This is a genomic window from Brachybacterium sp. SGAir0954 (assembly GCF_005490785.1).
GTDB classification, from domain to species: Bacteria; Actinomycetota; Actinomycetes; order Actinomycetales; family Dermabacteraceae; genus Brachybacterium; species Brachybacterium rhamnosum.
Genome location: NZ_CP027295.1, coordinates 507,453 through 620,721, shown reverse-complemented (window position 1 = coordinate 620,721; position 113,269 = coordinate 507,453). Strand labels below are relative to the sequence as shown.

The 113,269-nt window shown below is 72.9% G+C and carries 94 protein-coding genes, 2 tRNA genes and 2 pseudogenes (2 of these 98 only partly in view); 53 read left to right on the top strand and 45 right to left on the bottom strand.

All coding sequences use genetic code 11. The features are described 5' to 3' along the window. Positions 1-564, bottom strand: partial view of an alpha/beta fold hydrolase gene (locus C1N80_RS02745; RefSeq protein WP_137769382.1) — the 5' portion only. The gene continues 279 nt to the left of window position 1, outside the view; 564 of the gene's 843 nt are visible here — the first part of the coding sequence; it begins with the start codon at positions 562-564; the stop codon falls past the left edge of the window. Positions 565-659: 95 nt separating this feature from the next. Between C1N80_RS02745 and C1N80_RS02740 the strand changes: the two genes are divergently transcribed. Continuing rightward, positions 660-1,226, top strand: a complete 567-nt coding sequence (locus C1N80_RS02740; RefSeq protein ID WP_137769381.1) for a TetR/AcrR family transcriptional regulator — start codon at positions 660-662, stop codon at positions 1,224-1,226. 15 nt (positions 1,227-1,241) lie between these two features. Here the strand turns inward: C1N80_RS02740 and C1N80_RS02735 are convergent, their stop codons facing one another. Both C1N80_RS02735 and C1N80_RS02730 read right to left on the bottom strand, forming a co-directional pair. Continuing rightward, positions 1,242-1,721 carry an aminoacyl-tRNA deacylase gene (locus C1N80_RS02735; RefSeq protein ID WP_137769380.1) on the bottom strand — a complete coding sequence of 160 codons (480 nt, stop codon included), beginning with the start codon at positions 1,719-1,721 and terminating at the stop codon, positions 1,242-1,244. Between the two features lie 34 nt (positions 1,722-1,755). Beyond that, positions 1,756-2,196 carry a GNAT family N-acetyltransferase gene (locus C1N80_RS02730; RefSeq protein WP_137769379.1) on the bottom strand — a complete coding sequence of 147 codons (441 nt, stop codon included), beginning with the start codon at positions 2,194-2,196 and terminating at the stop codon, positions 1,756-1,758. A gap of 91 nt (positions 2,197-2,287) precedes the next feature. On the opposite strand from C1N80_RS02730, the gene C1N80_RS02725 reads away from it, so the two are divergent. Beyond that, positions 2,288-3,013: a hypothetical protein gene (locus tag C1N80_RS02725; RefSeq protein ID WP_137769378.1), complete on the top strand. Its 726-nt coding sequence runs from the start codon at positions 2,288-2,290 to the stop codon at positions 3,011-3,013. A 21-nt stretch (positions 3,014-3,034) separates the two neighbouring features. Here C1N80_RS02725 and C1N80_RS02720 read toward each other — a convergent pair whose 3' ends face one another. Next, positions 3,035-4,573, bottom strand: a complete 1,539-nt coding sequence (locus tag C1N80_RS02720) for a molybdopterin-dependent oxidoreductase (protein WP_137769377.1) — start codon at positions 4,571-4,573, stop codon at positions 3,035-3,037. Positions 4,574-4,748: 175 nt separating this feature from the next. Here C1N80_RS02720 and C1N80_RS02715 point away from each other — a divergent pair. The 3 genes from C1N80_RS02715 (at position 4,749) to C1N80_RS02705 (ending at position 5,157) form a co-directional block, all read left to right on the top strand. Next, a tRNA-Ile gene (locus C1N80_RS02715) sits at positions 4,749-4,822 on the top strand. 5 nt (positions 4,823-4,827) lie between these two features. Next, entirely contained in the window at positions 4,828-5,037 is a 210-nt protein-coding gene (locus C1N80_RS02710) for a DLW-39 family protein (protein ID WP_168197999.1), read from the top strand. 47 nt (positions 5,038-5,084) lie between these two features. Beyond that, positions 5,085-5,157, top strand: a tRNA-Ala gene (locus C1N80_RS02705). 68 nt (positions 5,158-5,225) lie between these two features. Here C1N80_RS02705 and C1N80_RS02700 read toward each other — a convergent pair. Beyond that, the gene (locus tag C1N80_RS02700; protein WP_168197998.1) at positions 5,226-5,858 is read right to left on the bottom strand and encodes a DNA-binding protein; all 633 of its coding nucleotides are present in this window, start codon (positions 5,856-5,858) and stop codon (positions 5,226-5,228) included. A 239-nt stretch (positions 5,859-6,097) separates the two neighbouring features. Between C1N80_RS02700 and C1N80_RS02695 the strand changes: the two genes are divergently transcribed. From C1N80_RS02695 to crcB, 3 genes are read left to right on the top strand one after another with little or no spacing between them, the layout of a single operon-like run. Then, positions 6,098-6,898, top strand: coding sequence for a sugar nucleotide-binding protein (locus tag C1N80_RS02695; RefSeq protein ID WP_137769375.1), 801 nt, complete (start codon positions 6,098-6,100; stop codon positions 6,896-6,898). Continuing rightward, positions 6,895-7,329: a CrcB family protein gene (locus tag C1N80_RS02690; protein WP_137769374.1), complete on the top strand. Its 435-nt coding sequence runs from the start codon at positions 6,895-6,897 to the stop codon at positions 7,327-7,329. The genes C1N80_RS02695 and C1N80_RS02690 overlap by 4 nt, the downstream gene beginning before the upstream one ends. After that, a complete protein-coding gene (crcB, locus tag C1N80_RS02685; protein ID WP_137769373.1) occupies positions 7,326-7,703 on the top strand; it encodes a fluoride efflux transporter CrcB in 378 nt (125 codons plus the stop codon). Before C1N80_RS02690 ends, crcB begins: the two co-directional genes overlap by 4 nt. A 17-nt stretch (positions 7,704-7,720) precedes the next feature. Here the strand turns inward: crcB and C1N80_RS02680 are convergent, their stop codons facing one another. After that, a complete protein-coding gene (locus C1N80_RS02680; protein ID WP_137769372.1) occupies positions 7,721-9,217 on the bottom strand; it encodes a helix-turn-helix transcriptional regulator in 1,497 nt (498 codons plus the stop codon). Between the two features lie 157 nt (positions 9,218-9,374). On the opposite strand from C1N80_RS02680, the gene aceA reads away from it, so the two are divergent. After that, entirely contained in the window at positions 9,375-10,691 is a 1,317-nt protein-coding gene (aceA, locus tag C1N80_RS02675) for an isocitrate lyase (protein WP_137769371.1), read from the top strand. 53 nt (positions 10,692-10,744) lie between these two features. Next, positions 10,745-12,394 carry a malate synthase A gene (gene aceB, locus C1N80_RS02670; RefSeq protein WP_137769370.1) on the top strand — a complete coding sequence of 550 codons (1,650 nt, stop codon included), beginning with the start codon at positions 10,745-10,747 and terminating at the stop codon, positions 12,392-12,394. Between the two features lie 69 nt (positions 12,395-12,463). Here the strand turns inward: aceB and C1N80_RS02665 are convergent, their stop codons facing one another. Then, complete coding sequence (locus C1N80_RS02665; RefSeq protein WP_137769369.1) at positions 12,464-13,135, bottom strand: GntR family transcriptional regulator; 672 nt, start codon at positions 13,133-13,135, stop codon at positions 12,464-12,466. 52 nt (positions 13,136-13,187) lie between these two features. Beyond that, a complete protein-coding gene (gene tcuA / locus C1N80_RS02660; RefSeq protein WP_137769368.1) occupies positions 13,188-14,648 on the bottom strand; it encodes an FAD-dependent tricarballylate dehydrogenase TcuA in 1,461 nt (486 codons plus the stop codon). A gap of 184 nt (positions 14,649-14,832) precedes the next feature. On the opposite strand from tcuA, the gene C1N80_RS02655 reads away from it, so the two are divergent. From C1N80_RS02655 to C1N80_RS02645, 3 genes are read left to right on the top strand one after another with little or no spacing between them, the layout of a single operon-like run. Continuing rightward, entirely contained in the window at positions 14,833-15,816 is a 984-nt protein-coding gene (locus tag C1N80_RS02655; protein ID WP_137769367.1) for a tripartite tricarboxylate transporter substrate binding protein, read from the top strand. A gap of 8 nt (positions 15,817-15,824) precedes the next feature. After that, positions 15,825-16,505 carry a tripartite tricarboxylate transporter TctB family protein gene (locus C1N80_RS02650; RefSeq protein ID WP_137769366.1) on the top strand — a complete coding sequence of 227 codons (681 nt, stop codon included), beginning with the start codon at positions 15,825-15,827 and terminating at the stop codon, positions 16,503-16,505. Then, the gene (locus C1N80_RS02645; protein WP_137769365.1) at positions 16,505-18,025 is read left to right on the top strand and encodes a tripartite tricarboxylate transporter permease; all 1,521 of its coding nucleotides are present in this window, start codon (positions 16,505-16,507) and stop codon (positions 18,023-18,025) included. Before C1N80_RS02650 ends, C1N80_RS02645 begins: the two co-directional genes overlap by 1 nt. A 75-nt stretch (positions 18,026-18,100) precedes the next feature. Here C1N80_RS02645 and C1N80_RS02640 read toward each other — a convergent pair whose 3' ends face one another. Next, a complete protein-coding gene (locus tag C1N80_RS02640) occupies positions 18,101-18,646 on the bottom strand; it encodes a hypothetical protein (RefSeq protein WP_137769364.1) in 546 nt (181 codons plus the stop codon). 213 nt (positions 18,647-18,859) lie between these two features. On the opposite strand from C1N80_RS02640, the gene C1N80_RS02635 reads away from it, so the two are divergent. Then, on the top strand, positions 18,860-19,354 hold the full coding sequence (locus tag C1N80_RS02635) for a flavodoxin domain-containing protein (protein WP_137769363.1): 495 nt from the start codon (positions 18,860-18,862) through the stop codon (positions 19,352-19,354). Positions 19,355-19,579: 225 nt separating this feature from the next. After that, positions 19,580-21,124 (top strand): glycoside hydrolase family 68 protein, encoded by a 1,545-nt coding sequence (locus C1N80_RS02630; protein ID WP_137769362.1) that lies wholly within the window; start codon positions 19,580-19,582, stop codon positions 21,122-21,124. Positions 21,125-21,203: 79 nt separating this feature from the next. Here C1N80_RS02630 and C1N80_RS02625 read toward each other — a convergent pair whose 3' ends face one another. The 9 genes from C1N80_RS02625 to pdxS form a co-directional block, all read right to left on the bottom strand. Next, complete coding sequence (locus C1N80_RS02625; protein WP_137769361.1) at positions 21,204-22,769, bottom strand: glycoside hydrolase family 32 protein; 1,566 nt, start codon at positions 22,767-22,769, stop codon at positions 21,204-21,206. A gap of 118 nt (positions 22,770-22,887) precedes the next feature. After that, positions 22,888-23,910 (bottom strand): LacI family DNA-binding transcriptional regulator, encoded by a 1,023-nt coding sequence (locus C1N80_RS02620; protein ID WP_137769360.1) that lies wholly within the window; start codon positions 23,908-23,910, stop codon positions 22,888-22,890. A gap of 5 nt (positions 23,911-23,915) precedes the next feature. Next, positions 23,916-24,845 (bottom strand): carbohydrate ABC transporter permease, encoded by a 930-nt coding sequence (locus C1N80_RS02615; protein WP_137769359.1) that lies wholly within the window; start codon positions 24,843-24,845, stop codon positions 23,916-23,918. A gap of 1 nt (position 24,846) precedes the next feature. Next, a complete protein-coding gene (locus C1N80_RS02610; RefSeq protein ID WP_137769358.1) occupies positions 24,847-25,725 on the bottom strand; it encodes a carbohydrate ABC transporter permease in 879 nt (292 codons plus the stop codon). 31 nt (positions 25,726-25,756) lie between these two features. Further along, positions 25,757-27,097, bottom strand: coding sequence for an ABC transporter substrate-binding protein (locus C1N80_RS02605; protein WP_137769357.1), 1,341 nt, complete (start codon positions 27,095-27,097; stop codon positions 25,757-25,759). Between the two features lie 29 nt (positions 27,098-27,126). Next, positions 27,127-28,542, bottom strand: coding sequence for a family 43 glycosylhydrolase (locus C1N80_RS02600; protein ID WP_137769356.1), 1,416 nt, complete (start codon positions 28,540-28,542; stop codon positions 27,127-27,129). A gap of 128 nt (positions 28,543-28,670) precedes the next feature. Next, positions 28,671-30,335 (bottom strand): glycoside hydrolase family 32 protein, encoded by a 1,665-nt coding sequence (locus tag C1N80_RS02595; protein WP_137769355.1) that lies wholly within the window; start codon positions 30,333-30,335, stop codon positions 28,671-28,673. A 105-nt stretch (positions 30,336-30,440) separates the two neighbouring features. Beyond that, positions 30,441-31,037 (bottom strand): pyridoxal 5'-phosphate synthase glutaminase subunit PdxT, encoded by a 597-nt coding sequence (gene pdxT / locus C1N80_RS02590; RefSeq protein WP_137769354.1) that lies wholly within the window; start codon positions 31,035-31,037, stop codon positions 30,441-30,443. Positions 31,038-31,048: 11 nt separating this feature from the next. Continuing rightward, positions 31,049-31,939: a pyridoxal 5'-phosphate synthase lyase subunit PdxS gene (pdxS, locus tag C1N80_RS02585; protein WP_137769353.1), complete on the bottom strand. Its 891-nt coding sequence runs from the start codon at positions 31,937-31,939 to the stop codon at positions 31,049-31,051. A 145-nt stretch (positions 31,940-32,084) separates the two neighbouring features. Between pdxS and C1N80_RS02580 the strand changes: the two genes are divergently transcribed. From C1N80_RS02580 to C1N80_RS02560, 5 genes are all read left to right on the top strand, one after another. Next, positions 32,085-33,446 carry an aminotransferase class I/II-fold pyridoxal phosphate-dependent enzyme gene (locus C1N80_RS02580; RefSeq protein WP_168197997.1) on the top strand — a complete coding sequence of 454 codons (1,362 nt, stop codon included), beginning with the start codon at positions 32,085-32,087 and terminating at the stop codon, positions 33,444-33,446. Between the two features lie 223 nt (positions 33,447-33,669). After that, positions 33,670-35,358: an ABC transporter substrate-binding protein gene (locus C1N80_RS02575; protein WP_137769352.1), complete on the top strand. Its 1,689-nt coding sequence runs from the start codon at positions 33,670-33,672 to the stop codon at positions 35,356-35,358. A gap of 64 nt (positions 35,359-35,422) precedes the next feature. Further along, positions 35,423-36,409, top strand: a complete 987-nt coding sequence (locus C1N80_RS02570) for an ABC transporter permease (RefSeq protein WP_137769351.1) — start codon at positions 35,423-35,425, stop codon at positions 36,407-36,409. Position 36,410: 1 nt separating this feature from the next. After that, complete coding sequence (locus C1N80_RS02565) at positions 36,411-37,346, top strand: ABC transporter permease (RefSeq protein ID WP_137769350.1); 936 nt, start codon at positions 36,411-36,413, stop codon at positions 37,344-37,346. Position 37,347: 1 nt separating this feature from the next. Then, a complete protein-coding gene (locus C1N80_RS02560; RefSeq protein ID WP_137769349.1) occupies positions 37,348-39,312 on the top strand; it encodes an ABC transporter ATP-binding protein in 1,965 nt (654 codons plus the stop codon). An 18-nt stretch (positions 39,313-39,330) separates the two neighbouring features. On the opposite strand, the gene C1N80_RS02555 is transcribed toward C1N80_RS02560, so the two are convergent. Beyond that, positions 39,331-41,715 carry a beta-galactosidase gene (locus tag C1N80_RS02555; RefSeq protein ID WP_137769348.1) on the bottom strand — a complete coding sequence of 795 codons (2,385 nt, stop codon included), beginning with the start codon at positions 41,713-41,715 and terminating at the stop codon, positions 39,331-39,333. Between the two features lie 206 nt (positions 41,716-41,921). On the opposite strand from C1N80_RS02555, the gene C1N80_RS02550 reads away from it, so the two are divergent. Together C1N80_RS02550 and C1N80_RS02545 are read left to right on the top strand one after the other, a co-directional pair. Further along, positions 41,922-42,980, top strand: coding sequence for a LacI family DNA-binding transcriptional regulator (locus C1N80_RS02550; protein WP_137769347.1), 1,059 nt, complete (start codon positions 41,922-41,924; stop codon positions 42,978-42,980). Next, the gene (locus C1N80_RS02545; protein WP_137769346.1) at positions 42,977-46,147 is read left to right on the top strand and encodes a GH36-type glycosyl hydrolase domain-containing protein; all 3,171 of its coding nucleotides are present in this window, start codon (positions 42,977-42,979) and stop codon (positions 46,145-46,147) included. The genes C1N80_RS02550 and C1N80_RS02545 overlap by 4 nt, the downstream gene beginning before the upstream one ends. Here the strand turns inward: C1N80_RS02545 and C1N80_RS15720 are convergent. Continuing rightward, a complete protein-coding gene (locus tag C1N80_RS15720; RefSeq protein ID WP_137769345.1) occupies positions 46,137-46,880 on the bottom strand; it encodes a hypothetical protein in 744 nt (247 codons plus the stop codon). The two genes, C1N80_RS02545 and C1N80_RS15720, sit on opposite strands and share 11 nt — an antisense overlap. Between C1N80_RS15720 and C1N80_RS15975 the strand changes: the two are divergent. Beyond that, positions 46,863-47,813: pseudogene (locus tag C1N80_RS15975) on the top strand (MFS transporter); the annotation flags it as partial. The gene C1N80_RS15720 and the pseudogene C1N80_RS15975 overlap by 18 nt on opposite strands. Before the next feature lie 108 nt (positions 47,814-47,921). On the opposite strand, the pseudogene C1N80_RS02530 reads toward C1N80_RS15975, so the two are convergent. After that, a pseudogene (locus C1N80_RS02530) lies at positions 47,922-49,370 on the bottom strand (alpha-N-arabinofuranosidase). A gap of 114 nt (positions 49,371-49,484) precedes the next feature. Here C1N80_RS02530 and C1N80_RS02525 point away from each other — a divergent pair. Continuing rightward, positions 49,485-50,498 carry a Gfo/Idh/MocA family protein gene (locus C1N80_RS02525; RefSeq protein WP_137769344.1) on the top strand — a complete coding sequence of 338 codons (1,014 nt, stop codon included), beginning with the start codon at positions 49,485-49,487 and terminating at the stop codon, positions 50,496-50,498. Then, entirely contained in the window at positions 50,492-51,478 is a 987-nt protein-coding gene (locus C1N80_RS02520) for a Gfo/Idh/MocA family protein (protein ID WP_137769343.1), read from the top strand. The genes C1N80_RS02525 and C1N80_RS02520 overlap by 7 nt, the downstream gene beginning before the upstream one ends. Here the strand turns inward: C1N80_RS02520 and C1N80_RS02515 are convergent. Further along, positions 51,475-52,638: an MFS transporter gene (locus C1N80_RS02515; RefSeq protein ID WP_240811204.1), complete on the bottom strand. Its 1,164-nt coding sequence runs from the start codon at positions 52,636-52,638 to the stop codon at positions 51,475-51,477. The two genes, C1N80_RS02520 and C1N80_RS02515, sit on opposite strands and share 4 nt — an antisense overlap. A 184-nt stretch (positions 52,639-52,822) precedes the next feature. Here C1N80_RS02515 and C1N80_RS02510 point away from each other — a divergent pair, with 184 nt between their 5' ends. Continuing rightward, positions 52,823-53,503 (top strand): GntR family transcriptional regulator, encoded by a 681-nt coding sequence (locus C1N80_RS02510; RefSeq protein ID WP_137769341.1) that lies wholly within the window; start codon positions 52,823-52,825, stop codon positions 53,501-53,503. Here the strand turns inward: C1N80_RS02510 and C1N80_RS02505 are convergent. The 4 genes from C1N80_RS02505 to C1N80_RS02490 are packed head-to-tail and all read right to left on the bottom strand — an operon-like array spanning position 53,484 to position 57,256. Further along, on the bottom strand, positions 53,484-54,233 hold the full coding sequence (locus C1N80_RS02505) for a hypothetical protein (protein ID WP_137769340.1): 750 nt from the start codon (positions 54,231-54,233) through the stop codon (positions 53,484-53,486). The genes C1N80_RS02510 and C1N80_RS02505 overlap by 20 nt on opposite strands. 56 nt (positions 54,234-54,289) lie before the next feature. Beyond that, complete coding sequence (locus tag C1N80_RS02500; protein WP_137769339.1) at positions 54,290-55,039, bottom strand: triose-phosphate isomerase; 750 nt, start codon at positions 55,037-55,039, stop codon at positions 54,290-54,292. A gap of 5 nt (positions 55,040-55,044) precedes the next feature. Then, the gene (locus C1N80_RS02495; RefSeq protein WP_137769338.1) at positions 55,045-55,515 is read right to left on the bottom strand and encodes a ribose-5-phosphate isomerase; all 471 of its coding nucleotides are present in this window, start codon (positions 55,513-55,515) and stop codon (positions 55,045-55,047) included. A 37-nt stretch (positions 55,516-55,552) separates the two neighbouring features. After that, the gene (locus C1N80_RS02490; protein WP_137769337.1) at positions 55,553-57,256 is read right to left on the bottom strand and encodes a dihydroxyacetone kinase family protein; all 1,704 of its coding nucleotides are present in this window, start codon (positions 57,254-57,256) and stop codon (positions 55,553-55,555) included. A 294-nt stretch (positions 57,257-57,550) separates the two neighbouring features. On the opposite strand from C1N80_RS02490, the gene C1N80_RS02485 reads away from it, so the two are divergent. The 4 genes from C1N80_RS02485 to C1N80_RS02470 all read left to right on the top strand — a co-directional run bounded on the left by C1N80_RS02485 (position 57,551) and on the right by C1N80_RS02470 (position 61,798). Next, positions 57,551-58,471 carry a sugar phosphate isomerase/epimerase gene (locus tag C1N80_RS02485; RefSeq protein WP_137769336.1) on the top strand — a complete coding sequence of 307 codons (921 nt, stop codon included), beginning with the start codon at positions 57,551-57,553 and terminating at the stop codon, positions 58,469-58,471. 38 nt (positions 58,472-58,509) lie between these two features. After that, positions 58,510-59,283, top strand: a complete 774-nt coding sequence (locus tag C1N80_RS02480) for an SDR family NAD(P)-dependent oxidoreductase (protein ID WP_137769335.1) — start codon at positions 58,510-58,512, stop codon at positions 59,281-59,283. 112 nt (positions 59,284-59,395) lie between these two features. Further along, positions 59,396-60,355, top strand: a complete 960-nt coding sequence (locus C1N80_RS02475) for a 3-hydroxyacyl-CoA dehydrogenase family protein (protein WP_137769334.1) — start codon at positions 59,396-59,398, stop codon at positions 60,353-60,355. A 102-nt stretch (positions 60,356-60,457) separates the two neighbouring features. Further along, positions 60,458-61,798, top strand: coding sequence for an MFS transporter (locus C1N80_RS02470; RefSeq protein ID WP_168197996.1), 1,341 nt, complete (start codon positions 60,458-60,460; stop codon positions 61,796-61,798). Between the two features lie 72 nt (positions 61,799-61,870). Here C1N80_RS02470 and C1N80_RS02465 read toward each other — a convergent pair whose 3' ends face one another. After that, positions 61,871-63,082: a toxic anion resistance protein gene (locus C1N80_RS02465; protein ID WP_137769332.1), complete on the bottom strand. Its 1,212-nt coding sequence runs from the start codon at positions 63,080-63,082 to the stop codon at positions 61,871-61,873. Between the two features lie 23 nt (positions 63,083-63,105). Further along, positions 63,106-63,933, bottom strand: a complete 828-nt coding sequence (locus tag C1N80_RS02460) for a hypothetical protein (protein WP_240811203.1) — start codon at positions 63,931-63,933, stop codon at positions 63,106-63,108. A gap of 108 nt (positions 63,934-64,041) precedes the next feature. Between C1N80_RS02460 and C1N80_RS02455 the strand changes: the two genes are divergently transcribed. The 6 genes from C1N80_RS02455 (at position 64,042) to C1N80_RS02430 (ending at position 72,882) form a co-directional block, all read left to right on the top strand. Continuing rightward, on the top strand, positions 64,042-65,886 hold the full coding sequence (locus C1N80_RS02455; protein WP_137769330.1) for a Na+/H+ antiporter: 1,845 nt from the start codon (positions 64,042-64,044) through the stop codon (positions 65,884-65,886). A 17-nt stretch (positions 65,887-65,903) separates the two neighbouring features. Next, complete coding sequence (locus C1N80_RS02450) at positions 65,904-67,538, top strand: FAD-dependent oxidoreductase (RefSeq protein WP_137769329.1); 1,635 nt, start codon at positions 65,904-65,906, stop codon at positions 67,536-67,538. Between the two features lie 103 nt (positions 67,539-67,641). Continuing rightward, positions 67,642-68,580 (top strand): ABC transporter permease, encoded by a 939-nt coding sequence (locus C1N80_RS02445; RefSeq protein ID WP_240811202.1) that lies wholly within the window; start codon positions 67,642-67,644, stop codon positions 68,578-68,580. Beyond that, positions 68,577-69,602: an ABC transporter permease gene (locus C1N80_RS02440; RefSeq protein ID WP_137769327.1), complete on the top strand. Its 1,026-nt coding sequence runs from the start codon at positions 68,577-68,579 to the stop codon at positions 69,600-69,602. Before C1N80_RS02445 ends, C1N80_RS02440 begins: the two co-directional genes overlap by 4 nt. Next, a complete protein-coding gene (locus C1N80_RS02435) occupies positions 69,599-71,269 on the top strand; it encodes an ABC transporter substrate-binding protein (protein ID WP_137769326.1) in 1,671 nt (556 codons plus the stop codon). Before C1N80_RS02440 ends, C1N80_RS02435 begins: the two co-directional genes overlap by 4 nt. Then, positions 71,269-72,882 (top strand): ABC transporter ATP-binding protein, encoded by a 1,614-nt coding sequence (locus tag C1N80_RS02430; protein ID WP_137769325.1) that lies wholly within the window; start codon positions 71,269-71,271, stop codon positions 72,880-72,882. Before C1N80_RS02435 ends, C1N80_RS02430 begins: the two co-directional genes overlap by 1 nt. Here C1N80_RS02430 and C1N80_RS02425 read toward each other — a convergent pair. The 5 genes from C1N80_RS02425 to iolD all read right to left on the bottom strand — a co-directional run bounded on the left by C1N80_RS02425 (position 72,869) and on the right by iolD (position 79,474). Next, positions 72,869-74,032: a Gfo/Idh/MocA family protein gene (locus C1N80_RS02425; protein WP_137769324.1), complete on the bottom strand. Its 1,164-nt coding sequence runs from the start codon at positions 74,030-74,032 to the stop codon at positions 72,869-72,871. The genes C1N80_RS02430 and C1N80_RS02425 overlap by 14 nt on opposite strands. 2 nt (positions 74,033-74,034) lie before the next feature. Continuing rightward, positions 74,035-74,904, bottom strand: coding sequence for a sugar phosphate isomerase/epimerase (locus tag C1N80_RS02420; RefSeq protein ID WP_137769323.1), 870 nt, complete (start codon positions 74,902-74,904; stop codon positions 74,035-74,037). Positions 74,905-74,917: 13 nt separating this feature from the next. Continuing rightward, positions 74,918-75,862, bottom strand: a complete 945-nt coding sequence (locus C1N80_RS02415; RefSeq protein ID WP_137769322.1) for a TIM barrel protein — start codon at positions 75,860-75,862, stop codon at positions 74,918-74,920. Positions 75,863-76,043: 181 nt separating this feature from the next. Then, positions 76,044-77,540, bottom strand: coding sequence for a CoA-acylating methylmalonate-semialdehyde dehydrogenase (locus C1N80_RS02410; protein ID WP_137769321.1), 1,497 nt, complete (start codon positions 77,538-77,540; stop codon positions 76,044-76,046). A gap of 14 nt (positions 77,541-77,554) precedes the next feature. Beyond that, positions 77,555-79,474 (bottom strand): 3D-(3,5/4)-trihydroxycyclohexane-1,2-dione acylhydrolase (decyclizing), encoded by a 1,920-nt coding sequence (gene iolD / locus C1N80_RS02405; RefSeq protein ID WP_137769320.1) that lies wholly within the window; start codon positions 79,472-79,474, stop codon positions 77,555-77,557. A gap of 296 nt (positions 79,475-79,770) precedes the next feature. Here iolD and C1N80_RS02400 point away from each other — a divergent pair, with 296 nt between their 5' ends. The 14 genes from C1N80_RS02400 (at position 79,771) to C1N80_RS02335 (ending at position 95,216) form a co-directional block, all read left to right on the top strand. After that, positions 79,771-80,964, top strand: coding sequence for a Gfo/Idh/MocA family protein (locus tag C1N80_RS02400; protein WP_137769319.1), 1,194 nt, complete (start codon positions 79,771-79,773; stop codon positions 80,962-80,964). Positions 80,965-80,989: 25 nt separating this feature from the next. After that, positions 80,990-81,994, top strand: coding sequence for a sugar phosphate isomerase/epimerase (locus C1N80_RS02395; RefSeq protein ID WP_137769318.1), 1,005 nt, complete (start codon positions 80,990-80,992; stop codon positions 81,992-81,994). Beyond that, entirely contained in the window at positions 81,994-82,386 is a 393-nt protein-coding gene (locus tag C1N80_RS02390; protein WP_137769317.1) for a tautomerase family protein, read from the top strand. The genes C1N80_RS02395 and C1N80_RS02390 overlap by 1 nt, the downstream gene beginning before the upstream one ends. A 131-nt stretch (positions 82,387-82,517) precedes the next feature. Next, complete coding sequence (gene iolC / locus C1N80_RS02385; protein WP_205750663.1) at positions 82,518-83,537, top strand: 5-dehydro-2-deoxygluconokinase; 1,020 nt, start codon at positions 82,518-82,520, stop codon at positions 83,535-83,537. After that, the gene (locus tag C1N80_RS02380; RefSeq protein WP_137769315.1) at positions 83,534-84,427 is read left to right on the top strand and encodes a deoxyribose-phosphate aldolase; all 894 of its coding nucleotides are present in this window, start codon (positions 83,534-83,536) and stop codon (positions 84,425-84,427) included. Before iolC ends, C1N80_RS02380 begins: the two co-directional genes overlap by 4 nt. A 20-nt stretch (positions 84,428-84,447) precedes the next feature. Continuing rightward, positions 84,448-85,311 carry a 5-deoxy-glucuronate isomerase gene (gene iolB, locus C1N80_RS02375; protein WP_137769314.1) on the top strand — a complete coding sequence of 288 codons (864 nt, stop codon included), beginning with the start codon at positions 84,448-84,450 and terminating at the stop codon, positions 85,309-85,311. Continuing rightward, on the top strand, positions 85,308-86,351 hold the full coding sequence (locus tag C1N80_RS02370) for a Gfo/Idh/MocA family protein (RefSeq protein ID WP_137769313.1): 1,044 nt from the start codon (positions 85,308-85,310) through the stop codon (positions 86,349-86,351). The genes iolB and C1N80_RS02370 overlap by 4 nt, the downstream gene beginning before the upstream one ends. Before the next feature lie 26 nt (positions 86,352-86,377). Then, entirely contained in the window at positions 86,378-87,838 is a 1,461-nt protein-coding gene (locus tag C1N80_RS02365) for a sugar porter family MFS transporter (RefSeq protein WP_137769312.1), read from the top strand. A 51-nt stretch (positions 87,839-87,889) separates the two neighbouring features. After that, complete coding sequence (locus tag C1N80_RS02360) at positions 87,890-88,645, top strand: GntR family transcriptional regulator (protein ID WP_137769311.1); 756 nt, start codon at positions 87,890-87,892, stop codon at positions 88,643-88,645. A 595-nt stretch (positions 88,646-89,240) separates the two neighbouring features. Beyond that, positions 89,241-90,725, top strand: a complete 1,485-nt coding sequence (locus tag C1N80_RS02355) for an HNH endonuclease signature motif containing protein (RefSeq protein WP_137769310.1) — start codon at positions 89,241-89,243, stop codon at positions 90,723-90,725. A gap of 184 nt (positions 90,726-90,909) precedes the next feature. Next, positions 90,910-92,241: a DUF1524 domain-containing protein gene (locus C1N80_RS02350; protein ID WP_205750662.1), complete on the top strand. Its 1,332-nt coding sequence runs from the start codon at positions 90,910-90,912 to the stop codon at positions 92,239-92,241. Positions 92,242-92,280: 39 nt separating this feature from the next. Then, on the top strand, positions 92,281-93,030 hold the full coding sequence (locus tag C1N80_RS02345) for an SDR family NAD(P)-dependent oxidoreductase (RefSeq protein WP_137769308.1): 750 nt from the start codon (positions 92,281-92,283) through the stop codon (positions 93,028-93,030). A 17-nt stretch (positions 93,031-93,047) separates the two neighbouring features. Then, on the top strand, positions 93,048-94,343 hold the full coding sequence (locus tag C1N80_RS02340) for an acyltransferase family protein (RefSeq protein WP_137769307.1): 1,296 nt from the start codon (positions 93,048-93,050) through the stop codon (positions 94,341-94,343). Positions 94,344-94,436: 93 nt separating this feature from the next. After that, positions 94,437-95,216 carry a sulfite exporter TauE/SafE family protein gene (locus C1N80_RS02335; RefSeq protein WP_137769306.1) on the top strand — a complete coding sequence of 260 codons (780 nt, stop codon included), beginning with the start codon at positions 94,437-94,439 and terminating at the stop codon, positions 95,214-95,216. On the opposite strand, the gene C1N80_RS02330 is transcribed toward C1N80_RS02335, so the two are convergent. The 11 genes from C1N80_RS02330 to C1N80_RS02280 all read right to left on the bottom strand — a co-directional run bounded on the left by C1N80_RS02330 (position 95,190) and on the right by C1N80_RS02280 (position 106,750). Then, positions 95,190-96,161, bottom strand: coding sequence for a YafY family protein (locus tag C1N80_RS02330; RefSeq protein WP_137769305.1), 972 nt, complete (start codon positions 96,159-96,161; stop codon positions 95,190-95,192). The two genes, C1N80_RS02335 and C1N80_RS02330, sit on opposite strands and share 27 nt — an antisense overlap. Before the next feature lie 291 nt (positions 96,162-96,452). Continuing rightward, positions 96,453-97,130 (bottom strand): PadR family transcriptional regulator, encoded by a 678-nt coding sequence (locus C1N80_RS02325; RefSeq protein ID WP_168197995.1) that lies wholly within the window; start codon positions 97,128-97,130, stop codon positions 96,453-96,455. A 165-nt stretch (positions 97,131-97,295) separates the two neighbouring features. Then, positions 97,296-98,591 (bottom strand): MFS transporter, encoded by a 1,296-nt coding sequence (locus C1N80_RS02320; RefSeq protein WP_137769303.1) that lies wholly within the window; start codon positions 98,589-98,591, stop codon positions 97,296-97,298. Positions 98,592-98,634: 43 nt separating this feature from the next. Continuing rightward, positions 98,635-99,078: a MarR family winged helix-turn-helix transcriptional regulator gene (locus tag C1N80_RS02315; RefSeq protein WP_240811201.1), complete on the bottom strand. Its 444-nt coding sequence runs from the start codon at positions 99,076-99,078 to the stop codon at positions 98,635-98,637. A 126-nt stretch (positions 99,079-99,204) separates the two neighbouring features. Then, entirely contained in the window at positions 99,205-100,293 is a 1,089-nt protein-coding gene (locus C1N80_RS02310; protein WP_137769302.1) for a Gfo/Idh/MocA family protein, read from the bottom strand. A gap of 46 nt (positions 100,294-100,339) precedes the next feature. Then, positions 100,340-101,431 carry a Gfo/Idh/MocA family protein gene (locus C1N80_RS02305; protein ID WP_137769301.1) on the bottom strand — a complete coding sequence of 364 codons (1,092 nt, stop codon included), beginning with the start codon at positions 101,429-101,431 and terminating at the stop codon, positions 100,340-100,342. Then, positions 101,428-102,156 carry a ThuA domain-containing protein gene (locus tag C1N80_RS02300; protein WP_137769300.1) on the bottom strand — a complete coding sequence of 243 codons (729 nt, stop codon included), beginning with the start codon at positions 102,154-102,156 and terminating at the stop codon, positions 101,428-101,430. Before C1N80_RS02300 ends, C1N80_RS02305 begins: the two co-directional genes overlap by 4 nt. Then, positions 102,153-103,307, bottom strand: a complete 1,155-nt coding sequence (locus C1N80_RS02295) for a Gfo/Idh/MocA family oxidoreductase (protein ID WP_240811276.1) — start codon at positions 103,305-103,307, stop codon at positions 102,153-102,155. Before C1N80_RS02295 ends, C1N80_RS02300 begins: the two co-directional genes overlap by 4 nt. A gap of 402 nt (positions 103,308-103,709) precedes the next feature. After that, the gene (locus tag C1N80_RS02290) at positions 103,710-104,522 is read right to left on the bottom strand and encodes a carbohydrate ABC transporter permease (RefSeq protein ID WP_137769298.1); all 813 of its coding nucleotides are present in this window, start codon (positions 104,520-104,522) and stop codon (positions 103,710-103,712) included. 1 nt (position 104,523) lies between these two features. After that, the gene (locus C1N80_RS02285; RefSeq protein ID WP_137769297.1) at positions 104,524-105,426 is read right to left on the bottom strand and encodes a carbohydrate ABC transporter permease; all 903 of its coding nucleotides are present in this window, start codon (positions 105,424-105,426) and stop codon (positions 104,524-104,526) included. A 1-nt stretch (position 105,427) separates the two neighbouring features. After that, complete coding sequence (locus tag C1N80_RS02280; RefSeq protein WP_137769296.1) at positions 105,428-106,750, bottom strand: extracellular solute-binding protein; 1,323 nt, start codon at positions 106,748-106,750, stop codon at positions 105,428-105,430. A gap of 291 nt (positions 106,751-107,041) precedes the next feature. Between C1N80_RS02280 and C1N80_RS02275 the strand changes: the two genes are divergently transcribed. Continuing rightward, positions 107,042-108,085, top strand: a complete 1,044-nt coding sequence (locus C1N80_RS02275) for a LacI family DNA-binding transcriptional regulator (protein ID WP_137769295.1) — start codon at positions 107,042-107,044, stop codon at positions 108,083-108,085. Positions 108,086-108,237: 152 nt separating this feature from the next. Continuing rightward, positions 108,238-110,565, top strand: coding sequence for a beta-glucosidase (locus C1N80_RS02270; protein ID WP_137769294.1), 2,328 nt, complete (start codon positions 108,238-108,240; stop codon positions 110,563-110,565). A 3-nt stretch (positions 110,566-110,568) separates the two neighbouring features. On the opposite strand, the gene C1N80_RS02265 is transcribed toward C1N80_RS02270, so the two are convergent. After that, positions 110,569-111,243, bottom strand: coding sequence for a hypothetical protein (locus C1N80_RS02265; protein WP_137769293.1), 675 nt, complete (start codon positions 111,241-111,243; stop codon positions 110,569-110,571). A 378-nt stretch (positions 111,244-111,621) separates the two neighbouring features. Here C1N80_RS02265 and C1N80_RS02260 point away from each other — a divergent pair, with 378 nt between their 5' ends. Continuing rightward, on the top strand, positions 111,622-113,269 hold the 5' portion of the coding sequence (locus tag C1N80_RS02260; RefSeq protein ID WP_137769292.1) for an extracellular solute-binding protein. The gene runs 32 nt beyond the window's last position; 1,648 of the gene's 1,680 nt are visible here — the first part of the coding sequence; the start codon lies at positions 111,622-111,624; the stop codon falls past the right edge of the window.

Genomic DNA, 113,269 nt, shown 5'->3' with positions numbered 1-113,269 from the left:
GTTCCAGCTGCCGTCCACGGCCTCCTGGCTGATCCGGGAGCCGAGGGTCTCGTCGAGGTTGTAGAAGTCGGCGAAGAACTGGGTGTACCAGGCGTAGCGGTCGCCGCGGGCGGCCTCGACGATGCCGTCGAAGACGCTCTGGTCCACGCCCTCGGGGTTGTCCTCGCGCCGGACGAGGAAGGGCTCGAGCGAGGCGAGGAAGGCGAGGCGCGCGATGCGCTCGTGGCCGTGGCGGGCGACGTAGCGGGCGAGCTCGCCGGTGCCCATCGAGAAGCCGACGAGGGTGACGTCGCGCAGGTCGAGGGTCTCGAGGACCTGGTGGAGGTCGTCGGCGAAGGTGTCGTAGTCGTAGCCGGTGGTGACCTTCGAGGACTTCCCGAAGCCGCGGCGGTCGTAGGTGATGACGCGGTGGCCGGACTCGAGCAGGGCGCGGGTCTGCAGCTCCCAGCTGTGGCCGTCGAGCGGGTAGCCGTGGATGAGGAGGACGGGGCGGCCCTCGCCGTGGTCCTCGTAGTACAGCTCGACGGGGGTGGAGTTCTCGGTGCCGACGGTGATGGTCCCCATGACGGGTGTCCTTCCGGAAGAGGTGAGAACGGGCGTTCTCGCCGATGGATCACAAACTAGAGAACGTGCGTTCTCGTGTCAAGTACCATGACGGGATGGACGAGGACGAGGCCCGCGAGAGGATCCTGGCGACGGCGGAGCGGCTCTACTACGAGCGCGGCTACGGCGCCGTCGGCATGGACGCGCTGCGCACCGAGGCCGGCGTCTCCCTGCGCCGGCTCTACGGGCTCTTCCCCTCCAAGGAGGACATCGTCGCTGCGGTGCTCGCCCGCCGCCGCGTGGAGTGGGAGGACGCGCTCGCCGCGAAGGTCGACCTCGCCGGGGAGGACCGCCGCGCACGCATGCTCGCCGTCTTCGACCACCTCGCCGAATGGTTCGTGGACCCCACCTTCCGCGGCTGCGCCTTCCTGCGCGCCTGGGGCGAGCTCTCCGGGACCGACGAGCAGGTCGCGCAGATCGTCCGCGACCACAAGGCCGCCTTCCAGCGCACCATGGTCGAGCTCGTAGGGGAGGACGTGGCCGGCGGGGAGCAGCTCGCCGCCCAGCTCTCCCTGCTCGCCGAGGGCGCTCAGTCCACCGCCGCGATCGCCGGCGAGCCCAGCGCCGCGGCCCATGCCCGCGCCGCCGCCGAGGTGCTCGTGGACCACGCCCTCGCCGCCTGAGCGGGGCGAGGGCGCTCAGCCCTGCTGGAGCTCGGTGACGTCGGCGACCTGTGCGTCGAGGAAGCCGAGCGCGGCCTCGGCGCTCACCGTTGCGGCCGTGCCGTGCGCCCCCGCGCCCACGGAGATCCGACGCTCCGGGTCCCCCACGAGGGAGGCGTCCGCGACGACCGGCCAGGCCGTCGTCGAACCGAAGGGCGTGATGGTGCCGCGCTCGTATCCGGTGACGTCCTTCGCGACCTCCTTGTCCGGCATGGACAGGCGGTTCACGCCGAGCAGCGACCGCAGCAGCGGCCAGGAGATCTCCCGGTCCCCGGGGACGAGCACGAACAGGAAGTCGCCCTCGCCGCGCCGCACCACGAGTGTTTTCACGATGTCCCGCGACTGCACGCCGCGGGCGGCCGCCGCCTCCGCGAGGGAGCCCACCCGCCCGTGGCGGGTGATCTCGAAGTCGAGGCCCGAGGCCTCCAGGGCGTCGATCGCGCGCTGCTCGTTCATGCCGCCAGCCTAGGCGCGCGCCCGCCCGAGCGGCTCAGCGCCGCCGCCGCACCATCCACGCCTCGGGGTCCTCGAGCGCCTCGAAGCCCGCACGGACGTAGAGCGAAGCCCCCTCCGGCGAGGCCTTGAGCAGCACGCGCTTCAGGCCCAGGGGCTCGAGGTCCGCGAGGATCCCGTCCACGAGGGCGGCGCCGAGTCCCCGGGAACGATGGGCGGGGTCGACAACGACGTCCGCGAGCCAGGCGAAGGTCACGCTGTCGGTGACGATGCGCGCGTAGCCGACCTGCCGTCCCGTGGCCCGCTCGAGCAGGCCGTAGTTGCGGGACACCGCGACGATCGCCACCTGCTGCTCGCGGCTCCGACCGGCCGCCCAGTATGCGTGGTCCAGCAGCAGCCGGTGCACGCGCGCGACGTCGATGCGCTCGCGCTCGGTCGTGAGCTCGTAGGCGGGATCCAGGGCGGCGGGGGAGGTCATGGCACCAGTCTCCGCGGCGACGAGCCTGCCCTGCGGCGACGGCCAGGATGCGGCGCGCCCGGCGGCGTCCTGCACCGCTACGCTCGGCGACATGCATGACGCCGCGCCCCGCCCCCCGCAGGACTACCCCTGGCCCGAGGCGCTCCCGCCGCTCGCCGTCCTCGGGGCCGGCGGCGCCGCCGAGCCCGCCGCGGATCTCCCCGCCGCCGACGCCGCGCTCGCCCGCCTCGGCGCCGCAGGGCTCGAGGGCCGTCATCTTGTGCTCGCCGTCGGCTCCAACCGGAACCCGCAGGTGATCGCCGCGAAGTACGCCCACGCCGGGCTGCTGCAGGACGCGCAGGCCGCGACCGTGCTGGTCACCGCTCATGTCACCGGGATCGCCGTCGGGCACAGCGCGCACGCCTCCGCCCCCGGCTACGTCCCCGCCGCGCCCTTCGCCGCGCCAGGCGCGCGCACGGAGGTCACCGGGCTGTGGGTCACCACCGAGCAGCGCGAGGCGATCGACGTCACCGAGCCCAACTACGAGCGTCTTGCCCTCCCCGTCGGCCCGTTCCCGCTCGAGCTCGCCGCCGGAGAGGCTCCCGCGGCGGCGGAGGTCTACGCGAGCCGGCACGGGGTGATCGGCCGCCTGCGCCCGCTGCCGCTGCATGCGAGCCAGCAGGAGCTGTTCGACCGGCTCGCCGCGCTCGTGGACCCCGATCCCTTCGAGGGGGACGCGGCGGAGGTCTGCGCGCGCCTCGCCGCGGATCCGGAGGACGCCCGCGCCCTGCTCGCCTCCCACGGCCTCGACCTGCCCGACGGACTGCCCCGTCCCTGAGACACGCCCCGACCCCCGGGCTCAGCGCACGGTGAAGGACACTTCGTGCCAGCCGCTCGCCCCGTCGGGCGCGGGGGAGGCGACCTTCGAGGTCTGCAGCTCCCCGGTGCCGTCCGTGGCCCGCACCCGGGCCGTGTGCTCGCCGGGAGTGGCGTCGGCCCAGTTCAGCGACCACTGCACCCAGGTGTCGCCGCTGATGGCGGTGGCGAGGGTCGCGTCCTGCCAGGGGTCGTCGTCGAGCTGGACCTGCACGCCATTCACCCCGCGGTGCTGCGCCCAGGCGGTGCCGCCCAGGGTCACGGCGCCGGCGTCGTCCGCCCGCACCCGTGCCCCGTCGCGCGGCACGTCGATGCGGGAGGCGGTCTTGATCGGCCCCTTCTCCGACCAGCCGCGGTCCGTCCAGTAGGCGGTCGCGTCGGCGAAGCGGGTCACCGTCAGCCCCTCGACCCACTTGGTCGCCGAGACGTAGCCGTACAGGCCCGGCACGACCATCCGCACCGGGTAGCCGTGCTCCGGCGGCAGCGCCTCCCCGTTCATGGCGACCGCGAGGATCGCGTCGCGGTCATCCGTGAGCGCTTCGAGCGGGGTGGAGGCGGTGAAGCCGTCCACCGAGCGGGAGAGGACCATGTCCGCGCCGTCCTGCACGCCGGCGCGGGCGAGCAGGGTGCGCACGGGCACGCCGATCCAGCGGGCGTTGCCGGCGAGATCCCCGCCCACCGTGTTGGAGACGCAGGTGAGCGTCACCGTGGTCTCGATCGCGGGCTCGGCGAGCAGCTCCTCGAAGCTCAGGGTGAGCTCCTGGTCCACGAGGCCCACGATGCGCAGGGACCAGGTCGAGGGGTCAACGCGCGGCACGGCGAGGGCCGTGTCGATGCGGTAGAAGTCGGTGTTCGTGGTGACAACGTCGGGCATGCCCTCGAGAGTGACCTGCGCGCTCGCCGGGACCGCGGGGGCCGGCGCTGTGGGCGTGGGGATCGTGAAGCGGCGGGCCGCGGCCTCCGCGGCGGAGCGCCCGGCGTTCACGACCCGCGCGCCGGCGCCCAGCAGCACCGCACCGATCGCGACGGCGCCGCTGACGAGCAGGTCGCGCCGGCCGGCGCCGTCACCGGGCTCCCGCTCCCGGGCGGCGCCGCGCAGGAGCAGCAGCAGGGCGGGGGCGCCGACGGCGGTGCCGAGCAGCGTGGGCAGCATGCTCGCCGGGGCGTTCTCCGGCCGGGTCATGACGACGACGGCGGCGAGCACCCCGAGCGCCGTGAGCGCGAGCACCGCGTCCCCGATGCGGCGCGTGCCGAGCAGCCCGATCCCGGCCGTGAGGGCGAGGTGCACGACGCCCATGCAGAGGAACAGGACGAGCTTGTCCGCCGTGCCGAACAGGGCGACGACCACGTCCTTCAGAGCGCCCGGGATCAGGTCCACGAAGGCGCCGCCGACGGCGACGAAGGGCGCGGAGGACGCGCTGAACAGCAGGGACGCGAGCTCCGCGACGGCGACGAGCACGAGCCCCGCGGCCACGCCCGCGAGAGCGGAGCGGGTGCGCACGGCAGGGGGCGAGGCGGTCATGGGCTCCCCTTCCCTGCGGTGGTCGTGCGGGCTACGAGGGCCAGCGTGCGCCCCGAGCCTCCGAATCCGCTGTGACCTCGGGTACAGCACGGGCTCTCGGTTGGACGTTCAGGCGGGGCGCCCGTACAGTAGTGCGTCGGTGGCCCACCCGGTACGATCCGGTTCCAGCCCCCATGGGCCTATAGCTCAGTCGGTTAGAGCGCTGTCCTGATAAGACAGAGGTCACTGGTTCAAGTCCAGTTAGGCCCACTCCCATGATCGGAGGACTCGTGAAGAAGCTTCTCGCGTACACCGCCCTGCTGGCCGGAAGCGCCGTCGCAGGAGTCCTCGTCTGGCGCAAGGTCGAGGCGGACCAGCACCGCGACGATCTCTGGGCCGAGGCCGAGAAGATCTCCTCCGAGCAGGATGCTCCTCGCGCCGAGACCGTCTACACCACGGAGTCCGTCCCCGCACCGCGGGCCTGACCTCCCGGCGGGACGCGGCCACGGGCTGCAGCACCACAACTGCATCAGGGGACTTAGCTCAGTTGGTAGAGCGGTAGCTTTGCAAGCTTCAGGTCAGGGGTTCGACCCCCCTAGTCTCCACGGACAGATCCACCAGAAGGCCCCTCCTCCGGGAGGGGCCTTCTGCATGTCCGTCTGAGGTGCGGTCGTCAGCGCGCCGAGGGCTCCTCGGCGGTGTTCTTCTGCGCCGCGGCGATGAGCGGAGCCAGCGCGGGGCCCAGGGCGTCCTGCAGCGCCGTGAGCGCCGCCTCCGCGCGCTCGGCCCGGGTGCGGGTCTCGATCAGCTCGTCCTGCTGGGCGGCGACCTGCTCCTCGTACCGCTCGCGCTGCTCCTCGAGCTGGCGCTCGCGGTCCGTGATGACGAGCCGCGCCTCCTCGAGCTGGTCCTCGACGGCGGCGACCTCCTGCTCGCGCCGGCTCTCCTCCTGCTCGAGGTCGGAGATCAGGCCGTCGCGCTCGGCCTCGACCTCCCGCACATAGGCGCGGAGGCCGTCCCGCTCCTCGGTGAAGGCGCCCTTGGCCTGCTCGTGGGCGGCCGCCCAGACGCCTGCGAAGCGGCGCAGCACGTCGTCGGGCATGTCCGGGACGGCCTCTGCGGCGGCGACCTTCTCGTTCCAGGCGGTGGCGGCGGCGCTCGCGACGGCCATGGCGACGCCGGCCCGTTCGCGGACGGAGCGCGCGGTGACCGGCTGATCGGCGGCGGCGAGGGCCTCGGCGGCCTGCAGCGCGCGCTCCTCGGCCTCGGAGAGGGGCTGGGTCTCGGTGCTGTTCTGCTCGGTCATGACGTTCTCCCTGGTCCGGCGCGTGTGGATCTCTGCACGCTCCCCCAGTCTAACGTACGTAACGTTCGTATCAGCAGAAACGCTACGCGTGTTACTCGGCGCTCGCGGGCGTGCCCTGCGTGCAGCGCCCTCCGCGACCCGGGCCGTGGGTCGGGCCGCGCTGCGGGGCGGGGTAGTGTCAGCCATCGCCGCAGCTCGTGCGGCGGGAACGTCGGCAGAGACGGAGAGGGAGGCGCCTGATGGGACGGACGACGTTGATCGCGGGCTGCGGGCGGCTCGGTCTGCGCATCGCCGCGCTGCTCCAGGAGGGCGGCGGCGAGGTCCTGGGGCTCAGGCGTGATCCCCGCAACCTGCCAGCTGGGATCATCCCGGTCGCCGCGGATCTCTCCGCACCGCTCACGTCCCCGTTGCCGCCGGCGGATGCCCTGGTCATCACGTTGCCGCCCTCGGGCTTCGCCGACCTCCGCGCGCCGCTGCAGCATCTCCGCGACGCCGTGCGGGCGCTGCCCGTCCGCACCGTCCTGATCTCCTCGACGCGGGTGCTCGAGGGATACGACGCGAGCCGTCCGCTCACCGAGGCGGATCCTCCACGCCCCCGATCGGAGCGCGCGCGCCGGCTCGTGGAGGGGGAGGAGGCGGCGCGGGAGCTCTTCGACGCGATCGTGCTGCGCGCCGCCGGGATCTACGGTCCCGGCCGTGACCGCCTGATCCGCGCCGTGCGCGAGCAGCGGCCCGTCGAGCACGACCGTCGCACCAATCGCATCCACGAGCAGGATCTCGCCCGGGCCGTCGTCGCCCTGCTCGAGGTCCCCGAACCGCCCCGGCTGCTGCACGCGGTGGACGCCGCACCGGCGCCGCTCGGCGAGGTCGTGGGCCACATCGCCGCGCGGCTGGACCTGCCGGTGCCTCCTCGGGCTCTGCCGGACCCGGGCGCGGGCACCGTGCTCGACGGCGCCGCGCTCCATCGCCTCCTCGGGCATCTCGAGGTGCCCGACCATCGCGCGGGGTACGCCGCGATCCTCGCCGGGGAGAGCGCGTGACGACCTCGGAGAGCCGCCCCGCGCACTTGCGGCCCGGCCTGCTCGCCGTGGTCCTCGCGGGCGGCACGCTCGGCACCGCGGCGCGGGAGGGGCTGAGCCTCGCGTTCCCCGCCACGGGCGACGTGGCCTGGGTGATCGTCGGCATCAACGTGATCGGCGCGTTCCTGCTGGGCCTGCTGCTCGAGGCCCTCGCCCGCAGCGGACCGGACGCGGGACGGCGCCGCCTGCTGCGCCTGGGCCTCGGCACGGGCGTGCTCGGGGGCTTCACCACCTACTCGACCTTCGCGGTCGCGACCGCCGGCCTGCTCGGCGCGGGCCGACCGCTGCTCGCGCTCGCCTACGTCGCGGCGACACTGCTGCTGGGCGCCGGGGCGAGCCTCGCCGGCATCATGGCCGGCGCCGCCCTCGCCCGGCGCCGGGGTGAGCGATGAGCCCGCTGCTGTTCGTGCTGCTCTCCCTCGCGGGCGGGCTCGGCGCCGCGACCCGCTTCGCCCTGGACGGCGTGATCCGCTCCCGGGCGGGGGAGTCGCTGCCCTGGGGCACGATCCTCATCAACGTGACCGGCTCCTTCCTGCTGGGCCTGGTCACGGGGATGGTCGGCCAGCACCTGCTGGCCGGATCGGCGCAGCTCGTGCTCGGCACGGGCTTCCTCGGCGGGTACACGACCTTCTCCACCGCGAGCCTCGAGACGGTGCGGCTGCTGCAGGCGGGCCGGCGCCGCGACGGGATCGTGAACGCGCTGGGCACGCTCGTCGCGGCGACCACGTCGGCCGCGATCGGCCTGCTGCTCGGCAGTCTCCTCTGAGCCGCTGAGCTCCCGCACTACTGCTGCTGCGGGGCGTGCCGGTCCAGGAACTCGAGCATCGCGACCCGGTCCACCCCGGTGAAGGTGCCCGACGGCATCGCCGCGAGCAGCGAGGCGTGCAGCCGCGCCACGGGCCACGCGGAGCCCTGCCAGCGCTCCGCGAGCTCGGGCCGGGGGCGACGGCAGCACGTGGGATCGGGGCACGAGGAGGCGAAGCGGCGCGTGGTCTCCCGACCGCGGAACCAGCGCGTGTGCTCGAAGCGCGTGCCCACGGAGATCGAGTACTCCCCGCCCTGCCCGGACTCGATGTGCGAGGTGCACCAGTAGGTGCCGCCGGGCTTGTCCGTGTACTGGCAGTACGGGCTCATCCGGTCCTCGCTCATGAACACCTGCCGCGCGCTCCACCAGCGGCACACGACCTGCCCCTCGACGGCGCCGAGGGCGTCCGTCGGGAAGCGCACCTCGTCGTTCTGGTACGCCTTGAGGATCGCCCCGCTCGAATGGGTCTTGAGGAAGTGCACGGGGATGTCGAGGTGGCGGGTGACGAGGTTCGTGAAGCGGTGCGCGGCCATCTCGTAGCTCACCGCGAACTCGTCCCGCAGGTCCTCCACGGACAGCTCCCGCTGCGCCTTCGCGGCCCGCAGGAACTCCGCCGCGCCCTCCTCCGGCAGCAGCAGCGCGGAGGCGAGGTAGTTGACCTCGACCCGCTGGCGCAGCAGCTCGCCGTAGTCCGCCGGCTCCTGCTCGCCGAGCACGTGCGCGGCGATCGCCTGCAGCACCGTGATCCGCGGGTCGGCACCGCCCCGCTCGAGCGGCAGGTAGATCCGCATCGTCTCCGCGTCGGTGATCGAGCGGGTGGAGTGGGGGAGGTCCGGCACCGAGTGCAGGGTGAAGCCGAGCTCCCCGGCGAGCAGGGAGACCTTGCGGTGGGAGAGGGGGCCGCCGGCGTGGTCGATCCGGTCCAGCAGCTCCCGGGCGGTGGCCTCGAGCTCGGGGGAGTAGTTGCCGCTGCGGGACTGCTCCTCGCGCAGCTGGCCGTTGACGCGGCGGGCCTCCTCCGGGGTCGCCGCGCGCTCCTCATGGAGCCGTCGCAGCTCCTCGTGCAGCCCGAGGATCGTCTCGATCGCGGCGTCGCTCAGCGAGCGGCGCACGGGCAGCTCGGGCAGGTCGAGGCCCTGGTAGAGGGCGCCGGCCTGGGCCCGCTCGAGGGCGATCTCGAGGGCCGCGCGGCGCGTGGGCGGCTCGGGGCGCAGGAGGTCCGCGACCTCCACCTCGAGCACCGCGGCGATGCGGCGCAGCTCGCCGAGTCGCAGCTCGCGGCGGCCGTTCTCGATGACGGAGAGCTGGGAGGGGGCGCGGTCCAGCGCCTGCGCGAGCTCGCGCAGGGAGAGCCCCTGCTCGAGGCGGCGGGCGCGGATGCGCCGGCCGACGGTGAGCTGGTCGGTGGGGTCCTCGTCGGGGAACGTGGCCGCGGGGGAGCGGCCGGGGGCGGGGGTCACGTCGTCGTGCGCCATGGAGGCAGGGTGCCACGTGGAAGTTCTCCAGGACAGAACTTCGGGGAAAGTTCTTCGGAATCTCCCCTTCGCAGGGGGTTGCGGGGGCACCAGAGTGTGAGCACCCGGTGAAGTTCACCGGTGTTCCCCCGCAACGCTGCGGCCGAAGGAGGCCATCATGGACCAGTTCACCCGTCGCCACGGAGACCAGGACGTCACCGCCGCCGAGCTCGCCGCCTCCTGGGAGGTGGACCCCCGCTGGCGCGGCGTCCGCCGGGACCACACCGCGGAGGACGTCCTCTCCCTCGCCGGCCCCGTCCGCGAGGAGCACACCCTCGCCCGCCGCGGGGCCGAGACCCTCTGGCAGCTCGTCGAGGAGAACGCCGAGGACCCCACCCGCTGGGTCCGGGCGCTCGGCGCCCTCACCGGCAACCAGGCCGTGCAGCAGGTGCGCGCCGGCCTCAAGGCCATCTACCTCTCCGGCTGGCAGGTCGCGGCCGACGCGAACCTCTCCGGCAAGACCTACCCCGACCAGTCCCTCTACCCAGCCAACTCGGTGCCCCACGTCGTGCGGCGCATCAACAATGCGCTCATGCGCGCCGCCCAGATCGAGCACGCGGAGACCGGCACCACGAGCCGCGACTGGCTCGCGCCCGTCGTCGCCGACGCCGAGGCCGGGTTCGGCGGCCCGCTGAACGCCTACGAGCTCATGCTCTCGATGATCGAGGCGGGCGCCGCGGGCGTGCACTGGGAGGACCAGCTCGCGAGCGAGAAGAAGTGCGGGCACATGGGCGGCAAGGTCCTCATCCCGACCTCCCAGCACGTGCGCACCCTGAACGCCGCCCGCCTCGCCGCGGACGTCGCCGGCGTGCCCTCCGTCATCATCGCCCGCACCGACGCCCTCGCCGCGAACCTGCTGACCAGCGACATCGACGAGCGGGACCGCGAGTTCCTCACCGGGGAGCGCACCGCGGAGGGCTTCTACGAGGTGCGACCGGGCATCGAGCCCGTCATCGCCCGCGGCCTCGCCTACGCCCCCTACGCGGACCTGCTGTGGGTGGAGTCCGCGGAGCCGGACCTCGAGCTGGCCCGCGCCTTCGCCGAGCGGATCCACGCGGACTTCCCCGAGCAGCGCCTCGCCTACAACTGCTCGCCCAGCTTCAACTGGAAGCGCCACCTCGACGACGACGAGATCGCCCGCTTCCAGCGCGAGCTCGCCGCCATGGGCTACGCCTTCCAGTTCATCACCCTCGCCGGGTTCCACTCCCTCAACCACGGCATGTTCGAGCTGGCCCGGGGCTACGAGGAGCGCCAGATGAGCGCCTTCGTCGACCTGCAGGAGGCGGAGTTCGCCTCCGCCGCCGCCGGCTTCACCGCCCATCGCCACCAGGCCGAGGTGGGCACCGGGTACTTCGACCGGGTCGCGACCGCGCTGAACCCGGGCAGCAGCACCCTCGCCCTCGCCGGCTCCACCGAGACCGCCCAGTTCCACTGAGCGCCCGCCGGCCCCCGACCATCCGGCCCCACCTCCCGAGCAGGAGCAGAACGATGACCATCACCCAGGACCGCACCACGACCACCACCACCGAGCGGGGCGACGAGCCCCGCGGCACGCTCACCGTGCTGGGCCCGATGCACGACCGGTTCGACGAGATCCTCACCCCCGAGGCGCTCGACTTCGTCGCCCACCTCCACGACCTCTACGAGAACCGCCGCTACCAGCTGCTGCGCACCCGCGAGCTGCGCCGCGACGCGATCGGCGCGGGCTCCATGTTCGACTTCCTCCCCGAGACCGCCGCGATCCGCGAGGACCCGGGCTGGAGGGTCGCGGGCCCCGGCCCCGGCCTCGAGGACCGCCGCGTGGAGATCACCGGCCCCACCGACCGGAAGATGGCGATCAACGCCATGAACTCCGGCGCCCGCGTCTGGCTCGCCGACCACGAGGACGCCCTCAGCCCCACCTGGGAGAACATCGTCGGCGGGCAGGTGAACCTGTTCGACGCGATCCGTCGGCAGATCGACTTCACCTCCCCGCAGGGCAAGGAGTACCGCCTCGGCGAGGAGACCCCGACGATCGTGCTGCGCCCCCGCGGCTGGCACCTGAGCGAGGCGCACCTGCGCTACACCTGCCCCCGCGGCCGCACCGGGCGGGCCGTCGCCGGCCTCGTGGACTTCGGCCTCTACGCCTTCCACAACGCCCGCGAGCTGATCGAGCGCGGCCGCGGCCCGTACTTCTACCTCCCCAAGCTCGAGTCCCACCAGGAGGCGCGGCTCTGGGACGAGGTGTTCACGGAGACCGAGCGGGAGCTGGGCCTCGAGCACGGCACGATCCGCGCGACGGTGCTCATCGAGACCCTCCCCGCGGCCTTCGAGATGGAGGAGATCCTCTACGAGCTGCGCGACCACTGCGCGGGCCTGAACGCGGGCCGCTGGGACTACCTCTTCAGCGTCATCAAGATGTTCCGCGACCGCGGCCGCCGCCGCGTGCTGCCGGACCGCGGCGAGCTCACCATGTCCGTCCCGTTCATGCGGGCGTACACGGAGCTGCTGGTGAGCACCTGCCACCAGCGCGGGGCCCACGCGATCGGCGGCATGAGCGCCTTCATCCCGGACCGCCGCGACCCGGAGGTCACCCGGCAGGCGCTCGAGATGGTCTCCGAGGACAAGCGCCGCGAGGCGACCGACGGCTTCGACGGCACCTGGGTGGCGCACCCGGACCTCGTGCCCGCCGCGCAGGCGGAGTTCGACGCCGTGCTCGGCACCGACCCGGACCAGCGACACCGCCTGCGCGAGGACGTGCACGTCACCGCGGAGGACCTGCTGGACATGTCCGTGGAGGGCGCCGCGATCACCGAGACCGGGGTCCGCCAGAACGTGCGGGTCGCGCTGCGCTACCTCGACAGCTGGCTCCGCGGCCAGGGCGCCGCGGCGATCGACCACCTCATGGAGGACGCCGCGACCGCCGAGATCTCCCGCTCGCAGCTGTGGCTGTGGATCAACCAGGGCATGACCACGGCCGACGGGATGCCCGTGGTGCGCGAGAAGGTCGAGTTCCTCATCGAGCGCTACGCGGAGGAGATGGGCCGCGAGGAGGGCAGCCGCGCGGCCGACGCCGCCGAGCTGCTGCGGGACGCCGTCCTCGGCGAGGACTTCCCGGCCTTCCTCACCAACGCCGCCTACGACCGCTTCCTCAGCTGAGCCGGAGCACCTCGGCGCCGGCGGGTCCTCGGACCTGCCGGCGCCGACGTGCGCGCGGTGCGCACGAGGTCAGCCGGCGGCGGAGGCCGTGGTCTCCTCGCGCGCGGAGGCGCGCAACAGGTCCAGGCGGATCGCGCGGGCGGTCTCGAAGTGCGCACGGGCGGTCGCGCGGGCGGCGTCCACGTCCCGCGCGGAGATCGCGGCGACGAGCCGGGCGTGCTCCTCGAGCGCCTGCTCCCAGCGGCCCTCGACGGTGAGCGTCGAATGGGGGGCGTGGACGAGGTGGCGGGAGAGCTGGGCGAGCAGGTCCTGCAGCACCGGGTTGTGGCTCGCCGTCCACACGGCGTGGTGGAACTCGAGGTTCGCGCGGATGAGCGCGGCGTCGTCCCGGGCGGTGAGCGCGCGGTCCCGCTCGAGCAGGGCCTCGATGCGCAGCACGTCGCTCACCGTGCGCTGCAGGGCCGCGTCCCCTGCGACCTGCTCCTCGAGCAGGATGCGCGCGTCGTAGACCTGCATGATCGTCTGCGGGTCCACGCTCTGCACCTCGAGGCCCCGCTGGGCGCGGGTGAGCAGGCCCGCCTGCTCGAGGCGGGACAGGGCGTCCCGCACGGGGGTGCGGGAGACCTCGAAGCGCTCCGCGAGCGCCACCTCGCGCAGGGGCGTGCCGGGGGCGAGGGTTCCGTCGAGGATCTCCGCGTGCAGGAGCGCGAAGATGCTCTCGCGGTCGTGACGACCACTCATTCCGGTCCTCCTGGCGGGTGCGGGGTGTGCTGAGCGGTGAGCCTAGTGGGGCTCACGCGATCATTCCTGCGCGGCGGCCGAGGACGGCGCCCGCGGCGAGACCCGAGCCGCCGGGGTAGTTCGTGGAGAACAGCCCGCCGAGCATCTCCCCGCACACGAGCAGGCCCGGGATCGGCGCGCCCTGCTCACCGAGCACCCGGCCCTCCGTGTCCCCCTTGAGCCCGCCGAAGGTGAAGGTGATCCCGCAGGTCACGGGGTAGGCGTAGAAGGGCGCCTGGGCGATCGCGCTCGCCCAGTTCGACTTCGGCGGCGTGGTCGCGGCACGTCTGCCGTCCTTGACCGTGGGATCCAGCGGCGCCTCCACGATCGAGGCGTTGAAGTCCTCGACGGTGCGGCGCAGCTGCTCCGCGGGGACCTCCATGAGCGCGGCGAGCTCCTCGAGGGTCTCCGCGCGCAGCTCGGAGACGCCGGGCATCTCGTACTCCTCGGCGCGCAGCAGCGGCCGGGTCGCGGCGTCGAACACCTGGAAGGCGAGGGAGCCGGGCTGCTCGAGGATGACCTTGCCGTACTTGGCGTAGGTGTAGTTGCGGAAGTCCGCCCCCTCGTCGAGGAAGCGCCGGCCGTCGGTGTTCACGAGGATCCCCAGCGGGTAGGACTGCCGGGTGAGGCGGTTGGTGAGCTCGAGGTTGCCCTCGTTGCGGGGGTGGAAGGCGTCCCACTGGACGCTGTGGCAGGTGGACCAGTCCCCGCCCTTCGCGGCGCCGACGGCGAGCCCCGCGGTGATCATGTCCCCGACGTTGAAGGCCGTGCCGCGCACCTTCGCGGCGGCCCAGCGCTCGCCGAGGTGCTCCGCCCGCAGCTCCGCGCTCGCCTCGAAGCCGCCCGCGGCGAGGACCACGGACTCGGCGCGGAGGGTCACCCGCTCGCCCGCGTGCTCGGCGACCACGCCCACGACGGCGCCGTCCTCGACGACGAGCTCGAGCGCGCGGTGCCCGTAGCGGACGTCCTCCCCGAGGCGCGCGGCGACGGCGGTGTGATCGGCGACGAGGCCCTCGCCGCCGCCGACGTTGCCCACGTGCAGTCCGCCCCAGAAGAGGTACGTGCCGTCCGGCCGGGCGTAGGCCTGGCGCTCGTACATGAGGCGGTAGCGCAGGCCCAGGCCCGCGAGCCAGCGCAGGGTGGGCTGGGCCTCGGCGACGAGCACGGCGCTGAGCTCCGGGTCGTTGCGGCCCTCGGTGACGCGCTCGAGATCCGCGAGGTACTCCTGCTCGCAGTAGGGCGGGACGGTGGAGACGGCGTGGCGGTCGTCCGGCTCGACGAACTCCTGGAGCTGGGCGAGGCCCTCGTGGGCGATGCGGGTGGCGCCCGCAGTGAAGAAGCTGTTGCCGCCGGCCGTGGGGCCCTCGCCGCGCTCGAGGACGATCACCGAGCGGCCGCGCTCCGCGGCGGCGTGGGCCGCACTGAAGCCGGCGTTGCCGCCTCCCACCACGATGACGTCGGCGTCGTGCTGCATGGGGCATCCCTTCGGTCCGGTCGCGACAGGTCCTCGTCGCGCATCCCGATGTTCTCAGATGGATACACGTGTGTCCAGAGAGAACAGACGGCAAGCGTGTTGCGCGCCGCTTCCTCGCCGTGCATACACTCACCGGACCACTCCGCCAGACCGGCGGGACGACGATGTTCGAGGAGAGTGGAGCATGCAGCGGAGGACCCTCCTCCATGGCGCCTTCGGGGCGGCGGTCGCCGTGACCACGGGAGCGGCCCTCGCCAGCGCCGCCGGATCCAGCGGGCGCGCCGAGGCCCGCAGCACCCTGACCCTGATCGCCCCCGCCGCCCCCGGCGGCGGCTGGGACGGCTTCGCCCGCGAGGCCCAGCAGGTGCTGCGCGGCGCCTCGATCGTCAACAACGTGCAGGTGGTGAACATCCCCGGCGCGGGCGGCACGATCGGCCTCAGCCAGTTCGTGGGCCAGACCGGCTCCGAGGACACCCTGCTCGTCACCGGCGGCGTCATGGTCGGCGCGATCGCCCTCGACGAGGGCGACACGACCCTCGCCGACGTCGTCCCCATCGCCCGCCTCGCCGACGACTTCGCCGCCCTCGTGGTCCCCGCGGACTCCGAGATCCAGGACCTCGACGGCTTCCTCGCGGCCTGGAAGGAGAACCCCCGCGGCACCTCGATCGGCGGCGGCTCCCTCGGCTCGATCGACCACCTCATGAGCGGGCGCCTCGCCCAGCTCGCCGGGATCGACCCGAAGGACCTCAACTACATCGCCTACTCCGGCGGCGGCGAGGCCCTGAACTCCCTGCTCTCGCACACCACGACGGCCGGCAGCTCCGGGTACAACGAGCTCTCCGACCAGATCGAGGCGGGCACCCTCCGCGCCCTCGCGATCTCCTCCCCGGAGCGCCTGGACGGCATCGACGTGCCCACCTTCACCGAGCTCGGCGTGGACATCGCCATGTCCAACTGGCGCGGCCTCGTCGCCGCCCCCGGGATCACCGAGGAGGCCCGCGCGGAGTTCACCGCGATCATCACCGAGATGCGCGAGAGCGACGAGTGGAAGGACACCCTCCAGCGCAACGACTGGACGGACTCCTTCCTCACCGGCGACGACTTCGCCCAGTACATCGCCGACGAGACCGAGCAGGCCCGGGGCATCGTCTCGGACCTCGGGCTGTGAGGAGCACCGTGAGCACATCCACCCCCACCCGCGCCTCCGGTCGCGGTGCCCTCTGGCGCCGCAAGGAGCTGGTCATGGCCGCGATCCTGCTGATCGTGGGCCTCGTGCTGCTGATCGGCGCGCAGACCATGGACGTCCTCGGCGACTCCGCCCCCGGGCCGCAGTTCGTGCCCGTCATCGTGGGCGTCGCCCTGCTCGTGGTCGCCGTGATCCTCGCGATCGAGGTGCTCCGCCACGCCGAGGAGGAGCGGGTCCTGCCCGACGAGGGCCGCGACATCTCCCGCGACCTCCTCCAGGACCTCTCCGACACCGGGACCGCGGAGTTCCGCGCCGTCGGCGTCGCCGACCTCGCCGAGGACGCGAGCCCAGCAGGCTCGACCACCACCGCCGCGACGTCGGACAGTGCCGCCGAGCCTGCTGCGGAGGAGACCGCGAAGAAGCCCGTCGCGAGCGACCTGCGCACCACCGGGTACGTGCTCGCGAGCCTCGTCGGCTTCGTGCTGATCCTGCCCTGGGCGGGCTGGGTGCTCTCCGCCGCCGCCCTGTTCTGGTGCGTCGCCCGGGCGCTCGGCTCCCGCCGCACCTGGATCGACCTCGGCGTGGCCCTCCTGCTCTCCTCCTTCATCCAGCTCGTGTTCGGCGGCCTGCTGGGCCTCTCGCTCCCCGTCCTGCTCGGAGGTGCCCTCTGATGGAACAGATCCCCCTGCTGCTGGACGGCTTCGCCTCCGCCCTCACCCCGTACAACCTGCTGTTCGTGCTCATCGGCGCGGTGCTCGGCACCGCCGTCGGCGTGCTGCCGGGGCTCGGCTCCTCGATGGCCGTCGCCCTGCTGCTGCCGATCACCTTCGCCCTGGACCCCACCGCCGCGTTCATCATGTTCGCGGGCGTGTACTTCGGCGGTCTGTTCGGCGACTCCACCGCCGGCATCCTGCTGAACACGCCCGGGCAGTCCTCCGCGATCGCCTCCACCTTCGAGGGCCACCGCATGGCCCGCAACGGCCGCGCCGCCGTCGCCCTCGCGACCGCCGCGATCGGCGCGTTCATCGGCGGGCTCATCTCCACCACGATCGTCGTGTTCTTCTCGCCCGTGCTCGTCACCATGGCGACGGAGTTCGGCCCCGCGGAGTACTTCGCCCTCGCCGTCTTCGCGTTCCTCGCGATCTCCTCCGTGGTCTCCGAGTCTGTGCTGCGCGGCATCGGCGCGCTGCTGCTCGGCGTCGCCCTCGCCCTCGTGGGCATCGACGGCCCGAGCGGCACCGAGCGCTACTCCTTCGGCATCCCGAACCTCTTCGACGGCATCGACATCGTCGTCGTCACCGTGGGCCTGCTGGCCCTCGGCGAGGTGCTCCACGCGGCCTCCCGGATCCACCGCGACCCCTCCTCGATCACGCTGCCCACCGGCGGGATCGCCCGGATCGGGAAGCAGGACTTCAGCAAGGCCCTGCCCGCCTGGCTGCGCGGCAGCGCCTTCGGCGCCCCCTTCGGCATGATCCCCGCGGGCGGCGCCGAGGTCCCCACCTTCCTCGCCTACGGCACGGAGAAGCGCCTCGCGGACCGCCGCCAGGACCCGGAGTTCGGGAAGAGCGGGTCGATCAAGGGCCTCGCCGCCCCGGAGGCCGCCGCGAACGCGACCGCCGGCACAGCGCTCGGCACCCTGCTCGCCCTGGGCCTGCCCACCTCCGCGACGGCCGCGATCCTGCTCGCCGCCTTCCAGCAGTACGGCATGCAGCCCGGGCCGCTGCTCTTCCAGCGCTCCGGTGAGCTCGTGTGGACCCTGCTGGCCTCGCTGTTCATCGGCCTCGTGGTGCTGCTGCTGCTGAACATGCTGCTCGCCCCGGTGTGGGCGCGGCTGCTGTTCATCCCCCAGCACTACCTCTACGCGGGGATCACGGTGCTCGCCATGCTCGGCGTGTACGCGACCTCCTCCTCCTACGTGGACCTCTACCTGCTGGTGGGGCTCGGTGTGCTCGGCTTCCTCATGCGCCGCTTCGGCATGCCGCTCGCGCCGCTCATGATCGGCGTGATCCTGGGCCCGCTCGCGGAGACGGAGCTGCGGCGCGCGCTCGCGGTCTCCGAGGGGGATCCCTCGATCCTCGTCTCGAGCCCGATCACGATCGGCGTGTACATCGTGCTGGTCGGCATCGTCGTGGTCTCCGTGGTCCAGCACCTGCGCCATGCCCGGGAGGACCGTCGGCAGCAGGCCGCCTGATCGCCCCCGGACGGCCCCGTGCGCCGTGCCCTCCTCCGCGGGGGCACGGCGCACGGGCGTCGGTGGGTGGTGTGCTCACCAGCGATGGGCGACGTCCACGACGATCCGGGAGCCGATCCCGGGGCCGTCGAGCACGAGCACCCGCATGGGCAGCCGGGCGCGCACGCCCAGGCCGATCGTGGTCTCGCCCTCGAAGCTCCCGGCGACGGTCACCTGTTCGAAGGTGGCGTAGCCGGTGACGTCCGCGGCGCGGGACCAGCGGGAGACGGGGAAGGTGGGACGCCCGGCGTCGTCGTACGCGGGGGCGCGCACGATGATCTCGAGGTCCGCGGCGCCGGCGAGCGGCACCACCTGACCGGAGCCGGGGCGGTGGACCGCGCTCACGTAGCGCACCGTGTAGCCGGTCGCCTTGTGGTCGAGATCGATGACGAGCCGGTCGTAGCACGTGTGCTCACCGGTGCGCAGGTCGGTGAGGTGGGTGGCGGACGTGCCCGCCCTCACCTTCGTGACGGAGCCCCAGCCGATGCCGCAGGAGGGCGCGGCAGTGGCGGCCGTGGGGGCGACGGCGCCGAGGCCGACGAGCAGCAGCACGCCGGCGAGGGCGGCGAGGAACCGTGTCATGGTGCACTCCTTCGTGCCCGGGTCCGGGCCCCTGCGACCAGGACCGTGCCTGGATTATCCGTTTCCGTCGCACGGAGCGCGAGAGGGCAGGGGGCGATGACCACCGGATCGTGACGTGACCGTCCGGGCACCTCGGGCCCGGTGGAGGAGGGGGAGTGCGGTCGGGCCTTCGGTCCCTGGCATGCCGGGGGAGGGCCGCTCGAGGATGGACGCATGAGCGTGCTCCTGGCCTATGCGACCCACTCCGGCGCCACCCGCACCCTCGCCGAGGCGATGGCCGCGGCCCTCGAGGAGGAGGGGCGGGAGGTCGTCCTCGCGGACGTCGCCGATGATCCGGACCCCGCCCAGCACGAGGCGGTGATCGCGGGCTCCGCGGTGCGCGGGGAGTCCGTCGAGAAGTCCTTCGCGCGCTGGACCCGCCACCACGGCGAGGCCCTCGCCGCCCGGCCGCTCGCGGTGTTCACGTGCTCGGGCTCCGCCGCGGATCCCGCGAAGCAGGGGCGGCAGCGGGCGATGGACCGCTTCCTCGAGTGGACCCCGCTGCGCCCCGTCGCGACCGCGAACCTCCCCGGGTGGGTGCTGATGGACCGGATCCCGGCGGCGGAGCGCGCGCTGCTGCGCGCGATGGGGACGCCGACGGGTGATTTCCGCGATCTCGCGGCGGCCGCGCGCTGGGCTCGCGGAGCGCTTCCCACTGCAACGCTCTGACCTGCGACGTTACCGTTCACGGCGCGATCGTCGGTCACGTTCACGATCCACGGCTGAACGGTTTCAGGGACTCGTGGGTCACCTCACAGGGGTTTGACGACGCTGCTTCGCCACGTGTCAAGGTCGATCCCGACGAGCGCTGGAGGTCGACGGCCGCAGTCCCGCCGTCAGCCCCGGACCACGTCACCGCCATCCCCCACCCCAGGAGAAGACGTGTCCCCCCACATGACCCCCCTGAACCCCACCCGCCGCGGATTCGGCGCCCTCGCCCTGGGCGCCCTCGCCGCCGCCGGCACCACCTCGGTGCTCGGCGCTCCCCGCGCCGCGGCCGCCCCGGCCGCTCCGGCCGCTGAGGGACCCCAGCCCACGCCGCACACCCAGAAGGCGTACGACCCGATCGACAGCGACTTCCACGGCCGCTGGACCCGCGCCGACGCCCGTCAGATCATGCGCACCCAGAACGACACCTCCGTCGAGCGCGGCGAGAACTCCATGCCCGAGTCGATCACCATGCCGGAGATCCCCAAGGACTTCCCGATCATGACTGACGAGGTCTGGGTCTGGGACACCTGGTCGCTCACCGACGAGCACTCCAACCAGATGAGCTACAAGGGCTGGGACGTCATCTTCTCCCTCGTCGCCCCGCGCGACATCCCCTTCGACGAGCGCCACTGGAGCGCCCGCATCGGCTACTTCACCCGCCCCTCGAGCGCCGACCCCGACGAGGCCTGGACCTACGGCGGCTACCTCTTCGAGGACGAGACCTCCCTGTCCAACACCGAGTGGTCCGGCTCCGCCCGCCTGCTCCAGGGCAACAAGATCCGCGTCTTCTACACCGCCACCACCTTCGGCGAGAAGCGCCCCGGCACCGACGGCAAGCCCGCCGTGCTCGCGACCGTGCTCGGCAAGATCAAGGCCACCAAGAAGGGCGTGAGCTTCTCCGGCTTCGGTGAGCACGTCGAGATCGCCGAGCCCGACGGCACCTGGTACCAGACGCAGGAGCAGAACCAGTACTTCTCCTTCCGCGACCCCTTCACCTTCGAGGACCCGGCGACCCCCGGGATCACCTTCATGCTCTTCGAGGGCTGCGGCGCCGGCGTCCCCGGCACCGAGGAGACGAACGCGACCGCCGAGGACCTCGGCTACGTGGACGGCGATCCCTTCGCGGAGACCGTCGACGAGGTCAACGCCAAGGGCGTCCAGTACCAGCGCGGCAACATCGGCCTGGCCTGGGCGGACTCGAGCGACCTCACCTCCTGGACGATGCTCCCCCCGATCCTCACCGCCTACGGAGTGAACGATCAGACCGAGCGCCCCCAGATGATCATCGAGGACGGCAAGTACTTCCTCTTCACGATCTCCCACCAGTTCACCTACGCGGCCGGCCTGCGCGGCCCCGACGGCGTCTACGGCTTCGTCGGCGACGGCATCCGCTCCGACTTCCAGCCGCTGAACTCCTCCGGCGTGGTGCTCGGCAGCCCCGTGGACCTCAACCTCCCGGCCGACGCCCCCGAGTCGCCCACCGCGGGCCAGAACCCGCGCCAGTTCCAGGCGTACTCGCACTACATCCAGCCCGGTGGGCTCGTGCAGTCCTTCATCGACAACGTCGACGGCCGCCGCGGCGGCACCCTCTCGCCCACCGTGAAGGTGGACGTCGACGGCGCGACCGCGACCTCCGCGGTGGACTACTCCTTCGGCGACAACGGCCTCGGCCCGTACGCCTACATCCCCACCAACAAGCGCAAGGGCGGCGTCGGCCACTACAAGTGATCGGCGGCCCCTGCTGAGCTGACGCGCGCGGCGCCGTCCCCGGGACCGGGGGCGGCGCCGCGTCGCTGCGCGGGCGGGGTCAGTGCTCGCGCAGCGAGACCCCGGTGACCTGCAACGGCCCGCCGTCGGCGTAGAGCGAGGCGCCCGTGTCCCCGGGCAGCAGGTGCACCTGCTGGGACAGCACCGTGTACCCGTCGTCCACGAACACCTCGACGCTCTGCGTGTCCACGAGCACCCGCAGGTGCACCGTGCGGGCCGCCGGATCGATCGGGGCCTCCGCCTGGCGGAACTCCCCGAAGGAGAAGCCCTCGAGGTCCGACGGGCCCCGGTCCACGTACACCCGGCCGCCCGTGACCCCGATGTTCGTGTGCCGGGCGCCGTCCGCCGAACGCCCCACGGAGAGGCCCACGTTCGTCGCCGCGTCCCAGGTCAGGTCGAGCTCGAGCTCGTACGCGCGGGCATCGACGTCGAGCACCGCGGCATCCTCGACCGTCACGTCGGGCAGGGTGCGCTCCGCGGTCGCCGCGGCGGCGAGGGCGGGGACGGGGGCGGAGACGAGCGCGCAGCGGCCGTCGGCCTCCCGCCGCAGGCGCAGCTCCCGCACCACCGAGAACTGACCGTTGTAGCCGTCGCTCGCATCGGTGGGGACCTCGCGGTTCGCGTACTTCCAGTTGTTCATCCAGCCGATCGCGTACCGCACGCCCGCCGGGTCCTCCTCCGAGGGCCAGGTGACCGCCGCGTACCAGTCCCAGCCGTGATCGAGCCACTGCGGGGTGCGGGAGTCGGGCAGGAACTGCTCCCCGTCCCAGCTGCCGGTCCAGTAGGCGTAGGTCATCGGCAGTCCCGCGCCGTAGGCGTCCATCGAGGCGCCGAGCACCCAGTGGGAGCTGCCGTCGCTCGCCGTCATCTCGAACAGGTCCGGGCACTCGATGCCGCCGAGGTCCGGCTCCGCGGCGTCGAGGCGGTAGTCGAAGTTGCGGCGCAGGGTCCAGGTGCGCAGGTCCGTGGACGTGTAGAAGGCCGCGTAGCGGTGGCGGCCGATCACGCACACCCACTCGCCGCGCGCGGTGTCCCGGTGGATCTTCGGGTCGCGGAACCACTCCGCGTTCTCGACCTCCTCCGGGGTGCTCGCCTCGCGGCCGTCCTCGTTGACGATGACGGGCTGCTCGACCTGCGTGAACGTCGCCCCGCCGTCGAGGGACCAGTACAGGTACTGCTCCTGGTACCGGCGCACGCCGTCGGTGGGCTGGGTCGCGAAGGCGAGCACGGCTCCCGCCCCGAACCCGGCGTCGTCCTCCTCGTCGATGACGAGGGAGCCGCTCCAGGCGGGGAAGTCCGGGCGCAGCGGGATCGCCTCGCCGTGGTGCGTGAAGGTGACGAGGTCCGTGGTCGAGGCGCGGTCCCAGCCGCCGTCCCCGGAGTTCTCCGCGGAGTGCAGGTAGTACAGCTGGGTTGCGCCGCCGGTGACGACGGGACGCTGCGGGTCGCACAGCCAGCCCTGCGGCGGGGTGAGGTGGAAGCGGGCCCGCAGGGACTCGGGTCCCTCGGCGCGGGCGGTGAGCGGAGTGGTCAAGAGGGCTCCGGTGAGCGCGAGGGCCCCGCAGCCCGTGCTGCGGAGGAGGTCGCGTCGGGTGGGTCGGATCATCGGGCGTTCTCCATCATCGTCGGTGGGATCGGCACAGCGGGGATCGGAGGGGTGCAGCGAACGGCCGGGGGCCGACGTGGCGTCCCGGGGTGGCGGCGGAGGAGGGTGGTGCGCGCGCTCAGCGCGCGGAGATCGAGTCCCGCGCGATCACGGGGCAGGCCACGCGCAGCGACGCGCCCGGCTCCACGCGCTGCTCGCCCAGCAGGACCCGCACCCCGGCGGCGCCCAGCTCGTAGTGCGGCAGGGCCACGGTGGACAGCGGCGGGCGCAGGTGCCCGGCGATGACCTCCTGGTTGTCGAAGCCGACGACCGCCATGTCCCGCGGCACCCGCAGGCCCCGCTCGCGCAGGGCGTCGTACAGGCCCATCGCGACCCGGTCGTTGTGGCAGAACACGCCCGTGGCGCCGAGCGCGAGGATTCGCTCCGCGGCGCCGTAGCCGCCCTCCTGCTCGGGGGAGGCGTCGAGGACCAGCGCCTCGTCCACCTCGACGCCCGCCTCCGCATGCGCCTCCCGGTAGCCCTGCAGACGGCCCTCCCGGGCCGGGGAGGGCGAGGTCGTGTTGACGAAGGCGATCCGACGGTGCCCCTGCGCGAGCAGCAGCGCCGTCGCCGAGCGGCCGCCCGCGACCTCGTCCGGCACCACGGCCCGGGTCGCGGTGCCCGGGGCGTAGCAGTTCACGAGCACGTGGTCCGTCTCCGCGAGCGCCGGCGGCAGCTGCGTGGCCCGGTGCGTCCAGGTCGAGTAGAGGATGCCGCGCACCTTGTACTCGAGCATCATCGCGAGCGCGTCCCGCTCGGCGGCCTCGTCGGCCTCGGTGTTGGCGACCAGCAGCACGTGACCGTGCCGCCAGGCCTCCTCCTGGGCGCCGCGGATGATCTGCCCCGCGAAGGGCGTGGTCGCGATCGAATCCGCGACCAGGCCGATGAAGGCGCTCGTGCCCTGCACGAGGTTCTTCGCGAGGACGTTGGGCCGGTAGCCGAGGTCCACGACCGCCTGCTGCACGCGGGCCCGGGCCTCGGCGCCGATCCGGGCGCCGGCCTTGTCGTTGACGACGTGGGAGACCGTGGTCACCGAGACGCCGGCGCGCTCGGCGACCTCGCGCATCGTGACCGTGCGGTCCGCTCGCCCCGTGCTCGTCATTCCCGTCATCCCTTGCTCGCTCCGCTCTCGAGACCATAGATCATGGCGCGGTTGAGCACGAGGAAGACCAGCAGCAGCGGCGTCACCGTGATCGACACGGCCGCGAAGGTCGCCGTCCAGTCCGTGTTGCCCATCGCCCCCACGTAGTCCTGCAGGCCCAGCGGGATCGTCTTGAGCTCCTCGCTGAGGATGAAGGTGTTCGCGAAGACGAAGTCGTTCCAGATGAAGATCGCGTTGACCATCACGACCGTCACCACGGTGTTCCAGGACATCGGCAGCGTGATCCGCGCGAAGATCCGGTACGGGCCGGCGCCGTCGAGCGTCGCCGCCTCGTACAGCTCGCGCGGGATGTAGCTGTAGAAGGAGAGGAACAGGTACAGCGCCATCGGCAGGGCGAAGCCCGCGAGCGGGATCATCACCGACAGGTGCGTGTCCAGCATCCCGATCCGCGAGTAGTCGATGAACAGGGGCACGAGCGCCACCTGCACCGGCACCACGATGCCCAGCAGGAACAGTCCCCGCACGAGGCCAGAGAAGCGGAAGCCCAGCACGGCGATCGCGTAGGCGCCCGCCATGCCGCACACCACGAGCAGCAGGCACGCACCGCCCGTGATGATCAGGCTGTTGAGGATGCTGCGCAGCAGATGCCCCTGCTCGAACGCCCGGGAGAAGTTGTCGAGCGTGAGCTGCGTGGGGATCGAGAAGGGGTTCGCGGCGGCGAAGTCCTCCCGGTCCCGGAGGCTCGTCTGCAGCAGCCACAGGAACGGGTACACCTGCATCACGAGCACGGCCGCGATGAGCACCCGGGAGACGATGCGGGAGATCCGCAGGCCGGTGGGGCGCTCCCGACGGCGGCGGGCCGGGGGACGGCGCCCGAGGGCGGGGGCCGCCGCCTCACGGGCGGGGACGGGGGGAGCGAGCGGTGCGGAGGTCATGTCAGTCCGCCTTCCTGCGCAGGACCAGCAGGATCAGACCCACCGCGACCAGGCACTCGAGGACGATGATCACGGAGATCGCGCTCGCGGAGCCGTAGTGCCCGGAGGTGAACGCCGTCTTGTACATGTAGGTGGTCACGAGTTCGGAGGCCTGGCCGGGCCCGCCGTTCGTGAGCAGGAACGGGATGTCGAAGCCGCGCAGCGCGTAGGTCGTCGCCATGATCAGCGTCGTGACGAACACCGGCATGATGTGCGGGAAGCGGATCCGGGCGAACACCTGCCAGGCGTTCGCGCCGTCCAGCGACGCGGCCTCCTCGAGCTCGCGGGGCACGGAGAGCAGCGCCGCGTAGAGGATCACCGTGTACAGGCCCAGGAACCTCCAGCCCTCGGGGACGGAGACCGCGGTGAGCACCGTGGAGACATCGGAGAGCCAGGGCCGCGCGAGCGCGTCGAGGCCCACGGCCCCCAGCAGCGTGTTCACGAGCCCCTCGGGCTCGAAGGAGTAGATGCGCTGGAAGAGCAGGGCGATCGCGGGGGTCGAGATCACGGCCGGCATCAGGTAGAGCACCTTGAGCACCTCGCGGCCGCGGGTGATCGTCATGAGCAGCGTCGCGACGAGCAGGCCGCCGCCCACCTGCAGCAGCAGGCAGATGACGAGGTAGACGAGCTGGTTGCCGAAGGCCGTGCGGAACACGTCGTCGTGCAGCAGCAGCGCGCGGTAGTTCTCGAGCCCCACGAAGTCGAGGCCCGTGATGCCGTCCCACTCGAAGAAGCTCAGCACGAGCGACTGCACGATCGGCAGCAGCACGCCGCCGCCGAAGAGCAGCAGGGGCGGGGCGAGGAACACGAGCACGGAGAGCCGTGAGCGATGGGGGAGCATGCCTCCTCCTTCCATGACGAGCGGGAGCCGCTCAGTCCTCGAAATACTTCGGGGCGTTGGTGGTCAGGGCCTCGTCCATCGTGGAGAGGAACTGCTCCGGGGTGACGTCCCCCTGGACCAGCAGCACGAGCTCCTGCTGGAGGCGCGAGTTCGTCGCCGGGTCCAGCTGCGTGTCCCAGGGCATGAGGGTCGCCTCGCCGAGCTCCGCGGCGACACCGATCGCCTCCTGGTAGATCGGCAGCGCGTCCTCGGGGACCACCGGGTCGATGCCGGTGGGGCCCAGCAGGCCGCTCTTCGCGTACTCCGCGGGGTAGCGCTCGAGGACGAAGGCGAGGAAGTCCCGCACGAGCGGGTCGTAGGTCTGCGCGTTGACGGCGACGCCGATGCCGGAGGGGGCGACGAACTCGTCGGCCCCGGTGACGGAGCCGTCGGTCACGGGGAGGGTGAAGAAGCCGATCTGCTCGCGCATCGCCTCGGGCAGCGCGGAGGTCGCGAGGTTCGGCAGCTCCCAGGTGCCCATGTTGTAGATCGCGGCCTTCCCGGAGGTGAACAGCGCCTGGGCGTCCGCGTAGCCCACGGAGGAGAAGCCCTGCTGGAAGGCGCCCACCTCCCCGAGCTTCGCGAGCCAGGCGGCGGAGGCCGCGCCGGGCTCGTCCGCGAAGGCGGCGTCGGCGGACTTCAGCTTCGTGACGTAGTCCGGGCCGGCGATGCGGAAGGGCTGATAGGCGACGTACCGCTCGAGCGGCCAGGCGTCCTGCCCGCCCACGGCGATCGGGGTGGCGCCCGTCGCCGCGAGCGCCTCGCACGCGGAGGTGAGCTCGTCGAGCGTGGTGGGCACCTCGACGCCGGCCTCCTCGAAGAGGCCCTTGTTGTACCAGAACAGCTCGACGCCGAACTCGAGCGGGATCATCCGCAGGGAGCCGTCGTCGAAGCGCTGGTAGTCGAGCGCCGCGGGCCGGAAGTCCTCGAGCACCCCGAGCTGGGTGAGCAGGTCCTCGACGTCGATCATGCGCCCGGCGCTGTTGAGCTTCGCGGCGAAGGGCGTGGCGTCGGTGTCGAAGAGCTCGGGCAGCTCGTTCGCGGCGGCGAGGGTCTCGTACTTCTGGATGTAGCTGGGGCGGTCCGGGGTGGTGATGAGCTTCAGGGAGAAGCCGTCGTGCTCGGCGGCGTAGTCCTCCGCGAGGGCCGTCATGATCTCGATGACCGGGCCGTTCGCGGGCCGCGAGAGCAGCCACGAGATGGCGCGGGGCTCGATCTCGCCGTCGACGGCTGCGGCCGTGGAGGCGGCGCCCCCGGAGGAGCCGCCGCACGCGGCGACGAGGGGGAGGGAGGCCGTACCGGCGGCGAGGGCCAGGAACTGCTTGCGCTTCATGAGTGTCTCCTTCGACAGGTCCGAGCGGGTCAGGCGGTGGTGACGTGCAGATCGGTGAGGCTGAGGGTGGCGTCCTCGGCGAAGACGCCGAGGCGGCCGACGGGGTGGTCGTAGATCCGGGTGGAGAGGGCGACCTTCTCGTCGAGGACGGCGACGAGCAGGTCCTCCTCGAGAACGAGGTCCAGGCAGTGCTCGGGGGAGGAGAGGTCCGCGGGGCGCTCGAGCTCGATGAGGTGGGGGACGTCGCCGGAGATCTGCCACTGCTCGGTGCCGGTGACGGTGCGGGGCCAGCGGTCCAGGACCATGCGCCCGGCGCGCGGCTCGAGCCGCAGCACGTAGCCGCGCTCGCCCTCGGCGTCGGTGCGCAGCAGCAGCCCGCCCGCGCGACCCTCGGGGTCGAGCCGCAGGCGGGCGCGGATCGTGGCGCGGGAGGGGAGCTCGTGGGAGCCGACGGCGGACTCGTAGTGGGTGGGTGCCGCGATCGTGGTGGGGGCGAGCCCGGCCTCGACGGGGGCGGCGTCCGCAGCGAGCACCTCGGGCGGGAGGCGCAGGTCGAGGGTGCCGTCGGCCTGCTGCACGGCCTCGAGCAGGGAGAGCGTGCCGGCCCACTGCCAGGGGCCGTCGTCGCGGCGCCCCTCGCGGGTCGCGATCCAGCCGGCGAAGATCCGCCGGCCCTTCCAGGTCGCGGACTTCGCGGCGTAGAAGGAGCGGGCGTCGAGGGAGTCGTGGCGGGGTGCGTGCCAGGGGCCCCCGGGGGAGCGGGACATGCGGTAGCGGGTGACGAAGGCGTCGGTGAACTCGGAGTACACGAGGTACCACCACTCGCCGATGCGGAACACCTCGGGGCACTCCTGGGTGAGGAAGCGGCGCGGGTCCCAGAGCGGGGCGGCCGGCTCCCAGCGCTGCAGGTCGGCGCTCGTGAGGCGGCCGACGATGCCGCGACGGCGCTCGGGGCCCGTGCTGCGGCGGGCGGCGAGCAGCATCTGCCAGGGCTCGCCGGGGGCGGTGCGGTGCACGAAGGGGTCGCGGAAGTCCGCGGGGTCCCAGCCCTCGGGGGCGCCGAAGGTGTGCGCGGGCTGCTTGTCCCAGTGCAGGAGGTCGGTGCTCGTGGCGTGGGCGACGAGCTGGAGGGGCCGGCCGTCCGGTGCGGTGCGCGCGGGGTTCTGGGCGGTGGAGAAGAGGTGGTGGAGGCCGTCGTCGTCGGTGACGACGCTGCCGGTGTAGCAGTTGAGGTCCTCGTCCTCGGGGCCGCCGTGGGGGAGCACCTCGCCGTGGTCCGTCCAGGTCACCAGATCGGTCGTGGTGAGCAGGTGCCAGGAGGTGCCCTCGCCGATCGCCTCGCGGCGATGGTGCAGGTAGTAGACGTACAGCGTGTCCTCGTGGACGAAGGGGATCGTGTCGCCCACCCAGTCCGGCGCGGGGGTGAAGAACGGTGCTCGGTGCATGTCACATCCTCGTGATCAATCGTTTGATCAGGGACTGTAGATCTCCGGTCGTCATGTGGTCAAGCGTTTGATCACATAGATTTCGCGGAGCCGGGCGCCGAGCGGCGACCGTCCGCGGCCCGGGCCGCTCAGTGCGAGCGCAGCACCATCCCCGTGACCTGCGCGGTCCCGCCCTCGGCGAGCAGCCGCACCTGCTGCTCGCCCTCCGCGGGATGCGCGCCCAGCGAGATCACCGTGCGGCCGTCGTCGAGGAACACCTCGACGCTCTGCGTGTCCACGACGACGTGCAGGTGCGCCGATCGCGCCGCCTCGTCCACCGGGGCGCTCGCCGCGGTGAGCCCGGCGAAGGGATCGCCCTCGCCCAGGTTCCCGTCGGTCGCGGCGCTCCCGCTGCGGTCCACCGTGAGCGCGCCCCCGCCGATCGTGATCCGGGTGCCGCGCGCGGCGTCCTCGCCTCCGAGCACCACGAGGCCCACCGCGCTCGCGTCCTCCCAGGCCAGGTCCATCTCGAGGGTGAAGGCGGGGCCCAGGTCGCCCAGATCCGCCTCGCCGTCCACCTCCTGGTCCCCGAGCGTGCGGGTGGCCGAGGCGGCCGCCGCGAGCGCCGGGACCGGGGTGCTCACGAGGGTGAGCGAGCCGTCCTCGTCCCGCTGCAGGCGCACCTCCCGCACCACCGAGTACTGCCCGTCGTAGCCGTCGGAGTCCGCGGTCGCGGAGCCCTCCCGCGCATAGGCCCAGTTGTTCATCCAGCCGATCCCGAGCCGCACGTGCTCGGGATCCTCCGGGGACGGCCAGGTCACGCCCGCGTACCAGTCCCATCCCCGGTCCAGCCAGCGCGGGGCGGGATCCTCCGGCGTGAAGCGCTCCCCGTCCCAGGTGCCCACCCAGTACGCGTAGGCCGTCGGCTCACCCGCGCCGCTCCCGTCCAGGCTCGCGCCGAGCACCCAGTGCGCGCTGCCGTCGCTCGCCGTGAGCGTGAACAGGTCCGGGCACTCCACACCGCCCAGGTCCGGGAGGTCCGGCGCGGCGTCGCGGTAGGCGAAGTCCTCCCGCCGCTCCCAGGAGCGAAGGTCCGGCGAGGTCCAGAGGGTGACGCGGTGGTCGCGGCCGATCGCGCACACCCACTGGTCGCGCTCCTCGTCCCGCTGCAGCTTGGGGTCGCGGAACCACGAGGCCTGGGCGATCTCCTCCTCGCTGCGCGCCGCGGGGCCCTCCTCGTTGCGCAGCACCGGTTCGGGCTCGAGGGTGAAGGCCGTGCCGTCGGGGGAGGAGGCGAGGTACTGCTCCTGCAGCTCGGCCTTGCCGTCGGTGGGGCGCGTCGCGAGCGCGACCACCGTCCCCTCGCCGAGACCCGCCGTGCCGCGCTCGTCGACCACCGCGGAGCCGGACCAGACGTCCGCCACGTCGTCCCCGGTCAGCGCCGGGGCCTGCGGCTCGAAGGTCACGAGGTCGGTGCTCGTCCAGTGGCCCCAGACCGTCGCCCCGGGGGCCGGCTCCTCCGCGTGCAGCAGCCCGTACACGTGGTGCACGCCGTCCAGGACGAGCGGTCGCTGCGGGTCGCCGACCCACCCCGCGGCAGGCGTGAGGTGCAGGCGCGCGCGGCGCGAGGCGGCGTCGGGGGTGGGCGCGGCGGTCGTCGGGGAGCCCCCGCTCCCGCCCCCGTCCTCGCGGGTGCAGGAGGCCGCGAGCAGCACCGCGCCGGCAGCGCCCGCGCCGAGGCCGGTGCGGCGCAGCAGCGTGCGTCGGCCGATCGGGGCCGACGGGGCGGCGGAGGGGTGCGGGGCGGGGGTCATGGGGCTCCTGGGGTGGACGGTGCAGGGACACGGTCACCCTCGTCCGTCACCTCGACGGTACCGACCGCGCCCCGCGCCGCTCCACCTCGTGTGAGACCCGCCCCCTCAGCCCCGCTCGCGCGCGAGGTCGAGCAGGAGCCGGTGGAAGCGGTCCTCGCCCGCGACCTCCGGGTGGAAGGCGGTCGCGAGCAGCGCCCCCTGCCGGACGGCGACGATGCGGCCGTCCTCGAGGCGCGCGAGGACCTCCGCCGCGGGGCCGACGCCCGTGACCTCGGGCGCCCGGATGAACGTCGCGGCGACCGGCACGGGGCCGAGCGCGGGCACCGGCAGCGTGGTCTCGAAGGACTCGTTCTGCCGGCCGAAGGCGTTGCGCCGCACGGTCACGTCGAGCCCGCCGAGGGTCTGCTGCCCGGCGATCGCGTCCTCGACGCGGTCCGCGAGCAGGATCATCCCCGCGCATGTGCCGTACACGGGCAGGCCGCCGCGGATCGCGGCGACGAGCGGCTCGCGCAGGCCGAAGATCCGCGTGAGCTTGTCGATCACGCTCGACTCGCCGCCGGGCAGCACGAGCCCCTGGACCGTCTCGAGCTCCTCCGCGCGGCGCACGGGCACCGCCTCGGCGCCCAGACCCCGCAGGGTGCGCGCGTGCTCGCGCACGTCCCCCTGCAGGGCGAGGATGCCGATCCGCGGCGCGCTCGTCATCCGCGCTCCGCTCACCAACCGCGCTCGGCGAGCCGGTGCGGGGCGGGGAGGTCCGCGACGTTGATGCCCACCATCGCCTCGCCGAGGCCGCGCGAGGCCTCCGCGATGACCTTCGGGTCGTCGTGGAAGGCGGTGGCCTTGACGATCGCTGCCGCGCGCTTCGCGGGATCGCCGCTCTTGAAGATGCCGGAGCCCACGAACACGCCGTCGGCCCCCAGCTGCATCATGAAGGCGGCGTCCGCCGGGGTCGCGACCCCGCCCGCGGTGAACAGGACGACGGGCAGCGCGCCCGTCTCCGCGACCTCCTTGACCAGGGCGAACGGTGCCTGGAGGTCCTTCGCGGCGAGGTAGAGCTCATCCTCGCTCTTCGCGGCGAGCTCACGGATCTGGCCGGTGATGGTGCGGATGTGCTTGGTCGCCTCGGAGACGTCGCCGGTGCCGGCCTCGCCCTTGGAGCGGATCATCGCGGCGCCCTCGGTGATGCGGCGCAGGGCCTCGCCGAGGTTCGTCGCGCCGCACACGAAGGGCACGGTGAAGCGGTGCTTGTCGATGTGGTGCACGTAGTCGGCGGGGGAGAGGACCTCGGACTCGTCGACGTAGTCCACGCCGAGCTCCTGCAGCACCTGCGCCTCGACCTGGTGGCCGATCCGCGCCTTCGCCATGACGGGGATGGAGACGGCCTCGATGATGCCGTCGATCATGTCCGGGTCGCTCATGCGGGAGACGCCGCCCTGGGCGCGGATGTCCGCGGGGACGCGCTCGAGGGCCATGACGGCGACGGCGCCGGCGTCCTCTGCGATGCGGGCCTGCTCGGGGGTGACGACGTCCATGATGACGCCGCCCTTCAGCATCTCGGCGAGGCCCCGCTTGACGGTGCCGGTGCCGGTGGTGGGTGCGCTCATGGGGCTCTCCTCGGGTCGGGCGGAGTCTCCGCCCCGCATCTATGGCCTAGGCCAATCATTGGCCTAGGCCGAAAGTATCATCGGGGCGCGGGGAGCGCGCGAGGGCCCGCCACCCCGTGAGACGCCCGGCCGTACACTCGGGCAGGTGGGGAGCACATCGAGCGCGACGATCACCGGGGCCACGGCCGCGGAGATCGCCGCGAGCGTGCGCGGCCTCATCGAGCGCGGGGACCTCCCGCCCGGCGCCGCCCTGCCCCCGGTGCGCGCCCTCGCCGAGCAGCTCGGCGTCAACCGCAACACCGCCGTCGCCGCCTACAAGCGCCTCGCCCGCGACGGCGCCGTCATCGCCCAGGGCCGCGCCGGCACCCGCGTCGCCGGCCGCCCCGCCGTCGCCCAGGAGGGATTCGCCCCCGCCGGCACGCTCCGCCGCCTCGCAGGCGAGGTGCCCGAGGGCACCCTCCGCGACCTCGGCACCGGCAATCCCGCCCCCGCCCTCATCCCGGATCTCGCGCCCGCGCTCGCCGGTGCCGTCGGCCGGCCCGTGCTCTACGGCGAGCCCGTCATCGACCCCGGCTTCGAGGCCTGGGCTCGCGACTGGGTCGCCCCCGACGTCCCCACCGGGGCCGACGCCGCGCTCACCCTCACCAGCGGCGCCGTCGACGCGATCGAGCGGCTGCTCGCCCAGGCCCTCGTGCGCGGCGACGCCGTGGCCCTCGAGGACCCGTGCTTCCTCGCGAGCATCCAGACCGTGCGCCACGGCGGCTACCGCGCGATCCCCGTGGCCGTCGACGCCGAGGGCATGACCCCGGACGGCCTGCGCGCCGCCCTCGAGACCGGCGCCCGCGCCGTCGTCACCACGCCCCGCGCCCAGAACCCCACCGGCGCCTCGCTGAGCGCCCGCCGTGCCCGCGAGCTGCGCGCGATCCTCGCCGAGGATCCGTACGTGCTGGTCATCGAGGACGACTACTACTCCTTCCTCTCCCGCTCGCCGTTCCGCTCGATCGTCGGCCCCGGGCACCACCGCTGGGCCCTCGTGCGCTCCGTCTCGAAGTTCCTGGGCCCGGACCTGTGCCTCGCCGTCACCGCGACGGACCCCGCCACCGCCGAGCGCCTCGCCCTGCGCCTCAGTCCCGGCACCACCTGGGTGAGCCACCTCCTGCAGCGCCTCGCCCACGGTGTGCTGCGGGACGAGGCGGCGCTCGCGCTCATCGAGCGTGCCGGCGCGCACTACGCCGAGCGCGGGGCGGCGGCCGCCCGCGCCCTCGCCGCGCACGGGATCGAGGCCGCGGCGGGGGACGGCATGAGCCTCTGGGTCCCCGTGCCGCGCCCCGCCCCCGAGGTCGCCGCGGCCCTCGCCCGCAGCGGCTGGCTCGTGCGCACGGGGGAGGAGTTCCGCCTCGAAGTGGGCGAGGAGCCCTCACGCCACCTGCGGCTCACCGTGCACGACCTCGACGACGCCGAGCTCGAGCGCCTCGCCGCGGATCTCGCGGCCGCCGTCGCGGACTGACCCCGCCGGGCCGTCCCGCCAGCGGATCGCGCGCCCGTCGGACCCGCCCATCCCGCGATGTCAGCGTTGACATTGTGAGTGTAAGCGCTAACATCATCGCCATCGGAGCGCCAGAGCCGGCGCCTCCGAGATCCCCACCCCCGGTCCCACCAGCCTCTCCACCGCCGGGACCCCCAGGTCGGCGCCCACCGTCGGGCGCGACCGCCGCACCTAGGAGCACTCGATGAAGAGAAGGACCCTCCTCGCCACCGGACCGCTGGCCGCCGCGCTCGTCGCCGGCACCGCCGCGTGCTCGGGCCAGATCCAGACCAACCAGGGCGGCGGCGCCGCGACCTCCGGGGACGGCACCACGATCCCGCAGCTGACCTTCCCCGCCGAGGTCGCCGAGAACGTCGCCGGCATCACCAACTTCAACCCGTTCTCCCCGAACGTGACCTCGAAGAACTACTTCTACGAGCCGATCATGATCCGCAGCTCCATGAACTGCGAGGTCGTCCCCTGGATCGCGACCGAGTTCGCCTGGAAGGACGACACCACCCTCGTCTTCACCATCCGCGACGGTGTGACCTGGTCCGACGGGAAGCCGCTCACCCCGGACGACGTCGCCTTCACCCTCAACCTCCGCAAGCAGTACCCCGCGGCGGACGACATCGGCCTGTGGAACGACGTCTTCGGCGCCCCCGCCGAGTCCGTCGAGGTGGACGGCCAGGACGTCGTCATCTCCTTCTCCGGCCTCGCCGCCGCGAAGTTCGACTCGCTCATCACCGCGAAGGTGCTCCCGCAGCACGTCTGGGAGGACGCCGGGGACCCCACGCAGCACGTCGACGAGAAGCCGGTGGGCTCCGGCCCCTTCGACCTGGGCTCCTACAACGGCCGCCGCCTCCAGCTCACCCGCCGCGAGGACTACTGGCAGGCGGACAAGGTCAAGGTCCAGGAGCTGATCCTCGAGGGCAACTACGACGCCACGAACGCCGCCCTCAAGCTCACCGCCGGCGACCTCGACGCCTTCTGGGGCGAGATCCCGAACCCCGAGCAGGCCTTCGCCTCGAAGGACGAGAAGCTCAACCACTTCTGGTACGCCCCGGCCGGCTCGACCGTGCTCACCTACAACCTCACCAAGTCGCCCTTCGACGACGCGAAGCTGCGCGAGGCGATCTCCCAGGGGCTGGACAAGGACGAGATCAGCGCGAAGGCCACCTACTCGGTGATGAAGCCGGCCTCGCAGACCGGCCTCAAGCTGCCCTACGCCGAGAACCTGCTCCCGGACTCCTACAAGGACCAGGAGACGGTCCTCCCCTTCGACACCGCGAAGGCCGAGGAGCTGCTCGACGCGGCCGGCTACGCGAAGGGCTCCGACGGCTTCCGCACCCTGCCCGACGGCTCCGCCTTCGCCCCGAAGTTCCTCGTGCAGGCCGGCTGGATCGACTATCAGGCCGCGGCCGACGTCGTCGTGCGGAACCTGCAGACCATGGGCATCAACGCCTCGGTGCAGACCTCCCCGCCAGAGGCCGTGGACCAGGCGAAGAAGGACGCCGACTTCGACATGTGCCTGGAGTACCTCCACGGCGGCTGCGAGGTCGCGCGCAACCTGGGCTCCAAGCTCGCCTCGGACCAGGTCCCCACGAAGGACACGGTCAAGGCGAACGTGGGCCGCTGGGAGGACGCGCACACCGACGAGATCGTCGCCGAGCTCTCCGGCGAGACGGACCCGGAGAAGCAGAAGGCGCTCACCGGCGAGCTGGTCGAGATCATGATGACCCAGTACCCCGTGACCTGCCTGTTCTACGCCCCGGCCCGGATGATCTACCGCACCGACAAGGCGGAGGGCTGGCCCTCGGAGGAGGACCCCTACGGGACGAACTCCGAGATGCTCATGATCATCACCCGCCTGGTGCCGCCGAGCGCCTCCTGACGCCACGGCCGGGGCGTGAGCGCACCGCCCCGGTCGTGCCCTCCCGAGTGGAACGGAGCGCTCCGTGAAGTACTTCCTGCGCCGGATCGGCTACTTCCTGCTGACCCTGTGGGCCGCGATCACCCTGAACTTCCTCATCCCGAGGCTGCAGCCCGGCGACCCCGCCGAGCTCATGATCCGCCAGATCTCCGGTCGCGACACCGAGATCGACCCCGCCCGCATCGAGGCGATGCGGGTCATGCTGGGCCAGCCCGACGGCAACCTCTTCGAGCAGTACCTCGCCTACCTCGGCCAGCTCGCCCGCGGCGACTTCGGCTACTCCTACACGTACTTCCCGGCGACGGTGACGGACGTGATCGGCCGGGCCCTGCTGTGGACCCTCGTGCTCGTGGGCGTGACGCTCGTGCTCTCCTTCGTGCTGGGCACGGTGCTGGGCGCCTTCGCCGCCTGGTGGCGCAACTCCCCGTTCGACTCGATCGTCACGCTCGGCTCGACCTTCGTGGGGACCCTGCAGTCCTTCTGGGTGGCCCTGCTGCTGCTGTTCGTCTTCGGCTACGTGCTGGGCTGGTTCCCCACGGCGGGCGGCTACGAGGCCTCGATGCCGGGGCTGAACCTCGAGTTCCTGCTCGACGCGGTCAAGCACTCGGTGCTGCCGGCGGCGGTGCTCATGCTGCTGGGCCCGGTGGGCTGGGTGCTCGGGATGCGCAACACGATGATCCTCAACCTCGGCGAGGACTACATCCGCCTCGCCCGCGCGAAGGGCGTGCCGGACAAGCAGATCGCCCTGCGCTACGCGGCCCGCAACGCGCTGCTGCCCTCGGTGACGGGGCTCGCGATGGCGCTCGGCGGGATCCTCGGCGGGCAGATCCTCATCGAGACGACCTTCGACTACCCGGGGCTGGGCCGGCTCATGCAGCAGGCCGCCTCCGGCAAGGACTACCCGCTGCTGCAGGCGCTGCTGCTGTTCACGATCGTCGGCACGCTCGTGGCGAACCTCGTGGCGGACATGCTCTACGGCGTCCTGGACCCGCGCGCCCGGAAGGCGGCCTGAGATGAGCGAGAACCCCTCGAACCCCACCCCGGCCCCCGACGTCGCCGATCTCGCGCTCGCCGAGGCGGAGCAGACGGACCGGATCGACCACGGGCCCGGCTGGTTCCGGATCCTGTGGTCCTCGAGGAAGGCCCGCGCCGGGATCGTGCTGCTGGGCCTGTACGTGCTGCTCGCGATCCTCGCGCCCGTCATCGCCCCGTACCGCGGGGACGACACGAGCTTCGCGCCCGTGCTGCTGCCCGGCGGCGAGCACCTCATGGGCACCACCACCCAGGGCGCGGACATCTTCAGCCAGCTCATCTGGGGCACCCGCGTCTCGCTCGTCGTGGGCCTGTTCGGCGGGCTCTTCGCGACGGCCGTGGGCCTCGTGATCGGCCTGACCTCGGGCTACTTCGAGGGCACCTGGATCGACGACGTGCTCTCGCTGCTCACGAACGTCGCCCTCGTGGTGCCGACGCTGCCGCTGATCATCACCCTCATGGCGTACTCCGAGGTGCGCTCGATCTGGTTCACGATCCTCATCATCGGGATCATCTCCTGGGCCGGCGCCGCCCGCTCGAAGCGGGCCCTCATGATCACCCTGCGCCACCGCGACTTCGTCACCGCGGCGAAGTTCGCGGGGGACCGCACGCCCACGATCATCGCCCGCGAGATCCTCCCGCAGATGACCTCGCTCGTGGCCGCCGGCTTCTTCGGCGCGGCGACCGGCGCGATCGGCGCGGAGGCCGGGCTGAGCTTCCTGGGGCTCGGGAACACCGAGTCCGTCTCCTGGGGGACCATGCTCTACCAGGCCCAGCTGCAGGGGGCGCTCGCGCAGGGGCTGTGGGTGTGGCTGCTGGTGCCGGGCCTCGCGCTGTCCGGCCTGATCATGGCGCTCACCCTCATCAACTTCGGCATCGACCTCATCTCGAACCCGCACCTGCGGGAGGACGGCTGACATGGACCGCCACGCATCCGCGCCCGACGACGTGACCCCGATCCTCGAGGTCGAGGACCTCACCGTCCGCTACGCCCCGAAGCTGCACCCGGCCCTGGACGCCGTGGACCACGTGTCCTTCTCGATCCGGCCCGGCGAGTTCGTGGGCCTGATCGGCGAGTCCGGCTCGGGCAAGTCGACGCTCGGCACCGCGGTGCTGCGGCTCACCGAGCGACCCGGCTCGATCACGGGCGGCACGATCCGCTTCGACGGCATGGACATCACGAGCATGAGCCAGGAGGAGCTGCGCCCCTACCGCTGGCGCGACTTCTCGACCGTCTTCCAGAGCTCGATGAACGCGCTGAACCCCGTGGTGCGGGTCGAGGACCAGTTCCGCGACGCGATCGAGCTGCACTCCTCCCGCCGCGGCGGGGAGGTCGTCGAGCGGATCAAGGAGCTCTTCGACCTCGTGCTCATCGACCATCGGTTCATCCGGGCCTACCCGCACGAGCTCTCCGGCGGCATGAAGCAGCGCGTGAACCTCGCCCTCGCCCTCGCCAACGACCCGAAGTTCGTGCTCCTGGACGAGCCGACGACAGGCCTGGACGTCGTGGTGCAGCGCTCGATCCTCGAGGGCGTGCGCCGCCTGCAGGCGGAGCAGGGCTTCGCGGTGCTGTTCATCAGCCACGACATCGGCACGGTCATGGACCTCTCCGACCGCATCCTCGTCATGTACGCGGGGCGGATCGTCGAGGAGCACGACACCGACGACCTGCTGCGCGAGCCGCTGCACCCGTACACGAAGGGCCTGCTGGGCTCCTACGGCGACCCCCGCCAGGAGACCGTGCGGATCACCTACGTGCCGGGCCGGCCGCCGGACCTCTCCCAGCCGCTGCAGGGCTGCCCCTTCGCGCCGCGCTGCCCGGAGAGGATCGACCGCTGCCTGACGGACGCGCCGCCGCTCGTGGAGATGCCGACGACCCGCACCGAGGGCGCCGTGACCGCGCTGCGCCTGGACGCGGCCGGAACCTGGCGGCCGCCGCGCGCCGCCTGCCACGTGGCGCTGCTGCAGCGCACGGAGCCGGGAACCCCCGGCCTGCCCGAGCGGACGGTGCGCTTCGCCGGTCCCGCCTTCGAGAAGTCGGTGGGGGAGACGACGGAGGCGCTGCGCGGGGAGGTCCTGCTCGACGTCGCCGACGTGACCAAGGTGTTCAGCTCCCGCCAGGGTCTGCGCCGGCGGGAGACGCTCGCCGTGGACGGCGTGAGCTTCCAGCTGCGCCGCGGCATGGTCACGGCGCTCGTGGGCCAGTCCGGATCGGGGAAGTCGACGCTCGCCCGGATGATCACGGGCGTGGACCGCCCCACCTCCGGGTCGATCACCTTCCACGGCCGGCAGGGGCCCGTCGACGTCGGCACGCTGGGCGGGAGCGGCCTGCGCGGCTACCGCTCGCTCGTGCAGATGGTCTTCCAGGACCCGTACTCCTCGCTGAACCCGAACAAGACCCTCGAGTACATCCTGTCGCGGCCGCTGCGGAACCACCGGCAGATGGGCCGGGCGGAGCTGGGCGCCGCGATCGACGAGCTGCTCGAGCGGGTCGCGCTGACCCCGGCGCGCCGCTACCGCAGCCGGCACGCCTTCGAGCTCTCCGGCGGGCAGCGCCAGCGCGTCGTCATCGCCCGGGCGCTCGCCGCGGAGCCGGAGCTGATCATCGCGGACGAGCCGATCTCGAGCCTGGACGTGTCGATCCGGGCGGAGGTGCTGGACCTGCTGCAGCGGCTCGTCGCGGACTCCGACGTCGGCATCCTCTACATCACCCACGACCTGCTCTCCGCGCGCATGCTCGCGGACGACGTCGTCGTGCTGAACCAGGGGCGCGTGGCGGAGCACGGGATCGCGATCGACGTGATCCGCGACCCGCAGGACGAGTACACGCGGCGCCTGCTCGACGCGATCCCGAACCCCTTCGCGGACATCTACAAGCCGTAGGGGCCCGGGATGGGGAGCTCAGCCGAGGTGCACGCGGACGGGGCCGTCGGCCGTGACGACGACCCCGTCCCCGGTGCGGACGGCGCGGGCGCCGGGGCCCTCCGCGGTGACCGGGGCGTCGGTGCGCAGCACGATCCGCGCCCGCGGTCCGGCGGGCGCGTCGAAGCCGAGGACTCCCGTCCCGACGTGGTCGATCTCGGCGTTCGCCGCGAACACCTCGACCCCGCCGAGCCGCAGGCCGCGGGCGAGCAGGTAGCCGGTGTGCGGGGCGGGCTCGAGGTCGATCTCCTCGCCGTCGAGCACGATCCGCACGCGCGGCCGGTAGCCGGTGACGTTGAGCAGGTGCAGCATGCGCCCGCCTTCCTCGTCGCGGGTGCTGAGCGCGAACACGCCGGGCACGTCGCTGGTCAGGGCCAGGCCCCGGCCGGATCCGAGCGACTCGAGCAGCTCCCCGAACAGGCGCGGGTGCGAGGGCAGGCCCGCCGCGAGCAGCACCGCGCGGCCCGTCCCGACGGTGACGTCGGCCCCGCAGACCTCCCCGTCGACGGTGCGCAGCAGCGCGGTGCCCGCGGGCACCCGCAGCTCCTGGAACCAGGACACGCGGGTCTCGCCGAGCGCCGCCGCCGCGGCCTCCCCGCGCACGGAGGGGTAGTGGTGCGGCGAGTCGCGGCGCAGCTCCCCGGCCTGCACGCCGAGGGCGCGGGCGAGGATCCGGCAGGGGCGGCCCTCGAGGTCCCTCTCGGGCAGCGGGCCCAGCAGGAGCAGGCTCCCGCCCGCCTCCACGTGCTCGACGAGGTGGCTCTGCACGAGCGGGTCGAGGTGGCGGGAGGCGGCGAGCATGAGCACGCGCCGGCCCTCGCCGTCCGGCCGCGGCCGCGGGCGGCGCAGGTCCACAGCGTCGAAGCGGTGCCCGCGCAGCAGGGCGCTGCGGGCGAGGGCCTTGCGCTGCCCGGCGCCGCGGTGCGCGCGGAGGTCCTCGACGACCTCCTGCATGAGCGCGCTGCGGGGGTGGGCGTACTCGGTCGCGTAGGAGTCCACGACGAAGCCGAGGGCGAGGTCGTCGAGCTCCTCGACGGCGCTCGCGAGGTGCCGCTCGTGCAGCAGCAGGCGCGAGATCGACGCGGCGAGCGGCGCGTAGGCGGGCCCCTCGAGCCCCTCGGGGGTGATCGGGGCGGCGAAGCCGTGGCGCTCGCCGGTGAAGGCGAGGCGGTCGTTGCCGTCGCCCAGGGGCTCCTCGAGCGGCGGGTTCACGCCGCCCGCGAAGAGGTAGTGGTTCAGCAGGCGGTTGCCCTGGGCGACGAAGAGGCGGGACTTCAGATCCGCGGTGGAGGGCTCGGCGAGACGCTCGTACCCGTCCCCGTAGTCGCCGGTCCCGGCCTCGAACTCGAGGGAGGTGAGCGGCTGGTCCTCGTCGTGGACCGCCTGCTGGAGGGCGTTCATGACGTAGAGGTCCGTGGTGGTGTCCAGGGTCATGTCGCCCGTGTAGTGGTCCGAGCCGGAGACCATGCCGGGCAGGCCGGCGTAGGTCTCCTCGAGCTGGCTGATGCCGATCCCGAAGGGCTCGCCGGAGCCGTCGCCCGTGCCGTGGATGTTGATGAGGAAGGGCACGCCGGTGATCCCGCGGGCCTCGGCGGCCGCGCGCAGACGGCCGACGTAGCGGGCGAAGCGGCCGCGCATGAAGCGGGTGAAGTCCACACGCAGCGGCCCGGCCCAGGCCTCCTCGGGGCTGCGCACGGCGCGCGCCCAGGCGTCCGCCCCCTCCGTGATCGCGGGGTAGGTCCCAGCGGCGTCCTCGCGGTGCTCGAGGATCCAGGTGCGGAGGTCCGCGAGCAGGTGGTCGGTGAGGTCGGGGGAGTTGGAGACCCAGGCGAGCATGCCGATCTCGTTGTCGAGCTGGACGGCGATCACGGGGCCGCCGCGGGTGGCCAGCCGCGGGGCGAGCACGGGCAGGACGGCGTCGTACCAGCGCTCGGCCTCGATGAGGAATGCGGGGGCGAGGTAATCGACGGCCGCGGTGGGAGCGGGCGTGCCGTCCCAGCCCACGGGCACGATCTCGGGGTGCTCGCGGTAGAGGCGGTGGGGGAGGCCCTCGTTCTTGAGCTCGGCCATCTGGAAGGGGCCGGGACGGGCGATGAACCACAGCCCGGCCTCCGCGCAGAGGTCGACGAAGGCGCCGAGGTCCCGCTCGGGGCGGGTGTCCCCGGTGACGTCGAGGTCGCCGCCGGGCAGCTCGTGCCAGATCCAGGGGAGGTAGCTCGCGACGGCGTTCGCGCCGGCCGCGCGGAGCTGCTCGATGCGCGCGGCCCACTGGTCGCGGGGCAGGCGGAAGTAGTGGATCTCCCCGGCGAGGACCAGGCGGGGCCGGCCGTCCACGAGGATCCGGCGGCGGTCGATGGTGATCATGAGGGTGTCCCGTCCGTGGCTGGGTGGCGTGGGACCAGGGACCCCGCCGTCAGGTGGGCGACGTGGACGCGGGAGGCGTCCTCGTCTACCGTGAGACTATGTAAGCGCTTCCATTCCGGGAGCGCAAGCACGAGGCCACCAGGCGGGACCCCATGACCCCCGCCCCGGACCCCACCCGCAGCACACGCCCCAGGAAGGTGAGGAGCATGCATCGGACCCCCGATCGCGCCGCCACCATCTACGCCGTCGCCCAGCGCGCCGGCGTCTCCACCGCGACGGTCTCCCGCGCCCTCGGCGGCAGCGACAAGGTCGCCCCCCGCACCCGCGAGGCCGTCCTCGTCGCCGCCCGCGAGCTCAACTACGTGCCCGACGGCGCCGCCCGCGCCCTCGCCGGACGGCGCACCAACGCCCTGGGCCTCGTGCTCCCGCACATCGACGGCCCCTACTACGCCGCCGTGCTCGTCGGCTTCGAGATGGCCGCGAGCGAGATGGGCCTCTCCGTCGTCCTCGACCTCGCCGGCCCGGACACCGACCCCGACCGCGCCGTGCGCCGGCTCGCCGGGAACGTGGACGGCGTCGCCTTCATGGCCCGCAGCGCCGTGGACGACGCCCTCATCACCGAGATCGCCGCCCGCCGTCCCGTCGTCGTCGCCGCCCGCGGCCGCATTCCCGGCCGCGACGCGCTCTACGCGGAGAACACCGTCACCGCCGCCCGCCTCACCGCGCACCTCATCGAGACCGGCCGCCGCCGCCTCGCCTTCGTCGGCCGCCCCGAGCCGGACTCCGACATCGGCGCCCGCCACGAGGGGTTCCGCAGCGCCCTCGCCGACGCCGGCCTCGAGCCCGTCGCCACCTTCGCCGTCGACCCCGTCGAGGAGGAGGGGGCCGAGGTGGCCCGCGAGCTGCACTCCGAGGGCCTCGACATCGACGCCATCGTGTGCGGCAACGACGAGCTCGCCCTCGCCGTCCAGCACGAGCTGCAGGACCTCGGCGTCGACGTCCCCGCGAAGATCGCGGTCGTGGGCTGGGACGACGTCCACGCCGCCCGCTACGTGCGCCCCGACCTGACCACCGTCGCCCAGCCCGTGGAGGAGCTCGGGGCGCTCGCCGCGCGCCGCCTCGCCGAGCTCGTGGACGGCGCCGACCCCGACCCCGAGCCCGTCGTGCTCGACTCCCGCATCGTCCACCGGTCCAGCTGCGGCTGCGCCGCGCCCGGCGACGGCGAGGAGCTGACCCCCACCCCCGCTCCCCAGGAGACCCCGTGACCCCCTCCACCACCGCCGTGCGCACCCTCCCGGTGACCCTCGAGCGCACCGAGGCCGGCGACGCCGCCCGCCTCGACGCCGCCGGCCTCAGCCTGCTCCAGTACCCCGCGACCGCCGCCGGCTCCGGCCCCGCGGGCGTGCACCTGCGCCACCGCCGCCCCGGCGACGCCGCCTGGACCGCCGCCCCGCTCACCGGCCCCGCGAGCGGCGGCACCATCACCGCGGGCGGCACCGTCACCACCACCCACGGCGACCTCACCGCCCGCACCCGCCTCGCCGCCACGGCCGACGGCGCCGGATGGGCCTGGACGATCGCGCTGCGCAACGACGGCGCCGAGGCGGTCGAGGCGGACCTCCTGCACACCCTCGACGTGGCGCTGACCGCGATGGACGCCGTGCGCCGCAACGAGCAGTACGTCGCCCAGTACCTCGACCTCACGCCCGTGGACCTCCCCGGCGGCACGCTCGCCCTCGCCGTGCGCCAGAACATGCCGACCGGCGACGTCCCCTGGGCCGTGATCGGGGCCGACGCCCCCGTCGCCCAGTGGGGCACCGACGCCCTCCAGCTCGTGGACCGTGCGACCGGCTCCGGCCTCGACGCCGCGCTGGACCTGCCCTCCGAGCGGCTCCAGCACGAGCACACCCTCGCCGGCCTGCGCACCGCCGCCGTGACCCTCGCCCCGGGCGAGGAGCAGGTGACCAGCTTCTGGGGCGCCGTCGTCGCGGACCACCCCGAGGCGACGTCGGCGGCGGACGCCGATCTCGTGCTCGCCGTGCGCGAGGGGCTCGAGCTCCCGGCCCTCCCCGCCGCGGAGCCGGGCACCCCCCTCGCCGCGAGCCTGCTCGCCCTCGCCGCCGAGCTGCCCGTCCACCCCGGCGACCGCGCCCTGCTCGAGGAGCTCGCGGGCGGCGAGCTGCGCCTCGTCGAGGAGGGCCGCTCCGGCCTGCTCTCCGGCTTCGGCCCCGCCGGGCACGTGGTCAGCGCTGCGAAGGAGCGCGGCGTGCTGCGCCCCCACGGCCACATCCAACAGGCCACCGCGGGCGCCGTCGCCGATCTCGCGACCGTCGCCTCGACCGTCTGGATGCGCGGCGTCTTCTGCTCCCAGCTCACCGAGGGGCACGCCTCGAGCGGCGAGACCACGACCGTGCGCCGCTCCTACCTGGGCCTCGAGCGCCGCAGCGGCGTGCGCCTGCTGCACCGCGCCGAGGGCGGCGACTGGGAGCTGCTCGGCGTGCCCTCCGCCTGGTCGACCTCCGCCGCCGCGAGCACCTGGCGCTACTCCACCGAGCACGGCGGGATCGAGGTGCGCTCCGCCGTCGAGCTGCCCGGCGCCGCCCGGATCACGATCACCTCGACCGCCGGCGAGCTGCTCCTCGTCGTCGACGGCTCCGAGGAGCTCGCGCTGCAGGTCACGGCCGACGGCGCGCCCGTGCCGGTGGACGGCGACGCCGCCCTGTTCGCCGACGCCCGCGAGCACGGCAGCGGCCTGCGCACCGCCGCCCTCGGCACCGCCCGCACCGCCGAGGTGCTGCTCGGCACCTCCCAGCCCGAGCCCGCCTACGCCCCGCGCCTGCCCGCCCTCACGGGCGCCGCGACCGTCGAGGGGGAGGCGATCGGCGAGATGCTGCCCTGGCTCGCCCAGAACGCCGCCGTGCACTTCCGCTCCCCGCGCGGCCTCGAGCAGTACAGCGGCGGCGCCTGGGGCACCCGCGACGTGTGCCAGGGCCCGCTGGGCCTGCTGCTCGCGACCGACGAGCCCGCGGCCCTCCGCAGCACCCTGCTCTCCGTGCTCGGCGCCCAGCAGGAGGACGGCACCTGGCCGCAGTGGTTCGACTACCTGCCCGGCCACGCCGGCCCCGGCCTGCGCGACAGCCACGGCGACGTCGTCTACTGGCCGCTGCGCGCGCTCGGCGAGTACCTCGACGCGACAGGGGACGCGAGCATCCTCGGCGAGACCGCCCCCTGGGTGGGGGATGCCGCGATGGGGGCGCCCACGAGCGTGCTCGACCACCTCACCCGCGCCGTCGCCCACATCGAGGGCGCCCGCACCGAGGACCCCCGCCTGCCCGCCTACGGCCACGGCGACTGGAACGACTCCCTCCAGCCCGCGCGGCCCGAGCTCGCCCGCCACCTGTGCTCCACGTGGACCACGGAGCTCGAGATCACCGCCCTCACCGGCCTCGCCGACGCCCTCGCCGAGCACGCCGGCGAGGAGACCGCGGCGCTCGTCGAGCGCTGCCGCACGATCGCCGCGGGCGCCGCGGAGGCCTTCGCGGAGCTGCTGCTCGTCGACGGCGAGCTCGCCGGCTACGGCTGGCTCGAGGAGGGGCGCCTGCGCCACCTCGTGCACCCCACCGACACCACCACGGGGCTGCAGCACGGCTCCCTGCAGATGATCCACGCCCTCACCGACGAGCTGCTCACGCCCGAGCAGGCCCGCCACCACCTCGACCTCATCGACGAGCACCTCGCCGGCCCCACCGGCGTGTACCTCTTCGACCATCCCGTCGAGTACCACGGCGGCGTCATGGAGGTCTTCCAGCGGGCGGAGACCGCGACCTTCTGGGGCCGCGAGATCGGCCTCATGTACATGCACTCCCACCTGCGCTTCATCGAGGCGCTCACCCGCCTGGGCGAGGCGGAGCGCGCCTGGCAGGAGCTGCTGAAGGCCGTCCCGATCGGGGTCACCGAGCGGATCCGCGGGGCCCGGCCCCGGCAGGCGAACTGCTACTACTCGAGCTCCGACGCCGTCTTCCCGGACCGCTACGTCGCCGCCGAGAACGGCGCGGCGCTGTTCGAGGAGTCCACGGGCTTCGAGGGCGGCTGGCGCGTCTACTCCTCCGGCCCGGGGCTGCTGCTGCGCCTCGTCGTCGAGGACGTGCTCGGCGTGCGCGCCCGCGCCGGCCTGCTCGAGGTCGACCCGGTGCTGCCGGCCGCGCTCGACGGCACCACCGCCGAGGTCCCCTTCGACGGCGGCATGCTGACCGTGCAGGTCACCGTGGGGGAGACGGGCTGCGGTGTGCGCTCCCTCCGGATCGACGGGCAGGAGATCGACCTCGCGGGCGAGGGTGTGCGCGGCCTCGAGCGCCGCTACCGTGCGGCGGGCGTCGCGATCGACCGCGGCCGGGTGCGCGCGGGCACCCGCCTCGAGGTCGTCACGAGCTGACGGGCATGCGGGACCGGCCCCGGTCGGTGATCGCGAACCAGGCGATCTGACCGGGGCCCGGCCGCCTCCCGATCCCGCCGAGCGCGGACCACAGCGCCGCCACGTGCTCGATCGATGCGGCCTGTCCCTCAGCAGCAGCGACGAAGCCCTGCTCGCCGATCGAACCGGCCTCGAGGTCCCCGCGGGCCACGAGCCGGGCGAGCGCCGCCGCGCCATGGCGGGCGATCTCCCGCGGGTCCCGCACGCCGCGCTCCACGAGCTCGGCGACGACGTCCCCCGGGGTCACCCAGTCGTCGAGCCCCGCCTCGAGCACCGCGAGCTCGACCTCGTCCGGGTCGCTCGCCGCCCACGCCGCCATGGCCGCGGGGGTCGCGAAGCGCGGGGCAGGATCCCCGGGACGCACGCCGATCCGGCCGTCCTCCGCGGCGGCGAGGGCGGAGCCGTCCGGAAGGGCGAGGCCCCAGGGCGCGGCGACCGCGAGCGGCATCGGCCGGCCGCCGTCCGCATCGGCGAGCAGGAGCGTCAGCGTCCCGTCGGCGGCGAGCACGCTCGAGGTGACGAAGGCGCCCAGCACGCGGGCGTCGTCCCTGGTGGGAGCGCCGCTCGGCCCCCGCAGGTCACCGTGCAGCACGGCCGCGCGGCTCGTCACCAGGACGGGTTGCGGCGCCGGGTCGGCGGCCTCCACCCACTGCCCGGTGAGCGCCGTCAGCAGCGGATGCTCGTCGTCGATCATGCCCCCATGGTGCCCTGTGCCGGGCTGGATTCCTGGGGCATGGACCTCGACCTCCTCACCCGTGCGCGGCTCTCGACGATGATGTTCCTGGAGTTCTTCGTCTGGGGCGCCTGGTTCGTCACCCTCGGCACCTACCTCGCGACCGATCTGCAGGCGAGCGGCAGCCAGATCTCCCTCGCCTTCCTCACCCAGTCCCTCGGCGCGATCCTCGCCCCGTTCATCGTGGGCCTCATCGCGGACCGCTTCTTCGCGGCCCAGCGGATCCTCGGCGTGCTGCACGTGGTCAGCGCCGTCATGCTGTTCCTCGCGGGGCGGCAGGAGGAGTTCGGGCCGTTCTTCGTGCTCGCGCTGCTCGCGATGGTGTCCTTCATGCCCACCCTCGCGCTCGCGAACTCGATCTCCTTCCGGCGCCTCGCGAGCCCCGAGAAGCAGTTCCCGTCGATCCGCGTGTTCGGCACGATCGGCTGGATCATCGCGGGCCTGCTCATCGGCTGGCTCGGCTGGGAGGCGGGCGGTGCGCTCGCGAACACCTTCGTCATGGCCGCGATCGGCTCGGCGTTGCTGGGGATCTACGCCTTCACCCTCCCGCACACGCCGCCGCAGCCGCCGCAGCCGGCGCAGGGCCGCGCGACCGTGCGGGACGTGCTGGGCCTCGACGCCCTCGCCCTGCTGAGGAGCCGCTCCTTCCTCGTCTTCTTCCTCTCCTCGATCCTCATCTGCATCCCGCTGGCCTTCTACTACAACTTCACCAACCTCTACCTCAACGAGATCGGGGTGAGGTCCGCGGCGGCGGTGCAGTCCCTCGGGCAGGTCTCCGAGGCGCTGTTCCTGCTGATCATGCCGCTCATGCTGAAGAAGCTCGGCATCAAGTGGACGCTGCTGATCGGCTCGCTGATCTCCGGGCCCATCGTCGACGCCTTCCTCGCCTCCGACGGCACCCACGCCTGGCGGGCGATCCGGCTGATCCCCGCCGCGCTCGCCGTGGGCGTGGCCCTCTTTTCGCGTCCCTGTTCCGCGAGAAGCAGGGGACGGGGCCGGAGGTCAGGACCGCCGGCCCAGCCGGATCATCGCCCAGCTGATCGGCGGGAGGGTCGCCCGCAGCGTGCCGTCCTCGATCCGGGCCCCCGCGAGCGGGCGGGGGAGGACGCGGTCGGGATCGTCGGCCGTGTTGACCGCGTACGGGTCCTCGTCGTGGAGGACCACCGCCTCCTGGACCGCGAAGTCCTCCCCGAACGCGCCGAGCGGCACGGTGACCTCGAGGTCCTGGCCGCGGCTGCGGCTCACGGCGAGCACCACGAGGGAGCCGGTCCCCTCGTCCCAGGTCGCGACCGCGTCGAGCACGGGGCTCGTGCCGCCGCGGCGCGGGTTCGCCCGCTGCGGCGACTCGCTCACGGTCGTGAGCACCTGCCCGCTCACGTGGCGGGAGGTGAGGGCGAAGGGGTGGAAGATCGTCTGCCGCCAGGCGGGGCCGCCGGGCACGGTGCGGATCGGGCCCAGCACGTCGACCAGCTGCGCCTGGGAGGCGGAGGCCACGCGGTCCGTGTGCCGCAGCAGGGAGATCAGCAGGTTGCCGACGACGACGGCGTCCTGCGCGGTGTAGGTCGACTCGGCGAAGGCGGGCGCCTCGGGCCAGTCCTCGCCGCTCGGGTCCTCCCCGGCGTCGCCGCCGCGGCTCGCGTTCGTCACGTTCCACTCGTCGACGCTGATCATGATCCGCTTGGAGTGCTTGCCGAGGGTGCGGGCGTGGTCGCAGGCGGCGACGACGGCGTCGAGGTAGTCGTCGAGCTCCTCGGCGGCGGCGAGCACCGCCTGCTCCCAGGCGCCGAAGGTCGGCATCGAGGGGAAGGAGGAGCCGCAGGCGACGAGCTCGAGGTCGGGGTCCATGCGGCGCATGGCGCGCGCGGGCTCCGCGGCGAGCCGGCCGTACTCCTCGGCGGTCTTGTGGCCGATCTGCCAGGGGCCGTCCATCTCGTTGCCGGGGCACCACATGCGGATCCCGTAGGGCTCCTCGTGGCCGTTCGCGGCGCGGGCATCCGCCTAGGCGGTGCCGGTGGGGGCGTTCGTGTACTCGAGCACGTCGAGCGCCTCCTGCGTGCCCCGCGTCCCGAGGTTCACCGCGGACATCGGCTCGACCTGCGCCTTGTCCGCCCAGGTCATGAACTCGTCGAGGCCGAAGGCGTTGGTCTCGGTGGAGTGCCAGGCGAGCTCGAGGCGCCGCGGCCGCTGCTCGACGGGGCCGACGCCGTCCTCCCAGAGGTAGCCGGAGACGAAGTTCCCGCCGGGGTAGCGGACGCTGCTCACGCCGAGCTCGCGGGTGAGGGCGAGGACGTCGGTGCGCAGGCCGTCGGCGTCCGCGAGCGGGTGGCCGGGCTCGTAGATGCCGGTGTAGACGCAGCGGGCCATGTGCTCGACGAAGCTGCCGAAGGTGCGCCGCCGCACCGGTCCCACGACGTGCGCGGGGTGGAGATGGATCGTGCCGTGCAGGGCCATCGGTGACCCCTCGGGCCGCGCGGCGTCGGAGGCGCGACCGGGTCGTGTGCATCGACCCTAGTGGGACCTGCGGACGCCGGGCCAGGGATGCCCGCTGCGCGATAGGTTCGACCCATGCCCCAGTTCAGCGCCGACCCGGCACCTGACCAGCATTCGTCCCCGCTCCGCGTCGGCATCGTCGGCACCGGCGGCATCTCCCGCGCCCACGCCCCCGGCTGGGTCGAGGCGGGCGCCGAGCTGCACTGCCACAGCGTCGCCGGCGCGGAGGAGTTCGCCGCGCAGTTCGGCGCGCGGGTTCACGCGGACCTCGGCTCCCTGCTCGCGGCCGTCGACGTGGTCGACGTCTGCACCCCCACTCCGGAGCACGGCGCGATCGTGCACGCTGCGCTCGACGCGGGGCTCGACGTGGTCTGCGAGAAGCCGCTCGCGCTCACCGCGGAGGAGGCCGACGATCTCGTCGCGCACGCCGAGCGGGCGGGCCGACGCCTGCTGCCCGCGCACGTCGTCCGCTACTTCCCGCAGTACGCGGCCGCGAAGCGGGCGATCGACGCGGGCGAGATCGGCGAGATCGCCGTGCTGCGCTTCGAGCGCACCGGCTCCTTCCCGCGCCAGCCCTGGTTCGGGGACGAGTCGCTCTCGGGCGGCATCGTCATGGACCAGATGATCCACGACATCGACCAGGCGCTGTGGATGGCCGGCCCGGCCGTCGCCGTCCACGCCCGCCAGCACACGGCCGCCGCGACGGACGAGGTGCGCACCGCCCACGTGGTCCTCACCCACGCCTCGGGCGCGATCAGCCACTGCCGCGGCCTGTGGGGCGCTCCCGGCACCGCGTTCCGCTACACCTTCGACCTCGCCGGCTCCGGCGGCTGCCTGCGCTACGACTCCGCGGGCGACTCCGGCATCACCTTCGACGCGGTCGCCGCGGCCCGCCAGGCCTCCGGCGACGGCTTCCTGCCGGAGGTCACGACCTTCCCCAGCCCCTACGCCGAGGAGATCCTCGACTTCGTGGCGGCCCTGAGCAGCGGCGGCGCCGCGCGCGTGGACGGGGCCGACGGCGCCGAGGCCGTGCGCGTGGCCGGCGCGGCCCTGCAGTCCCTGCGCACCGGACGGAGCATCGCATGCTGACCCCCACCCCCCTCCGCGTGGCGCTCATGAGCTGCGCGCACACCCATGCCGCGGGCTACGCGGCGCTGCTCGAGGCCCGGGCGGACGTCGACCTCGTCGTCGCGGACCCGGACGGCTTCGGCAACGTGAGCGCCCGCAGCCTCGTCGGCTCCTACGAGGAGGCCTGGGACCGCTGGGCCGACGGCCCCGAGGCGATCGTTGTGACCAGCGCGAACGCCCACCACCGCGACCTCGTGCTCGAGGCCGCGCGGCGCGGTGTGCACGTGCTGTGCGAGAAGCCGCTCGCGACCACCGTCGCGGACGCCGAGGAGATGGTCGCGGCCTGCCGGGATGCGGGCGTCGTGCTCATGACGGCCTTCCCCGTGCACTTCTCCCCGGCCGTCGCGGCGCTCCGCACGGCGGCCGCCGACGGCACGCTCGGTGAGGTCATCGGCCTGACCGGCACGAACAACGGCAAGCTGCCCGCGGGCCGCGACTGGTTCAGCGACCCGGAGCTCGCAGGCGGCGGCGCCCTCGTGGACCACACGGTGCACCTCGCCCAGATCCTCGACTCGCTGCTCGGCGAGCCGGAGACGGTCCACGCCGTCACCAACCGGATCCTCTGGAAGGACCGGGCAGGGGACGCGGAGACCGGCGGCCTCGTCACCCTCACCTACCCCGGCGGCCTCGTCGCGACGATCGACTGCTCGTGGTCGCAGCCGGCGGACGCCCCCACCTGGGGCGGCCTCACCCTGCAGGCCGTGGGCACCGGCGGGCAGCTGCAGATCGACGCCTTCGCCCCGCACGTGGGCGGCCCCGGCCGCTGGCTGCCCTACGGGACGGACCTCGACGCGGCGCTGCTCGAGGCGTTCCTCGGCGCCGTGCGCGCCGGTGAGGCGGTCGAGCCGACGGGCGAGGTGGGCCTGCGCACCACGCGCGTGGTCGCCGCCGCCCAGGAGTCCGTGCGCACGGGGCAGCCCGTGCCGCTCGCCTCGCTCTAGCCCGCCGCGCGCCGTCGGGCGGTCGCCAGCGCGATGAGCGCCGCGATGACGACCGCCCCGACGGCGAGCACGCCGCCGCCCACGAGCACGGTCCCGGTCACGCCGATCAGGGAGCCGAGCACCGCGAGGGTGATCCCGTTGCCGGTGCGCAGACCCGTGGTGAGCATGCTGTAGACGCCGATCACGCGGCCGCGCTGGTCGACCGGCGCGCGCAGCTGCACGACGGCCTGGCCGATCGTCATCGAGGCCATGTTCGCGACGCCGCCGATGACGAGCGCGAGCACGGTGACGAGGTAGCTCGGCGAGGTCGCCACCACGATCGTGGTCACCCCGAAGAGGAAGGTCGCGACGACGGCGGCGCGGGTGCTGGGCCGGATCACGCCCGTCGCCTCGAGCAGCACGCCGCCCACCACGCCGCCCACGCCGTTCGCGAAGAGGAGCAGGCCGTAGGCGGCGCCCGCGTCCCCGGCGCCGAGGGCGTCGGCGAGGGAGGGCATGGCGACCTGGAGGGAGGAGCCGACGCCCACCGCGATGAGCCCGCCCAGCGCGATCATCGCGACGAGCACGCGGTCCCCGGCGACGGTGCGCAGCACGGCGAGGGAGCGCAGCGGGCCGAGCCGCTCACGTCGGACCACGCCGTCGCGCGTGTGCCCGGTGTAGGGGGTGCGCAGCATGAGCAGGGTCATCGGCAGGTAGAACAGGACGTTCACGAGGATCCCGATCGCCGGGCCCAGGGCGAGCAGCAGCGCGGAGCCGACGATCGGCCCGGCGAGCACGCCGAGGCTCTTGAAGGTCGCGTTCAGCCGCACCGCACCGGGCAGCTCCCGCGGCTCGGCGAAGTCGTGGAGCATGAGCTGCTCCGCCGGGCCCCAGAGGGCGCCCGCGCAGCCGTGCAGCACGAGCAGGATGCACGCCTCCCACATCGTCAGCGTGCCGGTGAGGAAGAGGACGCCCCAGGCCACGGAGACGAAGGCGAACAGCCCCTGGGCGATCTGGATGATCCGACGGCAGTCGTGCCGCTCGGCGAGCTCGCCGAACCACACCGAGCACAGCAGGAACGGCAGCCAGTGGCTGATCACCTGGAAGCCCACGAGCGCGGGGGAGTGGAAGGCCTGCCAGAGGAACCAGTAGGTGATGACGTGCTCGATGTTGTCCGCCATCATCGAGAGGCCGGCGGTGAGCAGGTAGGGCCGCGAGTGGGGGTCGCGGAGGGCGCCGAAGCGGCGGGGCGCGGTGGTGGTCGTGGGAGGCTCCTCAGCTCGGCGCGGGCCCCGTTATCCTATGGGAAGCCCGATCGGCAGTCCGGACACCGGGAGCCGCCGCCCCGCCCGAAGGAGCCGCCCCTTGGCCATCCGACGACAGGTCCTGCGCGACGAGGTCGAGGAGCTCATCCTCCAGCGCCTCCTCGAGAACCGCTGGGCCCCCGGCTCCCGCCTCAGCATCGACGGCCTCGCCCGCGACCTTGAGGTCTCACCCACCCCGGTGCGCGAGGCGATGGTGGCCCTCGAGCGCTCCGGCCTCGTGGAGTACGTGGCGCTGCGCGGCTACGTGGTCGCCCCGCCGCTGGACGCCGAGCACATGACCGAGCTGCTCGACGCCCGCAAGGTCGTTGAGTCCGCGGCCCTGGGTCGCGCCTTCACCCAGTGGGACGCGCTCGTCGCCGATCTCGAGGCCGCGCACGCCCGCCACGCCGAGGTGCTCGCCCAGATCGACGCCGCGGGCGCCGAGGACTACGAGCTGCTCAACGAGCACTTCCGGGCGGACTGGGCCTTCCACCAGGTGTTCTTCGCCCACGCGGACAACCGCTACCTGCGCACCATGGTCGAGAACCTCAGCACCTACAGCCACCGCATGCGGCAGACCTGGTCCGGCGGGCCCGAGACCTTCGACGGCCGCGTGGCCCACGAGGAGCACGGGATCGTGCTGGAGAAGGTGCGCCAGCATCATCATGACGGGGCGCTGCAGGCCCTCGCCGCGCACCTCGACGCCGTGCTCGCCCGCTCGCTCAGCGCAGCGGAGGACTGACCCGCACCGGCTCGCCCTGGGCGAGGCGCACGCGCAGGAACTCGGCGTGCACGTCGAGCTCCCGGGTGACGCCCGAGACGAGCCGGCCCTCGACCTCGTCGAGCCTCATGGCGAGGGCGTCGAGCTGGGCGTCGATGCTGCGGAGGTTCGCGAGCGCCGTCTGCCGCGGGCCGTCGCCGGGGGCGGTGAGGAAGCCGGCGTTGTCCTCCGCGGCGCGCACAAGGTCGGGGACGTAGCGCTCGGCCATCCCCTCGAGAAGGAGCACGTCGTCGTCCCAGGGGCGGCGGGTCCGGAGCGCGGGGCTCGCGACGAGCGCGTCGATCCGCAGCAGCAGCGTCTCCGCGCGCCGCAGGACGGGCCGCACGGTGCGGTCGCGCACGTGCCGGCGCACCCGCTGCAGGTCACGTCGCCGACGGCGGGTGGTGCGCACGATCCCCTCGAGGGCGGGGAGCGTGCCCTCGGGCATCGCGAGGCCCGAGTCCTGCAGGCGCACGGGGGCGGCGCGACGGTTGCGGAGGGCGAGGCCCAGGGCGCCGCCCACGAGCACGCCGACGCCGAGGCCGGCGAGCAGCGGGGCGAGCAGGGTGCCGCCGCCGATCAGGCTCGCGACGCCGAGGGTGAGGAAGCTGCCGATGCCGAGCACGAGCCCGGCGGTGACGGGCACACCGATCGTGAGCCATCGGCCGCGTCGCCGCGGCCGGACCCGGAGCGTGCCGGTCCGCTGTGCCATGGTTCCCCCTGACCTCGCCGTGCGGACAAGGATACGACCGCTCCCCGAGAGGGCTCTCAGGACCGCCCGGCGATCGCGAGCAGCTCGAGGTAGCCCTCGAGCTCCCATGCCGTGCGGCCCACGAACAGGCCGGTCACGTGGTCGATGCCGAGCAGATCCGCGGCATTGCCGAGGTTGACGGAGCCGCCGTAGAGCAGCCCGGCGACGCGGCGGGTGTACTCCGCGCCGAGGGCGGCGAAGGGCTCGACGAGCTCCTCGACGGTGGCGGGTCGGCCCTTCTCGCCGATCGCCCAGATCGGCTCGTAGGCGATGACCACGCGCGCGAGCTCCTCCTCGGAGAGGCCCTCGAGGGCGCCCGCGGCCTGCTCGAGGATGAACGCGCTCGAGCCGCCGGCCTCCTTCACCCCCGCGCTCTCCCCGATGCACAGCAGCGGGGTGAGGCCGTGGCGCAGGGCCGCGGCGACCTTGAGCCGTGTGGTCTCCACGGTCTCCCCGAAGTGCTCGCGGCGCTCGGAGTGGCCGATCTCGACGATCTGCGCGCCGGCGTCCTTCGCCTGCGGGACGGAGACCTCGCCGGTCCAGGCGCCGGTGTCCTCCCAGTGCGCGTTCTGCACGCCGAGCAGCACGGGGGAGTCCTCGCCGAGGATCTCCCGCACCGTGGTGGTGGCGGTGAAGGAGGGGATGACGAAGGGCTGCACGCCGTCCGGGACGGTGTCGAGGTGCTCGCGCAGCCCCTCCGCCCAGGCCCGCGCCTCGGTGAGGGTCTTCGTCATCTTCCAGCTGGTGCCCACCCACAGCGTGCTCATGGGGATCAGGCCTGCTCGAGGGAGCCGTCGTAGGCGCAGATCGCGTCGACCTTCTCGGCGGAGGAGGAGGTGGGGTCGAACTCGAGGTCGAGCCACACCTTCACGAGCTCCTTGGCGAGCTCGAGGCCGATGACGCGCTCGCCCATGCAGAGGATCTGCGCGTTGTTCGAGAGGACGGAGCGCTGCACGGAGTACAGGTCGTGGGCGGTGACGGCGCGGATGCCGCTCACCTTGTTCGCGGCGATCGCGACACCCAGGCCGGTCCCGCAGATGAGCAGGGCGCGGTCCGCCTCGCCGGCGGCGACCTTCTCCGCCGCGGCGACGGCGACGTTCGGGTACAGCTCGCCGTCCTCGCGCCCGCCGACGCCGACGTCGGTCACGGACTCGACGCGCGGGTCGTTCTCGAGCAGCTCCTTCAGGGCGGACTTGTGGCCGTAGCCGGCGTTGTCGGATCCGGTGACGATGCGCAGGGCCATGGTGATCTCCTCAGGGGTGGTGGTGCTGGTCAGGACGTCAGGACAGGTGCTCGCCGAGCTCGGTCATGAGGATCGAGAACGAGATCGCGCCCGGGTCGGGGGTGCCGAGCGAGCGCTCGCCCAGCACGCGGGAGCGGCCGAGGCGGGCGGTGATCTCCGCGGTCGCGGCGGCCGCCTCGCGGGCGGCGCCCGCGGCCTCGAGGATCGCGGCGGCCGGGTTCTCCCCGGTGAACGCCTTCTCCAGGGTGGCACGGAAGGGGACGGCGGCGTCGACCATGGTCTTGTCGCCCACCTGGGCGCCGCCGAGGCGCAGCACCGCGTCGATGCCGGAGTCGAGCGCGTCGACGACGGTGCGCGGGGTGGCGCCCTCGTCGTCGGAGCAGACGCCCGCCGCGGCGGTGAGCGCCGCGCCCCAGAGCGCGCCGGAGGTGCCGCCGGCGGACTCGGACCACGCCTCACCGGCCCGGACGAGCAGGGTGCGCGCGCCGGCGCCCTCGTCGAGCGCGGCGCGGGCGGCCTTCGCGGCGCCCGTGGAGCCGTAGGCCATGCCCTGGCCGTGGTCGCCGTCACCGGCGATCTGGTCGATGCGGCCCAGCTCGGCCTCCTCGCGGGCGCAGACGGCCTGGAACAGGTCCAGGACGTCCGCGACCTTCGCGGCGGTCGCGCGGGAGTCGTCGCTCGCGGCGGGGACCGGGTCCGCGCCGGGGGTCCAGTAGCTCTCGCGCTGCTCGCGCTCGACGGGTGCGACGGCGCCGCGGCGGTAGGCGGGGGTGTCGACGGGCGCGAGCCAGTGCTGCTCGAGCTCCTCGTCGAGGAAGACGAGGGTGAGGGAGAGACCGGCCATGTCGAGGCTCGTGATGAACTCGCCGACCTCGGGGCGCACCGGGGTGATGCCGGCGGTCTCGAGCAGCTCGGCGACCTTCGCATAGACCACGAAGAGCTCCTCGTACTTCACGGTGCCGAGGCCGTTGAGGATCACGGCGGCGCGACCGGAGGATCCCTCGGGCCGCTCGGCGAGCAGGCCCTCGACGAGCAGGGTCGCGATCTCGTCGGCGGAGCCGACGGGCTCGTCGCGCACACCGGGCTCGCCGTGGATGCCGAGGCCCACGCCCATCTGGCCGGCCGGCACGTGGAAGAGGGCGTCGTCCGCGCCGGGGAGGGTGCAGCCGTCGAAGGCGACGCCGAAGGAGCGGGTGGCGTCGTTGGCCTTCCAGGCGATCCGCTCGGCCTCGTCGAGGTCCGCGCCGGCCTCGATCGCGGCGCCCGCGATCTTGAAGACGGGCAGGTCGCCGGCGATGCCGCGGCGGTCGCGGTGCTGGTCAGGGGTGTTGGAGACGATGTCGTCGCTGACCTTGACGATGCGCACGTCCACGCCCTCGGCCCGGAGCTTCTCGGCGGCGAGGCCGAAGTGCAGCACGTCCCCGGCGTAGTTGCCGAAGCCGAGGATCACGCCGCCGCCGTTCTCGGCGTTGCGGGCGACGGAGTACACCTGCGAGGCCGACGGCGAGGCGAAGACGTTGCCGCACGGGGCGCCGTGCCCCATGCCGGGGCCCACCCAGCCGGCGAAGGCGGGGTAGTGGCCGGAGCCGCCGCCGATCACGAGGGCGGGCTGGCCCTTCGGGGTCAGCGTGGGGCGCACGACGCCGCCGTGGACCTCGGCGACGTGCTCGGGGTGGGACAGGGTGAGACCCCGGACCGCCTGGGCGGCGAACTGGGCGGGGTCGTTGTAGAGCTTCGTCATCGGGAACTCCTGGGCGGGCGCCGGCGGCGGTGCGGCGCGGTGGACGGGGCGGGGTCGTCGTCGACCGCTCGGGGCGTGGGGACGACCCGTCGACGGAGACGATCCTATAGGAACATGCGGCGCGCGGCGAGACGGCGGGAAAGTTCTGCTCCTACCTGCTCGGATGCTGCCGCAGGGTGGGCGCGGCAGGAGAGGTTCGAGCGGCCTCGGCGGGGTCGACGAGAGCCGCGGGTCGCCACCTCGCGAATCTTCCTATAGGATTCCCGACGACCACGTCAACGAGGAAGGCACCTGATGCTCACCGCTGAGAACTGGCCGATCGGCGCCAACATGCTGTCCTTCGGCAGCACCACCCCGGACGGCACTCCCACCCTGGAGGCCTCGTCCTCGGTCTGGGCCTCGCAGCTCCGACAGGTCAAGGAGCTGGGCGTCGACCAGATCGACCCCACCGACGCCTGGCTGCCGCTCGCGAAGCTCTCCGACGAGCGCCTCGAGGAGTTCCGTCGCGTGCTCGACGGCGAGGGTCTGTCCCTCTCCTCGATCTCCATGACCCGCAGCTCCGTCGTGGACGTCGAGAACGGCGAGCAGAACCTCGCCGACGCCCGCCGCTTCGTCGAGCTCGCCCCGAGCTTCGGTGTGACGGTCGTGAACACCGGCTTCATGCAGGCCACGACCCCGGCGCAGAACGACTCGGTGTGGTTCTGGCTCGAGGACGGCCACCACGACGACCCGGCCCTGCGCGACCTCGCGATCGAGCGGATCCGCGAGCTCGGCGACCTCGGCCAGGCCAGCGGCGTGCAGATCAGCCTCGAGATGTACGAGGACACCTACGTCGGCACGGCCGACGACGCCGTCTCCTTCCTGGGCGACGTCGACCACGCGAACGTGGGCCTGAACCCGGACATCGGCAACATCGTGCGCCTGCACCGCGAGGTCGAGCCCTGGCAGGACATGTTCGAGAAGGTGCTGCCGCACGCGAACTTCTGGCACATCAAGAACTACTCGCGGGACTTCGACCCGGCGACCGGCGCCTACGCGACCGCACCGACCCCGCTCAAGTACGGCTACATCAACTACCGCCAGGTGATCCGCCGCGCCGTCGAGCTCGGCTACACCGGCCCGTTCTGCTGCGAGCACTACGGCTCGGACTCGCTCGGCGTCATCGCCGAGAACGTGCAGTACGTGCGCCAGGTGCTCACCTCGGCCCTCGCCTGACCCCGATCCCCTCGTCATCACCCTGCGAAGGAGCAGCAATGACCAGCACGTTTCCCCAGAAGCGCACCGCCGTCGTCACCGGGGCGGGCGCCCCGCGCGGCATCGGCCGCCACGTCGCCCGCGCCCTGGCCGCCGCCGGCTGGGACGTCGCCGCCCTCGACATCGACGAGGCCGCCGTGCAGGAGTTCGCGGCGGAGCTCGCCGCCGAGTCGGGCCGCACGGTGATCGGCGTCGGCGTCGACATCTCCGACAAGGACTCCGTGGAGGCCGCCTTCGCGGTGATCGACCGGGAGCTCCCGCCCGTCATCGCCGAGGTGAACCTCGCCGGCATCCCCAGCCCGCACTCGATCTTCGAGCTCGACGGGGAGACCTGGGACCGCGTCATGAACGTCAACGCCAAGGGCACCCTGTTCATGATGCAGGCCGCGGCGACCCGCATGATCGAGGGCGGTCACGGCGGCCGCATCGTCAACACCGCCTCGATCACCGCCTACGACGGCGGCGGCACCTTCTCCAAGATCGGCTACGCGGCGGCGAAGGCCGCCGTGCTGGGCCTGACCCGCGGCGGCGCCCGTGAGCTCGGCAAGCACGGGATCACCTGCAACGCGATCGTCCCGGGCCCGATCGACACCGACATCATGGGCGGCACCCTCACCGACGAGCGCAAGGCCGGGATGTCCGCCGACATCCCGCTGCAGCGCGTCGGCCAGCCCCAGGAGGTTGCGGGCCTCATCAAGTTCCTGACCAGCGAGGACTCGAGCTTCGTCAACGGGGACTCGGTCTTCGTCGACGGCGGCAAGCACATGGTCTGACCGGCCCCCCACACTCACCAGATATCCCATAGGATCACTGCTGTCGCCGCGGCGAGAGACACCGGGCACGACCCGGGCCCGCGGCCCAGCACAGACGAAGGAGTCCCCCAGCATGACCATCTCCACCGTGACGATCGTCGGCGCCGGCTACATGGGCGGCGGCATCGCCCAGGTCCTCGCGATCGCCGGCCTCGACGTGACCCTCGCCGACGTCAGCGTCGAGACCGCGAACGCCTCCCTCGAGCGTCTCCGCAACGAGGCCCGTGAGTTCGAGGCCCAGGGGCTCTTCGCCCCCGGCAGCGCAGACCTCGTCGAGAAGAACATCTCCGCGGGCAGGACCATCGAGGAGGCCGTCGCGGACGTCGACCTCGTCGAGGAGGCCGTCTTCGAGCGGCTCGACGTCAAGCGCCAGGTGCTCGGCCTCATCTCCGAGCACGCCCGCCCCGACACGATCATCGGCACCAACACCTCCACCATCCCGGTGAAGGAGCTCGAGAGCGCCGTGAAGCACCCCGAGCGCTTCCTCACCGTGCACTTCTCCAACCCGGCTCCCTTCATCCCGGGCGTCGAGCTCGTCGCCGGCGAGGCCACCACGCCGGAGACCGTCGCGGCCGTCAAGGCGCTGCTCGAGCGCTCCGGCAACCAGGGCGCACAGGTCGCGGACACCCCCGGCATGGTCCTCAACCGCCTGCAGTACGTGCTGCTCAAGGAGGCCATGTCGATCGTCGAGGAGGGCGTCGCCACGAAGGAGGACGTCGACACGATCGTCCGCACGACCTTCGGCTTCCGCCTGGGCTTCTTCGGCCCCTTCGCGATCGCCGACCAGGCCGGCCTCGACGTCTACGCCAACTGCTTCGAGACCTTCGAGAACGCCTTCGGCGAGCGGCTCGCGACCCCGCAGCTGCTGAAGGACGCCGTCGCCGCGGACCGCAAGGGCGTGAAGAACGGCGCCGGCCTGCTCGGCACCTACGACGAGGCCACGAGCGCCGAGCTCGTCGCCTACCGCAACAACGCCTACGCGAAGATGTCGCAGCTCCTCGCCGAGCTCGGCCCCGCCCCCAAGGCCTCCTGACCCGGGCCTCCACCCCAGCAGCACCCTGACCGCCGCCGGCGGGCCATGCGCCCGCCGGCCCGGCGGCGCATCCCCCTGCCCTACTCGCCCAGAGGATTCATCGTGGAATCATCCGCCCAGATCGACGAGCGCCAGCTCATCTCCAAGATCACCTGGCACATCGTGCCCTTCGTCATGGTCCTGTACACGATCGCGTACATCGACCGCTCCGTGCTCGGCTTCGCGAAGACCCAGATGTCCGCGGAGGTGGGCCTCAGCGACGCCGCCTTCGGCCTCGGCGCGGGCCTGTTCTTCCTCGCGTACTTCCTCTTCGAGGTCCCCTCGAACTACATCCTCCCCAAGGTCGGGGCCCGGAAGTGGTTCGCGCGGATCCTCTTCACGTGGGGTCTCATCACGGCCCTCACCGCGCTGACGAACTCGACCGGCCTGTTCTACCTGCTGCGCTTCCTGCTGGGCGTCGCCGAGGCCGGCTTCTACCCGGGCGTGCTGTTCTACCTGACCTTCTGGTTCCCGCAGCGCCACCGCACCAAGGCCACCGGCACCTTCGTGCTCGCCGCCCCGATCGCCTTCCTCGTCATGGGCCCGCTCTCCGGCGTCGTGCTCGAGCTGAGCTGGTTCGGCCTGCAGGGATGGCACTGGCTGTTCATCCTCGCGGGCGTCGTCGCGATGATCGCCGCGGTCCCCACCCTGCTGTGGCTGCGGGACACCCCGCGCTCGGCCCCGTGGATGTCCGACGCGGAGGCGACCTGGATCGAGACCGAGCTGGACAAGGACCGCCTGCTCTACGGCCAGGAGTCGCACGCGAACCCGCTGCGGGCCCTGCGCTCGAAGTACGTGTGGGTGTTCGCCCTGCTCTTCTTCCCCTCGACCGTCGGCATCTACGGCCTGAGCTTCTGGCTGCCCACCGTGATCAGCGCCTTCAGCGATTCCTCCGCGGAGACGGGCTGGCTCGCCACGATCCCGTACGTCTTCGGCGTGATCGGCATCTTCGTCACCTCGCGGCTCGCCGCCCGCATGAGCGAGAACTGGATCCCGCTCATCGTCATCTACGTGGGCGCGGCGATCGGCATCCTGCTCGCCGCCGTCGCCCCGCCGGGGCCGCTGCAGATCGCGGCCATGTCCATGGCGGCGTTCTTCCTCTACGCGGTCGCCGGCGTGTTCTGGGCGCTGCCCACCCGCTACCTCGTGGGCGCCACCGCGGCCGTCGGCATCGCGTTCGTGAACTCCTTCGGCAACATCGGCGGCTTCGTCGGCCCCTACGTGGTCGGCGCGGTCTCGGACGCGACCGGCAACCCGGTCAACGGCATGTTCTTCCTGGGCGCGGTCCTCGTGCTCGGGGCGATCGGCGCCGCGATCGGCATGCGCGCCTGGGCCGGCCGGAACCCGGTCGAGGCCACCCCGGGCGTCCAGCCGGACGGCACCCGCGTGGACACGTCCGTCTGAGGTCGCTCCCGCAGCACGCAGGCGGCCCCTGCTCCCGAGTCACCGGGGCAGGGGCCGCTCACGTGCGCCGGCTCAGTCCTCGATGGACAGGTTCGTGCGGGTCCCGCCCTCGAGGGTGCGGCCCTCGGCGGCGTCGTGCTGGAGCCGCTCGACGTACGGGTGGGCACGCCCCACCTGCTGCTCGAGGGCGTTCACGGTGGTCAGGAAGTTCTCGTTGGCCTTCGCGCGGAAGGCGTCGATCCCGTCCATGGTCGTGAAGAGGTTGTCGAAGGCGCGCTGCAGCGTCTCGGGGGAGACGCCCGAGGTGGCCGCCTGCTCCTGGATGCGCGCCGTGTTCTGGGCGAGCATCTGGGAGGTGCGGTCGATGAGGTCGTTCGTGGTGCGGTTGACCGCGTCGATCTGGTCGAGCACGATCTGCTGGTTCTCGAGCGCCTGCGCCGTGATGACGGCGGTGCGCAGCGCGGTCACGGTCGTGGTGCGGGCCCGGTCCACGCCGCGCGCGAGCTGGGTGTTGTTGTCCTCGATGAGGCCCATCGAGAGGTAGGCCTGGACGGTCACGGCGATCTGGGTGGCGACGTCCTGGCGGCGCTGGCGCACCGCGAAGAGCACGTCCCGCTCGAGACCGTCGGCGACGTCGGCCCGGCCCTCCGCCCGCGCCTGCGCGGCCCGGTCCACGACCTGCGAGTCGAGCTGGCCCAGCAGGTGGGAGGCCTTCTGGAGGTTCTGGAGGTCCTCCCACAGGGCGCGGCGCTCCACGGCGAGCTCGGCGTTGTCCCGCTGCAGCATCTCCTGCCCGCGGCCCAGCGCCTGGAGCACCTCGTCGAGCTGCTTCTGGTTGGACTCGAAGCCGCGGAAGTAGCGCTTCGCGGCGCCGCGGCCGGGCAGGAACGACAGCGCCTTGGTGGCGAAGGTGTCCGGCTTCGGCGCGAGGTCCTCCATGCGGGTGCGCAGCTGGACGAGGCTCTGGGCGACCTTCTCCTGGGCGCCGCCGTCGCGGGCGTCCCGCATCGACTGCTCCATGAAGCGGGAGCTCGAGGCGCCCGTGCGCTCGAAGGTCTTCTTGGCGACCGCGCCGATCGCGGCGACCTGCGCGCTGAACTCCTGCGAGTGCGGGTTCAGCGCGGAGACCTCGTCGATCCAGCTGCCGGCCCGCTGCTCGAGCTCCTTCGCCTGATCGGCGGGCAGGTCGCTCAGCAGGGAGACGGCCTTCTCCTCGCTGAGCTCCTCGACGGGCGCCGCGGCGACGATCTCCGGCTCGGGGGTGGGCGGCTGCAGCTTGTCCATGGCTTCTCCTGGTCTCGTGCGGGTCAGAGGTCGATGGTCGGGGTGACGTGGTGGTCCGCGAAGCGGGTGCGGAGGAACTCGGCGTGCACGTCGAGGGAGCGGGTCACGCCGGCGACGAGGTCCTTCTCGATCTCCTCGAGGCTCTCGCCGAGCACGGTGAGCTGGTCGTCGATGCCGCGCAGGTTCGTCAGGGCCTCCTCGCGGGCGGTGCCCGCGAAGGTCGCGAGGAACCCGGAGGTGTCCTCGACGGCGTCGAGCAGCTCGGGCACGTAGCGGTCCGCCATGCCCTCGAGCAGGGCGAGGCCGCCGTCGGACGGTCGCCGCGACTGCACCTCCTCGGTGCGGGCGAGCGCCTCGATCCGGGTGTAGAGGTCCTCCGCGCGGCCCAGCACGGGGCCGACGGCCGCGTCGCGGCTGCTCGCGCGCAGCCCCGCGATCCGCTCGTGGCCGGCGGCGGCGTCGCGCAGGATCGCCTCGAGCAGGGTGCGGGTGCCGTCGGCGACCTCCGCCCCGGCGGGCTCGAGGAGCGGCGGCTCGGGGCGCAGGGCGCGCAGGCCGACCCCGCTGCCGCCCGCGGCGACCACGCCGACCCCGGCGGCGAGGGCGATCCCGCCGATCCCGCCGATGCCGAGCAGGAGGGTCGCGGTGCCGGCGAGCACGCCCAGCAGGAGCGGCAGCCCCAGGCCGAGCAGGCGCCCGCGGCGCGGGGCGCCGGGCGTGTGCACGGTGCCCTCGGGGGGCTTCTCGACCGGCCCCCACAGGTCGCGGCGCTCCGCCGTCGCCTTCCAGGGCAGGTCCTGCTCCCCGGGCGCGGTGGGCCCCGGGTCCGGGCGGTCGCTGCTGTCGGTCACGGTCACCCCGGTCCTGGTCGAGGGCGGAACCCCCCGAGCCTATCGCCGCCCCCTGGGGGTACGCCCGGAGCCTCCCGGACGCGGCCCGGGTGCGGCATGATCCCTGGAGTGGACATCCTCCTTCTCGTCGTGGGCCTCGCGGTCGCCACCCTCGTGGGCACCGCGCTCGCCGAGCGCCTGCGCCTTCCGCCGCCGATGGTGCTGCTCGCCGTCGGCCTCGTCGGCTCGTTCCTGCCGATGATCCCCGCGGTCGAGCTCTCCCCGGAGCTCGTGCTGTTCGGCCTGCTGCCGCCGCTGCTCTACTCGACCTCGCTGCAGACCTCGATCCAGGACATCAAGGCGAACATCGTCCCCGTCCTGCTGCTCTCCGTCGCGCTCGTCGTCCTCACGACGCTCGGCGTCGCCGCCGTGGTCATGGCGATCATGCCCGACGTCGGCTGGCCGGTCGCGATCGCGCTCGGCGCCGTCGTCGCCCCGCCGGACGCGGTCTCCGCGAGCGCGGTGGCCCGACGGATCGGTCTGCCCCGGCAGATCGTCACCGTCCTCGAGGGCGAGTCGCTGCTCAACGATGCGACGGCCCTGGTCTCCCTGCGCACCGCGATCGCCGCGATCTCCGGCACGGTCGCCGTCGCCACCATCGCGGAGGACTTCGTCGTCGCCGCGGGCGGCGGGCTGATCATCGGCCTGCTCGTCGCGCTCGTCGTCGTGCAGGTGCGCCGGCTCGTCCACGATCCGCTCATCGACACCGGCATCTCCTTCGTCATCCCCTTCGCCGCCTACCTGGTCGCGGAGGAGATCGAGGCCTCGGGCGTCATCGCGGTGGTCGTCGCGGGCCTGCTGATCGGCCACAAGGCACCGATCGTGCAGACCTCCGCCTCCCGCATCACCGAGCGGGTGACCTGGACGAGCATCGCCTACCTGCTCGAGCACGCCGTCTTCCTGCTGATCGGACTGCAGGCGGCGAGCATCGTCGCGGGCCTCGACGGCAGCGTCTCCGCGCTCCGGGCGATCGGCTTCTGCCTCGCCGTGCTCGCCGCGGTGATCGTGCTGCGCGTGCTGTGGGTGAGCCTCGTCCACGGGATCCAGAACCTCACCCGGAAGGACCGGGACCGGGAGCCGTGGTCCCATGCGCTCGTCGTCTCCTGGGCCGGCATGCGCGGCGTCGTGACGATCGCGGCGGTCTTCGTCATCCCCGCCTCCGTGCCGCACCACGACCTGCTCGTGCTCGCCTCGCTCACGGTCGTGCTCGGCACGCTCTACCTCCAGGGCCTGAGCCTGCCCTGGCTCACCCGGCTGCTGCGGGTGCGCCCCGAGGACCCGGCCGTCGAGGCCCTCGCCCGCGCGACCGTGCTGCACAAGGCGGGGGAGGCCGGCCTCGCCGAGCTCGAGACCTGCGCGGGGGAGACCCCGGAGGACGTGATCGCCGGGGTCCGTGCCCGCGTGGACCAGCGCAGCTTCGCCGCCTGGGAGCGGCTGTCCACCTCCTCGGACGACGAGACGCCCAGCCAGGCGTACACCCGCGTGCGGCGGAGGATGCTGCGCGCCGAGCGCACGAAGGTGCTCGAGATCCGCAGCAAGGGCAGCACGCCGTCCCACGTGATCCGCGAGGTGCTCGGCATGCTCGACCTCGAGGAGTCGATGCTCGACGAGGCGGAGGGCGCGCACGGCGACATGGTCGCGACCGGCGCCGGCGAGGGCGGCTGGTGCGAGGAGCTGCAGGCCTTCCCCATCGCGGAGACGCCCGAGGACCCCGTGTGCGCGAGCTGCGTGGCCGAGGGTGCCCGCTGGGTCGCCCTGCGCCAGTGCCTCGAGTGCGGGCACGTGGGCTGCTGCGACAGCTCCCCGGCACAGCACGCGACGAACCACTTCCACGACACCGGCCACCCGGTCATGCAGTCCGCGGAGGCGGGCGAGACCTGGCGCTGGTGCTACATCCACCACGCGACCGCCTGACGACGCGAGGAGTTCTCATGAGCGATCCGATGATCCTGCTGGTCACCGCCGAGAACGAGGAGGTGCTGCGGGCCCAGTTCGGCCGCTACGCCGCGGAGTACGCGGTGACCGTCGCGCCGTCCCTCGAGGAGGGCGTCGCCCTGATCCGCCGCGCTGAGGAGGAGGGCGCCCCGCTCGCCCTCATGGTGCTGGACACGACCCTGCCCACGCCCTCCCTCAAGCACGCCCTGCACGAGCAGCGGGCGCTCGTCCCCACCGCGCGCCGGCTCGCCGTGACCCCCTGGCCGCGGTTCCTCGAGCACGCGCAGGCGCTGCGCCACAAGGTCGCCATGGGCGCCTTCGACGCGCACCTGCTCATGCCGCGCGGCGTGCGGGACGAGGAGTTCCACTCCGCCGTCGTCGAGCTGCTGAACGAGTGGACCGCGACGATCGCCGCGCCCCAGGTGGAGACCGTGCGGATCATCGCGCCGCCCGGGGACCCGGTCGCGCGGGAGCTGCACGACTACCTCTTCCGCGGCGGCACCCCGCACGGCGTGCACCCGCCCGGCCCGGGCGACGTGGGCCCGTACCCGCAGGTCGTCACGCAGGACCGCCCGCCCCGCCACGTGCCGGACGTGCGCACCCTCGCCCGTGAGCTGTTCGGCCGGTCCGACGCCGCCTCCCTCGCGGACGTCGACGAGGTGCTCGACGTGGTCGTCGTCGGCGCGGGGCCCGCGGGCCTCGCCGCCTGCGTCTACGCGGCGAGCGAGGGGCTCACGACGCTCGCGCTCGAGGCGGGCGCCGTCGGCGGGCAGGCCGGGAGCAGCTCGATGATCCGCAACTACCTCGGCTTCCCGCGCGGCATCTCCGGCATGCGCCTGTCCACCCGCGCCCGCAGCCAGGCGATCCGCTTCGGCGCCCGCTTCTTCCCCGGCTGGGAGGCGGAGGAGCTCGTGCCCGGCGAGGACGGCGCCCCGCACCGGGTGCGCACCGAGGCGGGGGAGCTGCTCGCCCGCACGGTCGTCGTCGCGACGGGCGTGGCCTACCGCCGGCTCGGGGTGCCCGCGCTCGAGGAGCTCGTGGGCCGCGGCGTGCACTACGGCGCCGCGATGACCGCCGCCCGCGAGATGGAGGGGCAGGACGTGGTCGTCGTCGGCGGCGGCAACAGCGCCGGTCAGGCGGCCGTGCACCTCGCCCGCTTCGCCCGCTCGGTGACGATCGCGGTGCGCCGCCCGGACCTCCGCTCCACGATGAGCGCCTACCTCATCACCGAGATCGCGGCGAACCAGCGGATCACCGTCGAGGGCTCCACACGGGTGGTCGACGGCGGCGCGGAGGACGGCGACGTCGCCTGGCTCGAGCTCGAGCGCGACGGCTCCCGCGAGCGCCGCCCCGTCCAGGGCCTGTTCCTGCTGCTCGGCGCGGAGCCCCACTGCGAGTGGCTGCCCGACGCGGTGCGTCGCGACGCGAAGGGCTACGTGCTCACCGGTCGTGACGTGCCGGGGGAGGACTGGCGCGGCGGGCTGCCGCCCGCGGAGCTCGAGACCTCCGTGCCGGGCGTCTTCTGCGCGGGGGACGTGCGCTCCGGCTCGATGAAGCGTGTGGCCTCGGCGACGGGGGAGGGGGCCGGGGTCGTCTCCCGCATCCACGAGCACCTCGCCCGCACCGACTGATCCGCCTGTGGCCTTGACCGCATGTGTCCTCCGGGGCGACCGCGGCGGGTGGGCGGTGGGATACTGACCAACGTTCACGTTGGGACAATCGAAAGCCTTGATGATGACGACCAGCGATGCCCTGCCGGCGGAGGCGGCCGCCTCGCTCGACGAGCGCCCCGCCCGCCGCTGGGTGGGCCGCGCCTTCCTGCGCCCGCTGCCCCTCGCGGCCGCGGTCGTCGTGCTGGTGAGCGTGCTCGCCGCCCTGTTCGCCCCGCAGCTCGCCGCGTTCAGCGGCAACGACCCGTTCACGTACCACGCGGACGCCCTGGGCCCCGACACCGCGCCCGCCGGCGCGCTGGGCGGCGTGAGCGGCGACCACTGGTTCGGCGTCGAGCCCGGCACCGGGCGCGACCTCTTCTCCCTCGTCGTCTACGGGGCGCGCGTGTCCCTGCTCGTGGGCCTCGCCTCGACCCTGCTCGCGACCGTGATCGGCGTGGTGCTCGGGATCGTCGCGGGCGCCGTCGGCGGCGTCGTCGAGAAGCTCGTGGACTTCGCGACCGACGTGACCCTCGGCTTCCCCTTCCTCATCTTCGCGATCGCGCTCAGCGCGCTGTTCCCGCTCGAGGCGCCCCGCGCCCTGCTGCTCACCCTCGTCATCGGCATGTTCGGCTGGCCCTCGATCGCGCGCGTCGTCGCGGCGGAGACCCGGGTCATCGTCCGCCAGCCCTACGTCGTCGCCTCCCGCGTCATGGGCGCCCGCTTCGGGCACGTCTTCCGCCATCAGGTGCTGCCGAACGTCGCCTCGACCGTCATCGTCTTCTCCTGCATCTCGCTGCCCGGGCGCATCGCCGCGGAGGCCACGCTGTCCTTCCTCGGCGTCGGCATGCTCCCGCCCACCCCGTCCTGGGGCCGCTCGATCGGCGACGCGATCAACTGGCTGCTCGTGGACCCCGCCTTCCTGCTCTTCCCCGCGGCGGCCCTGTTCCTCGTGACCTTCTCCTTCACCATCCTCGGCGACACCCTCCGGGACGCCCTCGACCCGCGGGGAGGCCGCCCGTGATCCCCGCCCTCCAGCGCGTGGCCCGCAGCCTCGGCGTGCTGCTCGTCGTCCTCGCGCTCACCTACGCGATCTTCTACCTCGCCCCGATCGACCCCGCCCTGCGCATGTGCGGCAAGCCCTGCTCCCCGGAGGACCTCGAGGCCGCGCGCGGCTTCATGGGCTTCGACCGCCCCTGGTGGGCGCAGCTCGGCAGCTTCCTCGCCGCGCTCGTCGTGGGCCGCACCTACGGCTCCGGCGACGTGCTCGTGCACTGCGCCGCCCCGTGCCTGGGCTACTCCTTCCAGTACCACCAGGACGTCACGACCCTCATCGGTGAGCGGTTCCCGGTCACCGTCTCGGTCGCGATCGGCGCCGTCGTGCTGCAGTCCGCCCTCGGCATCGCCGCGGGCGCCCTCGCCGCCCGTCGCCAGGGCGGGATCCTCGACCGGGTCGTCACCGCGGTCTCGGTGATCTCGGCCTCCGCCCCCGCCTTCGTCGTCGGCCTGCTCGCCGTGGTCGTCGTCGCCCTGCGCCTGGGCCTGCTGCCCAGCGGCGGCTACGAGAACCTGGCCGACGGCCCCGGCCCGTGGGCGCTGCACCTGATCCTGCCGTGGGCCACGCTCGCCTTCCTCAACGGCGCCGTCTACGCCCGGCTCGTCCGCTCCTCGATGATCGAGCAGCTGGGCCTGGACTACGCGCGCACCGCCCGCGCCGCCGGCCTCCCCGAGCGCCGCATCGACCGCTACGCCCTGCGCAACCTCGCCCTGCCGCTCACGACCCTCGTCGCCCTCGACCTCGGCGCCCTGCTCGGCGGCACCGTCATCACGGAGCGGATCTTCGGCCTGCCGGGCCTCGGCGCGCTGCTGCTCGACGCGACCTCCACCGCGGACCTCCCCGTCATCGTCGGGACCACGTTCGTCGGATCCCTGCTCATCGTCCTCGCGAACCTCGCCGCGGACCTCGCCCGGCCCCTGCTCGACCGCCGTCTGGCCGTCGGCGGCCGCCGCCCCGCCACCCCCACCACCCAGGAGACATCCTCATGACCAGCCCCCGCCTCCCCCGTCGCGGCCTCCTCGCCGCCGGCCCCGTCGTCCTCGGACTCGGCGCGCTCGCCGCGTGCACCGACGGCGGCTCCTCCTCCTCGTCCGACGCCGGCGGCGCCCAGGGCGGCACCCTCACGATCTTCTCCACCAGCGAGGACATGAGCTTCGACCCCGCGACGAGCCAGAGCCTCGCGATCACCTCGCTGGGCCTCACGGCGCGCCGCCTCACCGCCTGGAAGACCTCGGCCGACGCCCCCACCGAGCTCATCCCCGACCTCGCCACGGACACCGGGACCCCGTCGGACGACGGCAGGACCTGGACCTTCACCCTCCAGGACGGACTCACCTTCGAGGACGGCACGGCGATCACCGCCGCGACCGTGAAGTACGGCCTCGAGCGCTCCTTCGCGAAGGAGCTCACGGGCGGCCTGACCTACCACAAGGTGCTGCTCGAGGGCGGCGAGGACTACGAGGGCCCCTTCTCCGGGAAGCACCTCGACTCGATCGAGGCGAAGGACGAGACGACCCTCGTCTTTCACCTCAACCGCCCCTACGGCGCCTTCGGCTGGATCGCCTCGACGCCCGCCTTCGCGCCCGTCCCCGAGGACTCCGGCGAGCCCGAGAGCTACGCGACCAAGCCGGTCGCGAGCGGCCCCTACCGCGTGGCCTCGTACAAGGCCGGCAGCCAGGTCGTCCTCGAGCGCAACGAGAAGTGGGACTCCTCGACGGACCAGGCCCGCACCGGCGGCCCCGACAGCATCGAGTTCGCCCTCGCCCAGGACTCCAGCGTCGTCGCCCAGTCGCTCATCGCCGACCGCTCCGACGCGCAGGACGCCTTCCTCGCGAGCTTCGTGCCGGCCGCCCAGCTCGTCCAGGCGCAGAACGACCCCAAGGTGGGCGACCGCCTCGTCACCTCCGGCCCCGGCGCGCTCGAGTACCTCGCCATGAACACGCAGTCCGAGGCGCTCAAGGACGTCAAGGTCCGCACCGCGATCCAGTACGCCGTGGACAAGGAGGCCTACCGCACCGCCAAGGGCGGCGAGATCTCCGGCGACTACGCGACGACCCTCATCACCCCCGGCATCGAGGGCCGCGAGGAGTACTCGCTGTACGGCGACGCGCCCGCGGGCGACGCCGAGAAGGCGAAGTCCCTGCTCGCCGAGGCCGGCGTGAAGGACCTCAGCCTGCGCCTGGTCATCACCGAGGACGACACCGCCGCCGCGGAGGCGATCCAGCAGGGTCTCGCCCGCGCCGGCATCACCGTGACGATCCAGCCGCTCGACGAGAACGCCTACACCTCCGAGGTCCCGGCGGGCGACGGCTCCGGCTACGACCTGGTGCTCGGCTCCTGGCAGCCCGACGTCCCCTCCCCGGACGCGAACCTCACCCCGCTGTTCGACTCGAGCCAGATCGGCGGCGGCAACTACAACCTCGCCCGCTACTCGAACCCCGAGGTGGACAAGGCCCTGCTGGACGCCTCCTCGACGGTCGACGCCGACGAGGCCGCCGCGAAGTGGGCCGCCGTGGACAAGCAGATCCTGCAGGACTCCCCGCTGGTGCCGCTCATCTACTCGAAGAACTCCTTCCTCCACGGTTCCGGCGTGAAGGACTTCGTCATCGGCGAGTTCCCGGCCTACCCGAACTACCTCACGGTGACGCTGGGCTGATGACCACCGCGAGCGACCTCCTCGTCCTCGACGCCCTGCACGTGGCGATCGCGGGCCGGACCATCGTGTCCGGCCTGGACCTCACCGTGCGCCGCGGCCGGATCACCGCCCTCGTGGGCGAGTCCGGCTCGGGCAAGAGCATCAGCGCCCTGTCCACGATCGGACTCCAGCCCGCCGGCGCCGAGGTCCGGGGCAGCGCGCGGCTGGACGGAGAGGAGCTCGTGGGCCTCGCGCCGGGGCCGCTGCGGCAGGTGCGCGCGCACCGCGTGGGCACCGTCTTCCAGGAGCCGGGGCAGTCGCTGTCCCCGGTCATGAAGGTCTCCGCGGCCTTCCGGGACGTGCTCGCGGTGCGCGAGGACCTCCGCGGTGCGGCCCGCGTGCGGGAGCGGACGCGGGAGCTGCTCGCCTCCGTCGGCCTCCCGGACCCGGACCGCACGGCCGCCTCGTACCCGCACGAGCTCTCCGGCGGCGAGATGCAGCGCGTCGTCATCGCCCTCGCCCTGAGCGGCGACCCGGACCTGCTCATCGCCGACGAGCCCACCACCGCCCTCGACGTCACCGTGCAGCGCGGCATCCTCGAGCTGCTGCGCCGCATCGTCGAGGAGCGCGCGGTGGGGGTCCTGCTCATCACGCACGACATGGGCGTGGTGGGCGAGATCGCGGACGAGGTCGTCGTCCTCAAGGACGGCGCCGTCGTCGAGACGGGGAGCGTGCGCGAGGTGCTCGGGAACGCCTCGGCGCCGTACACCCGCGAGCTGCTCACCGCCGTGCCCCGGCTCGCCGAGGCCCTCGAGCACGCCTCCGCGGCCGACGGCGCCGCCGAGGAGGGGGAGCCCGTCGTGCGCGTCGAGGGGCTCTCGGTCGAGTACCGCCGTCGCGGCGGCGCGCACCGGGCGCTCGACGGGGTCGGCATGGAGATCCGGCCCGGGCAGATCCACGGTCTCGTGGGCGAGTCCGGCTCCGGCAAGTCCACCTGGGGCAAGGCGCTCGCGGGCCTCGTCCCCGTCGAGGCCAGCACCCTCGAGCTCGGCGGCGTGGACCCGCGCACCCTGGGCCGTGCCGCCCGACGCGCGGCGTACGCCCAGGTGGGCATGGTGTTCCAGAACCCTGCCTCCTCGCTCAACCCACGGCGCACCGTGGGCTGGAGCGTGGCGGAGCCGCTGCAGCTCGAGGGGACCACGAGCCGCGCCGATGCCGCCCGGCGGGTGGCGGCGGCGCTCGAGCAGGTGCGCCTGCCCGCCTCCTATACGCGCCGGCTCCCGCACGAGCTCTCCGGCGGGCAGCGCCAGCGGGTCTCGATCGCCCGTGCGCTGATCCGCAGGCCCTCCCTGCTCGTCGCCGACGAGCCCACGAGCGCCCTCGACGTCACCATCCAGGCGCACGTCATCGAGGTGCTGCGCGAGGCGATCGAGGAGGCGCGCTTCGCGTGCGTCTTCATCAGCCACGACCTCGCCGTCGTCGGCTCCCTCGCGGACCACGTCACCGTGCTCCGCGCCGGGCGGGCCGTGGAGCAGGGCACCGCGCGCGAGGTGCTGGGCTCCCCGCAGCACGAGTACACCCGCGCCCTGCTCGCGAGCATCCCCGACCCCGAGCGCCGCCTCAGCCCGCGCTGACCGCCTCCCACGCCCGGCTCGCGGCGGAGCGGACGATCGCCTCGCACGCCTCGGCCGCGCGCAGCCCGTCCTCGGCGTTCGGCGCGAGCGCGGTGCCGGCCGTGACGTCGGAGAGGAAGGCCGCGCCCTCGATGGTCTTGAGGTCGTCGAAGCTGAGCGGGATGCCGGGGCCGGGCTGGAAGCGCGCGTAGTCGCCGTGGCCGGCGCCCGCGAGCACGGTCGTGTAGCCGTGCTCGGTGCCGCCGTCGCCGATCATCACCTCGAACTCGTTCATGCGGGTGAAGGACCAGCGGGCGGAGCCTTCCGTGCCGAACACCTCGAGGGCGTAGTCGGAGCGGTGGCCGCGGGCGACGCGGCTGGTCTCGAGCGTCGCGTGGGCGCCGCCGTCGAGGTGGGCGAGCGCGGCGGCCCAGTCCTCGTTGCCGACGGGACCGTGCTCGCCGCTCAGCTCCATGCCGCCGTGGCCCACGCCCGCGCCGAGCGGGATCGGCCGCTCGCGGATGAACACGTCGGTCATGGCGCTGACCTCGGTGATCGCCTGCCCGGTGACGTGGGATACGAGGTCCACGCCGTGGGAGAGCAGGTCCCCGATCACGCCGCTGCCCGCCTTCTGGCGGTCGTAGCGCCAGGTGAGGGGCCCGTCGGGCGCGGAGGCGTAGTCGGCGTCGAGGTGGCAGCGCACGTTCGTCACGCGGCCCAGGCGACCCTCCGCGATGAGCGCGCGCAGGTGCGCGATCGCGGGGGCGTGGCGGTAGTTGAAGCCCACCGCCGTGGCGATCCCGGCCTCGCGCGCGGCGTCGCGGATCTCCCGGGACTGCGCGGCGGAGACGCCCATCGGCTTCTCGATCCAGAACGGCTTCCCGGCCCGCGCGGCGTGCAGGGCGAGCTCGCGGTGCAGGAAGTTCGGGGAGCAGATCGAGACGACGTCCACGGCCGGATCGGCGAGGGCCTCCTCGAGGCTCGACACCGCCCGCTCGAAGCCGAACTGCTCCACGGCCGCCCGCTGGTTCGCCTCCACGGGATCCGCCGCGACGACGAGCCGCGGCCGCACGCCCAGCTCGGGGTAGCGCGAGGGCAGCCGCTGGTGGGAGGCGGCGTGCAGGCGCCCCATCCAGCCGAGCCCGACGACGGCGACGCCGATCTCCCGCATGCTCACTCCCCGCCCAGCTCGGTGAGGATCCGCTCGCGCATCCGGCGGTGGATCGCGTCGGCGTCCTCCTCCCAGCCGAAGACGCACACGGAGACGGTGCCGTCGTAGCCGCGCTCGCGGAGGTGCGCGAAGGCGTCGTCCCAGTCGATCTCGCCGTTGCCGATCTCGTTGTGCTGGTGCACGCGGGCGTCCACCCCGGGCGGGTTCACGATGTAGCGGTTGCCGACGTTCGCCGTGTGGTCGAAGACGTCCGCGATGTGCAGGTGGCGCAGGCGGTCCCCGGCGTACTCCATCATCTGGCGAGGCGTCCTGCGGCCCTGCCCCAGGTGGAAGGCGTGCGGGAAGCAGAACTCGTAGTTCAGCCAGTCGCGGTCCACTCCGCGCACGATCTGCACGGCCCGGTCGTTGTCCTCGACGAAGTCGTAGGGGTGCGCCTCGATCGTGCACTCGAGCCCGTAGCGCTCGAAGCCGGGGATCAGCTCCTCGATCGAGCGGTAGAACTGCGACTCGCTGCGCCGCGGGTCGGTCGGGTCGCCGGAGAACTCGGTCGCGATGAGCGGCACCTCGAGGGCGTCGGCGATCTCGAGCAGGCGCCGCCAGTTCCGCACCTGCGCCTGCCGCTCCTCCTCGTCGGGGCTCGACCAGTCGAAGACGGGGTTGAAGGAGTGGATCCGCACCCCGGTCTCCTTGATCGCGGCCTTGACCTCGGCGATCTGGTGGCGGTCCACCTTGGGGCGGTGGTGCCACTCGTGGAAGTCCGCGCGCGGCGACAGCTCGAGGAAGCGGTAGCCGAGCTCCGCGGCCTTGCGCACCTCGTCTGCGACGCTGAGGTGCGGGTGGTACATGCTCGGATCCAGCAGGACCTTCACCATGGGTGCGCCTCCGTCACTTCGCGCCCAGGCCGCACTCGGCCAGGTACTCGCGGGTCGCGATCGCGTTGGGCAGCGGCAGCCCCGGATCGCACGGGTAGAGGTCCTGCTCGCAGATGACGTACAGGTCCCGGTCGAGCGTCGTCAGCTTCGCGACGAGCTCCTTCATGTCCGGCAGGCCGGCGGGCGGGCGCACCGAGGCGCCCTTGGCGACGGCCTCGCCGAAGGGCCAGTCGTTCTCGTGGGCCTGCCGGGTGAGGTCCGGGTCGAAGGCCTTGATGTGCACGTAGCCGATCCGCTCGGGGTAGTCCTCGATCATCTGCACGGGGTCGCCGCCGCCGTAGACGACGTGGCCGGTGTCCAGGCAGAAGGAGACGAGCTCCGGGTCCGTCGCCTCGAAGATCCGGGAGATCTCCTCGGGCGTCTCGATGTGGCTGTCGCCGTGGGGGTGCAGCACCATCGTGAGCCCGTAGTCCTCCTTGAGGAGCTTCCCGAGCCGGTTCGCGTTCTGGACGTACAGCCGCCAGGCGTCCCCGGTGAGGTGCCGCTCGTCGGTGAACTCCCAGGTCTTGTCGTCGCGGTACAGCGGCGGCAGGTGCACCATGTACTCCGCGCCCACCTCGGCATGGGTCTGCGCGATCGCGCGGAAGGTGCGCTCGGTCTCCGCCCACGCCTCCTCCTGGTGGAGCACGCCCCAGCCGGTGCCGGCGACGACCCGGAAGCCGTGCTCGTCCATCACGGAGCGCAGCTCCGTCGCGCCCTGGGGGAAGTAGCCCCACGGCCCGGTCTCCATGACGGAGAAGCCGGCCTCCGCCATCTCGCCGAGCGCGGTGCGCCAGGGGATCTGCTTCTCGTCCTGCGGGAACCACACGCCCCACTGGTCGGGGCACACGCCGATGGTGAGGCGGTTCTCGGGATTCCGCGAGCGGTCGACGGCGACGTCGGGGAAAGTGCTGGTCATCTGGGGCATCTCCTTCGATGCGGAGGTCGTGGCTGCTGCTGGCGGTCCCGGCCCGCCCCTCGCGGATGGTCCGATTCCGTTCCACTCCGGGGCGGGATCTGGAACGGAATCGGACCTTCGCGGGGAGCGGGGAGCGGGCCGGGGCCGACGGGCGGCACGGAGCGCGCGCCGCCCGCCCGGCTCAGTCGTGGGTCGGGAAGCTCATGGAGCTCTCGACGGTCTCGTTCTGCGCGGGCCAGCGCGTCGTGATCGCCTTCTGGCGGGTGTAGAAGCCGACGGCCTCGGGGCCGTGCGCGTGGTGCTCGCCGAACAGCGAGTCCTTCCAACCGCCGAAGGAGTAGTAGCCCACCGGGGTCGGGATCGGCACGTTCACGCCGATCATGCCCACCTGGACCTCCTCCTGGTAGCGGCGCGCGTAGTGGCCGGAGTCGGTGAAGATCGCGGTGCCGTTGCCGAAGGGCGAGGAGTTCACGAGCGCGACCGCCTCGTCGAAGTTGTCGACGTGCATGACCACGAGCAGCGGCCCGAACACCTCGTCGGTGTAGGTCGGGTGCGTGGCGTCGAGGTCAGTGATGACCGTCGGCCCCACGAAGTTGCCGTTCTCGAAGCCCTCGACGACGAGGCCGCGGCCGTCGACGACGACCCGCCCACCGGCCTGCTCGGCCTCGTCGGTCATGCGGAGCACGCGGGCCTTCGCGTCGGCGGTGATGACGGGCGGCATGTCGGTCTCGGGGTCGGAGCCGGGGCCGACGCGGAGCTTCCTCGCCTCGGCCGCGATCGCCTCGAGGAACCGCTCGTGGACGTCGCCGACGGTCACGGCGACCGGCACGGCCATGCAGCGCTCGCCCGCGGAGCCGAAGGCGCCCGAGGCGATCTGCGCGGCGGCGAACTCGATGTTCGCGTCCGGCATGACGACGGCGTGGTTGTTCGCGCCGCCCAGGGCCTGGACCCGCTTGCCGGTCGCCGAGGCGGCCTGGTGGACGTGCCTGGCGATCGGGGTGGAGCCGACGAAGCTCACGGCGGCGATGCCGTCGTGGGCGCACAGCGCGTCGACGACCTCCTTGCCGCCCTGGACCACCTGGAAGACGCCGTCGGGCAGGCCGGCCTCCTGGTAGAGGCGGGCGACGATGCCCGAGGCGGAGGGGTCCCGCTCGGAGGGCTTGATGATGAAGGCGTTGCCGGTGGCGATCGCGACGGGGTGCATCCAGAAGGGCACCATCGCGGGGAAGTTGAAGGGCGTGATGCCGGCGACGACGCCGAGCGGCTGGCGCATGGTGTGCGCGTCCACGCCGCTCGAGACGTTCTCGGAGAAGCCGCCCTTGAGGTCCTGGGTGATGGAGGTGGCGAACTCGAGGGTCTCGAGGCCGCGGGCGATCTCGCCCTTCGCGTCGGCGACGGTCTTGCCGTGCTCGCGGGTGATGACCTCGGCGATCTCGTCGGTGTGCTCGATCATGAGCTGGCGCATGCGGTAGAGGATCTGGGTGCGCTTGGACAGCGACACCTGGGCCCACTCCCGCTGGGACGCGGCGGCGACCTCGACGGCGCGGTCGACGGTGGAGGCGTCGCCGAGGTGGAGGGTGCCCACCTGCTCGCCGGTCGCGGGGTTCAGGATGGGCTGGGTGGAGCCGCTGCCGGGCGTCTCGGCGCCGGCGATCCAGTGCTGGACGTCGTAGGTCATTCTTCTGTCTCTCCTCAGAGGTAGTGGCGCTGCGGCGCGAGGGCCGCCTCGTACTCGGTGCGGGCCGCCTGGGTGGACTCGAGCCGGCTCGTCGCGGAGACGGGCACGTCCCACCACCCGCTGCCCGGCGGGTGCGGGCCGTACAGGTCGGTGTTGACGACGATCGCGGTGGCGTGCTCGGAGGCCTCGGCGCGGCGGTAGGCGTCGCGGAAGTCGGCGGTGGAGCTGACCTCGGCGACCTCGAGGCCGTAGGAGCTGATGTTCGCGGGGATGTCGAAGGGGAGCTTGTCCCCGTCGAGCAGGCCGCTCTCGCCGCTGCGCATGCGGTACTTCGTGCCGAAGCGCTGGGAGCCGTGGGACTCCGAGAGAGCGCCGATCGAGGACCAGCCGTGGTTCTGGAGGATCACGAGGATGACCTTGAGATCCTCCGCGACGATGGTCGCGATCTCCTGCGGCGCCATCTGGAAGGTGCCGTCGCCGATGATCGCGACGACCTCGGCCTCCGGCGCGGCCATCTTGACGCCGAGGGAGGCGGGCAGCTCGTAGCCCATGCAGGAGTAGCCGTACTCGAGGTGGTACTGCCTCGGGGAGCGGGCCTTCCACAGGGCCTGCAGGTCGCCGGGCATGGAGCCGGCCGCGTTGATGACCACGTCCTCGTCGCCCATGAGCTCGTTGAGCGCGCCGAAGATCTCGGTCTGGGCGGGCAGCTCCTGGTCGTGCGGGGCGAAGCAGGGGGCGACGAGCTCCTCCCACTCGCCGCGCAGGGCGCGGGCGCGCTCGCCGTGCTCGGCGGGGGCCTGCCAGCCCAGGAGCGCCTCGCGCAGCGCGTCGAGCCCGGCGCGGGCGTCGGCCACGACCATCTCGGCGGAGTGCTTGGCGGCGTCGAAGGCCTTGACGTTGAGGTTCACGAAGCGCACGTCCGGGTTCCGGAAGGCGGTGTGGGAGGCGGTCGTGAAGTCGGTGTAGCGGGTGCCGACGCCGATCACGAGGTCCGCCTCGGCGGCGAGCGTGTTGGCGGCGTCGTTGCCGGTCGCGCCGACGCCGCCGATGCACAGCGGGTGGTCCGCGCTCAGCGCGCCCTTGCCGGCCTGGGTGTCGAGCACCGGGATCCCGGTGGCGTCCGCGAAGGCCTCGAGGGCGGCGGAGGCCTCGGAGTAGATCGCGCCGCCGCCGGCGATGACGACGGGGCGCTCGGCGGAGCGGATCGCCTCCGCCGCCCGCTGCAGGGCGGCGGTCTCCGGGACGGGACGGCCCACGTGCCAGGTGCGCTCGCGGAACAGGGCGGCGGGGAAGTCGTGGGCCTCGGCCTGCACGTCCTGCGGGAGGCAGATCGTCACCGCGCCGGTCTCGGCGGGGTCGGTGAGCACGCGCATCGCGGCGAGCAGGGAGGGGATGAGCTGCTCGGGCCGCCAGATGCGGTCGAAGTAACGCGAGACGGGACGGAAGGCGTCGTTGACGGTCACGTCCATGGCGCGCTCGTCCTCGAGCTGCTGGAGCACGGGGTCCACGGCGCGATTGGCGAAGACGTCGCTGGGCAGGAGCAGCACGGGGATGCGGTCGATCGTGGCGAGCGCGGCGCCGGTGACCATGTTCGTGGAGCCGGGGCCGATCGAGGCGGTGCAGGCGAGGGTCTGCTGGCGGTTGCGGGTGCGGGCGTAGGCGACGGCCGTGTGCACCATGTTCTGCTCGTTGCGGGCCTGGTAGTAGGGCATGTCCGCCTCGCCCTCGGCGGGGTCGACGGCGTTCTGCAGCAGCGCCTGGCCCAGGCCCGCGACGTTGCCGTGGCCGAAGATGCCGAAGGTGCCGGGGATCAGGCGCTGCCGGATGCCGTCGCGCTCGGTGTGCTGGGCGGCGAGGAAGCGGACGACGGCCTGGCCGACGGTGAGCCGGATCGTGTCGCTGCCTGCGGTCTCTGCAGGACGGGGGACGCTCATGCTGCCTCCGGGTGACCGGCCGCGCTCCGGGGGAGCGGGCCTCGGGATGGCACCGTCGGGCAGGGCGACTCGACGGTGAGTTCGTACGGGGACCAGCATGACGAGCACGCTCCCCGCTGTCAACACTTTGTCAGAACATGCGGCACCAAACGGGGGTGTCCAAGGCCTTCCACGGGCCGTGGACCGCGTGCTAGCGTCCCCGTTCGTCAGGGTCGATCCGCCGTATCGACAGAACAAACCAGCAATGACGCTTGCGCACTGTGCTGACAAATTCCCCCCTCCGACAGGAGCTCTCGATGACGACCGCACCCCTCTCCGTCGCCGTGATCGGGGCCGGCATGGCCGGCCGCACCCACGCCAACGCCTGGCGCCAGGCCGGCACCGTCTACGACCTGGGCCTGCCGCCCGTGCGCCTCGCGACCATCGCGGACGCCCACCTGCCCTTCGCCGAGGACGCCGCCGCCCGCTACGGCTACGAGAACGCCGTGGGCGACTGGCGCGCCGTCGCCGAGGACGACTCGATCGACGTGGTCTCGATCGTCGTCGGCAACGCCCTGCACCGCGAGATCGCCGAGGCCATGGCCGCGGCCGGCAAGCACGTGCTGTGCGAGAAGCCGCTCGCCGGGACCCTCGAGGACGCCGCCGCCATGGCCGCCCTCCAGCGGGCGCACCCCGAGCTCGTGCTCGCGACGGGCTACACCTTCCGCCGCAACGCCGGGATCGCGAAGCTCGCGCAGCTCGCCCAGGAGGGCGCGCTCGGCGAGCTCTCCCACCTCGACGCCCGTTACTGGTGCGACTACGGCGCGGATCCGAACGTGCCCATGGCCTGGCGCTACAAGGGCCCCATGGGCACCGGCGCCCTCGGCGACGTCGGCTCCCACCTCGTGGACTCGGCCGAGCTCATCATGGGCCCCGTCGTCGAGGTCTCCGGCGCGCAGCTCGTGCGCACGATCGCCGAGCGCCCCGTCGCGGGCGGCGCCGTCGCGGGCGGCCGCGGGGTCGCCGCGGCGGCCGACGCCCCCAAGGAGGAGGTCGAGAACGACGACATGGCGACCTTCACCGCGCGCTTCGCCTCCGGCGCCGCCGGCACCTTCTCCCTCTCCCGCGTGGCCCACGGCCTGCCCAACTACAAGAACCTCGCGGTGCTCGGCACGGGCGGCACGGCCACCTGGTCGCTCGACCGCACGGGCGAGATCCAGCTCGCGGACTCCTCCTCCCCGGAGGGCCTCGGCGGGCTGCGCCAGGTGCTCGTGAACCCCTCCTTCCCCTACTTCGCGAACGGCTCCTCGATGGCCTTCGGCGGCGTGGGCCTGAACCAGATCGAGCAGTTCACCTACCAGGCGCACGCCTTCCTGCAGCAGGTCGCGGGCATCACCGACGGGGCGCTGCCGCCCTGCGCGAGCTTCGAGCACGGCTACCGCCAGATGCGGATCCTCGGCGCGGTCGCGGACTCCGCCGCGGCCGGCGGCGCGGCCGTCGCGATCGACTGACCCGTCCCCCCGAGAGGAGAGCATCATGAGCTTCACCTTCGGCGCCTACACCGCCTGCCTGCAGGACCGCACCCTCCCCGAGGCCCTCGACGTGCTCGCGGGCGCGGGCCTCACCGGCGCGGAGATCAACACCGGCGGCTTCATCCCCTCGCCGCACGCGCACGTGGACGCGCTGCTCGCGAGCGACCGCGCCCGGCGCGAGCTGCTCGCCCAGTTCGAGGGCCGCGGCATGACGCTGAACGGGCTCACCGTCTCCGGCAACCCGCTCTCCCCGCTGCCCACCGAGGGCGTGCCCCACGCCCACGACCTGCGGCGCACGATCGAGCTCGCGGGGGAGCTGGGGGTGCGGGACGTGGTCGCCATGTCCGGCACCCCGGGCTCGGACCCGGGCGCCCGCTACCCCAGCTGGGTCGTGAACCCGTGGAACGGGATCGACCTCGAGGTGCTCGAGTACCAGTGGTCGGTCGCCGTGCCCTTCTGGAAGGAGATCGACGCGCTGGCCCGGGAGCGGGACGTGCGCGTGGCCCTCGAGATGCACCCGCGGAACCTCGTGTTCACGCCGCTGAGCTTCGAGCAGCTGCTGGACCGCGTGGAGCCCACGCACCTCGGCGTGAACCTCGACCCCAGCCACCTCTTCTGGCAGCAGATGGACCCCGTGGCCTGCATCGAGCGCCTGGGCTCGCACATCACGCACGTGCACGCGAAGGACACGGCGGTGCTGCCCGGGGCGGCCGTGCGCGGCGTGCTCGACCCGGCCTTCGGCCCGGTGCCGGAGGACCCGGCGGCGCGCACGCCCACGGGCGTGGGCCATTTCTGCTCGACCTGGCCCGAGGATCCGGCGTGGCGCTTCGTCGCGATCGGCGAGGGCCACGACGTGGACTACTGGGCCGGCGTCCTCCGGACGCTCGCCGCGGTGGACCCGGACCTCGCGATCAACATCGAGCACGAGGACGCGGCGTTCGACCGCGTCGAGGGTCTCGAGCGCGGCGCCGGCGCCCTGCTCGCCGCGGCCCGGGAAGCGGGGCTGTGATGCCGCTCGTCCGGATCACGCAGCAGGCCGTGCGCACGCCCGAGCAGTCCCGCCGCCTGGCCGATCTCGTTCAGGAGGTCATGCTCGAGCACTTCGCGGCCCCGCCCGGGGACCGCTACCAGATCCTCGAGACGCTGCCCGTGGGCGCGATCATCGCGGAGGACACGGGGCTCGGCATCGACCGCGGCGAGGGCGTCGTGATCGTGCAGATCACCCATCAGGGGCGCTCGGCCGCGCAGAAGCAGGCGGTCTACGCGGCCCTCGCGGAGCGGCTCGGCGGCGCGGGGCTCGTGCGTCCCGAGGACCTCGTGGTCTCCGTCGTGGAGAACGCGCGGGAGGACTGGTCCTTCGGCCACGGCCGCGCGCAGTTCCTCACCGGCGAGCTTACCTAGACACCGCCGAACAATCTCCGACTTTGTATGTACAAATGGCAGCGGCGGTGCGAGGATGATCCGACAGGGACGTCGGCCGAGCCGCCGGCGCCCCGCCCGCAACGATGCAGGACCTGGAGGAACAGATCCCCATGGCAGAGCTCGACATCATCACCGTCGGTCGCAGCGGCGTGGACCTCTACCCGCTCGAGATCGACAAGGGACTCGAGGACATCAGCAGCTTCGGCAAGTTCCTGGGCGGCAGCCCCACGAACGTCGCCGTCGCCGCCGCGCGCCTGGGCCACCGCCCCGCCGTCATCACCGGCGTGGGGGAGGACCCCTTCGGCCGCTACGTGGTCCAGGAGATGGAGCGCCTCGGCGTCTCCGGCCGCTTCGTCGTCCCGAACGGGGAGCTGAACACCCCCATCACCCTGTGCGAGATCTTCCCGCCGGACGACTTCCCGCTGTACTTCTACCGCAGGCCCAGCGCCCCGGACCTGCAGATCGCCCCCGAGCACCTCGACCTCGAGGCGATCCGCGAGGTCCCCCTGTTCTGGTTCTCCGGCACCGGCCTCTCCGAGGAGCCCAGCCGCAGCGCCCATCACGCGGCCCTGCAGGCCCGCGGCCGCACCACCCACACCGTCTTCGACCTCGACTACCGCCCCATGTTCTGGGACTCGGTCCGGGAGGCCCGTGAGCAGTACCGCGAGGCCCTCCAGCACGCGACCGTCGCCGTCGGCAACAAGGAGGAGTGCGAGGTCGCCGTCGGCGAGACCGAGCCCGAGCGCGCGGCCGATGCCCTGCTCGAGGCCGGCGTCGAGATCGCGATCGTCAAGCAGGGCCCGCGCGGCGTGCTCGGCAAGACCCGTGACGAGCGCGTCGAGGTCGCCCCCAACCTCATCCAGGTCATCAACGGCCTCGGCGCGGGGGACAGCTTCGGCGGCTCCCTCTGCCACGGGCTGCTCACCGGGCAGTCCCTCGAGGAGACCCTCACCCGCTGCAACGCGGCCGGGGCGATCGTCACGAGCCGCCTCGAGTGCTCGACCGCCATGCCCACCACCGAGGAGATCGACACGCTCCTCGCGGGCGGCGACCCCAACCAGGGGCAGACGGTCGAGCAGATGCTCTCCGCGCTGCGCTCCCGCGGCACCGGCCAGGAGGCCCGCGCATGAGCGAGTTCGCGACCTCCTACGAGGACGTCACCCGCATCCGCATCGAAGACCCGGCGCGGATCGCGCGGCTCGCCGCCTCCCGCTCCCGCCGCACCGTCGCGGACACGGACGGCACGATGATGATCATCGCGGCCGACCACCCCGCCCGCGGCGCCCTCGGCGTCGGCTCGCGGCCCACCGCCATGGCCTCGCGCACCGAGATGCTCGACCGCATGCGGGAGGCGCTCGCCGTGCCCGGCGTGGACGGCGTGCTCGGCACGGCCGACGTCCTCGAGGACCTCCTGCTGCTCGGCGCCCTCGAGGACAAGATCGTCTTCGCCTCGATGAACCGCGGCGGCCTCCAGGGCGGCTCGTGGGAGATCGAGGACCGCTTCACCGCCTACGACGCGGCGTCGATCAAGGCCTCCGGCTTCGACGGCGGCAAGATGCTCACCCGCATCGACCTGCAGGACGACCGCACCTCCTTCATCCTCGAGGCGACCGCGCAGGGCGTCACCGACCTCGCCCGCCACGAGCTCATCGCCATGGTCGAGCCGTTCTGGTCCTCACGGCCCGGCGGCCCCGGCACGAAGGTCGTCAACGACCTCTCCCCGGAGGCCGTGATCCGCTCGATCCACGTGGCCCAGGGCCTCGGCGCGACGAGCGCCTACACGTGGCTCAAGCTGCCCGCGGTGGACGACATGGAGCGCGTCATGGACGCGACCACGCTGCCCACCCTCATCCTGGGCGGCGACCCCGCGCAGGACGACCCCGCGACCCTCCGCGCGACCTGGAAGCGCGCGCTGGACCGCCCCAACGTGCGCGGCCTCGTGGTGGGCCGCACCCTCCTCTACCCGGCGGACGACGACGTCAACGCGGCCGTGGCCGCCTCCGTCGCCATGATCCGCTGACCCACCGGAAGGAGAACCCCATGACCGGGACACAGCTGCACCTCCCCGCCGGCTCGACCGCCCAGGGCCCCTACGACACCGTCGTGGACCCGGGGGAGCGGGACGGCTGGGAGCACACCGGCCTGCGCGTCCTCGCCCTCGAGCCGGGCGGCCGCGCCGAGATCGGCACCGCCCGCACCGAGCTCATGGTCGTCCCGCTCAGCGGCGCCTGCACCGTGACCGTGAGCGACGCCCGCGGCATGCAGGAGCTCGTGCTGCGCGGCCGCGAGAGCGTCTTCGCGGGGGCGACCGACGTCGCCTACGTCGGCATCGACTCCCACCTCGTCGTCGCGAGCGACGACGGGGGCCGCTTCGCGCTCGCCGCCGCCGTCGCGACCCGGCCCTTCCCGGCCGCGGTGATCCGCGCCGAGGACGTCCCCGTCGAGACCCGCGGCGGCGGCACCATGACCCGCCAGGTGCGCAACTTCGGCACCGTCGGCTCCTTCGACGACTGCGATAGCCTCATCGCCTGCGAGGTCATCACCCCCGGCGGGAACTGGTCCAGCTACCCCGCGCACAAGCACGACGAGACCACGGATTCCGAATCGGAGCTCGAGGAGATCTACTACTACGAGATCCAGGACGCCCCCGCCGGCACGCCCGGCTTCGGCTTCCACCGGACCACCTCGAGCCGCGAGGCCGAGCCGCTGGACCTGCTCGTCGAGGTGCGCTCGGGGGACACCGTCCTCGTGCCCCACGGCTGGCACGGCCCCTGCGCGGCCGCCCCCGGCCACGACATGTACTACCTCAACGTCATGGCGGGCCCCGCCCCGGAGCGCGCCTGGGACATCACCGACCACCCCGACCAGACCTGGGTGCGCGGCACCTGGGAGGAGACCCGATGACCACCACAGCCCCTGCCAGCGACATCCGCGTGGGCGTGATCGGCGTGGGCCAGATGGGCGCCGACCACGTCGCCCGCATCGCCCGCCGTATCAAGGGCGCCCGCGTCGCCGTCGTCACCGACTACTTCCGCGACAAGGCGGAGGAGATCGCCGCGTCGGTCCCCGGCTGCCGCGTCGTCGGCACCCCCGAGGAGCTCATCGCCGCCGAGGACGTCGACGCAGTGCTCATCGCGAGCCCTGGCAGCTTCCACCGCGACCAGGCCGTGGCCTGCATCGACGCCCGCAAGCCCGTGCTCTGCGAGAAGCCGCTCGCCATGAACCCCGAGGACGCCTACGAGGTCGTCGAGGCGGAGGCCGCTGCCCGCGCGGAGACCGGCGTCCCCTACGTGTCCCTCGGCTTCATGCGCCGCTTCGACCGCGAGTACGCGGAGCTGCGGGACGCGATCGCCGCGGGCGCGCTGGGCGAGATCAGCCTGCTGAACCTCAAGCACCGCAACGCCCACACCCTGCCCGGCTTCACGGACACGATGATGGTCTACGACTCCGCGGTCCACGAGGTCGACGCGATCCACTACTTCCTCGGCGAGCAGGTCACCGGCGTGCAGGTGATCCTGCCCGTCCCCGGCCCGCGCGCCGCCGAGGGCCAGCACGACCCGATGCTGCTGCTCTTCCGCACCGACGCCGGCCGCATCGTCACCGACGAGCTGTACGTCAACACGGCGTCCGGCTACGAGGTGCGCACCGAGGCGGTGGGCTCCGCGGGCATCGCGACCATCGGCCTCGAGCACGGCCGCGTCACCACCCACCAGGAGGGCGGCACCTGGGGCGGGGCGATCCCGGCGGACTTCCGCCCCCGCTTCGTCGACGCCTACGACGCCGAGGTGCAGGCCTGGATCGCCGCGATCGCCGACGGCTCGAATGTCGCCGAGCGCTCCGCGACCTCCTGGGACGGCTACCTCGCCGCCGCCACCTGCCGCGCCGCGGAGCAGGCCCTCACCGCCGAGGGCTTCGTCGCGGTCACCGCCCGTCCCCGTCCCTGACCCCTCGACGACAACGGAGTCTCGACATGTCCCACAGTCCTGTCCCCCCGGTCTCCCAGGGCACCACGCAGCTCCCGCCGCTGACCCCCGGCCCCTACAAGCGCCGGCTGGGCCTCGTCGCCCTCGTCGCGACGCTCGGCGGCCTGCTCTTCGGCTACGACACGAGCGTCATCAACGGCGCCGGCGGCTTCATGACCGAGGATCTCGGGCTCTCCGAGATCGGCCTCGGCGTCGCCGTGAGCTCCCTGCTCTTCGCGAGCGCCGTCGGCGCCCTCACGGGCGGCCGGGTCTCCGACGCGATCGGCCGACGCACCACCATCCTCGTCATGGCCGTGCTGTTCATCGTGGGCGTCCTGCTCGTGGTGACCGCGCCGGGCCTCGCGCTCGTGGTCACGGGTCGGATCGTCCTCGGTCTCGCCGTCGGCGCCGCCTCCGTGGTGGTCCCCGTGTTCCTCGCGGAGCTCGCCCCCTACGAGATCCGCGGCTCCCTCGCGGGCCGCAACGAGTTCATGATCGTGCTGGGCCAGCTGCTCGCGATCGTCATGAACGCGATCATCGGCAACGTCTGGGGCGAGCAGTTCCCCGGCATCTGGCGGGTCATGTTCCTGCTCGCGGCGATCCCCGCGGTGCTGCTGCTCATCGGCATGGTGCGCATGCCGGAGTCGCCGCGCTGGCTCGTCGACAAGGGTCGCCAGCAGGAGGCCCTCGAGATCCTCGACCGGCTGCGCCCCACGGGCCGCGCCGAGCCCGAGCTCGAGGACATCGCGCTCGCCCGCCACGCGGAGTCCCAGCGCACCTCGATGGGCGTCGACGGGATCCTGAGGAACAAGAATCTCGTGAAGATCGTGCTGATCGGCTGCGGTCTCGGCTTCTTCCAGCAGACCACGGGCATCAACGCGATCCAGTACTACGGCGAGCGGGTGCTCGAGGTCGCGGGATTCGGCCGCGGTGGCGCGCTCATCGCGAGCATCGCCCCCGCCACGATCTCCGTGGTCGCCGCGGTGGTCGCGCTGCAGATGATGGACCGCTTCAGCCGCCGCAAGACCTTCTTGTGGGGCTACGGCCTGGTCGCCCTGTTCCACGTGCTCATCGGCACGACCGCCTCGGTCATGCCGGAGGGGACCGCGAAGCCCTTCGTGCTGCTCGCGCTCATCACCGCCTTCGTCGGCTCGATGCAGCTGTGCCTGAACGTGGCGACCTGGGTGACGCTCTCGGAGATCTTCCCGCAGAAGATGCGCGCCTTCGGCATGGGCGTGAGCGTGTTCGTGCTGTGGATGACGAACTCGATCCTGGGCCTGTTCTTCCCCTCGATCATCGCGGGGCTCGGGCTCTCCTCGACGTTCTTCGTGTTCGCCGTGCTCAACGTCGTCGCCTTCCTCTTCGTCCTGAGGTGGGTGCCGGAGACCCGCGGCCGCACCCTCGAGCAGCTCGAGGAGGACGTCACGACCGGCGAGATCTACCTCCCGAAGCTCAAGCAGGACAGCTGACAGCGCCCGTATATTTGTCCGGACCAGCATCCGGCGACGAAGGAGCCCGCGATGACCACGATCCCGCCCGAGGGGACCCTCGTGGAGGTGCAGGTCGACCGGTCCTCCTCGACGCCGCTCTACCTGCAGCTCGCGGGCGCCATCGAGGAGGCCGTGCGCTCGGGGGCCCTGCCCCCGGGCAGCCGCCTCGAGAACGAGCTCGCGCTCGCGAAGCGGCTGGGTCTGTCCCGGCCCACGGTGCGCCAGGGCATCCAGGACCTCGTGGACAAGGGCATGCTCGTGCGCAAGCGCGGCGTGGGCACCCAGGTGGTGCAGGCCCCGGTGAGCCGGCAGGTGGCGCTGACCTCCCTCTACGACGACCTGCGCACGGCGGGGAAGTCGCCGCGCACGGAGATCGTCGAGTACCGGGTGGGGCGTCCCTCCCCGGAGGCCGTGGACCGGCTCCAGCTCTCCCCGGGCGACCAGGTGCTCGACCTCCTGCGCGTGCGCTACGCGGACGACGAGCCGCTCGCGGTCATGCGCAACGTGGTCCCCGAGCGGATCGCCCCCTCGCGCGCGGAGCTCGCCGCGAACGGCCTGTACGCGTGCCTGCGGGAGCGGGGCATCGTCTCGGTGCTCGCGCAGGAGCGGATCGGGGCGACCGTGGCGGACGAGGAGCATGCGGAGCTGCTCGACGAGGAGATCGGCGCGGCCCTGCTGACGATGGAGCGGAAGTCCTTCGCGAACGACGGCAGCGTCGTCGAGTACGGCTTCCACGTGTACCGCGCGAGCCGCTACTCCTTCTCGGTGACGCTCGTCGACTCCTGATCAGCGCCGCGTGCGCAGGGTGATCGTGCCGCCGTCGATCGCGGGCCGCTGACCGGTCGTTCACGCGCATCCCCTCGTGCACTCGGCCTGCGCCTGCGGTCCCGCGAGAGCCGCCGGCCCCGGTGCGGACCGGGACCCGCTCGCCGCTCACCGCGCCCGTCGCGGCGGAGGGGGCCGCGCTCGGGTCACCCGCGCCCCCGAGCTCACCCCGCTGGGCATCGGGGCGCCGCCGCGCCGCCCACCCCCGGTATCCCCACCGCTTCCTCGAGGGCATCGTCCCCGATTGCCCCGTGCAGGGGAGGCGGCGGGCGCGGGGCACCGTCGCGCTGCGGCGGACGAGGCTCGAGCGTTTCCTCCACATCGCCCGGTTATCCACATTGGTGGACGGGGTGGTGGATAACCGGCGCGAGTCCCGCCGGCGACGCCACAGGGAATCGGTACAGGTCGGTGCCCAGTCGTTCCTCCCCACCGCCCTGTTGTCCACAATTTCAGGTTTCCGCATCGAATCACTTGCCGTGGGCGAACGCGTGTTCTAAACTGGGATGACAGGCGACGGGGTTGATGGCCCGTCGGCGGCACGGGAGGGGTGGGGGAGATGCGTGAGGGGACGGCAGGCGCCGAGGCGCCCATCGGGGCACCGCTCGCCGTCGCCGCGCCGCCGTCCTTCCCGCCGCGACGGATCATCCGCGCGCGCAGGCCGCTCACCCTCGAGCGCATCGCCGCGGAGTCGGACGTCCGCATGGACGGCGTCGAGGTCCCGATCGCGGAGCGTCTCCTCGTGCGCCAGCGCCGCAAGTCCCGCGAGCTCGCCGAGGAGATCGGCGAGATCCACCTGCTGTGGGTCGAGGACGCCGACGACCAGGCGGACGTCAACGCCGTCGTCATCGCGAACACGCTGCGCACGGACCTCCCCACCGCGGAGCGCCTGCTGCGCGACGCACGCCTCGCCGTGACCGACTTGCCGCTCGTCCTCCGGCGCCTCGCCGCGGGGGAGATCTCCGTCCCCGCCTTCGAGCACCTCGTGCGCAAGGTCCGCCCGCTCGCGCCGCAGCAGCGCCGCGTGGTGGACTCCTATGTCGCGGAATGGGACCTCGAGAACATCCCGGCGGATCGCTACCGTCGCGAGCTGTCCCTGCTCGTGACCTGGTGGGACACGGATGCTGCGCGCCCCGGCCCCGCGGCGATGCGGGACGTGCGATGCGAGATCCTGGCGGAGGGCTCGGGACTCGCCTGCCTCTCGGTCCTCGGCCCGATCCCCGAGATCTATGCGCTCATGAAGCAGGTGGACGGCACTGCCCGGTCCGTCCAGCGCGCCCAGCGCCACGCGCTCGAGGCCGGGGAGCCGGTGCCCTTCGACCTCGACGGCGACGTCGTCGCGAGCGGTCACCCGCTCCCGCTCGCCGCGCTGCGCTATGCGATCCTCACCCGCAGCCAGCTGGAGACGCCCGGCGTCGAGCGCCGGGGTGTGGATGCCCGTGTCAACGTCGTGGTCCCCGCGCTGACCCTCCTGGGGCTCGCCGATGCCCCCGGCACGCTCGACGGCGTCATCCCGCTGCCGGCGCCGCTCGCGCGCCGGCTCGCCGCAGGGTCCCGCACCTGGCACCGGATCCTTACCGACCCGGCTGACGGCGCCTTCCTCCCCGTCCCTGCCGCTCAGTACCGGCCCACGACCGCGATGGCCGAGCACCTGCGGTTGCGGGACCCGGTGTGTGCGGTGCCCGGCTGCATCCGCGGCCGGCTCACCCCGGCGGAGATCGACCACATCGAGGAGTTCAGCCACGAGGATCCGGGGAGCGGGGGAGCGACGGAGATCCGGAACCTCCACCGACTGTGCTGGTGGCACCACCGGTTGAAGACGGAACGCCTCATCGATCCCGAGAAGGCGCCGGATGGCACGACGACCCATTGGGAGATCGGTCAGCTGCTCACCCTTGACACCCGCCAGAACACGGACCTGCTCACCCCTGCCATGGTGGAGCTGCTCGAGGACGCCTGGGCGGAGCACGAGGCGGAGCGCCTCATCGCCTCGCTCGCCCCGCTCGACGAGGAGATCGCCGAGTCCGAGCCGCCGCCCTTCTGAGCCGGAGGACCGCTCAGCCGTTCGGCCCGCAGAACGTGGCGACGTCCGGTGAATCGAGCCGCTGCGCAGAGGTCGGTCCCTGCGGCCAGACCTCGGGGAGCACGCGGGAGCAGGGACTCGGATGTCGGACTCCTCCGTACTCTTGTCAGGTGGACACAAGGAGTGTCGCAAGGGGGACGGACAGGTGCAGGACGACGGTCGGAGCGGGCGATCGCCGCAGCGACGCGGGCAGAAGAGCTACGCGATCACCTGGGTGCTCTCCCTGTTCCTCGGGGCGCTGGGAGCGGACCGCTTCTACCTGGGCCGGTGGAGGACAGGGGCGCTGAAGCTCCTCACCTTCGGCGGGCTCTATTTGTGGTGGCTCGTGGACCTCGTGCTCCTGCTCGTCGGTCGGACTCGCGATGCGCATGGCCGGCCGCTCGTCTCCGACACCCCCACCCGATGGGCGAGCCGCATCATCAGCTCCGCGCTCGTCGCGGGCTTCGTCGGCCTGATCGCGCTGGGGTCCGCCGTGGAGCCGCCGGCCCCCGCCGATGGGGCACCGACGATCGCCGTGCAGCAGATCGAGGAGCCGGATCCGACGACGGCAGCGCCGACGACGGAGGCCCCCACGACCGAGGCGCCGACCACGGCCGCTCCGACGACTGAAGCGCCCACGACTGCCGCGCCGACGACGGCTGCCCCGACCACCGCGGCTCCCACGACGGAGTCCCCGGGGGCCGGCACGGCGCTCGCCGTGCTCGCGGGGCTCGAGGAGAAGGGACGTGCACCGAAGACCGGCTACGACCGGGAGCTGTTCCACTGGCGCGACGACGTGGACCGCAACGGCTGCGACACCCGCAACGACGTGCTGCGGCGCGACCTCACCGCGATCACCCTCAAGGCCGGGACCGACGGCTGCGTCGTGCTCACCGGCACCCTCGACGACCCCTACGGCGGCGAGGAGATCGACTTCGACCGCAGCGACTCCGAGGTCGACATCGACCACGTCGTCGCCCTCTCCGACGCCTGGCAGACCGGCGCCTCGAGCTGGGACGACGACACCCGCCGGGCCTTCGCGAACGACCCGCTGAACGTCCTCGCAGTGGACTCGGGCCTCAACCGGCAGAAGAGCGACGGTGACGCAGCGACCTGGCTGCCGCCCGCGAAGGACTTCCGCTGCGAGTACGTGGCACGGCAGATCGCCGTGAAGGCCAAGTACGAGCTGTGGGTGAAGCCCGCCGAGGGCGACGCCATGGAGCGCGTGCTCGGGACCTGCGACGGCTTCGCCGCGGTCGAGGACGACGACCCGACGCCGGACCGCGGCGACGGCGACGTGGTGACGACCGCCCCCGAGGAGGCCGAGCCGGAACCGACGACGGAGGCGCCCGAGAAGCAGCAGAGCTCCTCCGGTGGCTCGGTGTACTACAAGAACTGCACCGAGGTCCGAGAGGCCGGCGCGGACCCGATCCACCGCGGCGAGCCCGGCTACGCGAAGCACCTCGACCGCGACGGTGACGGGGTGGGCTGCGAGTAGGGTCGCGGCAGATCGCCGGCACCCATCGAGGAGGACCGCATGCTCACCCTCGACCTCACCGATCGCACCGCCTTCGTCAGCGGATCCACGCAGGGCATCGGCATCGCGATCGTCCAGCGGCTCGCCGAGGCGGTCGACGCGCTCGTCGGCGATGGTGTCCCGCGCGAGCTCCTGGTCGCCGCACCCGGGGACGTCACCACCGAGGACGGCCTCGCCGCCGCGCTCGCGGAGGTGGGCGACGTCGACATCCTGGTCAACAACCTCGGGGTGTTCGGTGCGACGCCCGCGCTCGAGATCACCGACGCGGAGTGGCAGCGGTACTGGGAGGTCAACGTCCTCGCCGCGGTGCGCCTGATCCGGGCGACGCTGCCGCGCATGAAGGAGGCGGGCTGGGGCCGGGTCCTGAACATCGCGAGCGACTCCGCGATCGTCACCCCGGCGGAGATGATCCACCACGGCGTCTCCAAGACGGCGCTGCTGGCCGTCTCCCGCGGCTTCGCGAAGGACGCCGCCGGCACCGGTGTCACCGTGAACTCCGTGATCGCCGGCCCCACCTACACCGAGGGCGTGCAGGACTTCGTCTACCAGCTCGTCGACACGTCCCTGCCGTGGGAGGAGGCGGAGGCCGAGTTCATGCGGCTGCACCGCCCGCAGTCCCTCGTGCAGCGCCTGATCCGCCCCGAGGAGATCGCGAACATGGTCGTCTACCTCAGCTTCCCGCTCGCCTCGGCGACGACCGGCGGGGCGCTGCGCGTCGACGGCGGGTACACGGACGCGATCCTGCCCTGAGCGGCTACGCTCGGCCGATGACGACCCCGCGACCGAGCCGTGCCGAGCAGGTCGACGCCGCGACCCCGGCGAGCCGCAACCGGGTCGTGGACCTGCTGCGGGCCGCCGCGATCACCGTGGTGGTGCTCGGGCACTGGACGATCATCGCGGTGGATGCCGACGGCGGCATCCTTCCCCACGGCGTGCTCGACATCGCGACCTGGACCCACCCGCTGACCTGGGTGTTCCAGGTGATGCCTATCTTCTTCCTGGTAGGCGGCTACTCCAACGCCCTGTCCTGGCGATCGGCCCGCCGGAAGGGCGTCGGCTACGGTCAGTGGCTGCGCACGCGCTTGCGCCGGCTCGGGATCCCGCTGATCCCGCTGCTCCTCGCATGGCAGGTGATCGGGATCGTGGCGGTCGCCGCCGATGCGCCATATGCAGTCGTGCAGCTCGCCTCGCAGATGGCGCTGATCCCCACCTGGTTCCTCGCCGCGTACGTCATGGTCATCCTCGTCGCGCCGCCGTGCCTGCTGCTGTGGGAGCGGTGGGGCTGGTGGTCGATCGTCGGCGGCATCGCGCTTGCCGGGGCGGTCGACGCGATCAGCATCGCCGCCGACCAGCCTCTGCTCGGCTTCCCGAACTACCTGCTGGTGTGGGCGGCGTTCCACCAGTTCGGCTACGCCTGGCTCGACGGTCGGCTCGACGGCCTCCGACGGCGGCTCCTGCTCGCGGCCATCGGGCTCGCGGGGCTGCTGCTGCTCGTGCTCGCGGGGCCGTACCCCGTCTCGATGATCACGTCCGCGGCCGACGACCTCTCCAACTCGAGCCCCACCCGCGTGACCATGGCATTCCTCGGGATGCTGCAGGCCGGACTCGTGCTGAGCCTCGAGAAGCCCCTCGAGGCGCTGCTGCGCCGGCCGCGCCTGTGGTTCGTCACCGTGCTCGTCAACCGTCGGATCATGACCTGGTTCCTGTGGCATCTCACCGCCATGGTCGCCCTCGCCCAGCTGCTGCTCGCCCTCGACGCGAGGGTGCTGCTGCCCGAGCCGGCGAGCGGCGCCTGGTGGGCGACGAGACCGCTGTGGGCCGCGGCGCTGCTCGTCCTCACCGGACTCGTGGTGCTGGTCATGGGTCGCTTCGAGGACCCCCGGGAGGATCCCCGCCCCGCTCCGGCCCCGTGGCGTCCCGTCCTCGCCGCCGTCACCGTCACCGCGGGCCTCGGCGTCGTCGCCTCGGTGGGAGTCGTGGGGGAGGGCGGCGTGACCGCCTGGCCGCTGCTGCCCGTCGCGGGGATGGTGCTGCTCGGCGTGGTGCGGCTGCGCCGGAGCTGACCCGTCCTGCACGCGACCCCCGCCCGGTGAGAGGATCGGTCGTCCCCGCGCCCGCCCGGCGTCGCCCTGCTCGACCAAGGATCCCGTCCCCCGATGGACCTCGTCTCCCTGCTCCCCGCCCTGTCTGTCGCCTCGTGGCTCCTCGTGGTCCTCGGCGCGCTCGTCGTCGGGCTGTCCAAGACCGCGCTGCCCGGCGGCGGCACGATCGCCGTGGGGCTGTTCGCCCTGGCCCTGCCTGCGAAGGAGTCGACGGCGGCGCTGCTGCTCCTGCTGATCGTCGGCGACTGGACGGCGCTGTACGCCTACCGCCGCGAGCCGGACGTCCGCACGCTGCTGCGGCTCATCCCGAGCGTGCTCGTGGGCCTCGTGGTCGGCACGATCTTCTTCTGGCTGGCCGGCGGGGACGTGGTCCGCACGACCATCGGCGTGATCCTGCTGGCCCTCGTCGCGGTGACGGTGATCCGACGCCGCCGCCCCGCCCCCGAGCGGCCCGAGGGGGAGGAGCACGTCGGCGCCGGCGTCACCGCGGCCCGTGCCGGCTACGGCCTGCTCGGCGGGTTCACGACGATGGTCGCGAACGCGGGCGGCCCGGTCATGTCGATGTACTTCTACGCGATGCGGATGCCGGTGCTGACCTTCCTCGGCACCTCCGCCTGGTTCTTCGCGGTCGTCAACATCCTCAAGCTGCCGTTCTCCGCGAGCCTCGGCCTGCTCTCCTCCTCGACGCTCGTCATGGACCTGATGCTGGTGCCGGTCGTGCTGATCGGCGCCTTCCTTGGCACCCGGATCGCGCGGCGCATCCCGCAGAAGGCCTTCGAGTCGGTCGTCCTGGTCCTGACGGTCGTCTCAGCGCTCGCCCTGCTGATCCTCTGACCGGCCGACGGCGCTCGCCCAGTCCCCGATCCCGCGGATGACGTCGAGCAGCTCGGGCGGGTCGATGACCTCGATCGGCTCCCCGAGCACGGCGAGGCGCATGGCGACCCACTGCATGTCGTCGGCCCCGGCGCGGAGGATGCAGGCGTCCGGCCCGTCGGCCTCGAGGGTCGCGGTCCGGCCGGGGATCCGCTCGGCGACTTGGGCGAGCGGGCAGAGGATCCGGACGACGGCGCCCGTCGGGTACGGGCCGTGGGTGACGGCGCCGCGCACGGTCGCCTCGATGTCCGGGGTCTCGCGTCGCGCGAAGGTCAGCGTGGAGGCGTGCACGGCGTGCATCCGGTCCAGCCGGAAGGTGCGCCAGTCCTCCCGCTCGAGGTCCCACGCGAAGAGGTACCAGCGGCGCTCGAAGGAGAGGATCCGGTACGGCTCGAGGCGGCGCTCGGCGCGGTAGCCGTCCGCCCGCTCGTGGTCCACGCGCACCCGCACCCCGTCGCGCACCGCGCCGGCGAGGGTCATGAGCACCTCCGGTCGGGCCGACGGGCTGGGTCCCGTGAGGACCTGCATGGCGGCGGTGAGCGCCGAGATCTGGGAGCGGACCTGCGGCGGAAGGATCCGGTCCAGCGAGGTGAGGGCGCGCAGGGCGTCCTCGTCGAGGCCGTCGATCCCGGAGCTCGCCGTGAGCCGCAGCCCCACCGCCACGGCGACCGCCTCGTCCGGCCCCAGCAGCAGCGGCGGCAGCGCCTGGCCCGCACCCAGCTGGTAGCCGCCGCCGTGCCCCGCGGAGGTCAGCACGGGATAGCCCAGCTCGCGCAGCCGGTCCACGTCCCGCCGCACGGTGCGCACGGTGACCGCGAGCTCGTCGGCGAGCTCGGGCCCGGTCCACACCGTCCGGGACTGCAGCAGCGCCAGCAGCCGCAGGGCACGCCGCGTCACCTCGCTCATGGGGACAGTGTGCCCCGCTCTGCGGACAGGAACTGTCCTCCGAGGCGTCGACGACGGCACGACCACCGAGACCCGCGGTGCGGACCCTCGCCCGAGCCGGGCCCCGCCCCCGTCACCACGATCGCCTGGCGGCTCGGGCACGTGATCGTCGGCATCCTCGCCGACCGCAGCGCGAACCAACGTGGCGGGGACGCCGACGCGCACATCCACCGCGCCCGAGCCCTCACATGCGCCGCGCCCGCACCCCCGGGGAGGGGATGCGGGCGCGGTGTTCTGCGAGGGGCCGACGACTCATGCCTCGGCGTCCGGGTCCTGCTGCGAACCGGGAGCGGCGAGGATCCCGTACACGTCCCGCTTGGCGGTCGCGAGCAGCGCGGCCACGCGGGTCAGCTGCACGGCGTCCGCGGAGCGGCCCGCCTCGCGGACGGCGCCCGCGAGGTCGTGCAGCGCCATGCGAACGTCGGGGATCTGCTGGTCGGCATCGCCGTCGGGCGAGGCGAAGGGGTCGCTCCAGCCCTCGCGCTGCTCCGCGACGTGCGCGGCGCCCGCCTCGGTGAGGCTCGCGAGCTTGCGGCCGGACTCCTTCGCGGTCTCGACCAGCCCCTCGTCCTCGAGCTGGGAGAGGGTCGGGTAGATCGCGCCGGGGCTCGGGGTCCACCGGCCGCTGGTGCGATCGGAGATGGTCTGCATCAGCTGGTAGCCGTGCATCGGCTCCTCGGCGAGGAGCAGCAGGACGGCGGTGCGGACGTCGCCGCGGGGGCGCCGGCCGCGGCCGTGGGGACCGCGCGGGCCACGGGGGTCGAAGCCCTCGCCGGGGCCGAACTCCCCGCGACCCTCGCGGCCGGGCCCGCCGCCGCGACGACCGCGCGGGTCGCCGTCCTCGGGTCGGTAGCGGCGCTCGCCGCGGAAGCCCTCGCGGAGGTCGTCGGGGGAATGGTGGTGGTGATGATCGTGATGATGCTGTCGCATGGGGGAACTCCTCTGTCGGGTCCGGGGTGCCGCACACCGTGTGTGTCGCGACAGCATCACGATATATCGTTCACGAGGAGAGAGTCAAGGGCTCCGTGGGTCACGACGACGGGACGGTCGCCGCGCCGGGGCGCGACGGCCGTCCCGTCGGGAAATGTGTGGGGCTCAGGCGCCGTCGCCCACGGCGATCGCCTCGGCCTCCTCCTCGGCCTCGAGGTGCAGGGGCTCGTGGCCCACCGCAGCGAGGTGACGTCGACCGATGACGAGCATCGCGATCGAGAGCACGAGGGTCAGTGCGGCCAGCAGGTAGGGCATGCCGGCGGAGGTCGCGGCGGCGAGCGGACCGGCCACGGCCGGCGCGATCGCACCGCCCAGGAAGCGCACACCCGAGTACGCGGAGCTCGCGACGCCGCGCGGCAGGTCGGTCGCCTCCATGACCGTCTCGGTGAGGGCGGTGTTCATGATGCCCAGCAGCAGCCCGCCCACGATGATGAGCACGACGATCCCGGTCATCGAGGTGTGCAGGAAGAACAGGCCCACCATGAGCACCGCGAGCAGCGCGAGGGTGGTCAGCAGGGTCGGGATGAGACCGATCCTCCGGGTCAGCACCGGCGCGACGAACACCGAGGTGATCGCGAGGCACACGCCCCAGCCGAAGAACACGCCGCCGATCCCCATGGCCCCGAACTCCGTGCCCCGCGCGGCCGCCGCGGCCTCGAGCGGGAAGGGCGAGTAGGCGAGCAGGGTGAAGAAGGCGAAGTTGTAGAACACCGCCGTCAGGGCGAGGGTGCGCAGCGCGGGGTGGCGCAGGGCGCGCAGCGCGGCGAGCGGGGAGACGTGCGACGGCCGCGGCTCACGGCGCAGCAGCACGAGGATCGCGACGAGGCCGATCGCCATGAGCACGGCGGTGCCGATGAACGGGGCGCGCCAGGAGATCGAGCCGAGCAGACCGCCCAGCAGGGGGCCGAGCGCCATGCCGATCCCGAGGGCGGTCTCGTAGAGGATGATCGCGCCGCCCGAGGGTCCCGCGGTCGCGCCGACGATCGCCGCGAGCGCGGTGGAGATGAACAGGGCGTTGCCGAGGCCCCAGCCGGCGCGCAGGCCGATGATCTCGTTGACCGAGCCGGAGGTCGAGGCGAGGGCCGCGAAGACGACGACGAGGGCGAGCCCGATCAGCAGCGTGGTCCGCACGCCGACCCGGGAGGCGAACCAGCTCGTGAAGAACATGGCGATCGCGGTGATGAACAGGTAACTCGTGAACAGCAGCATCGCCTGCGAGGGCGTCGCGTCGAGCTGGGCGCTGATGGCGGGGAGGATCGGGTCGACGAGGCCGATCCCCATGAAGGAGACGGTCGCGGCGAAGGCGATCGCCCAGACCGCGCGGGGCTGGTGGAAGGCGTCGCGCAGGGTCGGCGCGGTGCTCGTGGTGGATGCCGCGGGGGCGGCGGTGGTCGCACTCATGCAGGGGGTCTTCTTTCGCGGTGCGGGTGGTGGGAGGAGGGGGTCAGGAGTCGTGCGTCTCCACGAGGGCGGCGAGCACGCCGGCGGCGCGGGAGAGGGCGTCGAGGTCGGCCTCGGGGAGCGCGTCCAGGAGCGGGCCGACGTGCTCGGCCATCTGGCCGCGCCAGACGGCGAGCTGCTCGTCCCCGGCCGCGGTGAGGCTCACCAGCCAGGAGCGGGAGTCGGTGGGGTCCGTCGCGCGGTCCACGAACCCCTCGTCCTCGAGCCGCTGGATCACGGCGGTCGCGGTGGAGCGCGAGACGTTCTCGCGCTCGGCGATCTCGCTGAGCCGCAGCGGGCCGCGGCGCTGGATCGTCGCGAGCACGCGCCAGGAGACGGAGGAGACGCCCACCTTCGCCGAGCGGGCGGCCATCCGGGCGAACTGGCTGCACAGGAGCGTCAGCTGCTGGGGGAGGTCGTCGCGGGGGATCGGGGTGGAGGGGCTCACGAGCAGCCACGATAGTTCGCAATGCGAATCAAAACAAGTTCGGATCACGAACTATCGCCGACCGCACACGACCGAGCCCCGCCCTCCGTGGGGGAGGACGGGGCTCGGGTCGGTCGGGTCAGGGGGTCACTGGCCGGCGGCCCGCAGCACCCGGGCGTCGCGCTGGGCGATGAGCGCGAGCTCGACCGCCTTGAAGGCGTGCGCCTGGGTCATGGCCTTCTCCGTCCCGTTCAGCACGTCGAGCACGAGCTCCCCGAAGAAGGGGTAGCCCACCTTCCCGTGCGCCTCGATCCGCTGCTCGCCCTCGCCGTTCACGAGGATGACCTGGTCCGGGCCGTTGTCCGTCGTCACGTCGATGTACTTGCGCAGCTCGAGGTAGCCCTCGGTGCCCACCACGAAGGTGCGGCCGTCGCCCCAGGTGCGCAGGCCGTCCGGCGTGAACCAGTCCACCCGCACCGCGCCCGAGGCGCCGGAGGAGAGCGCGATGTGCGCCTCGCCGAAGTCGTCGAGCTCGGGGTGCTCGGGATGCGCGAAGTTGCCGATCGCGCTCGAGAGCACCTCGGCGTCGTCGGACCCGGTGAAGGTGAGCATCTGCTCGAAGTTGTGCGAGCCGATGTCCGTGAGGATGCCGCCGTAGCGCGCCCGCTCGTAGAACCAGTCGGGGCGGCTCGCCGGATCGCCCAGGCGGTGCGGGCCCATGCCCTGCACCTGCACGACCTCGCCGAGGGCGCCCTGCTGGATCAGCTGCGTGGCGAGCACCGCGGACTCCACGTGGATCCGCTCGGAGTAGTACACGGCGTACTTGCGGCCCGTGCGCTCCACGGCCGCCTTCGCCTCGGCGAGCTGCTCGAGGCTGATCAGCGGCGTCTTGTCCGTGAAGTAGTCCTTGCCGGCCTCCATGACGCGGATGCCGAGCGCGGCGCGGTCACCGGGGACCGCCGCGGCCGCGACCAGGCGCACCGCGGGATCCTCGAGGACCTCCTCCTCGCTGCGGGCGACCCTCACGCCCGGGAACTGCTCGGCGAAGGCCGCGAGGCGCTCCGGCTGTGGGTCGTACACCCACTTCAGCGTGCCGCCGGCGCCGATCAGGCCCTGCGTCATGCCGCCGATGTGGCCGTGGTCCAGGTGCATCGCGGCGAACACGAACTCCCCGGGCTCCACGACCGGCTTCGGCATCGCGGCGGGGGCGTAGTTGGCGCCTTCGGAGGCAGGCATCGACAGTCCTTTCGGTCGAGATGGGGGGCAGGGACAGTCTGTGGGCTCAGGAAGAGGCCGGGGCAGGGGTGCCGCGGGTTGCCAGCGGCACCGCCGCCGGGCGCTCCACGGTGCTCACGATCTCGACGCGGGAGCCCGACGCGGCCGCCTCGAGCACCCCGTTCATCACCTCGAGCACGTGCTGCCCGAGCGCACCGGAGGCCCGCAGCCCCGCGCCGCGCTCGGCCATGTCCTGCAGGCCTATGCCGCGGGATGCCTCCGGGTAGCCGGCGCTGACGGGCAGCGTCTCCCAGCCCTCGCCGCCCAGGCGGTGCAGCTCGACGTCCCCGTCGAAGCGGTTGGGGTCCGGCACCGCGAGCGTGCCCTCGCTGCCGTGCACCTCGATCGGGTGGATCGTCGTCGCGACCGCGTCGAAGCTCATGACGAGCGTGGACAGCGCCCCGGACTCGTGCACGAGCACCCCGGTGACGTGCGTGTCCATGGTGACGGGGATCGACTCCCCGGCACGGGGGCCGGAGCCGATCGTGCGCTCGGAGCGGGTGCGGCTGCTCGCCCCGATCACCGAGGCGACCGGGCCCAGGAGGGTCACGAGGGCATGGATGTAGTACGGGCCCATGTCCAGCAGCGGGCCGCCGCCGGGCACGTAGTAGAAGTCCGGCGCCGGGTGCCAGCGCTCGTGGCCCGGGGTCAGCATCGTCGCGGTCGCCGCGATGGGGGTGCCGATGAGGCCCTCGTCGATCGCGGCGCGCGCCGTCTGCGTGCCCGTGCCGAGCACCGTGTCCGGGGCGGAGCCCGTGAGCACGCCGGCCACCGCGGCGGCCTCGAGCACGGCGGCGCCGTCGGCCGTGGCGACCGCGAAGGGCTTCTCCGAGTAGACGTTCTTGCCGGCCGCGATCGCGCGCCGGTCGATCTCCGCATGGGCGGCGGGGATCGTGAGGTTCAGGACCGTCTCGACCTCCGGGTCGGCGAGCAGCTCGTCCACGCTCAGGGCGCGCACGCCCTCGTGGGCGGCGGCGACCGTGCGGGCCCGCTCGAGGTCGATGTCCGCGACGGCGACGAGCTCGACGTCGGGCAGGGAGGGGAACGTGGCGAGGTACTGCGCGGAGATGTTCCCGCAGCCGATCATGCCGACCTTCATCGGGTGGTCTCCTTCTCGGTGGTGCGGGCGGCCCAGAGCAGGCCCCGCTCGATGATCGTGCGGACGTTCGGGTCCTCGAGCACCTCGACCCGGTGGCCGGGCGTCGAGACGAAGATGCGGCCCTCGCCCCACTGCCGCGTCCAGATCGCGGGGGAGGTCACCTCGCGGTGCCACGGGTCCCACTCGCGCACCTTCTGCGTGGTCGTCGCGAGCACGTCGATGTAGGAGTCCGCGAGCACCCAGTACTGCTCGGTGACGAGGTCGAAGTCGGAGATGCCCTGGGTGATGGGGTGATCGGCGGCCTCGGGGAGCATGGTCACCGTGTAGGGGACGTAGTTGTCCGCCTGCTCGCCCCGGCGCTCGTCCGGGTGCTTGCCCGGGTGGCAGCCGAACTGGCCGCCGATGAGCGTGAGGTAGTCCGACTCGTTGCGGTAGGAGTCCGCGATGCCGCCGTGCCAGCCGGCGAGGCCGGTGCCCGCCTCGACGGCGGCGCGCAGCCCCTCGAACTGGGGACGCTCAATCGTGGACATGGTCATGCACTGGACCACGAGGTCCACGGTCGCCATGTACGCGGCGTCCGCGTAGACCGCGGGGGACTCCTCGATCCGCACGTGGAAGCCGTGCTCCTCGAGGAAGGGGATGAAGAGGTCCGTCGCCTCGACGGGCTGGTGCCCGTCCCAGCCGCCGCGCACGACGAGGGCCTCGCGGGTGGGGGTGGTGGTCATCGGTCCTGCTCCTGCTCGGTGGGGGTGACGGCGGTCCAGCGGGAGCCGTCGTCATGGCTGGCCTCGACGGCGGCGAGCACGCGCTGGACGTGCAGGGCCTCGTCGAAGGTGGGGGAGGGGTCCGTGCCCTCGCCGATCGCGCGCACGAGGTCCACGACCTCGTGGGTGAAGGTGTGCTCGTAGCCCAGGCCGTGACCGGTGGGCCACCAGGCCGCGGCGTAGGGGTGCTCGGGCTCCGTGGTGAGCACCCGGGTGAAGCCCTGGCGGCCCGCGGGGGCGGTCGCGTCGTAGATCTCGAGCTCGTTCATGCGCTCGAAGTCGAAGGCGACGGAGCCCGAGGACCCGTTGATCTCGACGCGCATCGCGTTCTTGCGGCCCTGCGCCATGCGGGTCGCCTCGAAGGAGCCGAGCACGCCGCCGGCGAGGCGCGCGGAGAACAGCGCGGTGTCGTCGACCGTGACCTGCTGGCGCTCGCCGGAGACGTCGCCCTTGCCGCCGAGGCCCTGCATGTCCCCGGCCGCGGGCCGCGTGGGGACGACGGTGGCGAGGGTGCCGGAGACGGCCTCGATGTCGGTGCCGGTGATCCACTGGACGAGGTCGACGACGTGCGCGCCGATGTCGCCGAGCGCGCCGGAGCCGGCCTTCTCCCTGTCCAGGCGCCAGGTCATGGGGGCGTCGGCGTCCGCGAGCCAGTCCTGCAGGTACTGCGCGCGGACCTGCCGGATCTCGCCCACGAAGCCCTCCTCGACGAGCCGGCGGGCGTAGGCGAGGGCCGGGGTGCGGCGGTAGCTGAAGCCGCAGATCGAGCGGATCCCGCGGGCCGCGGCCTCGCGGGCCGCGGCGGCCATCTCCTCCGCCTCGGCGACGGAGTTCGCGAGCGGCTTCTCGCACAGCACGTGCTTGCCGGCGGCCAGCGCCGCGAGGGTGATCTCGCGGTGCGTGTCACCGGGGGTGCAGATGTCGACGACGTCGATCTCCGGGTCCTCGACCACGTCCTGCCAGCGGGTCGTGGTGCCGGCGAAGCCGTAGCGCTCGGCGGCCGCGGCGAGGGTCTCGAGGTTGCGGCCGGCGAGGGTGCGCAGCTCCGGCGTGAGCGGGAGGTCGAAGAAGCGGTGCGCGGTGCGCCAGGCGTGGGAGTGGGCGGCGCCCATGAAGCCGTGGCCGATGAGGCCGACGCGCAGCGGGCGGGGTGTCTGAGTGGTCACGGCAGGGGTCACGGCTCCTCGGTGAGCGGACGGTGGCGGTGAGGGGAGTGCGGCCGCGCGGGGCGCCGACCACTGGTTAACATCTCGAACTTATCATGGTCGCGCAGGTCAGGGAACAGAAAGACGGGGGGAGCCGTCGTCGCGGATCCCCCCGTCCCCCGGGTGGGGATGAGGTCAGAGGATGCCGCCGAGGAGACCGCCGACGAGGCCGGTGACGCAGGGACGGAGGGGTTCCGTCGCTCGCCACCACCCTCACCGTCGGCCGGCCGACGGTGACCCGCCGGTCACCGGCCGTGACCCCTTCGTGACCACCTCGACCGTCGGCCGGGTGACCGTTGACCCCGCCGATCACTTGCCGGACCCGGCGGTCATGCCGCTCACCAGATAGCGCCGGCCCACGATGTAGAGCAGCACGATCGGGATCGAGGAGAGCACCACCGCGGCCATGACGACCGGGACGTTCGTCGCGTACTCGCCCTGGAAGCTCCACAGCGCGAGCGGCAGCGTGCGCATGTCCGGGCTCTGCGTGAGGATCAGCGGGAACAGGAAGCCGTTCCACGACATGAGCGCCTGGTAGACGGCGACCGTGACGAGCGCGGGGCGCACGATCGGGAAGGCCAGGCGCCACATCTTCTGCCACTCGGTGCAGCCGTCGATGTCCATCGCCTCGAACAGCTCCCCGGGTACGTCCCGCAGGGCGTTGGAGATGATGAGGATGCTCAGCGGCAGGCCGAACGCGATGCCCGGCAGCATGAGCGCCGCGAGCGAGTCGTACATGTGCATGCGGATGATCAGCAGGTAGATCGGCACGATCGTGGCCTGCACGGGGATCGCGAGGCCCAGCAGGAACAGGCTCCGCACCGGGCGGAACAGCCGGTGCCGGCTGCGCACCGTCGCGTACGAGGCCATGAAGGCCATGAGCACGAGCGGCACCACGGTCCCGAGCGCGACGAGCACGCTGTTGAGCAGGTAGGTCGTGAAGTCCGCCTCGAGCACGGCGGTGAAGTTCTCGAACGCGAGCTGCGGGGAGGGCAGCACCGGGTTCGAGCCGAAGTACGTGCTGATCGACTTCAGGCTCGTGATCGCCACGAAGTAGAGGGGCAGGAGCACGGCCAGCAGCCACAGCCACCCGAAGGTGCCGCCGATCCAGTTGCGCTTCATGTCAGGCTCCTTCCGTCTGGCTCGCGGAGGCGTCCTTGCCGCCGAGCCGCTGCACCCCGAGGGCGAGCCCCAGGCCGAGCACCACGAGGATCACCGCGAGGGCGCTCGCGACGCCCATCTCGTTCCCGCGGAAGCCCGTGAGGTACATGTCCAGCGGCAGGATCCGGGTGGAGACGCCGGGACCGCCCTGGGTGAGCACGAAGATGATGTCGAAGTAGGTCAGGGCGCCCACGACCATGAGCGTCGAGCTCGTGATGAGCGTGTACTTCAGCTGCGGCAGCGTGATCGAGAAGAACTGGCGCACGCGGCCCGCGCCGTCGATCTGCGCCGCCTCGTACATGCTCTGCGGGATCTGCCGCACGGCGCCCTGGTAGATGAGCGTGTGGAAGGGGATGAACTGCCACGCGATGATCACGAGCAGCACGATCCACACGAGGGTCGAGTCGCCCAGCCAGTTCTGCTTGAGGAAGGGAAGGCCCAGCCCGCTCGCGAGCCCGAAGTTCGGGTCCATGAGGGACTTGAAGGTGATCGCGATCGCCGAGGAGGAAAGCAGCAGCGGCAGGAAGTAGAGCACCGCGAGCACGCCGCGGTACCGCTGCTGCCCCGCCAGGAAGGTCCCCAGCAGGATGCTGAGCGGGGTCTGCAGGACCCAGGTCGCGACGATCATGAGCAGCACCAGCAGCAGCCCGCGCCAGGTGGTCTCGCGGGAGAGCGCCTCGGTCCAGCTCGTCAGGCCCGTGAACTCGATCGCGCCGATCCCGTTCCACGAGGTGAAGGACAGGGCGACGACGCCGAGCAGCGGCAGGATCGCGAAGATGAGGAAGAAGAGCAGCGCCGGGGCGGCGAAGAGCAGGTGCGAGAGCTGCAGGCGCTCGCGGTGCGGGGCGGCGGGGGTCGTCGTCACCTCAGCCCTCCAGGGTCGCGTTCATCGCCTCGGCGAACTGCTCCGGCGTGGCCTTGCCGAGGAACAGCTGCTCGGTGTTGACCAGCAGCTGCTCCGCCGCGGTGGGCTGCAGCGCCTGGTCCCAGGACTGCGTGAAGGAGGGGGCATCCTGCAGCGAGGTGTAGACCCACTGCAGGTACTCGGCGTCGTCGCTCGCGGCGAGGGCGTCCTCCTGCCCGGTGACGACGGGGGCGGAGCCGGAGGCCACGAAGTCGGCGGCGACGTCGTCCGTCATCATCCCCTCGAGGAAGTAGGCCTTCGCGACGGTCTTCTCCTCCTCGGAGGCGACCGCGGAGAGCGAGACGTAGTTGCAGGGGTTGCCCACGAGGTTCGCGAGCTCGCCCTTGCCGCCGTCGATCGTGGGGAAGGGGCCGAAGCCGAGACGGCCGTCCTGGACGAAGCTGCCGCCGCCGGACTTCATGCCGCCGAAGGTCCAGCCGCCGTGGAGCATGAGCGCGGCCTTGTCCGACCACAGCAGCGCCTGGTCGGTGTTGGAGTCCGCGGCCATGGACTCGAAGCCCTCGGCGAAGGCCTTGACCTCGAGCAGCTCGGTGACCTTGTTCCCCATCTCGATGACGGCCGGGTCGAGCCAGGCGTCCTTCTCGCCGGCGGCGATGCGCGCGAAGACCTCGGGGCCGCCGATGCGGTCCAGGAGGTACTCGAGCCACATCATCGAGGTCCAGCGGGACTGGCCGGCGAGCGAGATCGGGGCGACGCCCTTCGTGTTCGCCTTGTCGATCACGTCGAGCAGGGCGTCCCAAGTCTCCGGCGCCTCCGCGCCGATCGACTCGAGCACCGTCTTGTTGTGGAACATGATGATCGGCTGCGTCGCGCCGATGGGGAGCGCATAGATCTTGTCGTCGACGGTCGCGGCGCCCCACACGGAGTCGATGAAGCGCTTCTGGAAGTCGGCGTTCTCCTCGAGCCAGGGGGTGAGGTCGTCGACCTGCTCCTCCTGGGCGTAGGTGCGCAGGCCGCCGCCGCCCCAGCCGTAGATGATCGTGGGCGCCTCGCCCGCGCCGATGGCCGTGCGGATCTTCTGCTTGTAGGCGTCGTTCTGGAAGAACGTGACCTCGAGGCTGCCCTTGCCGAGCTCGTTGAAGGCGTCGATCGAGTCCTGGTAGATCGTCTCGTTCGGCTGGCCGGAGAGCTGCCAGATCGAGGCGGAGTCGCCGCCGCCCGCGGAGCCGCCGGGGCCGGAGGTGCCGCACGCCGCGAGGGTCAGGGCGGCGGCGCCGGCGGTGCCGCCGAGGAGGGAACGTCGGGTGAAGGAAAAGTTTCTCATGACCTGCTCCTGGATGTCATCGTTGACGGGTGGTCGAGCGTGGCGGTGCACGCGGGGGAACAGCGGTAAGTAAGGGAAAATTACCAACGATCCGCAGTGCCGTCAACCGCGTGGTCCGTGTATCGATACGGTTGTGGCCTGGGGTGATGCGGGGATGGGGTGGACGCCGCCGAGGCCGCCCGGTGGGCTAGCGCTTTCCCGTGGCGTTCGGCGGCGGAGTCTGGCGGGCCTGGTGGCCCCGAGAGAAACTTTCTCTCGTATGCTTCGGGCAGGACCACGGACGGAGGGGTGATGGGACAGCGCACCGCAGGGACGGAGCCGGCACCGCGGAGGCGCGTGCGGCTCGAGGAGGTCGCGCGGCGCGCGGGGGTGTCCCTCGCGACCGCCTCGAAGGTCATGAACGGGCGCGCCGCGGTGAGCGCCGCGACGCGCGAGGCGGTCGCCGAGGCCGCGCAGGAGCTCGGCTACACGCCGCGCCGCCGGGCCGCACCGGAGGCGCCGCGCTCGGTCGCCGTGCACCTGCAGTCCGTGGACAGCCCCTACGTGATGGGCGTGCTCGCCGGCATCACCCATGCCACGCGGCGGGCGGGCGTCGAGCTGCTGCTCAGCAGCTCCGAGGGGGAGGGGCTCGACCGGGCCTGGATGACCGAGGTCGCCGCGCGCGGCGCCGCCGGTCTCGTCGCCCTCGTCACCCCGATCGCGCCGCAGCACGCGCGCTGGAGCCGGAGCCTCTCGCTCCCGCTCGTCGCGGTCGACCCGATCGTCGAGGGGGAGCTCGCGCCGGGCGTCGTCTCCGTGACCTCGACGAACTGGGAGGGCGGCGCCTCCGCCGTGCACCACCTGCTGGAGCTCGGGCACCGCCGGATCGGCATGCTCGCCGGGCCCCGCGACTCGGTCCCCGCCCAGCAGCGGCTCGAGGGCTACGTGAGCGCGCTCGCGAAGGCGGGGCTGCCGGTCGACGAGGGGCTCGTCATCCACAGTCCGTTCCGCGAGGCCGACGGGCGGCGCGGCACGGCGACGCTGCTGGATCTCGCGGAACCGCCCACCGCGGTCTTCGGGGCCTCGGACGCCCTCGCCGTCGGCGCGCTGCGCGAGGCCCGCGCGCGCGGGATCGGCGTGCCCGAGGGGCTGAGCGTCGTCGGCTTCGACGACACGATGATCACCGGGTGGACGAGCCCGCAGCTCACCGCCGTGCGCCAGCCGCTGTTCGCCATGGGGCAGGTCGCCGTGGAGCGGCTGCTCGCCCTCGCCGCGGATCCGGGCGTGTTCTCGCACCCCTTCAAGCTCGAGACGCAGCTCGTGGCGCGCGAGTCGACGGGTCCGGCGCCACGATAGGCCGAAAGGTTTCGGGGCGGCTCTGTATCGTGACATCGTGCTGGTGCAGGTCGTGAGATGTTGACGACGGGTAGCGGCGGCCCTAGGGTGAATCGCATCGAAAGTAGAGAGAAACCTTTCTGCTGGTTCAGATCCGTGCGAAGGAGCACCCCGTGATCGCTGCCCCCTGGAGGGACCCCTCGCTGAGCACCGCCGAGCGCGCGGAGGCGCTGCTCGCGGACCTCACGCCGGAGGAGAAGATCGCCCAGCTCGGCAGCTACTGGAAGCGCCCCGAGATGGGGGACGCCGAGGGTTTCGCGCCGATGCAGTCCACCTTCGACGAGGGCCGCGACCCCTTCGAGGCCGCCGCACAGCACGGGCTCGGCCACCTCACCCGCGCCCTCGGCAGCGCCCCGCTCGACGCGCGGGCCGGGGTCGAGCAGCTCCGCGCACTCCAGGCCGTCGTCATCGCCGGATCCCGCCAGGGCATCCCCGCGATCGCCCACGAGGAGTGCCTCACCGGGCTCATGGCCCACGGCGCGACCACCTACCCCGCCGCGATCGCCTGGGGCGCGAGCTTCGACCCCGAGCTGATCGGCGAGATGGCCGCGCGCATCGGCGCCGACATGCGCACCCTCGGCACCCACATGGGCCTCTCCCCGGTGCTCGACGTCGTCCGCGACTACCGCTGGGGCCGCATCGAGGAGACCCTCGGCGAGGACCCCTACCTCGCCGGCATGCTCGCGACCGCCTACGTGCGCGGCCTCCAGGGCGAGGGCGTCGTCGCGACCCTCAAGCACTTCGCCGGCCACGCCGCCTCCCGCGCCGGCCGCAACCACGCCCCCGTCTCGATCGGCCGCCGTGAGCTGCACGAGATCGACCTCGTCCCCTTCGAGATGGCCGTGCGCCTCGGCGGCGCGGGCGCCGTCATGAACTCCTACGCGGACCTCGACGGCATCGCGCCCGCCGCGAGCCGCTGGCTGCTCACCGAGCTGCTCCGCGACACCTGGGGCTTCGAGGGGACCGTCGTCTCCGACTACTGGGCCGTGAACTTCCTGCAGTCCATGCACCGGGTCGCCGGGACCACCCGTGACGCCGCCGTCGCGACGCTCCGCGCCGGCATGGACGTCGAGCTGCCGGAGACCAGCACCTTCCCCGAACTGCTCGACGCGATCGCCGCGGGCGAGCTCGAGCAGGAAGTGCTCGACACCGCCGTGCGGCGCGTGCTGCGCCAGAAGATCGCGCTCGGCCTCCTGGACCCGGGCCACGACCCGACCACCGCCGGCGAGGCGATCGACCTCGACCCGCCGCAGAGCCGGGCCCTCGCCCGCCGCATGGCCGAGGAGTCGGTCGTGCTGCTGCGCAACGAGGGCGCGCTCCCGCTCGCCCCCGGCGCCCGGATCGCCCTGCTCGGCCCCACCGGACTCGAGGCGCGCAGCTTCCTGGGCTGCTACAGCTTCACCAACCACGTCCTCTCCCGGCTCGAGGACCACGGCACCTCCGTCCCCGTGCCCACCCTCGCCGAGGCCCTCGCCGCCGAGCTCCCGGGCGCCCAGGTCACCGCCCTGCCCGGCGTCGCGATCAACGACGAGGACACGAGCGGCATCCCGGCCGCCGTCGCCGCGGCGGAGGCGGCCGACGTCGCCGTGCTCGCCGTCGGTGATCTCGCCGGCCTCTTCGGCGCCGGCACCTCCGGCGAGGGCTGCGACGTCGCGGACCTCCGCCTGCCCGGGTCGCAGCACGCGCTCGTCGAGGCGGTCCTCGCGACCGGCACCTCCGTCGTCCTCGTGCTCGTCACCGGACGCCCCTACGCGCTCGGCGAGTACGCCGACCGCTGCGCCGCGATCGTGCAGGCCTTCATGCCCGGCGAGGAGGGCGGCGGTGCGATCGCCGGCGTGCTCTCCGGGCGCGTGAACCCCTCCGGTCGCCTCCCCCTCGGGATCCCCCGCGGCATGGGCGGCCAGCCCGGCACCTACCTCGCCCCCGTGCTCGCCTGGGTCAGCGAGGGGATCTCCAACATCGACCCGCAGCCGCTGTACCCCTTCGGCTTCGGCCTCGGCTACACCCGCTTCGCCTACTCCGACCTCACGCTCTCCGCCGAGGAGATCGCGGCCGACGGCGCCGTCGAGATCTCCGCGACGGTCACCAACACGGGGGACCGCGAGGGCCGCGAGGTCGTCCAGCTCTACCTCTCCGACCCCGTCGCGAGCGTGGTGCGCCCGCTCAAGCGGCTCGTCGGCTTCACGAAGATCGGCCTCGCCGCCGGCGAGAGCGCCCGCGTGACCTTCACGCTCCACGCGGACTGCACCTCCTTCCTCGACGAGGGCTATCGGCGGATCGTCGAGCCCGGGGAGCTGCGCGTGCGCGTGGGCGCCTCGAGCGAGGACGCGACCCTCGAGGGCTCCTTCCGCATCGTCGGCCCCGTGCGCGAGGTGGGTGATGGTCCCCGCGAGCTCGTCACGCCCGTGGGCGTGGAGCGGGTCGTGCCGGCGGGGGCCTGAGGCTCAGGCGACGAAGCGCTCCTCGATCAGCGCCACGACGGGCGCCTCGGAGCGGGAGAGCGCGAGCAGGAGCAGGCTCCCGCACAGGAGCGGCACGAAGGCGCCCACGAGCACCGCCGAGCCGGCCGTGAGGATCCCGAGCGAGAGCAGGGCGAGGGTCGCGAGCGGCCGTGCGAGCAGGGTGTGCACCGCGAGGCGCAGCACGTCGACCGTGCGGAAGCGGAACCGCGCGAGGATCGTCAGGCCGCGAGCGAGCAGCAGGGCGAGGACGCCCGCCGCCGCGAGGAGCACCCCGCGCTGCACGGACGTCGCGGTGGAGGCGACGGTCGTGAGCGCTGCGAGCAGGACCAGGGCGGGGAGGCCGAGGCGGAGGCTGTCCGCCGTGCTCAGGCGGAGGCCCCGCAGGAGATCGGCGGCAGGGGCGAGGTCCCCGCCGGTGCTGCGCCGACTCCAGGCGTGGAGGGCCGCGGCGTGCGCGGGCAGCAGCGGCAGCGCGGCGAGGACGAGCAGGGTCGTGCCGAGCGGGCCGGCGGGCAGCAGCGACGAGGCGAGGAGCGCCGGCACCGCGGCGAGGACCAGGAGCACCTCGATGACGAGCGCCCGGTAGACGCCCTCCGTGATCACGGTGACGGCGGCGAGCGGCCGCCGCGGGCTGGGGGATGCGTCCGGATGCGTCATCGCTGCTCCTGGGTCGGGCCTGCTGGCGGCGACAGTCTGGCACCCGGGGGCGAAAAGTTTCGACCGTGACGGTCGCAATGTTGCGGGATCGTGACATTGTCGGACGGGACGTTCCGCGCCTTCATGGCATGTCGGGTCGCGATCCTCGCTGGTCGCGGGCCTGTCGAGCGCGCCGAGGATCGATGCAGGTCGAGGAGTGTGAGGTCTTGACCACGCGGCAGGGGCGCACTAGCGTGACGGCAGCGCGAAACTTCTCGAAAGCATCAAAGCGCGATGCTCCCGCAGAGCAGCGGGTCGTCGGCATCGGGGCACTTCGCGGCAGTGGACCACCATCGGCCGTCACATCCCGTGCGGCTCCGCTCTCGACGAGGAGACACCATGGCAACGGCACATCCCTTCCCCCTCGGTCCCACCCGGCGAGGCTTCGTCGGCCTCACGGCGGCCGGCCTCGGCGCGCTGACCCTCGCCTCCTGCGGCACCGGCTCCGGCTCCGAGGAGAAGGTCGACGTGAGCACGCAGAACGTGGGCGCCATGGACGAGTACGCCGCGGACATGCAGTTCACGGCCACCGAGCCGATCCAGATCAGCATGCTCTGGACCGACTGGCCCGACGTCCCCGTCGAGAAGACCTGGCGGATCTTCGAGCACATCAAGGAGCTCACGAACGTCGAGCTGACCCTCACCCACATCCCCTTCAGCGACGCGATCGAGAAGCGCAGCCTGCTGATCAGCGCGGGCGACGCACCGACCCTGATCCCGCTCGTCTACACCGGCGAGGAGGCCGCCTTCGTCTCCTCCGGCGCCGTGGTGCCGATGAGCGACTACGTGGACAGGATGCCGAACTTCCAGAAGTACGTGAAGGAGTGGGACCTCGCGGAGATGGTCGAGAACCTCCGCCAGGCGGACGGCAAGTACTACATGACCCCCGGCCTCCAGGAGGTCTCGGTCCCCGTGTTCAGCCTCGTGCTGCGCAAGGACGTCTTCGAGGAGGTCGCCGGCTCCGTGCCGCAGACCTGGGAAGAGGTGCGCGAGGCGCTCGTGCTCATCAAGGAGAAGCACCCCGACGCCGTCCCGCTCGCGGACGGCTTCGAGGGGCAGTCGATGCTCAACTACGCCGCCCACGCCTTCGGCACGAAGGCCGGGTGGGGCTTCGGCGACGGGGCGATCGACGGTGACGGGGACGACCTCGTCTACGCCGCGACCACCGAGCAGTACCGCCAGCTCGTCGACTTCTTCCGCGGCCTCGTCGCCGACGGCCTGCTCGACAAGGAGTCCTTCACCGCCTCGAACGACGGCAGCGGCGCGGCGAGCGTGAGCGAGAAGTTCGCCGCCGAGACCTGCTTCGCCGCCTCCGGCTCCTCCGGCACCGCGATCGAGTTCGCCCAGGCGCTCGAGGAGACCGTCGGCAAGGGCAACTTCGAGATCACCCTCGTCCCGCCGCCCGGCGGCCCGGCCGGCGACCACGTCGAGCCCCGCAACTTCTGGCACGGGTTCATGCTCAGCTCCGCGGTCACCGAGTCGGAGAACTTCCTCGCGACGCTGCAGTTCGTGGACTGGCTCTACTACAGCCCCCAGGCGCGCGAGATGCTGCGCTGGGGCGAGGAGGGCACCACCTACTCCAAGTCCGGCGACGGCACGATCACGCTCGAGGAGGGCTACTCGCTGAACGACTTCGGCATGAACAAGGATGCCGGCGAGGACATCAAGATCGACCTCGGCTACTCGACCTTCCCCGCGGAGTCCACCGAGTCCCGGGCCCTCAAGGAGTCCTACAGCACCCCCGAGTTCGTCCAGTACGTCGACGACGTGCTCACCACGCGCACCCCGCGCGATCCGTTCCCGCCCGCGCCGCTCGACGAGGCCGAGCTCGAGCAAGCCTCCCTGCTCGCCACCCCGATCAAGGACGCCGTGGACACCGCGACGCTCCGCTTCATCATGGGGGAGCGGCCGATGGACGAGTGGGACGCCTACGTCGCCGAGCTCGAGGCCGCGGGGCTCCCGCAGTACATGGAGCTGCTCAACGGCG

What these genes read in the sequence shown, in the direction of transcription:
- C1N80_RS02740 (WP_137769381.1), top strand. Translation starts at nt 660, where the DNA reads ATGGACGAGGACGAGGCCCGCGAGAGGATCCTGGCGACGGCGGAGCGG.
- C1N80_RS02735 (WP_137769380.1), bottom strand. Translation starts at nt 1,721, where the DNA reads ATGAACGAGCAGCGCGCGATCGACGCCCTGGAGGCCTCGGGCCTCGAC.
- C1N80_RS02730 (WP_137769379.1), bottom strand. Translation starts at nt 2,196, where the DNA reads ATGACCTCCCCCGCCGCCCTGGATCCCGCCTACGAGCTCACGACCGAG.
- C1N80_RS02725 (WP_137769378.1), top strand. Translation starts at nt 2,288, where the DNA reads ATGCATGACGCCGCGCCCCGCCCCCCGCAGGACTACCCCTGGCCCGAG.
- C1N80_RS02720 (WP_137769377.1), bottom strand. Translation starts at nt 4,573, where the DNA reads ATGACCGCCTCGCCCCCTGCCGTGCGCACCCGCTCCGCTCTCGCGGGC.
- C1N80_RS02710 (WP_168197999.1), top strand. Translation starts at nt 4,828, where the DNA reads ATGATCGGAGGACTCGTGAAGAAGCTTCTCGCGTACACCGCCCTGCTG.
- C1N80_RS02700 (WP_168197998.1), bottom strand. Translation starts at nt 5,858, where the DNA reads ATGACCGAGCAGAACAGCACCGAGACCCAGCCCCTCTCCGAGGCCGAG.
- C1N80_RS02695 (WP_137769375.1), top strand. Translation starts at nt 6,098, where the DNA reads ATGGGACGGACGACGTTGATCGCGGGCTGCGGGCGGCTCGGTCTGCGC.
- crcB (WP_137769373.1), top strand. Translation starts at nt 7,326, where the DNA reads ATGAGCCCGCTGCTGTTCGTGCTGCTCTCCCTCGCGGGCGGGCTCGGC.
- C1N80_RS02680 (WP_137769372.1), bottom strand. Translation starts at nt 9,217, where the DNA reads ATGGCGCACGACGACGTGACCCCCGCCCCCGGCCGCTCCCCCGCGGCC.
- aceA (WP_137769371.1), top strand. Translation starts at nt 9,375, where the DNA reads ATGGACCAGTTCACCCGTCGCCACGGAGACCAGGACGTCACCGCCGCC.
- aceB (WP_137769370.1), top strand. Translation starts at nt 10,745, where the DNA reads ATGACCATCACCCAGGACCGCACCACGACCACCACCACCGAGCGGGGC.
- C1N80_RS02665 (WP_137769369.1), bottom strand. Translation starts at nt 13,135, where the DNA reads ATGAGTGGTCGTCACGACCGCGAGAGCATCTTCGCGCTCCTGCACGCG.
- tcuA (WP_137769368.1), bottom strand. Translation starts at nt 14,648, where the DNA reads ATGCAGCACGACGCCGACGTCATCGTGGTGGGAGGCGGCAACGCCGGC.
- C1N80_RS02655 (WP_137769367.1), top strand. Translation starts at nt 14,833, where the DNA reads ATGCAGCGGAGGACCCTCCTCCATGGCGCCTTCGGGGCGGCGGTCGCC.
- C1N80_RS02645 (WP_137769365.1), top strand. Translation starts at nt 16,505, where the DNA reads ATGGAACAGATCCCCCTGCTGCTGGACGGCTTCGCCTCCGCCCTCACC.
- C1N80_RS02640 (WP_137769364.1), bottom strand. Translation starts at nt 18,646, where the DNA reads ATGACACGGTTCCTCGCCGCCCTCGCCGGCGTGCTGCTGCTCGTCGGC.
- C1N80_RS02635 (WP_137769363.1), top strand. Translation starts at nt 18,860, where the DNA reads ATGAGCGTGCTCCTGGCCTATGCGACCCACTCCGGCGCCACCCGCACC.
- C1N80_RS02630 (WP_137769362.1), top strand. Translation starts at nt 19,580, where the DNA reads ATGACCCCCCTGAACCCCACCCGCCGCGGATTCGGCGCCCTCGCCCTG.
- C1N80_RS02625 (WP_137769361.1), bottom strand. Translation starts at nt 22,769, where the DNA reads ATGATCCGACCCACCCGACGCGACCTCCTCCGCAGCACGGGCTGCGGG.
- C1N80_RS02620 (WP_137769360.1), bottom strand. Translation starts at nt 23,910, where the DNA reads ATGACGAGCACGGGGCGAGCGGACCGCACGGTCACGATGCGCGAGGTC.
- C1N80_RS02615 (WP_137769359.1), bottom strand. Translation starts at nt 24,845, where the DNA reads ATGACCTCCGCACCGCTCGCTCCCCCCGTCCCCGCCCGTGAGGCGGCG.
- C1N80_RS02610 (WP_137769358.1), bottom strand. Translation starts at nt 25,725, where the DNA reads ATGCTCCCCCATCGCTCACGGCTCTCCGTGCTCGTGTTCCTCGCCCCG.
- C1N80_RS02605 (WP_137769357.1), bottom strand. Translation starts at nt 27,097, where the DNA reads ATGAAGCGCAAGCAGTTCCTGGCCCTCGCCGCCGGTACGGCCTCCCTC.
- C1N80_RS02600 (WP_137769356.1), bottom strand. Translation starts at nt 28,542, where the DNA reads ATGCACCGAGCACCGTTCTTCACCCCCGCGCCGGACTGGGTGGGCGAC.
- C1N80_RS02595 (WP_137769355.1), bottom strand. Translation starts at nt 30,335, where the DNA reads ATGACCCCCGCCCCGCACCCCTCCGCCGCCCCGTCGGCCCCGATCGGC.
- pdxT (WP_137769354.1), bottom strand. Translation starts at nt 31,037, where the DNA reads ATGACGAGCGCGCCGCGGATCGGCATCCTCGCCCTGCAGGGGGACGTG.
- pdxS (WP_137769353.1), bottom strand. Translation starts at nt 31,939, where the DNA reads ATGAGCGCACCCACCACCGGCACCGGCACCGTCAAGCGGGGCCTCGCC.
- C1N80_RS02575 (WP_137769352.1), top strand. Translation starts at nt 33,670, where the DNA reads ATGAAGAGAAGGACCCTCCTCGCCACCGGACCGCTGGCCGCCGCGCTC.
- C1N80_RS02565 (WP_137769350.1), top strand. Translation starts at nt 36,411, where the DNA reads ATGAGCGAGAACCCCTCGAACCCCACCCCGGCCCCCGACGTCGCCGAT.
- C1N80_RS02560 (WP_137769349.1), top strand. Translation starts at nt 37,348, where the DNA reads ATGGACCGCCACGCATCCGCGCCCGACGACGTGACCCCGATCCTCGAG.
- C1N80_RS02555 (WP_137769348.1), bottom strand. Translation starts at nt 41,715, where the DNA reads ATGATCACCATCGACCGCCGCCGGATCCTCGTGGACGGCCGGCCCCGC.
- C1N80_RS02550 (WP_137769347.1), top strand. Translation starts at nt 41,922, where the DNA reads ATGCATCGGACCCCCGATCGCGCCGCCACCATCTACGCCGTCGCCCAG.
- C1N80_RS15720 (WP_137769345.1), bottom strand. Translation starts at nt 46,880, where the DNA reads ATGATCGACGACGAGCATCCGCTGCTGACGGCGCTCACCGGGCAGTGG.
- C1N80_RS02525 (WP_137769344.1), top strand. Translation starts at nt 49,485, where the DNA reads ATGCCCCAGTTCAGCGCCGACCCGGCACCTGACCAGCATTCGTCCCCG.
- C1N80_RS02520 (WP_137769343.1), top strand. Translation starts at nt 50,492, where the DNA reads ATGCTGACCCCCACCCCCCTCCGCGTGGCGCTCATGAGCTGCGCGCAC.
- C1N80_RS02515 (WP_240811204.1), bottom strand. Translation starts at nt 52,638, where the DNA reads ATGGCGGACAACATCGAGCACGTCATCACCTACTGGTTCCTCTGGCAG.
- C1N80_RS02505 (WP_137769340.1), bottom strand. Translation starts at nt 54,233, where the DNA reads ATGGCACAGCGGACCGGCACGCTCCGGGTCCGGCCGCGGCGACGCGGC.
- C1N80_RS02500 (WP_137769339.1), bottom strand. Translation starts at nt 55,039, where the DNA reads ATGAGCACGCTGTGGGTGGGCACCAGCTGGAAGATGACGAAGACCCTC.
- C1N80_RS02495 (WP_137769338.1), bottom strand. Translation starts at nt 55,515, where the DNA reads ATGGCCCTGCGCATCGTCACCGGATCCGACAACGCCGGCTACGGCCAC.
- C1N80_RS02490 (WP_137769337.1), bottom strand. Translation starts at nt 57,256, where the DNA reads ATGACGAAGCTCTACAACGACCCCGCCCAGTTCGCCGCCCAGGCGGTC.
- C1N80_RS02485 (WP_137769336.1), top strand. Translation starts at nt 57,551, where the DNA reads ATGCTCACCGCTGAGAACTGGCCGATCGGCGCCAACATGCTGTCCTTC.
- C1N80_RS02480 (WP_137769335.1), top strand. Translation starts at nt 58,510, where the DNA reads ATGACCAGCACGTTTCCCCAGAAGCGCACCGCCGTCGTCACCGGGGCG.
- C1N80_RS02475 (WP_137769334.1), top strand. Translation starts at nt 59,396, where the DNA reads ATGACCATCTCCACCGTGACGATCGTCGGCGCCGGCTACATGGGCGGC.
- C1N80_RS02465 (WP_137769332.1), bottom strand. Translation starts at nt 63,082, where the DNA reads ATGGACAAGCTGCAGCCGCCCACCCCCGAGCCGGAGATCGTCGCCGCG.
- C1N80_RS02450 (WP_137769329.1), top strand. Translation starts at nt 65,904, where the DNA reads ATGAGCGATCCGATGATCCTGCTGGTCACCGCCGAGAACGAGGAGGTG.
- C1N80_RS02445 (WP_240811202.1), top strand. Translation starts at nt 67,642, where the DNA reads ATGACGACCAGCGATGCCCTGCCGGCGGAGGCGGCCGCCTCGCTCGAC.
- C1N80_RS02435 (WP_137769326.1), top strand. Translation starts at nt 69,599, where the DNA reads ATGACCAGCCCCCGCCTCCCCCGTCGCGGCCTCCTCGCCGCCGGCCCC.
- C1N80_RS02430 (WP_137769325.1), top strand. Translation starts at nt 71,269, where the DNA reads ATGACCACCGCGAGCGACCTCCTCGTCCTCGACGCCCTGCACGTGGCG.
- C1N80_RS02425 (WP_137769324.1), bottom strand. Translation starts at nt 74,032, where the DNA reads ATGCGGGAGATCGGCGTCGCCGTCGTCGGGCTCGGCTGGATGGGGCGC.
- C1N80_RS02420 (WP_137769323.1), bottom strand. Translation starts at nt 74,904, where the DNA reads ATGGTGAAGGTCCTGCTGGATCCGAGCATGTACCACCCGCACCTCAGC.
- C1N80_RS02415 (WP_137769322.1), bottom strand. Translation starts at nt 75,862, where the DNA reads ATGACCAGCACTTTCCCCGACGTCGCCGTCGACCGCTCGCGGAATCCC.
- C1N80_RS02410 (WP_137769321.1), bottom strand. Translation starts at nt 77,540, where the DNA reads ATGACCTACGACGTCCAGCACTGGATCGCCGGCGCCGAGACGCCCGGC.
- iolD (WP_137769320.1), bottom strand. Translation starts at nt 79,474, where the DNA reads ATGAGCGTCCCCCGTCCTGCAGAGACCGCAGGCAGCGACACGATCCGG.
- C1N80_RS02400 (WP_137769319.1), top strand. Translation starts at nt 79,771, where the DNA reads ATGACGACCGCACCCCTCTCCGTCGCCGTGATCGGGGCCGGCATGGCC.
- C1N80_RS02395 (WP_137769318.1), top strand. Translation starts at nt 80,990, where the DNA reads ATGAGCTTCACCTTCGGCGCCTACACCGCCTGCCTGCAGGACCGCACC.
- C1N80_RS02390 (WP_137769317.1), top strand. Translation starts at nt 81,994, where the DNA reads ATGCCGCTCGTCCGGATCACGCAGCAGGCCGTGCGCACGCCCGAGCAG.
- iolC (WP_205750663.1), top strand. Translation starts at nt 82,518, where the DNA reads ATGGCAGAGCTCGACATCATCACCGTCGGTCGCAGCGGCGTGGACCTC.
- C1N80_RS02380 (WP_137769315.1), top strand. Translation starts at nt 83,534, where the DNA reads ATGAGCGAGTTCGCGACCTCCTACGAGGACGTCACCCGCATCCGCATC.
- iolB (WP_137769314.1), top strand. Translation starts at nt 84,448, where the DNA reads ATGACCGGGACACAGCTGCACCTCCCCGCCGGCTCGACCGCCCAGGGC.
- C1N80_RS02370 (WP_137769313.1), top strand. Translation starts at nt 85,308, where the DNA reads ATGACCACCACAGCCCCTGCCAGCGACATCCGCGTGGGCGTGATCGGC.
- C1N80_RS02365 (WP_137769312.1), top strand. Translation starts at nt 86,378, where the DNA reads ATGTCCCACAGTCCTGTCCCCCCGGTCTCCCAGGGCACCACGCAGCTC.
- C1N80_RS02360 (WP_137769311.1), top strand. Translation starts at nt 87,890, where the DNA reads ATGACCACGATCCCGCCCGAGGGGACCCTCGTGGAGGTGCAGGTCGAC.
- C1N80_RS02355 (WP_137769310.1), top strand. Translation starts at nt 89,241, where the DNA reads ATGCGTGAGGGGACGGCAGGCGCCGAGGCGCCCATCGGGGCACCGCTC.
- C1N80_RS02345 (WP_137769308.1), top strand. Translation starts at nt 92,281, where the DNA reads ATGCTCACCCTCGACCTCACCGATCGCACCGCCTTCGTCAGCGGATCC.
- C1N80_RS02340 (WP_137769307.1), top strand. Translation starts at nt 93,048, where the DNA reads ATGACGACCCCGCGACCGAGCCGTGCCGAGCAGGTCGACGCCGCGACC.
- C1N80_RS02335 (WP_137769306.1), top strand. Translation starts at nt 94,437, where the DNA reads ATGGACCTCGTCTCCCTGCTCCCCGCCCTGTCTGTCGCCTCGTGGCTC.
- C1N80_RS02330 (WP_137769305.1), bottom strand. Translation starts at nt 96,161, where the DNA reads ATGAGCGAGGTGACGCGGCGTGCCCTGCGGCTGCTGGCGCTGCTGCAG.
- C1N80_RS02325 (WP_168197995.1), bottom strand. Translation starts at nt 97,130, where the DNA reads ATGCGACAGCATCATCACGATCATCACCACCACCATTCCCCCGACGAC.
- C1N80_RS02320 (WP_137769303.1), bottom strand. Translation starts at nt 98,591, where the DNA reads ATGAGTGCGACCACCGCCGCCCCCGCGGCATCCACCACGAGCACCGCG.
- C1N80_RS02310 (WP_137769302.1), bottom strand. Translation starts at nt 100,293, where the DNA reads ATGCCTGCCTCCGAAGGCGCCAACTACGCCCCCGCCGCGATGCCGAAG.
- C1N80_RS02305 (WP_137769301.1), bottom strand. Translation starts at nt 101,431, where the DNA reads ATGAAGGTCGGCATGATCGGCTGCGGGAACATCTCCGCGCAGTACCTC.
- C1N80_RS02300 (WP_137769300.1), bottom strand. Translation starts at nt 102,156, where the DNA reads ATGACCACCACCCCCACCCGCGAGGCCCTCGTCGTGCGCGGCGGCTGG.
- C1N80_RS02295 (WP_240811276.1), bottom strand. Translation starts at nt 103,307, where the DNA reads ATGGGCGCCGCCCACTCCCACGCCTGGCGCACCGCGCACCGCTTCTTC.
- C1N80_RS02290 (WP_137769298.1), bottom strand. Translation starts at nt 104,522, where the DNA reads ATGAAGCGCAACTGGATCGGCGGCACCTTCGGGTGGCTGTGGCTGCTG.
- C1N80_RS02280 (WP_137769296.1), bottom strand. Translation starts at nt 106,750, where the DNA reads ATGAGAAACTTTTCCTTCACCCGACGTTCCCTCCTCGGCGGCACCGCC.
- C1N80_RS02275 (WP_137769295.1), top strand. Translation starts at nt 107,042, where the DNA reads ATGGGACAGCGCACCGCAGGGACGGAGCCGGCACCGCGGAGGCGCGTG.
- C1N80_RS02265 (WP_137769293.1), bottom strand. Translation starts at nt 111,243, where the DNA reads ATGACGCATCCGGACGCATCCCCCAGCCCGCGGCGGCCGCTCGCCGCC.